Origin of the sequence: Streptomyces sp. NPDC001381 (assembly GCF_042895685.1) — a bacterium.
GTDB lineage: Bacteria > Actinomycetota > Actinomycetes > Streptomycetales > Streptomycetaceae > Streptomyces.
This window is the reverse complement of the sequence record NZ_JBIAWO010000014.1, coordinates 1-112918: the sequence shown is the minus strand read 5'-3', so window position 1 is coordinate 112918 and position 112918 is coordinate 1. Positions and strand designations below refer to the sequence as shown.

Annotated in this window: 100 protein-coding genes, 2 tRNA genes, 2 pseudogenes and 1 riboswitch (1 of these 105 cut by a window edge); of the genes and pseudogenes, 47 read left to right on the top strand and 57 right to left on the bottom strand. The window is 71.3% G+C overall.

What is annotated here, in order from left to right:
• Positions 1–1277: the 3' portion of a ricin-type beta-trefoil lectin domain protein gene (locus tag ACFY2L_RS35955; protein ID WP_390824439.1), read on the top strand. 295 nt of this gene lie to the left of the window's left edge; 1277 of the gene's 1572 nt are visible here — the last part of the coding sequence; its start codon lies off the left edge, out of view; its stop codon occupies positions 1275–1277.
• A 79-nt stretch (positions 1278–1356) separates the two neighbouring features.
• Here the strand turns inward: ACFY2L_RS35955 and hutI are convergent, their stop codons facing one another.
• From hutI to hutU, 4 genes are read right to left on the bottom strand one after another with little or no spacing between them, the layout of a single operon-like run.
• Positions 1357–2532: an imidazolonepropionase gene (gene hutI, locus ACFY2L_RS35950; RefSeq protein ID WP_390659040.1), complete on the bottom strand. Its 1176-nt coding sequence runs from the start codon at positions 2530–2532 to the stop codon at positions 1357–1359.
• A gap of 56 nt (positions 2533–2588) precedes the next feature.
• Complete coding sequence (locus ACFY2L_RS35945) at positions 2589–3938, bottom strand: formimidoylglutamate deiminase (protein WP_390824438.1); 1350 nt, start codon at positions 3936–3938, stop codon at positions 2589–2591.
• Complete coding sequence (locus tag ACFY2L_RS35940; RefSeq protein WP_390659041.1) at positions 3935–5152, bottom strand: allantoate amidohydrolase; 1218 nt, start codon at positions 5150–5152, stop codon at positions 3935–3937. Before ACFY2L_RS35940 ends, ACFY2L_RS35945 begins: the two co-directional genes overlap by 4 nt.
• On the bottom strand, positions 5149–6813 hold the full coding sequence (gene hutU, locus ACFY2L_RS35935) for a urocanate hydratase (protein WP_390659042.1): 1665 nt from the start codon (positions 6811–6813) through the stop codon (positions 5149–5151). The genes ACFY2L_RS35940 and hutU overlap by 4 nt, the downstream gene beginning before the upstream one ends.
• Positions 6814–7189: 376 nt before the next feature.
• Between hutU and ACFY2L_RS35930 the strand changes: the two genes are divergently transcribed.
• The 4 genes from ACFY2L_RS35930 to ACFY2L_RS35915 are packed head-to-tail and all read left to right on the top strand — an operon-like array spanning position 7190 to position 9522.
• The gene (locus ACFY2L_RS35930) at positions 7190–7600 is read left to right on the top strand and encodes a hypothetical protein (RefSeq protein ID WP_390659043.1); all 411 of its coding nucleotides are present in this window, start codon (positions 7190–7192) and stop codon (positions 7598–7600) included.
• Complete coding sequence (locus tag ACFY2L_RS35925) at positions 7597–8559, top strand: transcriptional regulator (protein ID WP_390659044.1); 963 nt, start codon at positions 7597–7599, stop codon at positions 8557–8559. The genes ACFY2L_RS35930 and ACFY2L_RS35925 overlap by 4 nt, the downstream gene beginning before the upstream one ends.
• Before the next feature lie 34 nt (positions 8560–8593).
• A complete protein-coding gene (locus ACFY2L_RS35920) occupies positions 8594–9172 on the top strand; it encodes a roadblock/LC7 domain-containing protein (RefSeq protein WP_390659045.1) in 579 nt (192 codons plus the stop codon).
• Positions 9148–9522 carry a hypothetical protein gene (locus ACFY2L_RS35915; RefSeq protein ID WP_390659046.1) on the top strand — a complete coding sequence of 125 codons (375 nt, stop codon included), beginning with the start codon at positions 9148–9150 and terminating at the stop codon, positions 9520–9522. Before ACFY2L_RS35920 ends, ACFY2L_RS35915 begins: the two co-directional genes overlap by 25 nt.
• Here ACFY2L_RS35915 and ACFY2L_RS35910 read toward each other — a convergent pair whose 3' ends face one another.
• Entirely contained in the window at positions 9523–10107 is a 585-nt protein-coding gene (locus ACFY2L_RS35910) for a hypothetical protein (RefSeq protein WP_390824437.1), read from the bottom strand.
• A gap of 83 nt (positions 10108–10190) precedes the next feature.
• Positions 10191–11060 (bottom strand): MurR/RpiR family transcriptional regulator, encoded by an 870-nt coding sequence (locus tag ACFY2L_RS35905; RefSeq protein WP_390659048.1) that lies wholly within the window; start codon positions 11058–11060, stop codon positions 10191–10193.
• Positions 11061–11369: 309 nt separating this feature from the next.
• Between ACFY2L_RS35905 and ACFY2L_RS35900 the strand changes: the two genes are divergently transcribed.
• Complete coding sequence (locus ACFY2L_RS35900) at positions 11370–11795, top strand: hypothetical protein (protein WP_390824460.1); 426 nt, start codon at positions 11370–11372, stop codon at positions 11793–11795.
• Positions 11796–11867: 72 nt separating this feature from the next.
• On the opposite strand, the gene ACFY2L_RS35895 is transcribed toward ACFY2L_RS35900, so the two are convergent.
• Entirely contained in the window at positions 11868–12281 is a 414-nt protein-coding gene (locus ACFY2L_RS35895; protein WP_390824436.1) for a DUF6924 domain-containing protein, read from the bottom strand.
• A 479-nt stretch (positions 12282–12760) separates the two neighbouring features.
• On the bottom strand, positions 12761–14149 hold the full coding sequence (locus ACFY2L_RS35890; RefSeq protein WP_390659050.1) for a cystathionine beta-synthase: 1389 nt from the start codon (positions 14147–14149) through the stop codon (positions 12761–12763).
• Between the two features lie 149 nt (positions 14150–14298).
• Between ACFY2L_RS35890 and ACFY2L_RS35885 the strand changes: the two genes are divergently transcribed.
• The 3 genes from ACFY2L_RS35885 (at position 14299) to ACFY2L_RS35875 (ending at position 18200) form a co-directional block, all read left to right on the top strand.
• A complete protein-coding gene (locus tag ACFY2L_RS35885; protein WP_390824435.1) occupies positions 14299–15336 on the top strand; it encodes an SGNH/GDSL hydrolase family protein in 1038 nt (345 codons plus the stop codon).
• Between the two features lie 557 nt (positions 15337–15893).
• Positions 15894–17114, top strand: coding sequence for an acetyl-CoA C-acetyltransferase (locus tag ACFY2L_RS35880; protein WP_390659052.1), 1221 nt, complete (start codon positions 15894–15896; stop codon positions 17112–17114).
• Positions 17115–17417: 303 nt separating this feature from the next.
• Positions 17418–18200, top strand: a complete 783-nt coding sequence (locus tag ACFY2L_RS35875) for a hypothetical protein (protein ID WP_390659485.1) — start codon at positions 17418–17420, stop codon at positions 18198–18200.
• 18 nt (positions 18201–18218) lie between these two features.
• On the opposite strand, the gene ACFY2L_RS35870 is transcribed toward ACFY2L_RS35875, so the two are convergent.
• Entirely contained in the window at positions 18219–18530 is a 312-nt protein-coding gene (locus ACFY2L_RS35870) for a hypothetical protein (protein ID WP_390824434.1), read from the bottom strand.
• A gap of 104 nt (positions 18531–18634) precedes the next feature.
• On the opposite strand from ACFY2L_RS35870, the gene ACFY2L_RS35865 reads away from it, so the two are divergent.
• On the top strand, positions 18635–18862 hold the full coding sequence (locus ACFY2L_RS35865) for a DUF4287 domain-containing protein (protein WP_390659054.1): 228 nt from the start codon (positions 18635–18637) through the stop codon (positions 18860–18862).
• A 61-nt stretch (positions 18863–18923) separates the two neighbouring features.
• Here the strand turns inward: ACFY2L_RS35865 and ACFY2L_RS35860 are convergent, their stop codons facing one another.
• From ACFY2L_RS35860 to ACFY2L_RS35850, 3 genes are all read right to left on the bottom strand, one after another.
• Positions 18924–19835 carry a Bax inhibitor-1/YccA family protein gene (locus ACFY2L_RS35860; protein WP_390659055.1) on the bottom strand — a complete coding sequence of 304 codons (912 nt, stop codon included), beginning with the start codon at positions 19833–19835 and terminating at the stop codon, positions 18924–18926.
• 202 nt (positions 19836–20037) lie between these two features.
• A complete protein-coding gene (locus ACFY2L_RS35855) occupies positions 20038–21213 on the bottom strand; it encodes a 4-hydroxybenzoate 3-monooxygenase (RefSeq protein ID WP_390824433.1) in 1176 nt (391 codons plus the stop codon).
• Between the two features lie 145 nt (positions 21214–21358).
• Positions 21359–21442, bottom strand: a tRNA-Leu gene (locus tag ACFY2L_RS35850).
• Positions 21443–21835: 393 nt separating this feature from the next.
• Here ACFY2L_RS35850 and ACFY2L_RS35845 point away from each other — a divergent pair.
• The gene (locus ACFY2L_RS35845; RefSeq protein ID WP_390659057.1) at positions 21836–22606 is read left to right on the top strand and encodes an ABC transporter ATP-binding protein; all 771 of its coding nucleotides are present in this window, start codon (positions 21836–21838) and stop codon (positions 22604–22606) included.
• Between the two features lie 34 nt (positions 22607–22640).
• A complete protein-coding gene (locus tag ACFY2L_RS35840) occupies positions 22641–25169 on the top strand; it encodes an ABC transporter permease (protein WP_390824432.1) in 2529 nt (842 codons plus the stop codon).
• Between the two features lie 55 nt (positions 25170–25224).
• On the opposite strand, the gene ACFY2L_RS35835 is transcribed toward ACFY2L_RS35840, so the two are convergent.
• The 12 genes from ACFY2L_RS35835 to ACFY2L_RS35780 form a co-directional block, all read right to left on the bottom strand.
• Positions 25225–26514, bottom strand: coding sequence for a class I SAM-dependent methyltransferase (locus ACFY2L_RS35835; protein WP_390824431.1), 1290 nt, complete (start codon positions 26512–26514; stop codon positions 25225–25227).
• 206 nt (positions 26515–26720) lie between these two features.
• A complete protein-coding gene (locus tag ACFY2L_RS35830; protein WP_390659060.1) occupies positions 26721–28112 on the bottom strand; it encodes an NAD(P)/FAD-dependent oxidoreductase in 1392 nt (463 codons plus the stop codon).
• A gap of 451 nt (positions 28113–28563) precedes the next feature.
• On the bottom strand, positions 28564–29517 hold the full coding sequence (locus ACFY2L_RS35825) for an exopolyphosphatase (protein WP_390659061.1): 954 nt from the start codon (positions 29515–29517) through the stop codon (positions 28564–28566).
• Positions 29514–30119, bottom strand: a complete 606-nt coding sequence (locus ACFY2L_RS35820; RefSeq protein WP_390659062.1) for a DUF501 domain-containing protein — start codon at positions 30117–30119, stop codon at positions 29514–29516. The genes ACFY2L_RS35825 and ACFY2L_RS35820 overlap by 4 nt, the downstream gene beginning before the upstream one ends.
• A gap of 24 nt (positions 30120–30143) precedes the next feature.
• The gene (locus tag ACFY2L_RS35815; protein ID WP_390659063.1) at positions 30144–30620 is read right to left on the bottom strand and encodes a septum formation initiator family protein; all 477 of its coding nucleotides are present in this window, start codon (positions 30618–30620) and stop codon (positions 30144–30146) included.
• A 139-nt stretch (positions 30621–30759) separates the two neighbouring features.
• The gene (eno, locus tag ACFY2L_RS35810) at positions 30760–32049 is read right to left on the bottom strand and encodes a phosphopyruvate hydratase (protein ID WP_390659064.1); all 1290 of its coding nucleotides are present in this window, start codon (positions 32047–32049) and stop codon (positions 30760–30762) included.
• A gap of 354 nt (positions 32050–32403) precedes the next feature.
• A complete protein-coding gene (locus ACFY2L_RS35805) occupies positions 32404–33108 on the bottom strand; it encodes a transglycosylase family protein (protein WP_390659065.1) in 705 nt (234 codons plus the stop codon).
• A gap of 4 nt (positions 33109–33112) precedes the next feature.
• Positions 33113–33282, bottom strand: a riboswitch (cyclic di-AMP (ydaO/yuaA leader).
• A gap of 205 nt (positions 33283–33487) precedes the next feature.
• The gene (locus ACFY2L_RS35800) at positions 33488–34483 is read right to left on the bottom strand and encodes a transglycosylase family protein (protein ID WP_390824430.1); all 996 of its coding nucleotides are present in this window, start codon (positions 34481–34483) and stop codon (positions 33488–33490) included.
• Positions 34484–34703: 220 nt separating this feature from the next.
• Positions 34704–35987 carry a cytochrome P450 gene (locus ACFY2L_RS35795; protein WP_390824429.1) on the bottom strand — a complete coding sequence of 428 codons (1284 nt, stop codon included), beginning with the start codon at positions 35985–35987 and terminating at the stop codon, positions 34704–34706.
• 68 nt (positions 35988–36055) lie between these two features.
• On the bottom strand, positions 36056–37054 hold the full coding sequence (locus ACFY2L_RS35790; RefSeq protein WP_390659068.1) for a nucleoside triphosphate pyrophosphohydrolase: 999 nt from the start codon (positions 37052–37054) through the stop codon (positions 36056–36058).
• A 131-nt stretch (positions 37055–37185) separates the two neighbouring features.
• A complete protein-coding gene (locus ACFY2L_RS35785; RefSeq protein ID WP_390659069.1) occupies positions 37186–37833 on the bottom strand; it encodes a SurA N-terminal domain-containing protein in 648 nt (215 codons plus the stop codon).
• A gap of 228 nt (positions 37834–38061) precedes the next feature.
• Positions 38062–38892: a glycoside hydrolase domain-containing protein gene (locus tag ACFY2L_RS35780; RefSeq protein ID WP_390659070.1), complete on the bottom strand. Its 831-nt coding sequence runs from the start codon at positions 38890–38892 to the stop codon at positions 38062–38064.
• A 199-nt stretch (positions 38893–39091) separates the two neighbouring features.
• Between ACFY2L_RS35780 and ACFY2L_RS35775 the strand changes: the two genes are divergently transcribed.
• Complete coding sequence (locus tag ACFY2L_RS35775) at positions 39092–39475, top strand: hypothetical protein (protein WP_390659071.1); 384 nt, start codon at positions 39092–39094, stop codon at positions 39473–39475.
• A gap of 25 nt (positions 39476–39500) precedes the next feature.
• Here the strand turns inward: ACFY2L_RS35775 and ACFY2L_RS35770 are convergent, their stop codons facing one another.
• Both ACFY2L_RS35770 and ACFY2L_RS35765 read right to left on the bottom strand, forming a co-directional pair.
• Entirely contained in the window at positions 39501–40244 is a 744-nt protein-coding gene (locus tag ACFY2L_RS35770; protein ID WP_390824428.1) for an N-acetyltransferase, read from the bottom strand.
• A 102-nt stretch (positions 40245–40346) separates the two neighbouring features.
• Positions 40347–41093, bottom strand: a complete 747-nt coding sequence (locus ACFY2L_RS35765) for an HNH endonuclease family protein (protein ID WP_390824427.1) — start codon at positions 41091–41093, stop codon at positions 40347–40349.
• A 192-nt stretch (positions 41094–41285) separates the two neighbouring features.
• On the opposite strand from ACFY2L_RS35765, the gene ACFY2L_RS35760 reads away from it, so the two are divergent.
• Positions 41286–41468, top strand: coding sequence for an antitoxin (locus ACFY2L_RS35760; protein WP_390659486.1), 183 nt, complete (start codon positions 41286–41288; stop codon positions 41466–41468).
• Between the two features lie 591 nt (positions 41469–42059).
• On the opposite strand, the gene mfd is transcribed toward ACFY2L_RS35760, so the two are convergent.
• The 3 genes from mfd to ACFY2L_RS35745 all read right to left on the bottom strand — a co-directional run bounded on the left by mfd (position 42060) and on the right by ACFY2L_RS35745 (position 49411).
• Positions 42060–45593, bottom strand: a complete 3534-nt coding sequence (gene mfd, locus ACFY2L_RS35755; protein WP_390659074.1) for a transcription-repair coupling factor — start codon at positions 45591–45593, stop codon at positions 42060–42062.
• 453 nt (positions 45594–46046) lie between these two features.
• Positions 46047–48626 carry an ABC transporter permease gene (locus ACFY2L_RS35750; RefSeq protein ID WP_390824426.1) on the bottom strand — a complete coding sequence of 860 codons (2580 nt, stop codon included), beginning with the start codon at positions 48624–48626 and terminating at the stop codon, positions 46047–46049.
• Positions 48623–49411 carry an ABC transporter ATP-binding protein gene (locus ACFY2L_RS35745; RefSeq protein WP_390659076.1) on the bottom strand — a complete coding sequence of 263 codons (789 nt, stop codon included), beginning with the start codon at positions 49409–49411 and terminating at the stop codon, positions 48623–48625. The genes ACFY2L_RS35750 and ACFY2L_RS35745 overlap by 4 nt, the downstream gene beginning before the upstream one ends.
• A gap of 484 nt (positions 49412–49895) precedes the next feature.
• On the opposite strand from ACFY2L_RS35745, the gene ACFY2L_RS35740 reads away from it, so the two are divergent.
• The 3 genes from ACFY2L_RS35740 to ACFY2L_RS35730 all read left to right on the top strand — a co-directional run bounded on the left by ACFY2L_RS35740 (position 49896) and on the right by ACFY2L_RS35730 (position 53703).
• Positions 49896–51434, top strand: a complete 1539-nt coding sequence (locus ACFY2L_RS35740) for an MFS transporter (protein ID WP_390824425.1) — start codon at positions 49896–49898, stop codon at positions 51432–51434.
• A gap of 170 nt (positions 51435–51604) precedes the next feature.
• Entirely contained in the window at positions 51605–52072 is a 468-nt protein-coding gene (locus tag ACFY2L_RS35735) for a DUF485 domain-containing protein (RefSeq protein ID WP_390659078.1), read from the top strand.
• Entirely contained in the window at positions 52069–53703 is a 1635-nt protein-coding gene (locus ACFY2L_RS35730; protein ID WP_390659079.1) for a cation acetate symporter, read from the top strand. Before ACFY2L_RS35735 ends, ACFY2L_RS35730 begins: the two co-directional genes overlap by 4 nt.
• Positions 53704–53742: 39 nt before the next feature.
• On the opposite strand, the gene ACFY2L_RS35725 is transcribed toward ACFY2L_RS35730, so the two are convergent.
• The 3 genes from ACFY2L_RS35725 to ACFY2L_RS35715 all read right to left on the bottom strand — a co-directional run bounded on the left by ACFY2L_RS35725 (position 53743) and on the right by ACFY2L_RS35715 (position 58794).
• Positions 53743–54627, bottom strand: coding sequence for a cellulose-binding protein (locus ACFY2L_RS35725; RefSeq protein WP_390659080.1), 885 nt, complete (start codon positions 54625–54627; stop codon positions 53743–53745).
• A 188-nt stretch (positions 54628–54815) separates the two neighbouring features.
• The gene (locus ACFY2L_RS35720; protein WP_390824424.1) at positions 54816–57761 is read right to left on the bottom strand and encodes an SUKH-4 family immunity protein; all 2946 of its coding nucleotides are present in this window, start codon (positions 57759–57761) and stop codon (positions 54816–54818) included.
• Between the two features lie 7 nt (positions 57762–57768).
• Complete coding sequence (locus tag ACFY2L_RS35715) at positions 57769–58794, bottom strand: SMI1/KNR4 family protein (RefSeq protein ID WP_390659082.1); 1026 nt, start codon at positions 58792–58794, stop codon at positions 57769–57771.
• Positions 58795–59110: 316 nt separating this feature from the next.
• Here ACFY2L_RS35715 and ACFY2L_RS35710 point away from each other — a divergent pair, with 316 nt between their 5' ends.
• Together ACFY2L_RS35710 and ACFY2L_RS35705 are read left to right on the top strand one after the other, a co-directional pair.
• Positions 59111–59644 (top strand): YwqJ-related putative deaminase, encoded by a 534-nt coding sequence (locus ACFY2L_RS35710; RefSeq protein ID WP_390659083.1) that lies wholly within the window; start codon positions 59111–59113, stop codon positions 59642–59644.
• A gap of 50 nt (positions 59645–59694) precedes the next feature.
• A complete protein-coding gene (locus ACFY2L_RS35705; protein WP_390659084.1) occupies positions 59695–60192 on the top strand; it encodes an SUKH-3 domain-containing protein in 498 nt (165 codons plus the stop codon).
• A gap of 18 nt (positions 60193–60210) precedes the next feature.
• Here ACFY2L_RS35705 and ACFY2L_RS35700 read toward each other — a convergent pair whose 3' ends face one another.
• Positions 60211–61509 carry a sensor histidine kinase gene (locus ACFY2L_RS35700; RefSeq protein WP_390824423.1) on the bottom strand — a complete coding sequence of 433 codons (1299 nt, stop codon included), beginning with the start codon at positions 61507–61509 and terminating at the stop codon, positions 60211–60213.
• A gap of 133 nt (positions 61510–61642) precedes the next feature.
• Here ACFY2L_RS35700 and ACFY2L_RS35695 point away from each other — a divergent pair, with 133 nt between their 5' ends.
• From ACFY2L_RS35695 to ACFY2L_RS35660, 8 genes are all read left to right on the top strand, one after another.
• Positions 61643–62515 carry a hypothetical protein gene (locus tag ACFY2L_RS35695; protein ID WP_390824422.1) on the top strand — a complete coding sequence of 291 codons (873 nt, stop codon included), beginning with the start codon at positions 61643–61645 and terminating at the stop codon, positions 62513–62515.
• Between the two features lie 11 nt (positions 62516–62526).
• Positions 62527–62597, top strand: a tRNA-Gln gene (locus ACFY2L_RS35690).
• 127 nt (positions 62598–62724) lie between these two features.
• On the top strand, positions 62725–64170 hold the full coding sequence (glmU, locus tag ACFY2L_RS35685; protein WP_390824421.1) for a bifunctional UDP-N-acetylglucosamine diphosphorylase/glucosamine-1-phosphate N-acetyltransferase GlmU: 1446 nt from the start codon (positions 62725–62727) through the stop codon (positions 64168–64170).
• A 134-nt stretch (positions 64171–64304) separates the two neighbouring features.
• Positions 64305–65279 (top strand): ribose-phosphate diphosphokinase, encoded by a 975-nt coding sequence (locus tag ACFY2L_RS35680; RefSeq protein ID WP_390659088.1) that lies wholly within the window; start codon positions 64305–64307, stop codon positions 65277–65279.
• 184 nt (positions 65280–65463) lie between these two features.
• Positions 65464–66060 (top strand): 50S ribosomal protein L25/general stress protein Ctc, encoded by a 597-nt coding sequence (locus ACFY2L_RS35675; RefSeq protein ID WP_390659089.1) that lies wholly within the window; start codon positions 65464–65466, stop codon positions 66058–66060.
• An 84-nt stretch (positions 66061–66144) separates the two neighbouring features.
• A complete protein-coding gene (gene pth, locus ACFY2L_RS35670) occupies positions 66145–66741 on the top strand; it encodes an aminoacyl-tRNA hydrolase (RefSeq protein WP_390659090.1) in 597 nt (198 codons plus the stop codon).
• A 42-nt stretch (positions 66742–66783) separates the two neighbouring features.
• The gene (locus ACFY2L_RS35665) at positions 66784–67317 is read left to right on the top strand and encodes a hypothetical protein (protein WP_390659091.1); all 534 of its coding nucleotides are present in this window, start codon (positions 66784–66786) and stop codon (positions 67315–67317) included.
• A gap of 134 nt (positions 67318–67451) precedes the next feature.
• Positions 67452–68135 carry an LPXTG cell wall anchor domain-containing protein gene (locus ACFY2L_RS35660; protein WP_390824420.1) on the top strand — a complete coding sequence of 228 codons (684 nt, stop codon included), beginning with the start codon at positions 67452–67454 and terminating at the stop codon, positions 68133–68135.
• 78 nt (positions 68136–68213) lie between these two features.
• On the opposite strand, the gene ppc is transcribed toward ACFY2L_RS35660, so the two are convergent.
• Positions 68214–70955, bottom strand: coding sequence for a phosphoenolpyruvate carboxylase (ppc, locus tag ACFY2L_RS35655; RefSeq protein WP_390659093.1), 2742 nt, complete (start codon positions 70953–70955; stop codon positions 68214–68216).
• 317 nt (positions 70956–71272) lie between these two features.
• Between ppc and ACFY2L_RS35650 the strand changes: the two genes are divergently transcribed.
• Together ACFY2L_RS35650 and ACFY2L_RS35645 are read left to right on the top strand one after the other, a co-directional pair.
• Positions 71273–72283, top strand: coding sequence for an acyl-CoA desaturase (locus ACFY2L_RS35650; RefSeq protein ID WP_390659094.1), 1011 nt, complete (start codon positions 71273–71275; stop codon positions 72281–72283).
• Entirely contained in the window at positions 72280–72966 is a 687-nt protein-coding gene (locus ACFY2L_RS35645; protein WP_390659095.1) for a TetR family transcriptional regulator, read from the top strand. Before ACFY2L_RS35650 ends, ACFY2L_RS35645 begins: the two co-directional genes overlap by 4 nt.
• 69 nt (positions 72967–73035) lie before the next feature.
• On the opposite strand, the gene ACFY2L_RS35640 is transcribed toward ACFY2L_RS35645, so the two are convergent.
• Both ACFY2L_RS35640 and ACFY2L_RS35635 read right to left on the bottom strand, forming a co-directional pair.
• Entirely contained in the window at positions 73036–73209 is a 174-nt protein-coding gene (locus ACFY2L_RS35640; RefSeq protein ID WP_390659096.1) for a CsbD family protein, read from the bottom strand.
• Positions 73210–73270: 61 nt separating this feature from the next.
• On the bottom strand, positions 73271–74071 hold the full coding sequence (locus ACFY2L_RS35635) for a trans-aconitate 2-methyltransferase (protein ID WP_390659097.1): 801 nt from the start codon (positions 74069–74071) through the stop codon (positions 73271–73273).
• Positions 74072–74159: 88 nt separating this feature from the next.
• Here ACFY2L_RS35635 and ACFY2L_RS35630 point away from each other — a divergent pair, with 88 nt between their 5' ends.
• Complete coding sequence (locus ACFY2L_RS35630; RefSeq protein ID WP_057600602.1) at positions 74160–74657, top strand: MarR family winged helix-turn-helix transcriptional regulator; 498 nt, start codon at positions 74160–74162, stop codon at positions 74655–74657.
• Here ACFY2L_RS35630 and ACFY2L_RS35625 read toward each other — a convergent pair.
• Entirely contained in the window at positions 74616–75419 is an 804-nt protein-coding gene (locus tag ACFY2L_RS35625; protein WP_390824419.1) for a LuxR C-terminal-related transcriptional regulator, read from the bottom strand. The genes ACFY2L_RS35630 and ACFY2L_RS35625 overlap by 42 nt on opposite strands.
• A 269-nt stretch (positions 75420–75688) precedes the next feature.
• Here ACFY2L_RS35625 and ACFY2L_RS35620 point away from each other — a divergent pair, with 269 nt between their 5' ends.
• Positions 75689–76144, top strand: a complete 456-nt coding sequence (locus ACFY2L_RS35620; protein WP_390659487.1) for a GNAT family N-acetyltransferase — start codon at positions 75689–75691, stop codon at positions 76142–76144.
• A gap of 52 nt (positions 76145–76196) precedes the next feature.
• On the opposite strand, the gene galK is transcribed toward ACFY2L_RS35620, so the two are convergent.
• Genes galK through galT form a run of 3 tightly spaced genes read right to left on the bottom strand, consistent with a single transcriptional unit; the run spans position 76197 to position 79377 of the window.
• Complete coding sequence (galK, locus tag ACFY2L_RS35615) at positions 76197–77351, bottom strand: galactokinase (protein WP_390824418.1); 1155 nt, start codon at positions 77349–77351, stop codon at positions 76197–76199.
• Positions 77351–78319, bottom strand: coding sequence for a UDP-glucose 4-epimerase GalE (gene galE, locus ACFY2L_RS35610; RefSeq protein ID WP_390659100.1), 969 nt, complete (start codon positions 78317–78319; stop codon positions 77351–77353). Before galE ends, galK begins: the two co-directional genes overlap by 1 nt.
• Positions 78316–79377, bottom strand: a complete 1062-nt coding sequence (gene galT / locus ACFY2L_RS35605) for a galactose-1-phosphate uridylyltransferase (protein WP_390659101.1) — start codon at positions 79375–79377, stop codon at positions 78316–78318. The genes galE and galT overlap by 4 nt, the downstream gene beginning before the upstream one ends.
• A gap of 118 nt (positions 79378–79495) precedes the next feature.
• Here galT and ACFY2L_RS35600 point away from each other — a divergent pair, with 118 nt between their 5' ends.
• Complete coding sequence (locus ACFY2L_RS35600) at positions 79496–81184, top strand: sodium:solute symporter family protein (protein ID WP_390659102.1); 1689 nt, start codon at positions 79496–79498, stop codon at positions 81182–81184.
• A 43-nt stretch (positions 81185–81227) separates the two neighbouring features.
• Positions 81228–81599: a hypothetical protein gene (locus ACFY2L_RS35595; RefSeq protein WP_390824417.1), complete on the top strand. Its 372-nt coding sequence runs from the start codon at positions 81228–81230 to the stop codon at positions 81597–81599.
• Positions 81600–81658: 59 nt separating this feature from the next.
• Here ACFY2L_RS35595 and ACFY2L_RS35590 read toward each other — a convergent pair whose 3' ends face one another.
• The 4 genes from ACFY2L_RS35590 to ACFY2L_RS35575 form a co-directional block, all read right to left on the bottom strand.
• Positions 81659–82366, bottom strand: a complete 708-nt coding sequence (locus tag ACFY2L_RS35590) for a LuxR C-terminal-related transcriptional regulator (protein WP_390659104.1) — start codon at positions 82364–82366, stop codon at positions 81659–81661.
• Between the two features lie 254 nt (positions 82367–82620).
• Complete coding sequence (locus tag ACFY2L_RS35585; RefSeq protein WP_390824459.1) at positions 82621–84675, bottom strand: PQQ-binding-like beta-propeller repeat protein; 2055 nt, start codon at positions 84673–84675, stop codon at positions 82621–82623.
• A 616-nt stretch (positions 84676–85291) separates the two neighbouring features.
• Positions 85292–87046 (bottom strand): PQQ-binding-like beta-propeller repeat protein, encoded by a 1755-nt coding sequence (locus ACFY2L_RS35580; RefSeq protein ID WP_390659105.1) that lies wholly within the window; start codon positions 87044–87046, stop codon positions 85292–85294.
• 180 nt (positions 87047–87226) lie between these two features.
• A complete protein-coding gene (locus ACFY2L_RS35575) occupies positions 87227–89032 on the bottom strand; it encodes an ABC-F family ATP-binding cassette domain-containing protein (RefSeq protein WP_390824416.1) in 1806 nt (601 codons plus the stop codon).
• A 145-nt stretch (positions 89033–89177) separates the two neighbouring features.
• Here ACFY2L_RS35575 and ACFY2L_RS35570 point away from each other — a divergent pair, with 145 nt between their 5' ends.
• The gene (locus ACFY2L_RS35570) at positions 89178–89780 is read left to right on the top strand and encodes a Uma2 family endonuclease (RefSeq protein WP_390824415.1); all 603 of its coding nucleotides are present in this window, start codon (positions 89178–89180) and stop codon (positions 89778–89780) included.
• 13 nt (positions 89781–89793) lie between these two features.
• Here the strand turns inward: ACFY2L_RS35570 and ACFY2L_RS35565 are convergent, their stop codons facing one another.
• The 6 genes from ACFY2L_RS35565 to rsmI form a co-directional block, all read right to left on the bottom strand.
• Entirely contained in the window at positions 89794–90687 is an 894-nt protein-coding gene (locus ACFY2L_RS35565) for a 4-(cytidine 5'-diphospho)-2-C-methyl-D-erythritol kinase (RefSeq protein WP_390824414.1), read from the bottom strand.
• Positions 90684–91553 carry a 16S rRNA (adenine(1518)-N(6)/adenine(1519)-N(6))-dimethyltransferase RsmA gene (rsmA, locus tag ACFY2L_RS35560; protein WP_390659109.1) on the bottom strand — a complete coding sequence of 290 codons (870 nt, stop codon included), beginning with the start codon at positions 91551–91553 and terminating at the stop codon, positions 90684–90686. The genes ACFY2L_RS35565 and rsmA overlap by 4 nt, the downstream gene beginning before the upstream one ends.
• 52 nt (positions 91554–91605) lie before the next feature.
• Positions 91606–93021, bottom strand: a complete 1416-nt coding sequence (locus tag ACFY2L_RS35555; protein WP_390824413.1) for a ubiquitin-like domain-containing protein — start codon at positions 93019–93021, stop codon at positions 91606–91608.
• 102 nt (positions 93022–93123) lie between these two features.
• A complete protein-coding gene (locus ACFY2L_RS35550; protein WP_390659111.1) occupies positions 93124–94023 on the bottom strand; it encodes a TatD family hydrolase in 900 nt (299 codons plus the stop codon).
• A 47-nt stretch (positions 94024–94070) separates the two neighbouring features.
• Positions 94071–94481, bottom strand: a complete 411-nt coding sequence (locus ACFY2L_RS35545; RefSeq protein WP_390659112.1) for a hypothetical protein — start codon at positions 94479–94481, stop codon at positions 94071–94073.
• 222 nt (positions 94482–94703) lie between these two features.
• Entirely contained in the window at positions 94704–95612 is a 909-nt protein-coding gene (rsmI, locus tag ACFY2L_RS35540) for a 16S rRNA (cytidine(1402)-2'-O)-methyltransferase (RefSeq protein ID WP_390659113.1), read from the bottom strand.
• A gap of 63 nt (positions 95613–95675) precedes the next feature.
• On the opposite strand from rsmI, the gene ACFY2L_RS35535 reads away from it, so the two are divergent.
• The 3 genes from ACFY2L_RS35535 (at position 95676) to ACFY2L_RS35525 (ending at position 101039) form a co-directional block, all read left to right on the top strand.
• The gene (locus ACFY2L_RS35535) at positions 95676–97451 is read left to right on the top strand and encodes a dolichyl-phosphate-mannose--protein mannosyltransferase (protein ID WP_390824412.1); all 1776 of its coding nucleotides are present in this window, start codon (positions 95676–95678) and stop codon (positions 97449–97451) included.
• A gap of 116 nt (positions 97452–97567) precedes the next feature.
• On the top strand, positions 97568–99196 hold the full coding sequence (locus tag ACFY2L_RS35530; protein WP_390659115.1) for a penicillin-binding transpeptidase domain-containing protein: 1629 nt from the start codon (positions 97568–97570) through the stop codon (positions 99194–99196).
• Between the two features lie 169 nt (positions 99197–99365).
• Positions 99366–101039 (top strand): penicillin-binding transpeptidase domain-containing protein, encoded by a 1674-nt coding sequence (locus ACFY2L_RS35525; protein ID WP_390824411.1) that lies wholly within the window; start codon positions 99366–99368, stop codon positions 101037–101039.
• 10 nt (positions 101040–101049) lie between these two features.
• On the opposite strand, the gene ACFY2L_RS35520 is transcribed toward ACFY2L_RS35525, so the two are convergent.
• On the bottom strand, positions 101050–101403 hold the full coding sequence (locus ACFY2L_RS35520; RefSeq protein WP_390659117.1) for an SsgA family sporulation/cell division regulator: 354 nt from the start codon (positions 101401–101403) through the stop codon (positions 101050–101052).
• Between the two features lie 216 nt (positions 101404–101619).
• On the opposite strand from ACFY2L_RS35520, the gene ACFY2L_RS35515 reads away from it, so the two are divergent.
• From ACFY2L_RS35515 to ACFY2L_RS35490, 6 genes are all read left to right on the top strand, one after another.
• Positions 101620–102714 carry an energy-coupling factor ABC transporter permease gene (locus ACFY2L_RS35515; protein ID WP_390824410.1) on the top strand — a complete coding sequence of 365 codons (1095 nt, stop codon included), beginning with the start codon at positions 101620–101622 and terminating at the stop codon, positions 102712–102714.
• A 4-nt stretch (positions 102715–102718) separates the two neighbouring features.
• A complete protein-coding gene (cbiQ, locus tag ACFY2L_RS35510) occupies positions 102719–103480 on the top strand; it encodes a cobalt ECF transporter T component CbiQ (RefSeq protein WP_390659119.1) in 762 nt (253 codons plus the stop codon).
• Positions 103468–104229 (top strand): energy-coupling factor ABC transporter ATP-binding protein, encoded by a 762-nt coding sequence (locus ACFY2L_RS35505; protein ID WP_390659120.1) that lies wholly within the window; start codon positions 103468–103470, stop codon positions 104227–104229. Before cbiQ ends, ACFY2L_RS35505 begins: the two co-directional genes overlap by 13 nt.
• An 11-nt stretch (positions 104230–104240) precedes the next feature.
• Positions 104241–104708 carry a MarR family winged helix-turn-helix transcriptional regulator gene (locus ACFY2L_RS35500; protein ID WP_390659121.1) on the top strand — a complete coding sequence of 156 codons (468 nt, stop codon included), beginning with the start codon at positions 104241–104243 and terminating at the stop codon, positions 104706–104708.
• Between the two features lie 169 nt (positions 104709–104877).
• Positions 104878–105282, top strand: coding sequence for an organic hydroperoxide resistance protein (locus ACFY2L_RS35495; RefSeq protein WP_390659489.1), 405 nt, complete (start codon positions 104878–104880; stop codon positions 105280–105282).
• Positions 105283–105363: 81 nt separating this feature from the next.
• Positions 105364–106527 carry a serine hydrolase domain-containing protein gene (locus tag ACFY2L_RS35490; RefSeq protein WP_390824409.1) on the top strand — a complete coding sequence of 388 codons (1164 nt, stop codon included), beginning with the start codon at positions 105364–105366 and terminating at the stop codon, positions 106525–106527.
• Positions 106528–106563: 36 nt separating this feature from the next.
• On the opposite strand, the gene ACFY2L_RS35485 is transcribed toward ACFY2L_RS35490, so the two are convergent.
• The 5 genes and pseudogenes from ACFY2L_RS35485 to ACFY2L_RS35465 all read right to left on the bottom strand — a co-directional run.
• Positions 106564–106839, bottom strand: a complete 276-nt coding sequence (locus ACFY2L_RS35485; RefSeq protein ID WP_390659123.1) for a DUF1876 domain-containing protein — start codon at positions 106837–106839, stop codon at positions 106564–106566.
• Between the two features lie 141 nt (positions 106840–106980).
• Positions 106981–107532 (bottom strand): IS3 family transposase, encoded by a 552-nt coding sequence (locus ACFY2L_RS35480; RefSeq protein WP_390824408.1) that lies wholly within the window; start codon positions 107530–107532, stop codon positions 106981–106983.
• A 20-nt stretch (positions 107533–107552) separates the two neighbouring features.
• Positions 107553–107876, bottom strand: coding sequence for an IS3 family transposase (locus tag ACFY2L_RS35475; protein ID WP_390824407.1), 324 nt, complete (start codon positions 107874–107876; stop codon positions 107553–107555).
• The gene (locus ACFY2L_RS35470) at positions 107873–108178 is read right to left on the bottom strand and encodes a transposase (protein WP_390824406.1); all 306 of its coding nucleotides are present in this window, start codon (positions 108176–108178) and stop codon (positions 107873–107875) included. The genes ACFY2L_RS35475 and ACFY2L_RS35470 overlap by 4 nt, the downstream gene beginning before the upstream one ends.
• A 68-nt stretch (positions 108179–108246) precedes the next feature.
• Positions 108247–108816 (bottom strand): annotated as a pseudogene (locus ACFY2L_RS35465) (phosphotransferase); the annotation flags it as partial.
• A gap of 517 nt (positions 108817–109333) precedes the next feature.
• On the opposite strand from ACFY2L_RS35465, the gene ACFY2L_RS35460 reads away from it, so the two are divergent.
• The 4 genes from ACFY2L_RS35460 to ACFY2L_RS35445 all read left to right on the top strand — a co-directional run bounded on the left by ACFY2L_RS35460 (position 109334) and on the right by ACFY2L_RS35445 (position 111956).
• On the top strand, positions 109334–109834 hold the full coding sequence (locus ACFY2L_RS35460) for a hypothetical protein (RefSeq protein WP_390824405.1): 501 nt from the start codon (positions 109334–109336) through the stop codon (positions 109832–109834).
• Between the two features lie 14 nt (positions 109835–109848).
• Positions 109849–110514, top strand: a complete 666-nt coding sequence (locus ACFY2L_RS35455; protein WP_390824404.1) for an NPCBM/NEW2 domain-containing protein — start codon at positions 109849–109851, stop codon at positions 110512–110514.
• Between the two features lie 17 nt (positions 110515–110531).
• Positions 110532–110894: a DUF732 domain-containing protein gene (locus tag ACFY2L_RS35450; protein WP_390824403.1), complete on the top strand. Its 363-nt coding sequence runs from the start codon at positions 110532–110534 to the stop codon at positions 110892–110894.
• A 468-nt stretch (positions 110895–111362) separates the two neighbouring features.
• The gene (locus tag ACFY2L_RS35445; protein WP_390824458.1) at positions 111363–111956 is read left to right on the top strand and encodes a maleylpyruvate isomerase N-terminal domain-containing protein; all 594 of its coding nucleotides are present in this window, start codon (positions 111363–111365) and stop codon (positions 111954–111956) included.
• Between the two features lie 9 nt (positions 111957–111965).
• Here ACFY2L_RS35445 and ACFY2L_RS35440 read toward each other — a convergent pair.
• Positions 111966–112782 (bottom strand): annotated as a pseudogene (locus ACFY2L_RS35440) (IS5 family transposase).
• Between the last annotated feature and the right edge of the window lie 136 nt (positions 112783–112918).

Here is a 112918-nt window from a genome sequence, read left to right as displayed (position 1 = left end):
GCGCCTGGCGGCACCGGCTGCTGCTGCAGGCGGGGCGGGCGGCGGCGGACTGGGCCACGGACGACCGGGCGCGCGGCCTGGACCCGGGCCTGCTCCTCGTCCTGAACACGACCTCGGCACGCGGCGGTCCGCTCCCGCCCCTGCTGCCCGCCTTCCACGCCCTGCCCGCCCGCGCCCAGGGCCTGCTCTGGTACGGCGTGGTGGAGCGGGAGGAGGCGCACCGGATCGCCGTACTCCTCGGTCTGACCCCCGAGGACGTGACGTACGGGGTCGCTCCCGCCCTGCACTCCCTGGCCCAGGCCTGCCTGCGGCTGCGCCTCGCCGCCTCCGACGACCCCCGCTGCGGGGACTTCCGGCGGCTGATCGAGGAGGCCGTACGCCCGGAGGGCGCGAGACGCAGCCCCGACCTGGAGGCACACCGGGCGCACTGCCCGCACTGCGCGACGGCGTACGAGGAGCAGCGCACCCTTCGGGACACGCCGCGCACGGCACTGGCGGAGGGATTGCTGCCGTGGGGCGGGACGGCGTACGTGCGGGAGGAGCGCGAGCCGGCGGCCGGGGTGGCCGAGGTGGCCCGGAAGCCGGCTCGGCGGCCTCCGCGCCGAGTCGCACTGGTGTCGGCGGTGGCGGGGGTGGCGCTGGTGCCGCTGCTGCTGTTCCTGCTGCCGTCGCACGACGCGCGGGAGGAGACGAGCGCGGTCGCGGCCCGCCCGTCGACCGCCCCTCCGGTGACGGTCACGGCGACGGTCTCGGTGTCCGCGCCCGCACCCGTCCCCACCAGCGCGTCGCCTTCCCCCCGGCCGAGTTCCCCACCGTCGCGCACCAGCGCACCCCCGAAACCGACCCCGGTCCCCACCCCGTCCGCGACCCGCGCGCCCGGCGGGACGTACGCCCAGGTCGTGAACGTCGCCACGGGCCGCTGTCTGGAGGTGGCCGGCGACTTCGCCAACGGCACGGACGTGATGACGGTCCCCTGTTCCTCCTCGCCCAGTCAGCGGTGGCGGGTGGACGCGGGCCGTGGCGTGGTCCAGTCGTACGCCGACCCCGACTTCTGTCTGGACAGCCGGGGCTCCGTGGACAGGGGGGTGGGGGTCTGGCAGTGCGCGTCGGTGGACGGACGCAACGGCGACAACCTGAGATTCACGGTGGACGCCGACGGGACGATGCGACCGGCGATCGCCATCCTGACGGGCGTGACGGCAGAACCGGACGGCGGGGTGACACTGCGGCCGCTGGACGGGGGCGAGGAGCAGCGGTGGCGGGCGGGGGCCACCTGACCCGGGCGAGGGCGGGCCGACACCCCTTCGAGCGGCGGGTGGGCGGACGGCCGTCCGCCCACCCGCTGAGCGACGGCCTCTAGACCACCCGTACGCCTCGCCGCCACACGCCCGACACGAGGGGGACGCCCGGGCGGTAGGCGAGGTGGACGTGGCTCGGGGCGTCCAGGAGGGTCAGGTCGGCGTGGGCTCCGGGGGTGAGGCGGCCGATGTCCGTGCGGCGCAGGGCCGCCGCTCCGCCCGCCGTCGCCGACCAGACCGCCTCGTCCGGGGTCATGCCCATGTCCCGTACGGCGAGGGCGATGCAGAAGGGGACGGACGAAGTGAACGAAGAGCCCGGGTTGCAGTCCGTCGACAGGGCCACGGTCACGCCCGCGTCCAGGAGGCGGCGGGCGTCCGGCCACTCGGCCCGGGTCGAGAACTCCGCGCCGGGCAGGAGGGTCGCGACGGTACGGCTGTTCGCCAGCGCGTCCACGTCGGCGTCCGTCAGATGGGTGCAGTGGTCGGCGCTCGCCGCGTCCAGCTCGACCGCCAGCTGCACGCCGGGACCGTACGAGAGCTGGTTGGCGTGGATGCGGGGGTGCAGGCCCTTCTGCCTGCCGGCGGTGAGGATCGCGCGGGCCTGGTCGCCGTCGAAGGCGCCCTTCTCGCAGAAGACGTCGATCCAGCGGGCGTAGGGCGCGCAGGCGTCGAGCATGTCGCCGGTGACCAGGGCCACGTACGCGGCCGGGTCGTCGGCGTAGTCGGGGGAGACGATGTGGGCGCCGAGGTAGGTGACCTCCTCGGTGTGGGCGGCGGCGAGGCGCAGGGCACGGGCCTCGTCGGCGACGGTCAGGCCGTACCCGGACTTGGTCTCGAAGGTGGTCGTGCCCTGGTGGAGGGCCTCGGAGAGGTAGCGGGCGAGGTTCGCCTCCAGTTCCTCGTCGCTCGCGGCGCGGGTGGCGGCGACCGTGGTGCGGATGCCGCCCGCCGTGTAGCCGCGGCCGGACATCCGGGCGTTGAACTCCTCGGTGCGGTCGCCCGCGAAGACCAGGTGGGAGTGGGAGTCGACGAAGCCGGGGAGGGCCGCGCGGCCGTCGGCGTCGACCCGGTTGTCAGTGGCGGGTGCTTTGCTTGAATCACCGGTCCACACGACGCGGTCGCCCTCGATGACGACGGCCGCGTCCCGGACCAGGCCGAGAGGGGAGCCGTCACCGAGGGAGGGGTCGTTGGTGACCAGCGTGGCGATGTTGGTGATGACGGTGCTGCTGCTCATCGTGTCCTCGAGCGTGTCCTCGTGGGGGCGGGGGGCCTCGGTGGTCGCTGCCGCGGCTATGCGCGCAGGACTTCGACAGCCCGCGCCAGGGCCTGCGGCACATCCGGTACGAGCGTGTGCGCCCCGTCGCGTACGACGTGCCGGCCCGCGACGACCGTGTGCCGTACGTCCGCCGCGGTCGCCGCGAATACGGCGGTCTCGGCGCCGAGCCGGGGCAGCGGGCCCGCTGTCCTGACGGAGTCGAGGGCGATCGTCGTGAAGTCGGCGGGGGCGCCGGTCTCCAGGGTGCCCGCGTCGGGACGGCCGAGGGCCGCGTGGCCGTCGGCGGAGGCCGCCCGCAGGAGCGCCGCCGCCGTCCAGTGACCGCGGGTGCGGGTGCGCAGGCGCTCGTTCAGCTCCATCGCGCGGGCCTCTTCGAGCAGGTCGATGACGGCGTGGCTGTCGGAGCCGAGGGACAGCGGGGAGCCCTCGTTCTGCAGGGCGACGGCCGGCCCGATGCCGTCCGCGAGGTCCCGCTCGGTCGTCGGGCACATACAGGTGCCCGTGCCGCTGCCGCCGATGAGGGAGACGTCCTCGGCGGTGAGGTGGGTGTTGTGGACGCCGGTGGTGCGCGGTCCGAGGACTCCGTGCAGGGCGAGGAGCTGCGTCGGGGTGCAGCCGTGGACCTCCAGACACGCCTCGTTCTCGGCGGTCTGCTCGGACAGGTGCACGTGCAGGGGCGCCCGGCGGTCCTCGGCCCACCGCGCCACGGTCGCCAGCTGGTCGGCGGGCACGGCCCGTACGGAGTGGACGGCCGCCCCGATCCTCGCGTGATCCCGTTCCTTGAGAAGTGAACAGCGTTCGGCCCAGGCGTCCGCGCTGCCGTCGGAGAAACGGAGCTGGTGGGCGTTGGGGGGCTGTCCGAAGCCGGAGGACAGGTAGGCGGTGTCGAGGAGGGTGATGCGGATACCGGCGTCGGCGGCGGCCTCGATCAGGGCCTCCCCCATCGCGTTGGGATCGGCGTACGGCGTGCCGCCGGGGGCGTGGTGCACGTAGTGGAACTCGCCGACGGCCGTGATGCCGGCGAGCGCCATCTCGGCGTACACCGCCCGCGCGAGGGCGTGGTAGGTGTCGGGGGTCAGCCGGTCCGCGACGGAGTACATGACCTCGCGCCAGGTCCAGAAGGTGCCGGAGCCGACCTGGACGGTGCCGCGCAGGGCGCGGTGGAAGGCGTGGGAGTGGGCGTTGGCGAGGCCGGGGAGGGTGAGGCCGCGCAGGATCTCGGCGCCCGCGGGCGGGGAGCCGGCGCCCGTCCGGACGGCGGTGATGCGGCCGTCGGCCACCTCGAGGGCGACGCCCGGCTCGACGTGCGTGCCGAGCCAGGCGTGTTCCAGCCAGTAGGTCCGGGTCCGCTGCGTGGAGGTCACCTGCAGGCCAGTCCTTCCAGTACGTCGGCGAGGGCGTGCACCCCGGCCACGCAGTCGTCCTCGGCGGCGAACTCGGCCGGGGAGTGCGAGACGCCCGTGGGGTTGCGCACGAACAGCATGGCGGTCGGGACGCGTCCGGAGAGGATCCCGGCGTCGTGTCCGGCGCCGGTGCCCAGGACGGGGACCTTGAGGTCGGTGTCCCGGCCGAGGATGCGGGCGAGTTCGTCGCGCAGGGCGTGGTCGAACTCGACGACCGGTGTGAAGGACTCACGCACGACGTCGAGGTCGACGCCGTGCGCCTCGGCGTACGCGCGGGCCTCCTTCTCCACCCCGCCGACCACGGTGTCGAGGGTGGCCTGGTCGGCGGCGCGGGAGTCGAGCCAGCCGCGCACCAGGGAGGGGATGGCGTTGACGCCGTTCGGTTCGACGGAGATCTTGCCGAAGGTGGCGACGGCTCCGGCGAGTTCGGCCTCGCGGCGGGCGGCGAGGACCGTCTCGGCGTACGACAGCATGGGATCGCGGCGGTCGGCGAGACGGGTGGTGCCGGCGTGGTTGGCCTCGCCGCGGAAGTCGAACCGCCAGCGGCCGTGCGGCCAGATGGCGCTGGCGATGCCGACCCGGTCGCCCGAGAGGTCCAGGGCACGGCCCTGCTCGACATGGAGTTCGACGAAGGCGCCGATGCGGGAGAGCCGCTCCGGGTCGGGGCCGAGGGCGTCGGGGTCGTGGCCGGCGGCCTCCATGGCCTGCGGGAGGGTGATCCCGTCGCCGTCGGTGAGCCGGTGCGCCTGCTCGACGGTGAGCTGTCCGGCGGTGAGCCGGGAGCCGACGCAGGCGAGGCCGAAGCGGGCGCCTTCCTCGTCACCGAAGTTGACGATGGCGAGCGGCTTGTCGAACCGTGCGTTCCTGGCGCGGAGTTCGTCGAGCGCGGCGAAGGCGGACACCACCCCGAGGGGCCCGTCGAAGGCGCCGCCGTCCGGCACGGAGTCCAGGTGCGAGCCGGTGACGACGGCGTCCCCGGCGGCCGGGTCCCCGAGCCAGGCCCACTGGTTCCCGTTGCGGTCCACCTCGTGGGCCAGCCCCCGCGCCGCGGCCTGCGCCTCGAACCAGGCCCGGCACTCGGCGTCGGCGGGCGTCCAGGCGAAACGGCGGTAGCCGCGGGAGACGGAGTCGCGGCCGATGGGCAGCAACTCCGTCCACATGCTGTGGAACGTCACGCGTCGTCACCCTCACGCATCGGCACCCGCACGCCCCGCTCCTCGGCGACCGACTCCGCGATGTCGTATCCGGCGTCCACGTGCCGGATGACGCCCATGCCGGGGTCGTTGGTCAGGACACGGCGGATCTTCTCGCCGCCGAGCTTGGTGCCGTCGGCGACCGTGACCTGGCCGGCGTGGAGGGAGCGCCCCATGCCGACGCCGCCGCCGTGGTGGAGGGAGACCCAGGAGGCACCGGAGGCCACGTTCACCATGGCGTTGAGCAGCGGCCAGTCCGCGATCGCGTCGGAGCCGTCGAGCATGGCCTCGGTCTCGCGGTAGGGGGAGGCGACGGAGCCGCAGTCGAGGTGGTCGCGGCCGATGGCCAGCGGGGCGGCCAGTTCGCCGCTCGCCACCATGTCGTTGAAGCGCTCGCCGGCCTTGTCGCGTTCGCCGTAGCCGAGCCAGCAGATGCGGGCGGGCAGGCCCTGGAAGTGGACGCGCTCGCCGGCCATCTTGATCCAGCGGGCCAGGGACTCGTTCTCGGGGAAGAGGTCGAGGATCGCCTTGTCGGTCTTGGCGATGTCGGCCGGGTCACCGGAGAGCGCCGCCCAGCGGAAGGGGCCCTTGCCCTCGCAGAACAGCGGGCGGATGTAGGCGGGCACGAAGCCCGGGAAGGCGAACGCGCGCTCGTACCCGGCGAGTTGGGCCTCGCCGCGGATGGAGTTGCCGTAGTCGAAGACCTCGGCGCCGGCGTCCAGGAAGCCGACCATCGCCTCGACGTGCCGGGCCATGGACTCGCGGGCTCGGGTGGTGAAGCCGGCCGGGTCCTTGGCCGCGTAGGAGGCCATGTCCTCGAAGGCGACGCCCGTCGGCAGATAGGCGAGCGGGTCGTGGGCGGAGGTCTGGTCGGTGACGATGTCGACGGGGGCGCCCATGGCCAGCAGCTGCGGCAGGAGGTCCGCCGCGTTGCCGAGGACGCCGATGGAGAGCGGGCGGCGGGCGTCGCGGGCCTCGACCGCCAGCTGGAGGGCGTGGTCCAGGCTGTCGGCCTTCACGTCCAGGTACCGGTGCTCGATGCGGCGCTCGATGGCGCGCGGGTCGCAGTCGATGCAGATCGCCACGCCGTCGTTCATCGTCACGGCGAGCGGCTGGGCGCCGCCCATGCCGCCGAGGCCGGCGGTCAGGGTGATGGTGCCGGCGAGGGTGCCGCCGAACTTCTTCGCGGCGACGGCGGCGAAGGTCTCGTAGGTGCCCTGGAGGATGCCCTGGGTGCCGATGTAGATCCAGGAGCCGGCGGTCATCTGGCCGTACATGGTCAGGCCGAGGGCCTCCAGGCGGCGGAACTCCTCCCAGGTGGCCCAGTCGCCGACGAGGTTGGAGTTGGCGATGAGGACGCGCGGGGCCCACTCGTGGGTCTGCATGACGCCCACGGGGCGGCCGGACTGGACGAGCATCGTCTCGTCCTGCTTGAGGGTCCTCAGCGTGCGGACCATGGCGTCGAAGGAGCGCCAGTCGCGGGCCGCCTTGCCGGTGCCGCCGTAGACGACGAGCTTGTCGGGGTGTTCGGCGACCTCGGGGTCGAGGTTGTTCTGCAGCATCCGCAGGGCGGCCTCCTGCTGCCATCCCAGGGCGCTCAGTTCCGTACCGCGCGGCGCTCGTACGGGGCGGGGTCCTGACATGGTCTGCCTCCTTGCGGATGGTTCATCCCGGCGGATTGTTACTTTCGCTATTCACATCCTGACTCGATGAATAGAGCTAGTCAATACGTCACGGCGACACCCCGCCGGGAGGGCGGCCGGGGCCTGCGAAGTGAAGGAGGGGCGCGTGACGCCGCGGTCACCACCCAGGGCGGACGCGCGCGCCGTTGACGTATGCGGTGGTCACGGTGTTGATGGGACGCATGGGGCGTCGCGCCCCGAAACGGGGTCAGCCGACCAACCCTAGTCACTCGGCCGCATGTTCCGCTGGAAAATGCCAGATCCCTCACCCCTCGCGCATACGTTGCGTAGCGTCGTCATCACTCAGCCGAACCGCAGGCGGGAGGGGAGCCGAACGGTGCCCGGAATCGACGAGTGCCTACTGGAGGCCATGCGGCTGCCCGGGGCCCGGGGAGCAGCACTGGTCGACTGGACCAGCGGGCTGGCGCTGGGCGCCGTCGGGGAGTTCCCGGGCGGCGACCACGAGGCGGCGGCGGCCGAGGCCGCGGAGGTCGCGCGGCTCACGGCCGAGCAGCGGGCGTTCACGCCCGTCGGCTCCGACGCCCTCGGCGACGACGGGGCGGGGGCGGATCCCCCGGTGGAGGACCTGATCATCAGCAACCGGGACAGCTACCACCTGCTGCGGTTCGTGCCGACCTCCTTCGACAGCAGTGTCTTCCTGCACGTGTGGCTGAACCGGTCGGACGGCAATCTCGCGCTGGCCCGGATCCGGCTGGGCGAGATGGCCGGACGGCTGGTGCTGGGATGACGCTCGTGGGGACGACACCGCAGGGGACCACCCCGCCGCCCCGGCTGCCGGTGCGGGAGAGATCGACGGCCCGGGAGCGGGCGGGCGGCGGACTGTCGCCGATGCTGACCCGGCTCGCGGCCGAGCGGGCCACCGGCGTCCTGGAGCGCGAGCGCGGCTCGCTCTACCTCGCCGAGGGCCGTGTGGTGCACGCCGAGAGTCCGCTCGCGCCGGGCCTCGACGTGCTCCTCCTGACCCACGGCACGCTCGACGGGGGCAGCTGGCAGGAGGCGCTGGACCGGGCCGACGAGCAGCACGGCGCGCTGCGGCTGCTGATCGACGCCGACCGGATCCCGCGCGGCGCGCTGGAGCTGTGCCATCTGGGCGCGCTGTACGACGCGGCGTACTTCGCGCTCACCCCCAGCAGCACTCCGGGCCGCTTCCGCTACGGCGCCGGGCACCCGCTCGGTGGGCTGCGGCCGGTCCCGGTGGGCGCCCTGGAGCGCGAGACGCTGCGCCGCCGCGAGCTGCTGGACCGGCTCTGGCCGGACCCCCTGACGGACGGGGCGCCGCTGCTGCGCGCCGAGGCGGTCGCCGCGCCGGCGCCGACCGCGCGGCAGAGTGCCGTGCTGGCGCTGGTGAACGGGGTGCGCACGGCCTCGGACATCGCCCGGGAGCTGGGCCGGCAGGCGTTCCACACCCTGGTGGACGTCCGCCGGCTGGCCGCCGCGGGAGCGCTGACCGCCCTGTTCCCGCCGCCCCCGCCACACCTCCCGCCGAGGGCACCGGGCACCCCGGGCGCACCGCACCCCGGGGGAGCGCCGGCCGGGCCCGCGGGGCCGGCCGGGGCACCCGCCCCGGGCGGCGCACCGGGCACGCCCCCCGCCGCCAACCCCCCGCGGGGCATCTCCCTGCCCCGTGTCAACGACCCCGACATCACCTTGCTGAAGAGGCTCAGAGATGCGCTGGAGGCCCTTTGAGCGGCAGCGATCACGCGACGGGAGGAGCGAGCTGATGGCCGCCGGCCCCGAGATCCTCGACGAGCTCCGCCGGCTGCGGGCCCGGGTGCCGCAGCTGACCGGCGCGCTCGCGGCCGGCGTGGACGGGCTCGTCCTCGCTCACGACACGCCCGGCGTGGAGCCGGAGGGGGTGGCCGCGCTCACCGCAGCCGCCCTCGGCGTCGCCGTACGACTGGCGGACACCACCGGACAGGGCGACTTCCGCGAGCTGCTGGTGCGCGGGGTCTACGGCTATGTCGCCACCTACGCGGCGGGCGGCAGCGCCGTGCTGACGGTGCTGGCGCAGGACCGGGTCAACGTCGGCCGGCTGCACCTGGAGAGCCGCCGGGCCGGTGCCCGCATCGGGGAGCTCGTCGACGCGTACGAGGCGAAGGAGCGGGAGGTCCGGGCGCGCGAGCCGAAGGCCGTGCCCGCGAAGCCCCCGGCCCAGCCGCCCGTGCGCACACCCGCGAGACCCACCGCCGCACCCCTATGGACCAGATCGGCGCGCGACACATCCACGCCCGCGCGCACCACCACGGAAAGTCGAGAGGAACCGAGGAACACGTCATGGCCAACACCGAAACCGCACTGAAAGAGGCGCTCGCCTCCATCGAGGGCGCGACGGCCGCCGCGCTCGTCGACTACACCAGCGGCATGGCGCTGGGCACGCTCGGCGGCAGCAAGGGCTTCGACCTGAACGTCGCCGCCGCCGGCAACACGGACGTGGTGCGCGCCAAGATGCGCACCATGGAGCACCTCGGGCTCAAGGCGCAGATCGAGGACATCCTCATCACGCTGTCCGACCAGTACCACCTGATCCGTCTGATCAGCGGGCGCGGCGGCAACGGGCTCTTCCTGTACCTCGTCCTGGACGCCAAGCGTGCCAACCTCGCGATGGCCCGCCACCAGCTGAGGAGAATCGAGGAGGACCTGGAGGTCTGACTAGACGTACATCTCGGTACGGCGGCGGGCCCCGCCCGGGGCCGCGTCGCCCGCCGCGACGCCGGTGCTCCGGTACGCCTTGACGGCCTTGCCGGCCGGGCGGCCGCCGTACCGGCCCAGCCAGTCGACGCGCACCCACAGCAACGCGTTCGCGGCCCGCTCGCGCCGGCCGAGCCAGGCGGCCTTCAGCCGCAGGCCGGTGCCGCAGCCGGCGAGCAGCATGCCGGCGGTGGCGGGCACCGCGAAGGAGCTGCCCAGCGCGGCCACGAAGGCGAGCAGCAGCCACCAGCGGTGGCCGCGCCGCCAGGCACGGACGGTGACCGCCCGGTCCTGGAGCACATCGTGCTTGCCGGCCCGGGCGGCGCCGCCGGCGAGCGCGGTGTAGCGCCGCCGGCCGTACAGCGCCACCACGGCGGCGGCGACGAGGAACAGGGCGGCCCCGGCCAGGACCCCGATCCGGCGGCCGGTGAGTCCGGCCGGCAGCACACCGACCCCCGCCGCGAACACCCCGCACCACCACAGCGGCGCGGCCCCGGCCCGTACGACGACGGCCACCCGAGCCAGCCCCTGACCTCCGCGTGCCACGTCCGCCTCCTCGTCACTCCGGCACTGTTCTGATGACGGTTCAGACTAGTGAGCGAACGTGAGACGAATCTGAAAAAACGGCCCTACTCGACGAACAGCCCCCGTGCCGCCGCCCGCGCGTCGAACTCCTCCAGCCGGGCCTGCGCCTCGGGCAGGTCGTCGCACATCGCCTCCAGCAGGACCCGGCCCAGCAGCATCGGCGCGCAGGCCGTGTCGAAGGCGAGCCCGGTGCCGACGGCGGCCGGCAGCAGCAGGTCGGAGACCTTGGCGACCGGCGCGAACGCGGAGTCGGCGACCGTGACGACGGTCAGCCCGGCCTCCCTGGCGTAGGCCAGCGTGTCCAGGACCTCGCGCGGGTGCCGGGGCAGGGCGAAGCACAGCAGCGCGGTGGCGCCCGCGCGCACCGCGGCGTCGATACGGTCCTGGATCATGGTGCCGCCCTCGTCGAGCAGCCGTACGTCGGGGTGGACCTTGGCGGCGAAGTACGAGAAGCCGTACGCCTGGGAGGCGGCGGCGCGCAGTCCGAGCACCGGCAGCGGGCGGGAGGCGGCCAGCAGACGGCCGGCCCTGCGCACCGGGCGCGGGTCGGCGAGCAGCTCGGCGAGGTGCCTCAGGTTCTCGATCTCGGCCTCGACGGCCTGCTGGTAGGCGTTGTACGACGCCGCGCCGGCCGGCTGTTCGGCGGGCGCGACCTCGCGCAGGTGCCTGCGCAGGGCGGGGTAGCCGTCGAAGCCGAGCGCGACGGCGAACCGGGTCACGGAGGGCTGGCTGACCCCGGCCAGCTCGGCCAGCTCCACGCTGGACAGGAACGGCACGTCGGCGGCGCGCCGCACCATGCTGTGGGCGATGCGCCGCTGGGTCGGCGTCAGCCGGTGCCCCTCGAAGAGCGCCTGCAGCCGTCCGGCGGGAGTGTCCGCCGCACCCGTGTCGCCCATGTCGGTCTCCGCGCTCATGCCGCGCTCCCCCTCCAGATGTCCGTGAACCGTTCCGGCGGCCGGGCCGCCGTGCGGCGGCGACGCGTGCGCAGCCGATCACGAGACGGTACGCGCCGCCCGCGTGCGGTGGCCCACCCCCTCGGAGTATTCAGTCACCAAGAACTCTGCATGAGCCTATGCAGGCAGGCAAGTCCCGAAGGCCCGGCGCGGCCCCGCGCCGCTCGGGTCCCTCCCGGCCAGCCCGACCCCGAAGAGGGGGGATATCCCCCGTGCGAGGGGTCCGCCCGCTCCTTACCGTTGAGGTCCATGACGGGATGGGAGACCACCATGGACGCGCGCGACACCGACCTGAAGAAGGAACTCGACGCCACCCTGCAGACCCGCAGGGAACTGGGCGAGGAGTACGAGTCCGCGCTGGTGGACTCCTTCCTGGAGAAGGTCGACCAGCGCATCGACGCGGCGGTCGAGCGCCGGGTGCGCCGGGGGTTCGCGGAGGCGCAGACAGCGACCGCCCGCGACGCCCGCTCGCCGAGGGCCACGGACTCCTGGGGCGAGCGCTTCGGCTTCGGCATCGTCTCGCTGGTGCTGGCGGTCCCGCTTTCCGCGATCGGCGCGGGCACCGCGCAACTGCCCGGCCTGATCGTCTCCTGGGTGGGCATCGTCGGCGTCAACGCCGTCCAGGCCGCCCGTACCCACCCCGGCCTCTTCGGCGGCCGCCGCCGCTCCTCGAAGGACGACGACTGGAAGGACTGACGGGCACCGGACCTGCGGCCACCGGACCGGCGGGCACCGGGCGGTCCGGTGGCCTCAGCCGCCTCAGCCGTCTCAGCCGCGGAACGTGCCGGTCTCGTCGGCACAGTCGGCGAAGTCCGCGAAGTCCAGGTTGGCGATGGAGAGGTTCGCGGACACGTCGGGGAACCAGGCGGGCGGCACCCGGAACGTCCGCCCGGGCTCGTCGTAGAGGTCCAGGGCGAGCAGGAAGCGCTCCGGGCCGTCGGCGAGGGCCCGGGCGTCGGCGAGGAACACGTAGGTGAGCCGGTCGTCCTCGTCCGCCGCGGTGTCCTCGTGGATCAGCGCGGGGATGTCCGCGCCGGCGAACCGGGGGTCGCTGACCCAGGTGGCGTGCGGGCCGTCGTCGTGGTGGTCGTAGGCGGCGCGCAGCGCGTCCCAGGCCGCGTCGTCCGAGAAGTCGGTGCGCAGGACGAGCGAGGTCAGGTCGTCGGGTGGGGGCAGGGCCATGACCGTGATGCTCTCACCGGGGACTGACATCGAGGCCGGGGAGACCGGGCCGGAAAGAAGCTGTGCGCGGGGACCGCCGCACCCCCGTTGCCGGGGGGCGGGACGACGGCGGTCCCCGCGAGGGACGCGGGCCGGGTCAGGCCGGGCTTGCGCGTCCGTGGCGCCTGTGGAGGTCCGGGAGCCGCTCCGGAGGTCCGTGACGCCGTTCGGTTGCCGGCCGGGGCGGGGAGCCGCTCCCGCCCTGCCGACACCCACTAATGTGCCGGACGCGTGTTAAGCGAGTGCTGCGCGGACGTGACACGCTCGTACCACTTCCGCGAAGTCCACCACTTCGGTAGGCAAGCGGAAGTTCGACGGCCGGACGGGCGGTTCACCGGAGGTTTCCCGGAGGTTTCGGCCCGGACGCCGGCAAGTTGCACCCGCGCTCCGGGCCCCGGACGGCGTCCCCGCCGCGCGCCCGCGCGCCGTCGAAGTCCGGGCTACTTGCCGCCCTTGGCCAGGAAGGCCAGCAGGTCCTGGCGGCTGACGACTCCGGTCGGCTTGCCCTCGACGAGGACGATCGCCGCGTCCGCGCTGCCGAGCACGGACATCAGGTCGCCGACCGGCTCACCGGAACCGACCTGCGGCAGCGGGGCGGACATGTGCTTCTCCAGCGGGTCGGAGAGCGAGGCCCGCTGGGTGAACAGCGCGTCCAGCAGCTCCCGTTCGACGACCGAGCCCACGACCTCCGCCGCCATGACGTCCGGGTGACCGGCGCCCGGCTTCACGATCGGCATCTGCGAGACGCCGTACTCGCGCAGCACCTCGATGGCCTGCCCGACCGTTTCGTCCGGGTGCATGTGGACGAGGGACGGCATGGCGCCGTGCTCCTTGTCGTTGAGGACGTCGGCGACACGGGCGCTGGGACCCTCGTCCTCCAGGAAGCCGTAGTCGGCCATCCACTCGTCGTTGAAGATCTTGGAGAGGTAGCCGCGGCCGCTGTCGGGGAGCAGGACCACCACGACGTCGTCGGGGCCGAGCCGCTCGGCGACCCGCAGGGCGGCCACGACGGCCATGCCGCAGGAGCCGCCCACCAGCAGGCCCTCCTCCTTCGCGAGCCGGCGGGTCATCTGGAAGGAGTCCTTGTCGGACACCGCGACGATCTCGTCGGCGACGGTCCGGTCGTAGGCGGTCGGCCAGAAGTCCTCACCGACGCCCTCGACCAGGTACGGCCGCCCGGAGCCGCCGGAGTAGACGGAGCCCTCGGGGTCGGCGCCGATCACCTGCACCCTGCCGTCGCTGACGTCCTTCAGATAGCGCCCGGTGCCGGAGATCGTGCCGCCGGTGCCCACGCCCGCCACGAAGTGGGTGATCCGCCCCTCCGTCTGCTCCCACAGCTCGGGACCCGTGGAGTGGTAGTGGGAGAGGGGGTTGTTGGGGTTGGAGTACTGGTCGGGCTTCCACGCGCCCGGCGTCTCGCGCACCAGCCGGTCGGAGACGTTGTAGTAGGAGTCCGGGTGCTCCGGGTCCACGGCGGTGGGGCAGACGACGACCTCCGCGCCGTACGCCCGAAGGACGTTGATCTTGTCCGTCGACACCTTGTCGGGGCACACGAAGATGCACTTGTACCCCTTCTGCTGCGCCACGATGGCCAGCCCCACGCCGGTGTTCCCGCTGGTGGGCTCGACGATCGTGCCGCCCGGCTTGAGCTCCCCGCTCTTCTCGGCGGCCTCGATCATGCGCAGGGCGATGCGGTCCTTCACGGAACCACCCGGGTTGAAGTACTCCACCTTGGCCAGGACGGTCGCCCGGATGCCCTTGGTCACGCTGTTGAGCTTCACCAGCGGGGTGTTGCCGACGAGGCTGATCATCGAGTCGTGGAATCGCACCGTTGTCTCCGGTTGCTTGCAAAAACAGTGGTCGTAGTGGTGACGCCAGCCTACGGCCCGCCCGCGAGGTTCACTCCCCGTCGAGATTGGGCGACGGTCCGTACGGGGCAAGGAGTGGGTGTACGGACACGAGGAGGTGGCGTCGAGGCATGACGAGCATGTCGAGGGCGAGAGTGGCCCGGCGCATCGCGGCCGGCGCGGCCTACGGCGGCGGCGGTATCGGCCTGGCCGGGGCGGCGGCGGTGGGGCTGCTGCTGGCGGAGGCGCACATGGCCCGGCGTCACGTGAACGGCATCGGCGAGCATCCCCGGGTCCCGCACGCGGACGGCCGCTACGGACGCACCTACGACGCTCCCGGCACCCCGGCCGCGGAGCCCCTGCGTCTGGTGCTGCTGGGCGACTCCACGGCGGCGGGCCAGGGCGTCCACCGCTCCGGCCAGACGCCGGGCGCGCTGCTGGCGTCCGGGCTCGCGGCGGTGGCGGAACGCCCGGTCGATCTCCGCAACGTGGCGCTTCCCGGCGCCCAGTCCGACGATCTCGACCGTCAGGTGGCGCTGGTCCTGGGCTCCTTCGACCAGGTGCCCGACGTCTGCGTGATCATGATCGGGGCGAACGACGTCACGCACCGCATGCCGCCGACGCGCTCGGTGCGGCATCTGTCCGCGGCGGTACGACGGCTGCGGACGGCCGGCACGGAGGTGGTGGTCGGCACCTGCCCCGACCTCGGCACGATCGAGCCGGTCCCGCAGCCCCTGCGCTGGCTGGCCCGGAGAGCCTCCCGCCAGCTGGCGGCCGCCCAGACGATCGGCGTGATCGAACAGGGTGGCCGCACCGTGTCGCTGGGCGATCTCCTCGGCCCCGAGTTCGAGGCGAACCCCCGCGAGCTGTTCGGGCCCGACCACTACCACCCCTCGGCGGAGGGGTACGCGACGGCGGCCATGGCGGTGCTCCCGACCGTGTGCGCGGCGCTGGGACTGTGGCCCGCGGAGGAGGAGCGCCCGGACGTGTCCCGCCGCGAGGGCTTCCTGCCGGTGGCACAGGCCGCGGCGGAGGCGGCCTCGGAGGCCGGTACGGAGGTCACGGCGGCCATGCCGACGGGACCCCGCGGCCCCTGGGCCCTCCTCAAGCGCCGACGCCGCCGCAGGGTGCCGGAACCCCAGCGCGCCCCGGCGGCACCGTCCCCGTGACCGACCCGGCCCCGGACACGGCCGGCCCTTGGCCCACCCCGGCGAGCGGCTCCGGCCCACGGGCGCACCGACCCGAGCACGCGCGCCCCGCCCCCTCCGGCGTCACCGCTCGGCCGCGGGTCCGCAGCCCTTGGGGTCGCCGCTCGGCCGCGGGTGCGCAGCCCGAGCCCCGAGGTCACCGCTCGGCCGCGGGTGCGCAGCCCTGGCGGGCTCCGACGGCGTACCGCCCCGCGGGCGGGCCTGCGCGAGGCCGCCCCGACCAGAGGCTTCCCCGCTCGGGTGAGCGGGGCGCGGATGCCCGGTCCGGTGGGGGGCTGCGCCACGGGCCGGGCGTGGGTGCGCAGCCGCCGGCGGGCCTCGGTGCCGTGTCGGTTCGTGGGCGGGCGCGGGTGGGGCGGTCGTCCGGCGTCATACAGCCAAGCAAGCGCTTAGAAAGTGCGTTCAGGGTCACACCGCGACACCCGTGACCCCGGCCATACGGCCGGGTAACTTCCCAAGCAGTCCTGCCCGTAGAGCCCCCAGAACCCGGGACTCACCCGTACGCCAATGGAGCCGTGATGCCCGAAGCCGTCATCGTCTCGACCGCCCGCTCCCCGATCGGCCGTGCCGTCAAGGGCTCCCTGAAGGACCTGCGCCCGGACGACCTCACCGCCACGATCATCCAGGCCGCCCTGGCGAAGGTCCCCGAGCTGGACCCGAGGGACATCGACGACCTGATGCTGGGCTGCGGCCTCCCGGGCGGCGAGCAGGGCTACAACCTCGGCCGGATCGTCGCGGTGCAGATGGGCATGGACCACCTGCCGGGCTGCACGATCACCCGCTACTGTTCCTCGTCCCTCCAGACCAGCCGCATGGCACTGCACGCCATCAAGGCCGGCGAGGGCGACGTCTTCATCTCGGCCGGTGTCGAGATGGTCTCCCGGTACGCCAAGGGCAGCTCCGACGGCCTGCCGGACACGACGAACCCGCTGTTCGCCGAGGCGCAGGCCCGCACCGCAGCCACGGCCGCGTCGGAGGGCTCCACCTGGCACGACCCGCGCGAGGACGGCCTGCTCCCCGACCCCTACATCGCGATGGGGCAGACCGCGGAGAACCTGGCCCGGTCCAAGGGCGTCACCCGCCAGGACATGGACGAGTTCGGCGTCCGCTCGCAGAACCTCGCCGAGGAAGCCATCAAGAACGGCTTCTGGGAGCGCGAGATCACCCCGGTGACGCTCCCCGACGGCACGGTCGTCAGCAAGGACGACGGCCCGCGCGCCGGCGTCACCCTGGAGGCCGTCCAGGGCCTGAAGCCGGTCTTCCGCCCGGACGGACTCGTCACCGCCGGCAACTGCTGCCCGCTCAACGACGGCGCCGCCGCGGTCGTCATCATGTCCGACACCAAGGCCCGCGAGCTGGGCCTGACCCCGCTCGCCCGCATCGTGTCCACCGGTGTTTCCGGCCTCTCCCCCGAGATCATGGGCCTCGGCCCGGTCGAGGCGAGCAAGCAGGCCCTCCAGCGCGCCGGTCTCACCATCGACGACATCGACCTGGTCGAGATCAACGAGGCCTTCGCCGCACAGGTGATCCCCTCCTACCGCGACCTCGGCATCGACCTCGACAAGCTGAACGTCAACGGCGGCGCCATCGCGATCGGCCACCCCTTCGGCATGACGGGCGCCCGCATCACCGGCACGCTGATCAACTCCCTGCAGTTCCACGACAAGCAGTTCGGCCTGGAGACGATGTGCGTCGGCGGCGGCCAGGGCATGGCGATGGTCATCGAGCGACTGAGCTGACCACCCGCTGAAGGCTCGCCGGGAGCCCCTGCGTAACCGTTTCGGCACCTGCCGTCACGTCATGGCCCGGAGTCCGGGAAGCACCTGGACTCCGGGCCGTTTTGTGATCCAATCTCCCCCAGGATGTGACCTATCTCCCTTACTCAGGGATTTACGCAGCTCAGCGCCTTTCAGCACTAAACCCCAGGCTCCATCTCCTGTCCGTTTCGTGATGTTACGCACTGACAGCTGGATAGTCCGCCCTTCAAGCTGATGTAGGAAGTCGGGGGTCGACTTTGAACCGGGAGTACGTCAGTGAGCGCCATGCCGATCGCCTTGCTGGTCACCACGGCCGCCACGGGCGCCGTGGGCGTCGCCGTCCTGCGCACCCTCATGCAGCTGCGCCGGCAGGTCGCCGCCCTGCACGCCCAGCTCGCCGAGAACCACGCGGCTGAGACACGGGGCTTCGTGCCGGCCGCCCGCACCGCGGCCGACACCGCCGAGATACGCGCCGCCGTCGCCGAGGCGCTCGCGGAGGAGCGGGAGCGGGAACTGGCCGAGGCGCGCGCCTTCTGGGCGGCCCAGGAGGCCCGTGACGCCTCCGACGCCCCCTCCCTGCTGGGGCTGCCGGACAGCGAGCTGTTCCTGCCGCGCCAGGCCGACTTCGCGGGCCTGGAGCCGCTGGAGCCGGTGGCCGAACCGACCGCGGACGCCGACGAGTTCGCCGGGGAGTCGCCCGAACTGGCCGCGGCCCGCCGCCGCCACCCGTCCCACCCGGACTTCGTACCGGTCCAGTCACCGGTGGTGAACGACCACGAGCGCACGGTCGCCGCGCTCGAGGAGCTGGCCGCCTCCCGGATCGAGCTGACCGACGTGCGCCCCGGCCCGCTCGGCACCCTCGACGTGTACGTGTTCGCCGACGGCACCACCTTGTGCATGACGCCCGGCCACCGGGAGACGGCGGACCGCCTCAGCGCCGCCCTGACGGCCGGCGAGACCCCGTTCCTGCTGGGCGGCTCGGGCATCTCCGGCGCGTACACGCTGACGTTCGCGTGCGGCGAGGAGAACGTCTACATCCTGGCGGACCGGGTCATAGCCTCCCTCTGAGCCGGCCCCGCGCCGGCCTCAGACCCCCGCCCGCTTCTGCGCCTCCTCCACCAACCGCACCGCCTCACCCACCTCGGCCTCACTGGTCAGCACCACGGCCAGATCATGCACGGCCACGGTGATCTGATCAGCGGCGGCGAACATCCCGGCATCGGGCATCTCGCGCGGCTCCACTCCGGGCTCCTCGACGCGCTGCGCCCAGCGGGCCAGCTCGCGGGCCAGGCCCAGCGCCTCGGCGGCTGCTCCCCGCTGCAGCCGGCTCTGCGGGGCGGCACGCAGACGATCGGCGAAGTGATCCACCGCACGGGTCAGGGACGTCGTATCAACCACGCCGTGAGCGTACGCGTCGCACCGGGACTGTTGCCAACGGGCGAACGCTCAGGCACCGTGACCTGAAGGACCGGCTTACATCCCCTTTGCAACCGGAGGCGCCGATGTCCCATGTCCTCTCCGAGGAGACCCACCGCAACATGCTCGCCCGCATCCCGCACTGCACCGGTCGTGAAGTCTCCGACTGGCTGCGTACCGTCGACGAAGGCCCCGCTCTCCGCTTCGAGGAGAAGGTCAGCTGGCTGCGCCATGAGTACGACCTCGCGTACGGCCACGCCAAGGCGATCATCCACGAGTACGAACTGAGGAGGGCAGCGCGCAAATTCCTGTAGGGCGCGCGGACGACGAAGGGCCCCGGCCGAGGCCGGGGCCCTTCCGTGCTCGCGTCGGGCGCTAGTCGTTGCTGTTCAGGATCGCCAGGAGCCGCAGGAACTCCATGTAGATCCACACCAGCGTCAGCGTGAGGCCGAAGGCGGCGAGCCAGGCCTCCTCGCGCGGGGCGCCGTAGGTGATGCCGTCCTCGACCTGCTTGAAGTCCAGGGCGAGGAAGCAGGCACCGAGGATGATGCCGATGACGCCGAAGACGATGCCGAGGGCGCCGCTGCGGAAGCCGAGGCCGTCACCGCCGCCGAAGACGGTGAACAGCAGGTTCACGGCCATCAGCAGGACGAAGCCGAGCGCGGCGGCCATGACGAAGCCGTAGAAGCGGCGGTTGACGCGGATCCAGCCCGCCTTGTACGCCACGAGCACACCGGCGAAGACCGCCATCGTGCCCATGACCGCCTGGACGACCACGCCGTCCGCGATGTACGTGGACACCGCCGACGAGATCACGCCGAGGAAGACGCCCTCGAGGGCGGCGTACGACAGGATCAGCGCGGGGGACGGGCTGCGCTTGAAGGACTGCACCAGGGCCAGCACCATCGCGACCAGACCGGCGCCGACGGCGATGCCGTAGGACTTGCCGAGGTTGGCCTCGTCGACGGGCAGCAGCAGCCAGGACAGGACCGCCGTGAGGACCACGGTGCCGAGCGTGGTCGCGGTGCGCGCGACGACGTCGTCCATGCTCATGGCGCCGGGGGTGACCGGAGCCTGGGGCGGCGCGCCCTGCTGGAGGCCCTGCTGGGCGTAGGGGTTCTGCGCGTAGGGGTTGCCCGCCTGCTGGGCGTAGGGGTTGCCCTGCGCGTACGGGTTGGCCTGCGTGCCGACAGCGGGTCCCCCGGCCTGCGGCGCCGCGTTGAAGCCCGCGTAGCCGTTGTCGCGGCTGAACCCCCGTCGCGAGAAGACCGGGTTTCTGCTCCTCATTTCACTCCTCCATGGCCACACAGCGTGGCCTTGGCATCAAGAGTAATAGGTAGGCAAAGGATTGACCCTAGTGCTTGAGAAGGATCTTTCCCTCGTCGTGCTGCGCAACACGCTACGTGGCGTCCTGATTCCCGGTACCGGACGGCCTCATTCATGACCAAGCTGGGACATGGCCGGAACCGGCCGGAGACCGGACGGTCGATCACCCGAACGAGAAGCCGGTGTACGCCTCGGCCAGGTCGGTCTCGGCGGCGCGCGAGGAGGCGATCCGCTCCAGCCGGGCCAGCTGGAGCCGGTCCTCGAAGGGGGTGGCGCCGGGCGCGCGGTGCAGCAGGGTCGTCATGTCGTAGGAGAACCGCTCGGCCTGCCAGACGCGGCGCAGACAGGTCGCCGAGTAGGCGTCGAGCAGTTCGGCCGAACCGGTCTCCCGCCGGTGGGTCAGGGCGCGCGCGAACGTCACCACGTCCCCCACGGCCAGGTTGAGCCCCTTCGCCCCCGTCGGCGGGACGATGTGGGCCGCGTCCCCGGCGAGGAAGAGCCGGCCGTGCCGCATGGGCTCGTGGACGTAGGAGCGCATGGGGGTGACCGACTTCTGGGTGATCGGGCCGCGCCGCAGCGTCCAGTCGTCGTCGGTCTCGAAGCGGCGCTCCAGCTCGTCCCAGATCTCCTCGTCGTCCCACGCCCCGGCGTCGGTGCCCTCGGGCACCTGGAGGTAGAGGCGGGAGACGGACGGCGAGCGCATGGACAGCAGGGCGAAGCCACGGTCGTGGCGGGCGTAGACCAGCTCGTCGTGCGAGGGCGGCACGTCGGCCAGGATGCCCAGCCAGCCGAAGGGGTACGTCCGTTCGAACGCCCGGGTCAGCTCGTCCGGGATCGCCTTCCGGGAGACCCCCCAGAAGCCGTCGCAGCCCACGACGTACTCGCACTCCAGGACGTCCTCGACGCCCTCGTGCCGGAAGCGGACGCGCGGGCTGTCGGTCTCCGCCCCCTCCACGGCCAGTGCCTCCGCCTCGAAGAGCAGCGGCCCGCCCTCCTTCAGCTGGAGGGCGATGAGGTCCTTGCACACCTCGGTCTGGGCGTAGACCATCACGGACCGGCCGCCGGTCAGGGCGGGGAAGTCGACACGGTGGCGCTTCCTGTCGAAGCGCAGCTCGATGCCGTCGTGACGCAGCCCCTCCCGGTCCATGCGCTCGGCCGCGCCGGCCGCGCGCAGCACGTCCACCGTGCCCTGCTCCAGGATCCCGGCGCGCTGGCGGTGCTCGACGTAGGCCCGGTCGCGGCTCTCCAGGACGACCGAGTCGATGCCGGCGTCGTGGAGCAGTCGGGCGAGGAGGAGGCCGGCCGGTCCGGCGCCGATGATGCCGACGGTGGTACGCATCGGGCGTTCCCTTCGTGTTCGCATAGTGAAGTTTTCTTCACTCTTGCCATGCGTGAGTCTGCGCCCGGGCTCATCCGGTGTCAACGGTCGGGGTGCGGCGTCAACGCCTCAATGGAGCATGCAGCGATCGCCGAGGCGTCGGAAGTGCCCAGAGCCGGACTTGAACCGGCACGCCCGCGAAGGGGCAGCGAGGTTTAAGCTCGCCGTGTCTGCATTCCACCATCTGGGCAGGCCTTGGGCTCCGCGTTGAGCTTCCGACCCTATCGGGATCCGTCCCCCGAACAGCCGAAGAGCAGACCGATGTTGTCTTATTTTATTGAGGTCTGAGGGAGCATCAGCACCTGGAACTGGCCATCCGCACTTGCCAGTAGCCTGGCGCGCGACCACCGCGCGCGTATGCGGAATGACGGAATTTCACCGTACGAACGAGGGTGCTCCACCGGTTCTTGACGAACCGTCCCTCAGGGGACGGGGTCATCCCCAGGTATGACACGGCGGCCCGGGGTCCGCCCCGAGTCTGCCTTCAGAACCGGAACAGCGACTGACTACAAGCCCGCGCCCTGCCGGAATGCTGGTTCACGTCCCCCAGACCAGACCACCGTCCCGTCAGGAGCGCGTTTCCGTGACCACCAGCCCCCTCGCCGAACGGACCACCGCCGTGGCCGCACGCGCCACGGACCTGTCGAAGATCTACGGGCAGGGCGAGACCCAGGTGGTCGCCCTGGACCGCGTCTCCGTCGACTTCCGGCAGGCCGAGTTCACCGCGATCATGGGCCCCTCCGGGTCCGGCAAGTCCACGCTGATGCACTGCGTGGCCGGCCTCGACACCTTCTCGTCCGGTTCCGTGCGCATCGGCGACACCGAGCTCGGCTCGCTGAAGGACAAGCAGCTCACCAAGCTCCGCCGGGACAAGATCGGGTTCATCTTCCAGGCGTTCAACCTGCTGCCGACGCTGACCGCGCTGGAGAACATCACCCTTCCGATGGACATCGCGGGACGTAAACCGGACAAGCAGTGGCTGGACACCGTGATCCAGATGGTGGGCCTCAAGGACCGGCTGAGCCACCGCCCCACGCAGCTCTCCGGCGGTCAGCAGCAGCGCGTCGCCGTCGCCCGCGCCCTGGCCTCCAGGCCCGACATCATCTTCGGCGACGAGCCGACCGGAAACCTCGACTCGCGCTCCGGCGCCGAGGTGCTGGGCTTCCTGCGCAACTCCGTGCGGGAGCTGGGCCAGACGGTGGTGATGGTGACCCACGACCCGGTGGCGGCGGCGTACGCGGACCGGGTGGTGTTCCTCGCGGACGGGCGGATCGTCGACGAGGTGTACGGGCCGACGGCGGATGCGGTGCTCGACCGGATGAAGCAGTTCGACGCCAAGGGCCGCACCAGCTGACGTCCGGTCACCGACCTTCGGAGTAGACACCCTCATGTTCCGCACCGCCCTGCGCACCGTTCTCGCGCACAAGGCCCGGCTCCTGATGACCGTTCTCGCCGTGATGCTCGGCGTGGCCTTCGTCTCCGGGACCCTCGTCTTCACCAACACCATCTCCGACGCCTTCCAGAAGAGCTCCGCCAAGGGCTTCGACCAGGTCGACGTCGCCGTCACCGCCGAGGTCCAGGAGGACGTCGGCGACCGCATCGTCAAAACGCCCGAACTGACCGAGGCGCTGCGCGAGAAGAGCGCGAAGGTGCCCGGCGCGGCCTCCGCCGTGGGCGTCGTGAGCGGCTTCACGGCCATCGCCGACAAGGACGGCAAGCTCGTCGGCGGCGGCTTCCAGTCGCAGGGCGGCAACTACTGGGGCGCCGAGGACGCCCGGTACCCGCTGAAGGAAGGGACCGCCCCGCGGGGGAAGGACGAGGTCGTCATCGACTCCGAGACCGCCCGGCGGGCCGGCTACGAGGTCGGCGACACCGTACGGATCTCGGTCGACGGCCCGGTCCTCACCCCGAAGATCACCGGCATCTTCACCACGGACGACGGCAACGTGGCCGCGGGCGGCAGCCTCGCCCTGTTCGACACGGCGACCGCGCAGCAGCTGTTCGGCAAGGCCGGCACGTACGACGAGATCGACGTGAAGGCCGCCGCCGGCACCTCGCAGACCGCGCTGAAGGCCGCGCTGGACGCCGCCCTGCCCCGGGGCGAGGTGGAGACCACCACGGGTGAGCGGCTCGCCGACGACCAGGCCGAGATGATCTCCGCCTCGATGAGCGGACTGAAGCAGGGCCTGCTGGTCTTCGCCGGGATCGCGCTGTTCGTCGGCACGTTCATCATCGCCAACACCTTCACCATGCTGGTCGCCCAGCGCACCAAGGAGCTCGCGCTGCTGCGCGCCGTGGGCGCCTCGCGCCGGCAGGTGACGCGGTCGGTGCTGATCGAGGCGTTCGTGGTGGGCGTGGTGGCCGGCGTGACGGGCCTGGTGGCCGGTATCGGCATCGGCGCGGGGCTCAGGTCGCTCATGAACACGCTCGGCGCGACCGTCCCCGACGGCCCGCTGGTGATCTCGCCGGGCACGGTCGGGGCCTCCCTCGCGGTCGGCGTCGTCATCACCATGCTGGCCGCGTGGCTGCCGGGCCGCCGGGCCGCGAAGATCCCGCCGGTCGCGGCGATGAGCAGCGTGCACGCCAAGGCGACCACCAGGTCGCTGGTGCTGCGCAACACGCTGGGCGCGCTGTTCTCCGCGGCGGGCGTCGCGGTGGTCCTGACGGCCACGACGATGGAGGGCTCCGACGGCCAGGGCCCCATGGGTCTCGGCGCGGTTCTGCTGATCATCGGCGTGTTCATCCTGACCCCGCTGCTGTCCCGCCCGCTGATCGCGGCCGCGGCACCGGTCCTGCGGGTCTTCGGGGTCTCCGGCAAGCTGGCCCGGCAGAACTCGGTGCGCAACCCGCGCCGTACGGCCGCCACCGCCTCGGCGCTGATGATCGGCCTCACGCTGATCACGGGCATGACGGTGATGGCGGGCAGCCTGCAGAAGTCGATCGACAAGATGGCGTCCTCGGCGATCCGCGCCGACTACGTGGTGTCGATGGCGAACGGCAACGGGCTCTCCCCCGACGTCGAGAAGAAGCTGAAGTCCACCGGCGGCGTGACCGCCACGAGTCCGATGCGCAACGCCCCCGGCCGCATCGAGGGCACCACCGAGTACCTCACCGGTGTCAACGGCGCCGCGTTCGGCGAGCTGACCGACCTCCCGGTCGCGGACGGCACCTTCGAGGTGGACGGCGCGCGGGTCGTGGTGGACGAGGACACGGCCAGGTCCCACGGCTGGAAGGCCGGTTCGGACTTCACCGTCTCCTACGAGGACGGCGAGAAGCAGCGGCTGACGGTCTCCGGCGTGTACGAGGCCAACGAGCTGATCGGGGGCATCCTGCTGGACAGCGCCGCGCTCTCCCCGCACCAGGAGGACCCGGTCGACATGCAGGTCATGGTCAAGACGTCCGGCGGTGCCTCGGACGCGACCAAGGACAAGCTGGAGAAGGCCCTCGGCTCCAACCCGGCCATCAAGGTGCAGAGCAAGAAGGACCTGTCGGACAGCATCGCGCAGATGTTCACGCTGATGCTGAACATGCTCTACGGCCTGCTGGCCATGGCCGTGATCGTCGCGGTCCTCGGCGTGATCAACACCCTGGCCATGTCGGTCTTCGAGCGCTCGCAGGAGATCGGCATGCTGCGGGCGATCGGCCTGGACCGCCGCTCGGTCAAGCGGATGGTCCGTCTGGAGTCCCTGGTCATCTCCCTCTTCGGCGGGGTGCTCGGCATCGGCCTGGGCGTGTTCTTCGGCTGGGCGGCCGGTGAGCTGCTCGGCACGAAGATGGCGACGTACGAACTCGTCCTGCCGTGGGGCCGGATGGCGTTGTTCCTGCTGCTGGCCGCCGGCGTGGGCGTCCTGGCGGCGCTGTGGCCGGCGCGGCGGGCGGCCCGGCTGAACATGCTGGCGGCGATCAAGTCGGAGTAGCCGGCGTCCGGTGGGGGCCCCGTGTCATGGGACGCGGGGCCCCTTTTCCGTGTGCTCAGTTCCAGGTACGGCTGCGCAGGGGCATCCCGGAGTCCCCGAGCTCGGGGGTCCGGACGGCGAGGACCTGGTTGACGCCGATGCGGTTGCGTTCGAAGGCGACGGCGGAGGCGGCCATGTACAGCCGCCAGACACGGGCCCGTCCGGGGCTGGTGAGCCGGACGGCGCGCGCCCAGTCGTCCTCCAGCCGGGCCACCCAGCGGCGCAGGGTGAGGGCGTAGTGCTCACGGATGGACTCGACGTCACGGACCTCGAAGCCGGCGCGTTCGAGCTGGGTGACGGTGCTGCCGAGGGGCGCCAGCTCGCCGTCGGGGAAGACGTAGGCGTCGATGAACTCGTCGACGTGATAGGTGGATTCGTCGCGCTGGGGCCGGCGGGCGATCTGGTGGTTGAGCAGCCGCCCGCCGGGCGTCAGGAGCCCGCGCAGGACGGTCGCGTACTCCAGGTACTTCTCGGCCCCCACGTGCTCGGCCATGCCGATGGAGGAGATCGCGTCGTACGGCCCGTCGGCGACGTCCCGGTAGTCCTGCACCCGGATCTCGACCCGGTCGGTGAGGCCGGCGTCGGCGACGCGCTTGCGGGCGTAGGCCGCCTGCTCCTGCGAGAGGGTGATGCCGACGACGCTCACCCCGTGCTCGCGGGCCGCGTGGACGGCCAGGGATCCCCAGCCGCAGCCGACGTCGAGGAGCCGCCGGCCGGGGGACAGGGCGAGCTTGCGGCAGACGAGTTCGAGCTTGTCCCGCTGGGCCTCCTCGAGGGTGCTGTCGGGGCCGGGCCAGTAGGCGCAGGAGTACACCATGGACGGGCCGAGGACGATCTCGTAGAAGTCGTTGCCGACGTCGTAGTGGTGGCTGACGGCCCGTCGGTCGGTGTGGCGGGTGTGGAGGTGTCCGGTGCGGCGCACCTCCTCCTCGGGCGGCGCGGGCGGCAGCGGGGGTCCCGCCAGCTTCAGCAACCCGCGGACGGCCGCACGGAACTGGGGGTCGCGCAGGGCCTGGGCGAGGCCGCGGGCGTCCTCGCCCCGTTCCCAGAGGAGCCCCGAGAGGAGGTCGAGGGTGAGGTAGAGATCGCCCTCGACGTCCAGGTCTCCCGCGACCCAGGCGCGGGCGAGGCCCAGCTCGCCCGGTTTGAAGAGCAGACGGCGCAGGGCTCTTCGGTTGCGCACCACCAGGGTGGGCGCGTCGGGCGGGCCCGCCTGCGAACCGTCCCAGGCGCGCACGCGCACCGGGAGCGGCACTCCCAGCAGTTGTTCGACGAGGGCGTGGAGCCGCGGCGCGGCATGGGTCATGGAGCACACCTCCGTGACGGTGATCCCGGACTGTCCTGACTCCACGTAAACACCTGGCGGGCCTGGACGCAGTCCCCCACGCGCGTCATGGGTGGGCAAACTCCGCGGACGTCACCAGGGGGGGCCGAGTCGTCCGGAACAGCCGTAGGGGCCGCCCGCACCACGGATGGCGGGCGGCCCCTGCGGGGTGTGCTGTCAGGCGGAGATCAGGAGGCGTTGGCCTTCTCGTTCTCCGGCTTCGCCGCGGCCGCGGCCGGGGCGGGGGCCGGCTTGGCGGCCTCGTAGAACTCCTCGCGGGGGTTCTCCATGGCGCCGAGGGCGACGACCTCGCGCTTGAGGAACATGCCGAGCGTCCAGTCGGCGAAGACGCGGATCTTGCGGTTCCAGGTCGGCATCGCCAGACCGTGGTAGCCACGGTGCATGTACCAGGCGAGACGGCCCTTGAGCTTGATCTTCATCTTGCCCATGACGATCATCGCGACGCCCTTGTGGAGGCCGAGACCCGCCACCGCGCCCTTGTTGGAGTGCGCGTACTCCTTCTGCGGGAAGCCCCGCATGCCGGAGACCACGTTGTCGCCGAGGACCTTGGCCTGGCGCAGCGCGTGCTGGGCGTTCGGCGGGCACCAGGCGTTCTCGACGCCGGCCTTGCGGGCGGCGACGTCCGGGACCTGGGCGTTGTCGCCGGCGGCCCAGATGTAGTCGGTGCCGGTGACCTGGAGGGTCGGCTGGGCGTCCACGTGGCCGCGGGGGCCGAGCGGGAGGCCGTAGCGGGCCAGGACCGGGTTGGGCTTGACGCCGGCGGTCCACACGATCGTGTTGGAGTCGACCTCGAGGCCGTTCTTCAGCACGACGTGGCCGTCCACGCAGGAGTCCATGGAGGTGGAGAGGTAGATCTCCACGCCACGGGCCTCCAGGTGCTCCTTGCCGTACTGGCCGAGCTTGGGGCCGACCTCGGGAAGGATCTTGTCGGCGGCGTCGACGAGGATGAAGCGCATGTCCTCGCGGGACACGTTCTTGTAGTACTTGGCCGCGTCGCGGGCCATGTCCTCGACCTCACCGATGGTCTCCGCACCGGCGAAGCCGCCGCCGATGAAGACGAAGGTGAGCGCCTTGCGGCGGATCTCCTCGTCGGTGGTGGAGTCGGCCTTGTCGAGCTGCTCGAGGACGTGGTTGCGCAGGCCGATGGCCTCCTCGATGCCCTTCATACCGATGCCCTGCTCGGCGAGGCCGGGGATCGGGAAGGTGCGGGAGACCGCGCCGAGCGCGATCACCAGGTAGTCGAAAGGCAGCTCGTACGCCTCGCCCACCAGCGGGGCGATCGTGGCGACCTTGCGGTCCTGGTCGATGGTGGTGACCCGGCCGGTGAGGACCTCCGCCTTCGGCAGCACGCGTCGCAGCGGGACGACGACGTGGCGCGGGGAGATGTTGCCGGCGGCGGTTTCGGGGAGGAAGGGCTGGTAGGTCATGTACGACCGGGGGTCGACGACCGTGACGGTCGCCTCGCCGTAGCGCATCTTCTTGAGGATGCGCCGAGCTGCGTACAGGCCTACGTACCCACCGCCTACTACGAGGATCCTGGGACGCTCCGTGGTGCTCATGGCATCGAGTATCCACCCGCCTGAGGGGGGTCGCTCGTGCGCCCCTTCACAAGCTTCCGGAGGGTGTGTGCTATCCTCCGCGGCCCGCGTGATCCACGTCATGGCGCGGAGGGGGAACCAGCGTGTAGGGCGGGGCGTTGTCAATGCCGCGTGAGCTGCCTCTCCGGGTGATGAGGGGTGGGGTGAGGGGTCCGAAACACGCTCGGGGAACACCTCCGCGAAACGTCCGTGCGCGCCTCTTTTGAACACGTTCACACGGGTGCCGACCCCCCGGAAGGGTCAACCGGGCCACGTTCGTCCTCCGACAGGGCCGAATTCCTTGTGAAGAACTTCACGAACTTTTCCGACGGGGCGTCGCCGAGGGGCCCGGGAAGGCCCCCCGGCGCTGCTCAAACGGGCATCCTGCCTGCTCAGCAGAGTGCAACTAGCGCCCGGGCGGAGCCGAGGGGAGTCAGGCGGAGGAGCCCGCCACCGACCACGCGATGCCGTCCAGGATGTCGTGCTCGCTCACGACGACCTCCTCCGCGCCGATCCGCTCCATGATCGCCAGCAGTACGAGGGCGCCCGCCGCGATCACGTCCACCCGGCCCGGGTGCATCGACGGGACCGCAGCGCGCTCGGCGTGCGTGGAGTGCAGCAGCCACTCGGTGATCTCGCGGACCCTGGCCTGCGGGACACGCGAGTGGTGGATGGCCGCCGAGTCGTACGCGGGGAGGTTCTGGGCGATCGCCGAGACCGTGGTCACGGACCCCGCGAGGCCCACCAGCGTGTGCGCCTCGCGCAGCGGGACCGTCTCCTCGGCGAGGTCCAGGGCCGCCTCGACGTCGGCGCGCAGGGCCGCGATCTGCTCCGGCGCCGGCGGGTCGGTGACCTTTCCGTCCACGACCAGGTGGCGCTCGGTCATCCGCACACAGCCGACGTCCACCGAGCGGGCCGCGCCCACGTGCTCGTCGCCGACCACGAACTCCGTGGAGCCGCCGCCGATGTCCACCACCAGGTAGGGCCGGGTGAGGTCCGCGCGGCCCTTCAGTTCCTTCGTGGCGCCGGTGAAGGAGAACTCGGCCTCCTGGTCGCCGGTGATGACCTCGGGCTCGACGCCCAGGATGTCCAGCACGCCCCGCACGAACTCGTCGCGGTTCTCGGCGTCCCGGGAGGCGGAGGTGGCCACGAAGCGCAGCCGCTCCGCACCGAGCTCCTTGATCACCGCCGCGTACTCGCGGCAGGCGGCGAAGGTCCGCTCCAGCGCCTCGGGCGCCAGCCGGCCGGTGCGGTCGACCCCCTGGCCGAGGCGGACGATCGTCATCCGGCGGTCCAGTTCGACCAGTTCACCGGTCTCGGGGTCGGCGTCGGCGACGAGGAGGCGGATCGAGTTCGTCCCGCAGTCGACGGCGGCGACCCGGGTCACCGCTCGTCTCCCTCGACCGGCCCGAAGGCGAAGTGGCCGGCGCCGTCCTCGGACGTCTCCACCTGCACGCCCTCGCCCGACGGCGCCCCGGGAAGCGTCACGCACGCCCCCTTGCGCCACCACTGCGGCAGCATGGCGAGCGCCTCGTCGCCGAGCGGGTTCACACCCGGGCCCGCGGCCAGGGAGTGCGCCACGAGCACGTGCAGGCACTTCACGCGGTCCGGCATGCCGCCCGCGCTCGGGAAGCCCGTCAGCTCCTCGATCTCGTCCCGGCGCCGGATGTAGTCCTCGTGCGCGGCACGGTAGGCGGCGGCCAGCTCCGGGTCGGTGCCCAGCCGGTCGGTCATCTCCTTCATCACGCCGTTCGCCTCGAGGGTGCCGATGGCGGAGTTCGCCTTGGGGCACGTGAGGTAGTACAGCGTCGGGAAGGGGGTGCCGTCGGGCAGGCGGGGGGCCGTCTCGACGACGTCCGGCTGGCCGCACGGGCACCGGTGCGCGATCGCGCGCAGCCCGCGCGGCGGACGGCCGAGCTGCTGCTTGAAGGCCTCGACGTCCGCGTCGGTGGGCTCGGTGCGCGGGGTGGTCGGCGGGGGCTTTTCCATACCTGTCTTTCTACCTGCACGGTGTCACTGGTCGGAGGCGTCGGACTTGTCGACGCCGTCCCACACGTTCGAGTACCAGGGGCGGTCGGCCGCCCCGTGGTCGGCGCGGGTCTTGGTGGCCGCGTCCGGGTCGATCACGATGTAGCCGGTCTCCCCCGGCATCACATAGTGCAGCCGCTCCCGGATCTGCTGCTCGGCGTACGCGTCGTCCTGCCAGCGCGCCTTGAGGTCGCGCAGCTGCTCGACCCGCTCGCGGGCCTGCTCCCGCTCCCGCTCCAGGTCGGCGATCTCGGCGCGCTGGGAGACGTACTGCCGCATCGGGTAGGCCAGGGCCACGATCAGGGTGCACAGGACCAGCGCGAGGAGCGCGGCGCGGCCGGTGAGGCGGGAGCGGCGGGCCTGGCGCCTGGTCTGGGAGCGGTAGACCCGGGCCGCGGTCTGCTCACCGAGCAGCCGCAGTCTGGTCGCGGTGGAGAAACGGTCCCGGTCCTTCACGGCCATCGGCTCTGCGCCTCCCCTTTCCACACACGCGTACGTCCCCGCACACGGTACGGGACCGAGTACGGGGACGTACGTACGACTGGCTCGCGCCGACCCGGCTCGGGTCGGGCCGGGGGACCTCACCGGCCCCCTGCCGGGCCTACTGGTTCGCGGAGCGGAAGCGCGGGAAGGCGCTGCGGCCGGCGTACACCGCCGCGTCGTCGAGGATCTCCTCGATGCGCAGCAGCTGGTTGTACTTGGCGACGCGCTCGGAGCGGGCCGGGGCGCCGGTCTTGATCTGGCCGCAGTTGGTGGCGACGGCCAGGTCGGCGATGGTGACGTCCTCGGTCTCGCCGGAGCGGTGCGACATCATGCACTTGAAGCCGTTGCGCTGGGCCAGCTCGACGGCGTCCAGGGTCTCGGTGAGCGAACCGATCTGGTTCACCTTCACCAGCAGCGCGTTGGCCGCGCCCTCCTCGATACCGCGGGCCAGACGCTCGGGGTTGGTGACGAACAGGTCGTCGCCGACGAGCTGGACCTTGTCACCGAGCTTGTCGGTGATGGTCTTCCAGCCCTCCCAGTCGTCCTCGAACAGCGGGTCCTCGATGGACACGAGCGGGTACGCCGCGACGAGCTCGGCGTAGTACTCGGTCATCTCGGCGGCGGAGCGGTCCTTGCCCTCGAAGGTGTAGGAGCCGTCCTTGTAGAACTCGGAGGCGGCGACGTCGAGCGCGAGGGCGATCTGCTCGCCGGGGGTGTAGCCGGCTTCCTTGATGGCCTCGAGGATGAGGTCGAGGGCCTCGCGGTTGGAGCCGAGGTTCGGGGCGAAGCCGCCCTCGTCGCCGAGGCCGGTGGACAGGCCCTTCGACTTCAGGACCTTCTTGAGGGTGTGGTAGACCTCGGTGCCCCAGCGCAGGGCCTCGGAGAAGGACTCCGCGCCGATCGGGGCGATCATGAACTCCTGGATGTCCACGTTGGAGTCGGCGTGCGAGCCGCCGTTCAGGATGTTCATCATCGGCACCGGCAGCAGGTGCGCGTTGGGGCCGCCCAGGTAGCGGAAGAGCGGGAGGTCGCTGGCCTCGGAGGCGGCGTGGGCGACGGCGAGCGAGACGCCGAGGATGGCGTTGGCGCCGAGGGAGCCCTTGTTGTCGGTGGCGTCCAGGTCGAACATGGCCTGGTCGATCAGGCGCTGCTCGGTGGCGTCGTAGCCGACCAGCTCCGGGCCGATCTGCTCGATGACGGCGAGGACGGCCTTCTCGACACCCTTGCCCTGGTAGCGGCCCGGGTCACCGTCGCGGAGCTCGATGGCCTCGAAGGCGCCGGTGGAGGCGCCGGAGGGGACGGCGGCACGACCCGTGCTGCCGTCGTCGAGGCCGACCTCGACCTCGACCGTGGGGTTGCCTCGGGAGTCCAGGATTTCCCGGGCTACGACGACGTCGATGGACGGCACGAGCATCTCCTTCTTGGGATGTGACGCTGGTTGTGCGGGGCCCGCGGGCCATGTCGGCCTTTGGTGAGCCTTGCGACTAGAGCCTAACCGCCCCGGGGCCGTCGGCAGCCGACCGACCGTCCCGTGGACAGACTGACGGTACACATTGTTCCTGGCCGGAACAAAGACCTGGGGCGGAACTCGGGCGAACAGACGGCGAAGAACGGCCGGAGGGCAGAAAAAACCCCGCCCCGGTGCGTACGGGGGAACACGCACCGGAGCGGGGAGCCCGTGGGGACGGGGGTGACCCTCACGAGGCCTTCAGTGTGCGGGCCTCGGCTGTGAGGATGCTGTGGGCCGGCGGGGAGCCAGGTGTCACTTCAGGTGCAGCTGCTGGCCCGGGTAGATGAGGTCGGCGTCCTCGACGATGCCCTTGTTCAGCTGGAACAGCTTCTGCCAGCCGCCCTTGACCTTGTGCTTCTCGGCGATGGTGCTGAGGGTGTCGCCCTTGACGACCTTGTACTCGCCGTCGCCCTTCTTGACCTTCTTGCCGGTCGGAGTGGTGACCGTCTTGGAGGCGGCGGGGCGCTCGGCGGAGCGGGAGGCGCTCTGCTGCTCGGTCGAGCGCGTGGTGGTGCCGCTGTCCGAGGAGGAGGAGCCGGCGGAGCCGCTCGAGGAGGAGCCGGTGGAGCCGCCACCCGAGTACGGGGTGTTGGACAGACCGGTGCCGCAGACCGGCCAGGCGCCCTTGCCCTGGCCCGCGAGGACCTTCTCGGCGATGGTGATCTGCTGTTCCTTGCTGGCGAGGTCGGCGCGCGCGGCGTAGGCGGTGCCGCCGTACGCGGCCCAGGTGGAGGCCGAGAACTGCAGGCCGCCGTAGTAGCCGTTGCCGGTGTTGATGGACCAGTTGCCGCCGGACTCGCACTGGGCGACCGCGTCCCATTCGGAGGCGGTGGCGGCGGAGGCGTTGCCGGCCGCCATCAGCGGGGCGGCGATGGCGACACCGGTGACGCCGGCGAGTGCGGCGACGCGGGTGGCCTTGTTCGGACGACGGTGCTTGCCCTTGCCGGAAAACAGCATGGATCGATCCCCTCACCGACGCCTGCGAGGTGAGCTGTCGGGTTCGGGCCGGTTGAGTTGCCCGGCCACGCACCTCACGGTGCGCGGCTTCACCCCGAGCCGGTTCCGGCGGTCAACCGCCGGACCCGGCACTTACCTTGGGTCCCCCGCTCCTGCCTACGGCGCTTGACGCGACGACTGTTCCCGGGGTGCCGCTGGCAGGATTCGGCGTTGCGGCGACCGGGGCTCGGGTTGCCGAGCGGTCATGACCGTAGACACGCGATCCGGGGAATTTCAAAGACGATCACGACTTCTGAGACTCATCCCACACTTTCGCCAAAGCGGACATTCGACGCGAAGTGGGGCGTGAACTCCCGGTGTTTTTCTGGGTGTTCCAGCCCTATTCGAGCCCGGTGTCCAGCGTCTGACCGGGGGTGATGTCGCTCGGGTCGGGGCCGATGACGTCCTTGTTCTCGGCGTAGAGAGCACGCCATCCGCCGTCGACACCAAGGGAGTCGGCGATGGTGATGAGCGAGTCACCCTCCTGGACGACATAGGTGGACGCCGCGTGCCGGCCGGAGGAGGCGGTCCTGGTGCCGCCCGCGGCACTCTCGTCGGCGGTGGTGCCGCGATGGCGGCCGGAGCCGAGCGAGCCGGTGTCGACGAGGCTCCAAGAACCCTCCGCCTGCACCGTATTGTCCGAGTCGTCCCCTTCCGGGGTCGCCGTGGGCGAGCTGTCGGCATCCTGTGAGCCCTCCGAACCGGCGCCCGAAGTGTCGGACTTGCCCGAGTCGTTCGCCGAGGAGGACGAAGCGGACGAAGGGGACTCGGAGGCTGAACCAGCCTCATCACCGGAGGAGTCGGACGGACTCTCGCCGGAGTCACCGGAACCGGACGCGCCATTGGAGTCGCCGGACTTTCCGGAATCGGCCGACCCCTTGGACAGGTCGGACAATCCGGAGGACACGGACGAGTCGGACTCGCCGCCGGCGACTCCGGTGTCCACGCCGACCGCGCCGTTCTCCTTGGTGAGCCCGGACGTCAGCGCACAGGTGCCCCAGGCGCCGACGCCCTCCTCCGCGAGGAGCTGCTGGGCCACGGCTATCTGCTGGTTGCGGCTGGCGAGGTCCGGGCTGGCGGCGTAGTCGAGTCCGCCGTACGCCTCCCAGTCCTCCTGGCTGAGGCCCAGACCGCCGTACTCGCCGTCGCCCCGGTCGGCACTCCAGGAACCGCCGGTCTCGCACTGCGCCACCTTGTCCCAGACCGTTCCTTCTGCGGCGCTGGCGCCGCCGGCCGCGAACAGCGGGATGGCGATGGCGGAGCCGGTCACTCCGGCCGCGACGAGGAGGGCCGGGGCCTGACGGGGGCGACGGTGACGACCGTTCCCGGAGAGCATGCGGGGGCCTTTCTTTGGACAGCGGCAAACGGCGCGGCGTGCGAGTGAGCACACACGGGTTCGCCGCGCTAGCGAGTGAACGTATCGGCAGACGATCACTTGTCACAAGTTAATGCCGCGCAGATCACGTGAAGATCACAGACTTGAGGGTCGGTCACCTTTGCCGCGCGAGACGGTCACAATCCGGCTGACTCACGATCAGATGTCGATCAGCCACTGGTCAGTCACGGACCGGAGTGAACTCCACGGGCAAGGTGCGCAGTCCGCGCATGATGAGCCCGCCACGCCATCTCAAGTCGGCCGGGTCCGCGGCGAGTCGGAGGTCGGGGAGACGGGTGAGGAGGGTGGCCAGGGCGGTCTGGCCCTCGAGACGGGCGAGGGGGGCGCCCAGGCAGTAGTGGATGCCGTGGCCGTAGCCGAGGTGCTGGTTGTCGCGCCGGGAGAGGTCGAGGGTGTCGGGGTCGGTGAAGCGGGCGGGGTCGCGGTCGGCGGCGGCGAGGACGACGAGGACGGGGTCGCCGGGGGCGATGTCCTGCCCGCCGAGGCTGAGGGGTTCGGTGGCGAAACGCCAGGTGGCGAGTTCGACGGGGCCGTCGTAGCGGAGCAGTTCCTCGACGCCGGTCTCCAGGAGCCCGTGTTCGCCCCGGGCCAGGGACCGCTGGAGCCGGTCCCGCTGGCCGGGGTGGGTGAGAAGGGCGTAGGTGCCGTTGCCGATGAGGTTGACGGTCGTCTCGAAGCCGGCGAAGAGAAGGATGAAGGCCATGGCCGCGGCCTCGTTCTCGGTGAGGTGCTCGCCGTGGTCGGAGGCGCGGATGAGGCCGGAGATGAGGTCCTCGCCCGGGACGGGTTCCGCGGGGAGGTCCGCGCGCTTGCGGTGGATGAGCTCCAGCAGATAGCCGCGCATCTTCTTCACCGACCGCGCGACACCGCCCCGGGGGCCCTTGCCATGACGGATCATCATGCCCGCCCAGTCCCGGAAGTCGTCCTGGTCCTCGCGGGGGACGCCGAGGAGGTCGCAGATGGCGTAGATGGGCAGGGGGAAGGCGAAGTCGTGGATCAGGTCGGCCTCGCCCTTCCCGGCGAACCGGTCGATGAGCTGGTCGGTCAGCTCCTGCACACGGGGCGCGAACTCGGCGACCCGGCGCGGTGTGAACGCCTTGCTGACCAGCCGCCGCAGCCGGGTGTGGTCCGGCGGGTCGATGTTCAGCAGGTGCGTCATCAGCTCGGCCTTGCGCTCACCGGGGATGCCGGTCTTCCCCTTGGCGTGCGCGGGCTCGTCGTGATGCGCGGGGTTCTTGGAGAGCCGCTGGTCGGCCAGGGCCTGCTTCGCGTCGGGGTAACGGGTGACCAGCCAGGCCTCCACACCGCTGGGCAGCCGGGTCCGGTGCACGGGGGCGTGCTCGCGGAGCCAGGCGTAGGCGGGGTAGGGGTCGGTGGCGAACTCCCAGGTGAAGAGTTCCGGGGCCGGTGGGGTGGGGGTCGGGGGGTGGGGCTGGTCGGTCACGCATCGACGGTATCCGGGATCGCCCCGCGCACCGGACCCCGGTCCCTCCTCACCGCGAGCCCGCCGTCCTATCCCCGCACCCCCTCGGCGCCGCGTATCGCGTCCCGGTAGGCCCGGGCCGCCGCCCGCAGTGCCGCCTCCGGGTCGACGCCCTCCGACTCGGCCCGGGCGGCCAGTGCCAGCAGTTCGTAGCCGATGCCCTCCGCCGCGGGCAGCGGTACCTCCAGACCCGCCGAGCGCACACGGGACGCCAGCTTGGCGGCCAGCGCCAGCCCCGGCTGGTGCAGGGGGATGCCGTCGGTGACCGACTCGCGGCGCTTCTCCACCGCCTTCGTGCGGAGCCAGTGCTCCTTGACCTCTTCGGGCGTGGTGGCCGTGGCGTCGCCGAAGACATGGGGGTGGCGGTGGATGAGCTTGGTGACGATCGTCGCCGCCACGTCGTCGATGGAGAAGGGGGACTCCTCGTCCTCCTCGGCGATGCGGGCGTGGAAGACGACCTGGAGCAGGACGTCGCCCAGTTCCTCGCGGAGTTCGTCGCGGTCGCCGTCCTCGATGGCCTCGACGAGTTCGTAGGCCTCCTCGATGCCGTACTTCGCGAGGCCCTTGTGGGTCTGCCGGGAGGACCAGGGGCACTCCCGCCGGATGCGGTCCATCACCTGGATCAGGTCGAGGAGGCGGGCCCCGGGCAGGTCGTAGGAGGCGGGGAGCAGTTCCAGCTCGGGCATCGGGACCCTGCCCGAGCCGGCCAGGCGGGCGAGGCCGTCCGTCAGGGCCGGTTCGCCCTCGCCGGTCGCGACGATCACCACCGTGCGGCCGCCGGCGCAGGCGGTGACCAGGTCCTCGGCGGATATCGACGTCTCGTCCACCGCTGTGCCGGCCTCGCGCAGATACGGCAGCTGCGGATGGGCGCCGTCGGCGCACAGGACGCGGTCCGCCGTGCGCAGGGCCTGCCAGGCGGGCCAGGACAGCAGGCCGGGGGCGACCCGGTGGCTGGTGGTGAGCAGGATGACTCGGCCGGGGTCGGAGGGGCCGTCGGGAGTCTCGCTCGTCGCGCTCGTTGCGTTCACACCCCGAACGTAACCCACTCCCGGCGGCCGCCTCGATCGGTTGTCCACAGGCCGGGGTGACCGGTCATACCGTCACACCGCGGGCGGGGCGCCCGGGCTCACCGCGGGCGCCGCGTCGTCACGTCACGTCGTCACGTCGTCTGCTGGGTCCCCGCCGACGTGACCTCCCGTACCCACGGCGTCTTCACGTCCACGCGGCTGACCTTCTGGACGTCCCAGCTGCCGTAGCGCGGGTTGACGTCGACGTCGAGCGTCTTCGCCGTGCCGGACAGGGCGCTCCAGAAGGCGGGCTCGCTGGTGGTGGTGCCGAGCTTGGTGGCGAGCTTCTGGGCCTCCAGCTGGAGGCGGAGGTTCTCGTCGATGCGCTGCGGCGGAATGCCGTACTGCTGGAGCCACGAGGTCTCCAGGCCCTGGACGCCACCCGCCTGCTGCTCCAGTCCGGCCCGCGCCTGCTGGACCTCCCGGCGGCTGACGCTGATGCCCGCGTCCGCGGCCGCGCGGTCCAGCACCCGGTCCACGACCATGCCGTGCAGGATGTCGCGGGTGAGGGCGCCGGTCTGGGCGACGACCTGTGCGTACTGGGCGTCGTCGGCGACGGCGGCCCGCTGGGCCGTGCGCACCTCGTCCACCCGGCTCTCCAGCTGCGCGACGGTGATCCGCTGGCCGCCGACGACGGCCGCCGCGCCGGGATGCGCGTCGTTCCCGCAGGCGGTGAGAAGGGGAGCCGCCATGATCGCGGCGGACAGCAGGAACGCGGTGCGACGACGGCGGCGGTGCAAGGGAACCTCCCGGTCGGAGATTGTGCGACGGTGCACAAAGTCTTGCGGTGATCGATGGTAGGCAGTGGCGGGCCTGGGGCCAACCCATTGGACCAACGATTCACCAGGACTTCGGGCACCGCCTCACCCGTGGGCCGTCCGCTCGTCGGTGCGAGAGGTCGGCCCCGCCCGCCGCCGGGGCGCCCGCGTGCGCTCCCGCGCGCGGCGCCCACGAGGAGGAGCTCCGCCTCAGCCGACGATGGCGACCGGGGCGTCCCACGCGTCGCGGTCCACCGTGATGGTGTAACCGCCGCGGGTCTCCTTGCTGTTGACGAGGTACTGGTGGCCGCGGCTGTGGCCGGTGTACTGCGTGGAGCCCCACGGCCAGTCGGTGGTCGTGGTGTTCTGCTTGTCCCACAGCGCGTACCACAGGTTGCCCGGCAGGTCCGTCTTGTCGGTGGCGGTGGCGATCGCCTTGGCGCTGGAGCTGCTGAAGCCGTAGTAGCCGGCGCGGTACACCTTGGCGCGCAGGGTCTTGGTGAAGGAGCGGACGTAGGCGAGGACGGCGTCGTTGCACGACTTGTTCGTGATGTCGTACGCCTCCATGTCGAGGTAGATCGGGCTGCCGGCCTTCATGCCGAGCGCGGAGGCCTTGGCGACGGCGTCCGCCGCGTCCGTGGCGCCCAGGGAGGTGGCCGTGGCGGCGGTGATCTTCTCGGGGCTCGAGCCGGTCTGGCAGGGCGGCTGGGCGCCGACGTAGATCGGGATGAGCTTCCAGCCGAGCGTGTTGACCGACTTCACCCAGGAGGCGGTGAGGTTGGGCTGGTTGCAGCCGCGGTTCTTGCCGCCGACGTAGACGGCGGCCCCGCTGTAGAAGCCGTCGGCCTTCCATGCCTTCATCGCGGCCAGGGAGGGCGCGGCGCAGGTGTCGAAGGCACGGCCCGTGTACGTCTTCTGCGCGGGCCAGGTGGTGGCCGCCATCGAGGTCTGCGCGGCGATCCCGGCCCCCGCGAGGACGGCGGCCCCGGCCACACCCCAGGTGATGTATCTGCGCTTTCTGGACTGCCGGTGCTCGGCCATCCCCACCCCACCGTTCGTTCAACTGTACGTATGTATGTGCGAAGCGGATCGCACCGTAGCGTGCGGCACCCCTGTGATCGCACAACACATGATCCCCGTAGCGACAAGATTCGCTCATGTCACAGTAAAGAAAGGGAGGTCCGGGACTGCCCGGCCGTGGCCTACCCTTGCCCCTGGACGACCTGGGGGCGGGATGAGGATGGCGACGACGACAACGACGGGTGCGCAGAAGCGGCTCGAGGGCGGCTGGTTCCAGCGGCTGGCCTGGGCCGCCCTGGGGTGGTTCTCCCTGGGCCTGCTGGTGTGGGTGCCCTTCTTCTATGTGGCGCTGCGCCGCGGCCGCCCCTCCGACTGGGGAGCGTTCGCGTCGTTCGCGCTGTACGAGGTCGTGACCCTGCCGTGGGCGGTGAACTCCAACGACAGCGACGGTGACCCCTTCCTCGGCATCGCCGCGGTGGTGACGCTGCTGGTGGCGACCGTGCTGCTGCTCTTCGCGCTGTTCGACAAGAAGACCCGGCCGGTGCCGGCCATGCCGGCGTACGGACAGCCGCCGTATCAGCAGGGATATCCGTACGGGCGGTAGGGCGGTGGCCCCGTGCCGGGGGCCGTCACAGGGCGTGCCGCATCCATACGTTCGGCTCGACGTACACCGCGTAGTCCCGATCCGGCTCGCACCGCACCGGTACCAGCGCGCCGGGCACCTCGACGTCGCCCCGGGTGTCGAAGGGCAGCCCGGTCCAGCGGCGCCACTCGGCCAGTGAGGCCGACACCGTCATCGACGCCGGCGCCACCCGCTCGATGCGCGCCCCGGCCCGCGCGTGCACCCGCAGCCACGGGTCGCACGGCAGCCCGTCCTCCCGCACCCGGTGCGCGTACTCCTCGATCGGGGTGTGCGGCTCCAGATGCTTGGCGTTCGGCCGGACGGGCGCGACCACCTCGCCGAACCCCTTCGCCCTGGCGCCGTCCCGCATCGCCGACAGCATCAGCCCGGACAGGCCCAGGCCCTGGGCGTGCGGGGCGACCACGATCGAGATCGCGCTCACCGTGTCCGGCCGCGCCCCGCGCCGCCGGTCGGCGAAGGCCCACACCAGCACCTGGTCCCATCCCCGCGCCGGCAGCTCTTCCCGCCCCTCGGTGTGCAGGACGAACGGCACGCTGTAGGCGTGCGCGACGATCTCGCCCCCCTCGTCCTCCGCGAACAGGACGTACTCCGGGAACTCGACGGGGATCCGCGGGTAGTGCGCGTTGCCGACCGGGTCCTGGGTCGTGAACTCCGCCCAGGTGTCGGGCATGTCCTGGACCGGGCCGAGCATCTCGGGACGGTCGGCGAGGCTGGAGACCTTGAACGTCATGGGGCCACCGTAGGCAGGACGATGCCCGGGCGGGAAAGGTTTTTCGCGGCGGTGCGGCAGGCCCGGGCCGGCGGTCGGAGCGTGACGCGGCCCGGCCGGGGCTCAGCCCGCGTGGAAGCGCTCCGGTGCCTTCGTCGGGTTGCCGCCGGTGGGGAGTCTCTGGTCCGGGCAGGAGGAGAGGACCTTCTCCATCGCGGACTTCTCCGCCGCGGTGACCCACAGGCCGTACTTCTTCTTCACGGCGACCTGGGCCGCGACATAGGTGCACCGGTAGGCCTTGTTGGGCGGCAGCCAGGTCGCCGTGTCGCCGTCGCCCTTGGAACGGTTGGTGCTCGCGTCGACCGCCAGGAGGTTGAGGGGATCGTTGGCGAGGGCGATCCGTTTGCTCGCGTCCCAGTACTTGGCGCCCTTCTGCCAGGCGTCGGACAGGGCGACGACATGGTCGATGTCGACCTTGCTGGCGCCGCGCCGGTAGGTGACGTCCTTGCCGGAGTACGGGTCGGACTCCAGCACGCCGTAGGACACCTTGCAGGTGCCTCCGGTGAACCTCACCTCCTCCAGGTCGCGTTTGAGTATGTCGTCGCGGGTGTCGCAGCCGTTGGAATCCGTGTCCGCCCACGCGGTGCCGAACTTGTCCCGCTCGTAGCCGGTCCTGGGCGCGCGCCCCTTCACCGTGAGCGCGTCGGCGGCCGCGAGAGCCGCTCCGCCGCTCGCCTCCGGTCCCGACCCGGCATCCGCTCCGGATCCGAGCCCGGATCCTGTGGTCTGGCCGGTGCAGCCGGCCACCGCCGCGGTGACCGTCGCGCACATCAGCATGGCGGCGGTCGCCGCTCCACCCCTCAGACGCATCCCGCGCGCCCCTCCCCTTGCCTGCCGCTGCCACCCCGCACAGGGCGGTTTCCCCGGCGGACGCTGGTGCACACCGTACCGACGGGACGTGCGGCGGCGTCCGGGAGGTCCAGACCACCTGGGCCTCAAGTGGGCATCTGCCGCATCTCGGGAATATCGTCGGTGATGAGTCACCTCCGGAAGGAGCTCTCGATGGGCATCCTCGACAGGTTCAGGCACCACTCCAAGGCGAAGGACACCTCCGACGCCGCGGAACGGAAGGTCAACGAGAGAACGGGCGACAAGTACCAGAGCCAGGTCGACGACGCCCAGCAGCGGATCGAGGGCACGCTCGGCATGGACCGCGAACGGCCCGACCGGCCCGAGGGGCAGTAGCCCGGTACCGGGCCCCGCACACCACGGTGAAGAAGCCGTCCGCGCCGCCTCACCTCCCGCGGGCGGCTTCCCCGTGAACACGCCCCGGCTGCGGCGCCTCCCACGGAGGGCTCCCCCGCCGGGGGCCGGGGGCCAGGCGGCCGGTGTGCCGCTCCACGCGGCGGCGCAGACCCCGGCCCGCCTCCGTCGCCGCACCGTCCGGCTCTCCCGGGCCCCTTGCGGCCAGGCGCTCCCGTGCCACCGCGGCCACTCCTCGGCAGGCCGGCCACGGCTTCCGAAGCACTGGACGGACCCGGCGCCTGTCGCGGCGAAGGACACCGCCACCGCGGCCGGTCCGGGCCGGCGGCGAGCAGGGCCGCGAGACGACCGCCGCCGCGGTGGGCGCGCAGGATCGTGACCGACGCCCGAGCGGGAGGCGGGCCCGGCCGGCCACTCCAGCGCGGCGTCGGCCGCCGCGAGCGGCCGGCCCGCCGTGTCCGCCGCTCGGCGGCGCGCCGGGCCAGTGCGGCCGCCCCCGCCGGCACGGCCGACCCGGCCGCCGGCGTCGAGGTCCAACGCCCGCGTGAGGGCGGGAGCCGTCCTACGAGCGTCCTACGAGCCCAGTACCGACGCCAGGAACTCGCCGACCCAGCCCAGCAGTTCCCGCCCGACCAGCGGCTTGCCGCCGACCTTCGCGGTCTTCGGGCGCGGCACCAGGATCTGATGGACCGCCGGCTTGATGACGGAACCGGGGTACAGGCGCTTCAGGCGCAGCTCCTGCGACTCCCTCAACTCCACCGGCGCGAAGCGGATGTTGGTGCCCTGCAGGACGATCTCGCCGACACCGCACGCACGGGCCAGCATGCGCAGGCCCGCCACCAGCAGCAGGTTCTCCACCGGCTCGGGCAGCTTGCCGTAGCGGTCGACGAGTTCCTCGCGCACGGCCTTGACGTCCTCCTCCGAGTTGGCGGAGGCGATGGCCCGGTAGGCCTGCAGACGCAGCCGCTCGCCGGGCGCGTAGTCGTGCGGGACGTGCGCGTCGACGGGCAGCTCGATCTTGACCTCGAGCGGCGGCTCCTCCTCGATCCCGCCGGTCTCCAGCTGACGCCGGTAGTCCGCGACGGCCTCGCCGACCATCCGCACGTACAGGTCGAAGCCGACGCCCGCGATGTGGCCGGACTGCTCGCCGCCGAGGAGGTTGCCCGCGCCGCGGATCTCCAGGTCCTTCATCGCCACGTACATGCCCGCGCCCATCTCCGTGTGCTGGGCGATGGTGGCCAGGCGCTCGTGGGCGGTCTCCGTCAGGGGCTTCTCCGGCGGGTAGAGGAAGTAGGCGTAGCCGCGCTCGCGGCCCCGGCCGACGCGGCCGCGCAGCTGGTGCAGCTGGGACAGGCCGAAGGTGTCGCCGCGCTCCACGATCAGGGTGTTGGCGTTGGAGATGTCGATGCCGGACTCGACGATCGTCGTCGAGACGAGCACGTCGAACTTCTTCTCCCAGAAGTCCACGACGACCTGTTCGAGCGCGGACTCCGACATCTGGCCGTGGGCGGTGGCGATGCGCGCCTCCGGCACGAACTCGCGCAGCCGGGCGGCCGCGCGGTCGATCGACTCGACCCGGTTGTGGATGTAGAAGACCTGGCCCTCACGGAGGAGTTCGCGGCGGATGGCGGCGCCGATCTGCTTCTGCTCGTACGGCCCGACGAAGGTGAGCACCGGGTGGCGCTCCTCCGGCGGGGTCGTGATCGTCGACATCTCGCGGATGCCGGTGACCGCCATCTCCAGGGTGCGCGGGATGGGGGTCGCGGACATGGTCAGCACGTCGACGTTCGCGCGGAGCTTCTTCAGCTGCTCCTTGTGCTCGACGCCGAAGCGCTGCTCCTCGTCGACGATGACCAGCCCGAGGTCCTTGAACTTGGTCTCCGAGGAGAACAGGCGGTGGGTGCCGATGACGACGTCCACCGAGCCCTCGCGCAGTCCCTCCAGGACCGCCTTGGCCTCCGTGTCGGTCTGGAAGCGGGACAGGGCCCTCACGTTCACCGGGAACTGCGCGTACCGCTCGGAGAAGGTGCCGAAGTGCTGCTGCACCAGGAGCGTCGTCGGGACCAGCACGGCGACCTGCTTGCCGTCCTGGACCGCCTTGAAGGCGGCGCGGACCGCGATCTCCGTCTTGCCGTACCCGACGTCGCCGCAGATCAGGCGGTCCATCGGGACCGTCTTCTCCATGTCGTCCTTGACCTCGGCGATGGTGGTCAGCTGGTCGGGGGTCTCCGCGTAGGGGAAGGCGTCCTCCAGCTCGCGCTGCCACGGGGTGTCCGCGCCGAAGGCGTGCCCCGGCGCCGCCATGCGGGCGCTGTACAGCTTGATCAGGTCGGCGGCGATCTCCTTGACGGCCTTCTTCGCGCGCGCCTTGGTCTTCGTCCAGTCCGCGCCGCCCAGCCGGTGCAGCGTGGGCGCCTCGCCGCCGACGTACTTGGTGATCTGCTCCAGCTGGTCGGTGGGGATGTAGAGGCGGTCGCCGGGCTGGCCGCGCTTGGCGGGGGCGTACTCCACGACCAGGTACTCGCGGGTGGCGCCCTGCACCGTGCGCTGCACCATCTCGATGTAGCGGCCCACGCCGTGCTGTTCGTGGACGATGTAGTCGCCCGCCTCCAGGGTGAGCGGGTCGATGGTCTTCCGGCGCCGCGCCGGCATGCGCGCGCCGTCCTTGCCCGCCGCCTTCTGGCCCGACAGGTCGGTCTCGGTGAGGACGGCGAGGCGGAGCACCGGGTCGACGAAGCCGTAGTCGATCGAGCCGCAGGAGACGTGGACGAGGGAAGGGCTCAGGTCGGTGAGGTCGATGTCCAGGCGGGCCGCGACACCCTCGCCGCCGAGCACCTCGACGGTGCGGGCGGCGGGGCCGTGGCCCTCGGTGACGAAGACGACGCGCCAGCCGTCGGCGAGCCAGCCCTTGGTGTCGGCGAGGGCCTTCGCGGTGTCGCCGCGATAGGTCTCCGGGGCGTGCATGCCGAGCTGGAGGGTGTCCGCCTCCAGTTCGAGGTCCGCGGCGAACGGCGACACCGACCACCACATCATGTCCAGCTCGCGGGCCCGGTCACGGACGTCCGCGATCGACCACAGGGAGGCCGCGCCGACGTCGATGGGCGCCTCGCCGCCGCCGGCCGTGGCCGCCCAGGACGCCTGGAGGAACTCCTGCGAGGTGGCCACGAGGTCCGCGGCACGCGTGCGTACCCGCTCCGGGTCGCACACGACGGCCATCGCGCCCTTGGGGAGGACGTCGATCAGCAGCTCCATGTCGTCGACCAGAACCGGGGCGAGGGACTCCATGCCCTCCACGGCGATCCCCTCGGCGATCTTGCCCAGCAGCTCGCCCAGCTCGGGGTGCGCCTCGGCGAGGGCACGCGCGCGTGAGCGGACCTCGTCGGTGAGGAGGAGCTCGCGGCACGGGGGTGCCCACAGGCCGTGTTCGGCGACCTCCAGGGAACGCTGGTCGGCGACCTTGAAGTAGCGGATCTCCTCGACGTCGTCGCCCCAGAACTCGATGCGCAGGGGGTGTTCCTCGGTGGGCGGGAACACGTCCAGGATGCCGCCGCGTACGGCGAACTCGCCGCGCTTCTCGACGAGCTCCACGCGCGCGTAGGCGGCGGCCGCGAGGGCCGCGACGGTGTCGCCGAGATCGGCCTGCTGGCCGGTGCGCAGGGCCACCGGCTCCAGGTCGCCGAGGCCCTTGACCTGCGGCTGGAGCACGGACCGTACGGGCGCCACGACCACCGAGACCGGGCCCGTCTCGGGGTCGTCGGGGCGGGGGTGGGACAGGCGGCGCAGGACGGCGAGGCGGCGGCCGACGGTGTCGCTGCGGGGGCTGAGGCGCTCGTGCGGGAGGGTCTCCCAGGAGGGGTACTCGACGACGCCGTCCGCGGGGAGCAGGGAGCGCAGGGCGGCTGCCAGGTCCTCGGCCTCGCGGCCGGTGGCCGTCACCGCGAGGACCGGGCGGCCGGTCTCGCGGGCCAGTGCGGCGATGGCGAAGGGGCGGGCCGCCGGGGGGCCGACCAGGTCGACGTGCATGCGGTTGCCGTCCGCGGCCGCGGGGATCGCTTCCGCGAGGGCGGGGTCCTTGACGACGGCGTCGAGCAGACCGTGCAGGCTCATGAGGGGGGCTTTCGTCCGAGGGGTCGGGGCTTCGGGTCCGGGGTACCTGGCCCGGGGTGGGCAACGCGAAGGGCCCGACGCGTGTCACGGGCCGGGGGTGTCCAGAGTACGACGGGCCGGTGCGGTTCGCCGGGGGCTGTGGACAACCCTCGGGGCGCGCGGGGCACGAATCGAACATTTTCTCGCCCCCCGCCGCCGTCACCCTTCCCGTCCCCCGGGGCTCCGCCCCACCGCCCCCCACCAAGGGCTCCGCCCCCTGCCCCCTGCGGGGCTCCGCCCCAGCACCCCGCACGAGGCGGCCGCCCCCTCGACTCCGCAGCCGTCCCCACGCCCAGCACCACCCCACCCCACCCCGCCCCCCCCACAACCCCCGCGGACCCGGCGCCGAGAAGCCCCCCGTGGCTTCTCGGTGTCGGGTCCGGGGTCGGGTGAAGTGGGTTGTGGGGGAAGGGGTCAGTCGGTTGCGATGGCGTTGAGGACGTTCATGCGGCCGGCGCGGAAGGCGGGGATCAGGGCGGCGAACAGGCCCACGAAGGCCGAGCCGATGAACACGCCGGTGATGGTCGGCCAGGGGATCTCGAGGACGGCGAAGCCCTCGAGGGCGAGGAGCTGCTGGGCGGTGGCGCCCCAGCCCATGCCCAGGCCGAGGCCGAGGAGGGCACCGAAGAGGGCGATGACCACCGACTCCATGCGGATCATGCGGCGCAGCTGGCGGCGGGAGAGGCCGATCGCCCGCATCAGGCCGATCTCCCTCGTGCGCTCCACGACCGACAGGGCGAGGGTGTTCACCACGCCCAGGACCGCGACCACGATCGCCAGGGCCAGGAGGCCGTAGATCAGGTTGAGGAGCTGGCCGATCTGGTCCTTCAGCGCCTGCTTGTAGTCGGTCTGGTCGCGGACCGTGTACTGGGGATAGTCGTGCAGGGCGGACTTGAGGGCCTTGTAGGCGGTGTCCTGCTGACCGTCCTTCGCCGTGGCGAACACCAGCTGGTCCAGCGGCATCCTGTCGGCGGGGACGTACCGGGCGACCGTCGCGATCGAGGCGTACATCGCGCCCTTGTCGATGACGACGTCGTCGCTGGTGATCGCGCGCACGGTGAGCGTCCCGGTGGTGCCGTCCCTGAAGGCGACGTCGATCTTGGAGCCGAGCTTGATGCCGTGCTCCTCGGCGAATCCCTCGAAGACGGACATCGAGCCGGGGCGGTAGGCGTCCGCGAGGTCGCCGGCCACCGTCTCGGTGCGCAGGTCGGTGGCGTACGTCGGGTCGGCCGCGTTGATCGTCTCCTTCCTGGACGTCTTGCCGTCGGGAGTCTTCAGATCGGCGTCGAGGACCTTGTACTCGGTGACGCGCTCCAGGCCCGGCGTCGACTTCACGGCCTGCACGGCCTGCGCGGTGATCGGCCGGCCGCGGTCGTTCTGGATGATGAAGTCGGTGCCGACGGACTTGTCGAGCTGGTCGGTGGCCGAGGCCACCATGGACGAGCCGACGACCGACAGGCAGGCGACCAGCGCCAGGCCGATCATCAGGGCGGCGCCCGTGGCGCCGGTGCGGCGCGGGTTGCGCAGGGCGTTGCGTTCCGCCATGCGGCCGACCGGGCCGAAGGCCCTCAGCAGGACCGCGCCGAGGACGCGGACCACTCCTGAGGCCAGCAGCGGGCCGATCACCACGAAGCCGATCAGGCTCAGCACCACACCCAGGCCCAGCCACATCGAGCCCTCGCCCGCCTGGTCGGCCGCCGTCGCCGCGTACAGGCCGTAGCCGCCGCCGGCGGTCAGCAGCAGCCCCAGGACGGCCCGTACGGCACCGGCCCTGGCGTCGGCCGGGGCGCCCGCGTCGCGCAGGGCGGCCATCGGGGAGACCCTGCCGGCGCGGCGGGCCGGGAGGTAGGCCGCCAGGACGGTGACGACGACGCCGAGCACCATGCCGATGACCGGAGTCGTCCAGGCCACCGTCAGATCGTCGGTGGACAGGTTCATGCCGGTCATGCCCATGAGCTTCATCAGGCCGATCGCGAGGCCGACGCCCGCGCCGACGCCGAGGACCGAGCCGACGACGCCGAGGAGCAGTGCCTCGGCCAGGACCGAGCGGTTGACCTGCCTGCGGGACGAGCCGATGGCCCGCATCAGGCCGATCTCACGGGTGCGCTGGGCGACCAGCATCGAGAAGGTGTTGATGATCAGGAAGATGCCGACGAGGAAGGCGATCCCGGCGAAGCCGAGCATCGCGTACTTCATGACGTTCATGAACTCGCCGACGTCCGCGCGGTTGGCGTCGGCGGTCTCCTTGGCGGTCTGCACCTTGTAGTCGGTGCCGAGCCGCGCCAGCACGTTCTTCTTCAGCTGCGCGTCGCTCACACCGGACGCCGCCGTGACGTTGACGTTGGTGTAGACGTCCGGCTCGCCGACCAGGGCCTGCTGCGCCGTCCTGGTGTCCAGGTAGAAGATCGCCGCGCCGGGGTTGGTGACGGTGAAGGTGGCGATGCCGGAGATCCGCGCGGTGTGCGTGCCGACCGCGCTGATCACGCCGATCTCGTCGCCGAGCCTCAGGTGGTGCTTGTCGGCGGTGTCCGCGTCCACCATGACCTGGCCGGAGCCCTTCGGCGCCGTACCGGAGGTGATCTCCATGGTGCGGGCTTCGTTGGCGTTCCAGCTGCCGACGATGGTCGGCGCGCCGCTGGACGGCGACAGGTTGTCCTTGTCCGCGTCGACGACGGTCACCGCGCTGGAGAAGACGGACCCCTCCGCCGCCTTCACGCCCCGCGCCTCGCGCACCTCGCCGAGCACGGAGGCCGGCATGACCGGCGGCTTGCCGTTGCCCGAGGTGGTCTCACCGGTGTCCGAGGCGCCCTTGGCGCTCACCGTGACGTCGGAGGAGGTGGCGGCGAACAGCTTGTCGAAGGTGGTGTTCATGGTGTCGGTGAACACGAGCGTGCCGCAGACGAACGCCACCGACAGCAGGACCGCGACGGCCGACAGGGCCATCCGTCCCTTGTGCGCGAAGAAGTTGCGCATCGAGGTCTTCAAGACGGTCATGACGTACGCCCCCGCGCGTCGAAGTCCTTCATACGGTCCAGCACGGTCTCGGCGGTCGGCTTGAACATCTCGTCGACGATCCGGCCGTCGGCGAGATACAGCACCCGGTCCGCGTACGAGGCCGCCACCGGGTCGTGCGTGACCATCACGATCGTCTGGCCCAGCTCGTCCACCGAGCGGCGCAGGAAGCCCAGCACCTCGGCGCCGGCGCGCGAGTCGAGGTTCCCGGTCGGCTCGTCACCGAAGATGATCTCGGGCCGGGCCGCCAGGGCGCGGGCCACGGCGACGCGCTGCTGCTGGCCGCCGGAGAGCTGCGTGGGGCGGTGCTTGAGCCGGCCGGCGAGGCCGACGGTCTCCACGACCCTGTCCAGCCACGCCTTGTCGGGCTTGCGGCCCGCGATGTCCATGGGCAGCGTGATGTTCTCGATCGCGTTCAGCGTCGGCAGCAGGTTGAACGCCTGGAAGATGAACCCGATCCGGTCCCGGCGCAGCTGCGTGAGCTTCTTGTCCTTCAGGCCGGTGATCTCGGTGTCGTCCAGGTAGATCTGGCCGCTCGTCACCGTGTCGAGACCGGCGAGGCAGTGCATCAGCGTGGACTTGCCGGACCCGGAGGGGCCCATGATCGCGGTGAACTGGCCGCGGGCGATGTCCACGTCGACGTGGTCGAGGGCGACGACACGGGTCTCGCCGGACCCGTATGCCTTGACGACCTGCCGCGCCCGCGCGGCGACGGCCGTACGCCCTCCAGTGCCCCCGTGCCTGGGAATGGTCACAGCCGAAGTCACGGTAAGTCTCCTATGTCGGAAGTCATGGGGTGGCGCTCCACCGCGGTGGGTGAGTGGGGAGGAGCGCCACGTCGAAGAGTCTGGTGGCGGGAGGGGGTCCGGCGCGCTGGGGCCGGGACCCGTCTTTCCGGGGGGTTAACCCCACCCTCCGCCGCTGGGGCTGGCCACCCCCAGCGGCGTAAAGCCAGGTTAAGAAGGCATCCCGGCCTCTCTCGTCCTCCGCCGGTACGAACCCTCCCCGAGACGTAGTACGGAGGTACCCCTAGGGGCACTCCACCGCCGGGTGGAGCTCCTCTCGGGGTCGACTCCACCCTCCGGCCCGGTCAGGCTCCACCCTCACGTCGCGTGAAGGTCAAGCCGGGCGCCGGGCGGGGCCTTGTCCCGTCGCCCAGGGGCCGCCTCTCCCCCTGGGCGGCGGCGGGATGGGAAGCTGTCGTGCGGCGGATGGTTGCAAGGGGCACGGAAGAGTCGGGGAGGGCATCCGGTGGGGGACACGAGACCCGCGACGCTGGAGGTGGCGGGGCAGCGCACGGGCGCGCACAGGAGGGGCGCGGTCGTGGCCGCGCTGATGCTCTCCATGGCGCTGGCCGCCCTCGACTCGACCGTCGTCTCCACGGCCGTGCCGCAGATCGTCGGCGACCTGGGCGGGTTCGCGGTCTTCTCGTGGCTGTTCTCCGGCTATCTGCTCGCCGTGACGGTCACCCTGCCCCTCTACGGCAAGCTCTCCGACACCTTCGGCCGCAAGCCGGTGCTGGTGGCGGGCGCCTCGCTGTTCCTGCTCGGCTCGCTGCTGTGCGCGCTGGCCTGGAACATGGGGGCCCTGATCGCCTTTCGCGTCGTGCAGGGCCTGGGCGGCGGGGCGCTGCAGGGCACGGTGCAGACGCTGGCCGCCGATCTGTACCCGTTGAAGGAGCGGCCGAGGATCCAGTCGAAGCTGTCCACGGTGTGGGCGGTCTCGGCGGTCGCGGGCCCGGCGCTGGGCGGGGTGCTCGCGGCGTACGCGGACTGGCGCTGGATCTTCCTGGTCAACCTGCCCATCGGGGCGGTGGCGTTGTGGCTGATCGTCCGTCATCTGCACGAGCCGCAGCGGGCGGCAGGGCCGGAGCCGTCCGCCCGCGCGCGGGTCGACTGGGCGGGCGCGGCGGCCGTGTTCGCCTGCGGCGGGGTGCTGCTGACGGCGCTGGTGCAGGGCGGGGTGGCCTGGCCGTGGCTGTCGGGGCCGTCGCTCGGCCTGTTCGGTACGGGCCTGGCGCTGGCCGGGCTCGTCGTCGCCGTCGAACGCCGGGCGGCCCAGCCGGTCATCCCCGGCTGGGTGTGGCGCCGGCGGACGATCGCGGCCGTCAACCTGGCGCTGGGGGCGCTGGGTCTGCTGATGGTGGCGCCCTCGGTGTTCCTGCCGACGTACGCCCAGTCGGTGCTGGGTCTCGGGCCGGTGGCCGCCGGTTTCGTCCTCTCCGTGTGGACCCTGAGCTGGCCGCTGTCCGCCGCCCTCAGCCAGCACGTCTACCGGCGCATCGGCTTCCGGGACACCGCGCTGCTGGGCATCGGCGCGGCCGCGCTGGTGCTGGTGGCGTTCCCGTTCCTGCCGTATCCCGGCGCGGCCTGGCAGCCGACGCTGCTGATGCTGCTGCTCGGTGCCGCGCTGGGGCTCTTCCAGCTGCCGCTGCTCGTGGGGGTGCAGTCGACGGTCGGCTGGTCGGAGCGCGGCACGACGACGGCGTCCGTGCTGTTCTGCCGGCAGACCGGGCAGACGGTCGGCGCGTCGGTGTTCGGCGCGGTCGCCAACGGGGTGCTGGCCGCCCGCCTGGGCGGCGCGGGCGACCTGGACTCGGTCACCCGCGCACTCGACGCCGGTACGGCGCCCGAGACCGTGCGGCGCGCCGTGGCGAGCGCCGTGCACGCCGTGTACCTGGGCGCGTCCTGCGCCGCCGCGCTCGCCTTCGTGGTGCTGCTGTGCGTGGCGCCGCGGCGCTTCCCGGTACTGGGGGACGACGGGGACCTGCCCGGTGAAGGGCGGGGTTGACGCGGGTGACACCGCAGGTCAGCGGCCGAATCGTACAGTAAGCGCGTACCGACCGGCCAGTTCGGTGAAAAGGCTTCGCACACGCCGTACTCCCAAGTAACGTGCGTGGCTCGCGCCCCCCACTCCCTGCGGTCCGCCGCCACGGACCCGAGCCACGCAAGGAGCACGGGATGTCACACGACCCGTCCCGCCCGCACCCCCACCCGCCCCGACCCCCGCACACCCGCCCACCCGGGTCCCCGTACCCGCCGCCGTCCGGCCCGACCTACCCCTGGCAGCCGCAGGCCGCGCCGCCCGCCCCGGCCCGCCCGCGCCCCGACCACCACACCCCGCTGGGGCACCACAGCGACCTGCGGATCCTGCGCGGCGCCTACCGCCGCCAGCGGCGCGTGGCCACCCTCACCGCGCTCGGCTACTTCGTGGTGTTCCTGATCCTGTCCGCGTTCGCCCCGTCCCTGATGACGGCCACCGTCACCACCGGACTGCCCACGGGACTGCTCCTCGCGCTGATCCAGCTCCCCGTCACCGGGGTGGCGATCGCCGTCTACGAACAGACGGCCCGGCGCCGGGTCGACCCGCTCGCCGACCGCATCCGCAGACTGTCCGAGATCGACGCGAAGCGGGGCGGCGCGCGATGACCACCCACCGGGCCGCCTCCCTCACCGAGTTCAACGGCGACGCGCAGACCATGTCCCTCGTCGCCTTCACCGCCGTCGCCACCGTCACCCTGCTGCTGTGCGTGATGACCGGCCCCGACCGCGACGACCTCGACGAGTTCTACACCGGCTACCGCTCCCTCTCCCCGCTGCGCAACGGCCTCGCCATCGCCGGCGACTACATCTCCGCCGCCACCGTCCTGGGCACCGGCGGAGTCATCGCCCTGTGCGGATACGACGGCGTCGTCCTCGCCCTCAGCACGGCCCTGTCGCTCATGCTGCTGATGTTCCTGCTGGCCGAACCCCTGCGCAACGCCGGCCGGTTCACCATGGGCGACGCCCTGACCCGCCGGACGCCCGGCCGCGCCGTACGGATCACCGCCTGCGCCGTCACCCTCGCCGCGCTGCTGCCGATGATGCTGGTGCAGCTCGCGGGCACCGGACAGCTCCTGGCGTTCATCCTGGGGTTCTCCGGCGACGCCGTGAAGACCGGCTGCGTCGTGATCATGGGCGCGCTGATGATCAGCTACGCGGCGATCGGCGGCATGAAGGGCACCGCCCTCATCCAGATCCTGAAGATCGTCACGCTGCTCGGCTCCGGCACCGTCGTCGCCCTCGTCGTCCTCGGCCGCTTCGACTGGAACCCGGGCGCCCTGTTCGACGCGGCCGCCCAGGGCAGCGGCGTCGGCGACGCCTTCCTGCGCTCCGGACTGGAGTTCGCCGGCGGCCCGTACCCCCGCCTCGACATGATCACGTCCCAGCTGTCGGTGGTGCTGGGCGGCGCCTGCCTGCCCCACATCACCATGCGCATGTACACCGCCTCCAACGCCCGCCAGGTACGCCGCTCGCTGTCCTGGGCGGTCTCGGGCGTCGCCGTGTTCGTGCTGGTCATCACGGTCGTCGGATTCGGCGCGACGGCCCTGATCGGCCGCGCGGTGATCGCCGGGGCGGACCCCCAGGGCAACACCGCCTATCTGCTGGGCTCACGGGCCGCCCTCGGCGCGGACGTCTCCCTGGCGGAAACCCTGCTGTTCACGACGGTCACCACGGCCATCTTCCTGACCGTCCTCGCCTCCGTCGCCGGAATGATCCTCGCCTGCGCCAACTCCCTCGCCCACGACGTCTTCGCCGCACGCGCGCGTGAGACCTCACCGCGCCGCGAGATGCTGGTGGCCCGCCTGTCCGCCCTGGCCGTCGGCGCGCCGACGATCCTGCTGGCCACCCAGATCCAGCACCGCAGCCTGCAGCCCCTGGTCACCTTCTCCTTCTGCCTGGGCGCCTCCGCGCTGGCCCCGGCCCTCGTCTACAGCCTCTTCTGGCGCCGCTACACCCGGACCGGCCTGCTGTGCACCCTCATCGGCGGCACCCTGTCCGTCCTGCTCCTCATGCCGGGCACGAACCTGGTCTCCGGCTCGCCCGTCGCCGCGTTCCCCGAGGCCGACTTCAACTGGTTCCCCTTCACCACCACCGGCATCCTCACCGTCCCCCTCGGCTTCGCCTTCGGCTGGCTGGGCACCCTGGCCTCGGGCCGCAGCGGCTCCGAGGAACAACGCCGCCAGTACGAGGCCGTGGAGGGATGGATCCTGGCGGGAGCGGTACGGAAGGAGAACTGACGACACCTCACGCCGCGGCGGGCACGGGGAAACCGGCGGTCACTCCGCCGGGCGCCCCGTGAGCGCCTGCAGGCTCTCCTGCACCTGGTCCATGTGCGCCCGCACCTCGTCCGAGTCCTCGCTGTGCTTGCGCAGCACCCGTTCCGTCTCCTGGGCGACGCGGTCCGCCCGCAGCTGGGCCTCGGCGAGGATCTGGGCGGCACGCGCGCGTGCCTCCTCCTCTCTGCGCCGGGTCATCTCCGCGGCCTCCACGAGCTCTTGCTGCGCCTGGGCCAGGGCCTCCTCGGCGCGCGCCACCGCCCGCGCGTGCTCCGCCTCGAACTCGGCGACCCGTTCGACCGCCTCGCGGTCCGCCGCGGCCATCAGTTCGGCGTGCACCTTCTTCGGATCGACGATCAGGCCGGCGGTGCGCTGGCGCACCTCCCGCAGTTCGTCGAGCGCCTCGCCACGGAACTCCTTCACCTTGCGCCGGGCGGTGACCCTGATCCCCTGCGCCTCGGCACGCGCGGCGAGCAGCCGCTTCTCGGCGTGCTCCTTGGCCTCCGTACGCGTCGCCTCCGCCTGCTCCTCCGCCTGCTCGCGCAGCTGGGCGGCGTACGCCTCGGCCTGCGCGACCTCCTCCTCCGCGTCCCGCCGGGCACGGTCACGCACCTCGGCCGCTTCCGCCTGGGCGAGCTCGAACACCTGCCGTGCGCGCTCCCCGAGACTGTCGTACGACTGCGGCTGGATGCCCGTGACGGCCTCCCGCAGCCGTCTGGCCTCCACCACCATGTCCTTGGCCAGCACCGTGAGCCGGGTGACCCGGTCCCAGGCGGCGTCGCGTTCGGAGGAGAGCGCGGCGATGAACGTGTCGACTTCTTTGGGCCGGTAGCCGCGCCCGAGAACGGTCACGAACCCCGGCGATGACACCCGTGCGCTGCTCATGCTGTAGCCCCTCTCCACCAGACGGACGCGAAATGATGATTTCCCGCCTATCTTGATGTATCGGACTTAACTGTTCATAACGCGACACTCCGGGCACAGGTGGCGGTCAACAGGGCACACAAAAGGGCCGGGCCGGTCATACGACCGGCCCGGCCCCGGGCACACCGCACGTCAGCGACGCACCCGCCTCACAGCAGGCCGTCCCACATCTGCTCCAGCAGCACCGACCACCAGCTCTCCGGCGAACCCAGCGCCGCCGGATCCAGCGAAGCCAACTGGGCCTGGAAGTCGACGGTCCAGCGACCCGCCTGCTCCTGGTTCAGACCGAACCGCAGCCGCCACATCCGCCCCAGCAGCGCGAGACACCGCGCGAACTCCGGCAGACCCGTGTTCACGAACTGCGGCGGCACGGACCCACCGCCCGGCCCCGCCTCCACCGGCACCGCGACGATGTTCGCCGTCCCGTACTGCACACAGATCGCCTTGCCGAAGTCACTGCCCATGACGAGGTACGAACCCGCGTCCGGCGCCGGCTGCACACCCCGCTCCGCCGCCAGCTCCGCCAGCGTCGGCACCGGCCGCCCCGGCTGGGCCTGCGCCCAGAAGAACGGCCCCATGTCCATCGGCAGACCGGCCACCACCAGCGTCTGCGCCACGACCGGCGGCACACCCTGCCGCGACACCGCGGCCTGCTCGAACCGGAAGACCCCCGGCCCGAACGCCGCACCCAGCTCCTGCGCGATCCCCTCCGGGGGAACCGGCGGAATCGGCTGCACCGGCGGCAACGGCGCCCGCACCGGCGCCGGCCGCGCGGGACCGTCGGCCACCTGGTGCAACTCGCCCTGGTGCACCAGCAACTGCTGCATCCCCTGCTGCCGGCTCGCGTGATCCGTGCCGTACGGCGCGATGCTCGTGATCCGCGCCTGCGGCCACTGCTCCCGGATCATCCGCGCGCAGTACGCGCCCGGCAGCTCGCACGACTCCAGCTCCGTGTGCAGCTCCAGCACCTGGTCCGGGGGCACGTTCATCGCCCGCAGCTCATGGAAGATCTGCCACTCCGGATGCGGCGTACCCGGCGCCGAACGCCGGATCACCTGCTGCTCCGACCCGTCCTGCGCCCGGTAGCGCAACACGGCCTGATAGCCGGGCCCGACGGTCGGCTGCCCCGGGGGCTGCTGCGGATACCCGTACGCCGGCGGCTGCCCGGCCCCGGGCACACCCGGCGGCGGCATCGCACCCGGAGGCATGCCGTGCGGGGCGCCCGGAGCCATACCCGGGGCGCCCTGAGCCATACCGGGTACGCCGGGCGCGCCGGGCGCGTTGGGCACTCCCGGGGCGGACGGCGGCGGAGGCGCGCCGGGGGCACCCACCGGGGGCCCGGCCAGCACGGTCTGCGCATGATGAGCGGCGCCCGGGGCACCTCCCGCGGCACCGGGCCCGCCCGGCGCGCCGGGCACACCCGGGGCACCCGGGGCCTGCGGTGCACCGGGGGCACCCGGAGGCTGCGGCGCGCCGGGAACACCGGGAGGCTGCGGCGCGCCCCCGGCTCCGCCGGGCCCACCCGGACCCGTACGCCCGGGATCGGCGAACATCGTCGCGGCGTGGTGAACCGCACCGGGGGGAGTACCGCCCGGCGTATTCGGCCCAGCCGGCGTGTGCGGCCCACCGGGAGCACCGGGAGCACCCGGAGCACCCGGCGTGTTCGGGGCACCCTGTCCACCCGGACCCGCCGGGCCGTCCGGCCCGAGGGCCGACACCAACTGCGTGGGCACATAACCGCCCGCCGCGGCACCGGGCGCACCCGGACCGGGCGGCGTGGGCGCGGCACCCGGCCGCGCACCCGGCGCTCCGGGCACACCCGGCGGGGGCGGCGGCGTCGCCCCACCGCGCGCACGACGCGGGGGCGGAGCCGCCTTGCTGGTCGCGGCGTCGGCGATGTCACCGGCGTTCGGCGCGAGCGGCCGCCCCGGCGCACCGGACCCCTGCGAAGAGCCGTACGACGGTCCACCCTGCGGAGGCGGAGGCGTGGCCCCCTGCCCGGCACCCAAAGCACCGGGGCCCTGCGGATACCCGTACGACGACCCCGCCGGCCCCTGCGGCGGCGGAGGCGGAGGCGTGGCCCCCTGCCCAGCGGCAGGACCACCCACCGCACCGGACCCACCCGGACCACCCGGACCCTGCGGATACCCGTACGACGACCCCGCCGGCCCCTGCGGCGGCGGAGGCGGCGTGCTCCCGGGCGCGCCACCGGCACCCGCAGCGCCCCCGGAACCCGCCGCGCCCGCCGCGCCCGACTCGTCCAGCGCCGGAGCGACCGCCGTCGGCGGAAGCCGGCTGCCACCCTTCATCAGCGCCGTCTTGGCGTCCGGCAGCCCGGCGGGCGGCGGCACCGGATCGTCCGAACCGCTCAGCGGCGGCGCGAAGACCGTCGCGGGCAGCGGCACGGAACGGTCGTCCCCGGCATCGCCGTTGGTGTCCGTCCCCGCCCAGGGCGTCGCCCCGCCATCGCCGTTGGTGTCCGTCCCCGTCCACGGCGTCGCCCCGGCAGGCGTCGCCGCCCCACCGGCCCCGGGCCCCGTCGGCACCCCCGCCTGCGTCTCCGGCAGCCCGCTCCCCGGCACACCGGCCTGCGTCCGCGGCAGCGAGGGATCAGGCGTCACACCCCCACCCGCCCCCGCCGGCACACCGGCACCGGCACCGGCAGCGGAAGCGCCCGAAGCGGCGGCAGCCGCGTCGGCCCCGGCACCCCGCCGCTCCCCGATACCCAACTTGTCCGCCGCCTCCTGCAACCACTCCGGCGGCGACAACAAGAACGACGTCTGATTCAGATCCACCCGAGCCGCCGGCGCCGGCACCGCGTCCCGCGGCTCGTCCGGACGCCCGTACTCCTCCTCATAACGACGGATCACCTCACCCACCGGCAACGCAGGCCACAACGTGGCCTCCCCGCTGTCCCGGGCGATCACCAGCCGCTGCGCGCCCCCGTCCGACCGCGGCCCCTCCGCACGGTCCTCCGCCCACACCACGAACCCGAGATCGAACTCCCGCACCCGCACCTCACGATGCTGGTACGCCGGAACATCCCCGTTGATCCACTCTTCGGCGCGCTCCTGCGCCTGCGCGAACGTCACCATCGCCAGCTCACTCCCCCGCACCCACGGACGCCACGGGCACCGCACGCGCGAACCCGCCGTCCACCATCAGATTCGCCACCGTCTCCAACTCCGGCGGATCACCGGCCAGCCGGGACAGGAACACGTCGAAGTCCTCCCCGCACGGCAGCAACAGCCGCCGCGTGCGCTCCGCCGGCGGCCACGAAGGATCGACGTCCCGGACGTCGTCGTAAGCGCAGAACCACACCGAACCGACCCGCTCGCCCTTCACCTTCACGGCCAGCAGCCCGCCCTGCACGAACCCGACGCCCAGATAGTCCTTCGTCAGATGGTCCCGCAGACACTTGTTGACATACACCAGATCATTGACCGCCGCCTCGTCCCGCACCGTGAAGAACGGCTGGTCCACCAGCAACCCCAACTCCGCGTCCAACGCCGCCCCCACCGGAGCACACCCGCCCGCGGCCTTCAGGAACGACCGGTACGCCCCCGGCAACCGGTACCCCAGATCCTCCTCCACCCCCTGCACCTGCTGCTCCGACACCGCCACACCCGACTTCGGCAGCCCGAAATGCGCCGGACGCGTCTCCTGCAACGGCCGCGTCCCCCGCTTCGACTGATCCACCACCGACGTCGCCAGACCACCGTGATGCCGCAACAACGCCTTCACCTCGACCGGCACCAACTCCAGCCGCCGCGAACCCACCACGTGATGCCACGTCCAGCCATGCGGCGTCGCCACATTCGGCACCGTGTCCCACAACTCGTGCCCCGACGCCGCGAGCGCCGCGTTCGCCGACACATAGTCCGTCAACCGCAACTCGTCGACCCCGAAACCCTCCGGCGGCTCCGCGATCTCCGCCGCAGCCCGCGCGTACGGCGAGAAGTCCGGGTAACCCCGCTCATCCACCCGCACCCCCCTCGGATGCCGCGCAGCACGCACCGGATCCGGGAAGTGCACGACCTGCCCGGCATAGGCCGCGTTCGGCGGCGCGGCTTGTCCCCCAGCCTGGCGGCCGGGAGGTGCCCCCAGCCCGAGCCGACTCGTCGTCATGGCGGTTGCCCCCTGCGGCACTCTGGTACGGCCCGCAGCGGCCGGTTCCGCTTCCGGACCCGACCCACCACGCCCCGTATCGACTGTCTCCAACGGTTCTCCAACACGCGCCCACCGCGCGCATCACGGTGCCGACAGCCTATGCGGTACGGCGACACGGGTCACCGGGCCTCCACTTCCCGGCCCCCACAGCCGTGACCAGCCGTCACCCCACCCTTACGGACCGCCCAAACCCGGGCGTGTCGCACCGCCCCAGCTTCCGCACCCGCCACGCCATTTGGCACCCTGTGACGTCCGAGGGCATGCTCGGGAGGGGATGACGATCATGAACGCAACGCAAACGGGGCAGCACAACGGGCCGCAAACGGCCCCCACCGGCGACCCCCGCATCGGCTGGTCCGCCACCGAAACCCCCCACACCCCCACTCTCCGTCACCGCCGCGACGGCATACTCCCCACCATCGCCGCCGCCCTCTCCGTCCGCGGCGCCACCCTCACCAGCACCGCCGCCCGCGGCGACCAGCCCCCACCCCTGCACCCCCTCGTCCAGGACTTCCTCGACACCCTCACCAGCGCCCAACGCGACCGCTTCACCGGCCGCTGCGCCGAAGCACTCCTCATCTCACGCCACCTCACCGCCGCCGACGCCGCCCGCAGCAGACGCGCCGCCCGCAGACCCATGACCAACGGCGAAGCACGCAAAGCCCTCAAACAAGCCAAACTCACCACCCGCCGCATCCGCGAGGACGGCGACCCCCTCCACGGCAGCTTCGCCCCACCCTGCCGCGCCTGCACCGCCCTCAGCGCCCACTTCGGCGTCCGCATCGTCGACCCGGAAGCGACCGACTGACCCCACGGCCGCCCCACCAGCACACCCGCACCGTCGACGAACGAAGGCAGATGCACCCCGAACAGCGCACCTCCACCACCCGCTTCCCCGTACCCGTCGACGCCGCCCTGCGCGCCGCCGGCTGGCAACCCGGACGCTGGGACATCAAACAAGCCGAAATCTGGGCCGACACCCTCCGCGACCACACCTCACCCGCCGGCCACCGCCACGCCGTCTTCCCCGCCGCCGTCGAAGCCTGGGCCGAATTCGGCGGCCTCACCATCACCCCCACCAGGCCCGGCCGCCAGATCGCCCCCACCCCCCTCCACCTCGACCCCCTCCACGGCCTCCACATGGCCCGCACCCTCGCCGACCTCGGCCGCGCCCTCGACACCGACGTCAGCCCCCTCGGCACCGAGACCGACACCCACTCCCTCCTCGCCATAGACGCCCACGGCCGCGTCTACGCCCTCGACCACACCGGCGACTGGTACCTCGGCCCCGACATGGACCAAGCCCTCGGCGCCCTCGTCTCCGGCATCGAACCCGTCCGCCTCACCGCAGGCTGACCCACCCCGGAAACACCCCTACGACGCCGGAATCACCGCCGACACCCGGAAACCCCCCGCCTCCGTGGGCCCCGACACGAACACCCCGCCCAACGCCACCACCCGCTCCTTCATCCCCACCAGCCCATTGCCCCCCGACGGCAACCCCGCCGACGACGACCCCGCCTCCGACGGCGGCTCGTTCTCCACCTGCATCGCGATCTCCGCCACCCGATGCGCCAACCGCACATGCGTCTTCGCCCCCGCCGCATGCTTGTGCACGTTCGTCAACGCCTCCTGCACCACCCGGAACGCCGTCTGCTCCACCTCCGCCGCATACGACCGCACCTCCCCCTCCACCGACAGATCCACCACCATCCCCGCAGCCGCCGACTGCCCGATCAACTCCTCCAGCTCCTCCAGACACGGCCCCTCCCCCGACTCCTCCACCACCCGCGAAGCCGCAGCCGCCGCAGCCACCCCCACCACCGCCAACGGCACCGACGCCCGCTCCTGCCCGCCCCCGCTCCTGAGCACCCCGAGCATCTCCCGCAACTCCGTCAACGCCTGCCGCCCCATGTCCCCCACCAACGCGGCATTCCGGACGGCCTTCTCCGGATCCTTCCGGGCCACCGCCTGCAACGCGGCCGCATGCACCACCATCAGACTCACCCGATGCGCGACCACGTCATGCATCTCCCGCGCGATCCGCGTCCGCTCCTCGCCCCGCGCCCACTCGGCCCGCTCCTCCGCCCGCTCCGCGAGCAACTGCAACTCCCGCTCGAGACTGTCCGCCCGCTCCCGCAGACTCTCCATGAGCCGCCGCCGGGCCCCCACATACAGACCGAGCAGCACGGGCGGCGCGGTCAGCCCCAGCGACATCACGATCGCGGCGAACGGGATGAACCAGTCCCCCACCGTCAGACGCCCCTGATCCATGCTCTGCCGCACCCGCACGAACGTCACGATCAACGTCCCCACCAACTGCATCCCGGCGAGCGAGGCGATGATCCGCCGCGGCATCTCGGACGCGGCGAGCGTGTACAGCCCGACGATCCCCATCAGGAAGCCCATCTGGGCCGGCGTGATCGCGACGGCCACCAGCACGACGGCGATCGGCCACTGCCGCCGCACGAGCAGCACCAAACCCGCGAACAACCCGAAGACGACCCCCGCCTCCACCGGAATCCCGGCGTCCCGCGCGAAGGGAGCCCCCTCCATCGCGCACTCCACCGCGGACACGGCGGCAAGGCTCATATCGAACGCGGCACTGCGCCACCTGGCCCACCACAGCGGCCCCCTCAGGTCCGCCGTGGTCTCTTCCCCCGTCGTGGTCATGCCTCCAGCCTACGGGCGCCGCCCCCGCCGTTTCCGGCGACTTTCGACGACCCGATCCCGGCACTTTCCCTCGAACAGGTGAACCCCGGCCGTTCGACCCCGGAAGACCGCATTCCGCCTGGACGGTATGCGTATGGCACATGCACCCGGCACGTACGCGGACTCCGAGGGGCTACGGGAGCGGGCGGTCGCCCTGCGGCGAGCGGGCCACAGCCTCCGGCAGATCCGCGACGAGCTGAAGATCTACAACAACGACATCCTCAACAGGCTGGTGAAGGGCGAGCCCCCTCCGGAGTGGACCAGGCGCCCGAACGCGAAGGACGACCTCAGGGACCGGGCGAGGGAGCTGCGGCTCCAGGGCTGGACGTACGACCAGATCCAGGTGGAGCTGGGCTGCTCGAAGAGTTCGATCTCGCTGTGGGTACGGGATCTGCCGAGGCCGGAGCGGAGGCGAACCCGGGAGGAGGCCGCGGCGATCGCGCGACGCGGCTGGGAGGCGAAGTCACGCCTCCGGGACGAGGAGCGGCGACGCACGAAGGAAGCCGCGAGGACGTCGATCGGAGACCTGTCCCCACGGGAGCTGTTCCTGCTGGGAGTAGGCCTCTACTGGGCCGAGGGCAGCAAGGACAAGCCCTACCAGCGACGCGAGAACGTCACCTTCGTCAACAGCGACCCCGGAATGATCGAGGTGTTCCTCGCCTGGCTCGACCTGCTGGGCGTCGAACGCTCACGCCTTCGGTACTACGTCATGATCCACGAGAACGCCGACGTCGCCGGCGCCGAACGGTACTGGTCCGACCTCGTCGGCGCCGATCACTCCCGCTTCAACAAGACGACGCTCAAGAAGCACAACCCCAAAACCGTGCGGAAGAACATCGGCGAGTCCTATCGCGGCTGCCTGGTCGTCAAAGTCCTCAAGGGTGCCGACTTGTACCGTCGCATCGAGGGCTCCTGGTACGGCATAGTGGAGTCCGCACGCCAAGCCGATCAACGAAATCGGACATAGCGGGCACACCATCCCGGATCGTCTAAGGGCAGGACAAACGGTTTTGGTCCGTTGAATGAGGGTTCGAATCCTTCTCCGGGAGCCCACGACACACAAGACCTCGGTTCGGGTCCTGACAGCACTGTCAGGACCCGCTCTCATGTCGCCCAGGAAACGCCCCGGTATCCTTCGGATGTCCCCACCTTCTCCACAGCCGAAGGGCAACTTCCGTGAGCGCCATTCGCCCGGCAGCCGTCGTCGTTCTCGCAGCGGGTGAGGGCACCCGTATGAAGTCGGCCACACCGAAGGTCCTGCACGAGCTGTGCGGGCGCAGCCTCGTCGGGCATGTGCTGGCCGCCGCGCGTGAGTTGGATCCCGAGAACCTGGTCGTGGTCGTCGGGCACGCCCGGGAGAAGGTCACGGCTCATCTGGCGGAGGTCGACGCGGACGTGCGTACGGCCGTGCAGGAGGAGCAGAACGGCACCGGGCACGCCGTCCGCATCGCTCTGGAGCAGCTCGGCGGCGGGGTCGACGGGACGGTCGTCGTGGTGTGCGGGGACACCCCGCTGCTCACCGGCGCGACCCTCTCGGCGCTCGCGGCGGCTCATCATTCCGACGGCAACGCGGTCACCGTGCTGTCCGCGGAGGTGCCGGATGCGACGGGGTACGGGCGGATCGTGCGGGACGACTCCGGTGCCGTCACCGGGATCGTGGAGCACAAGGACGCCTCCGATGCCCAGCGGGCGATCCGTGAGATCAATTCCGGTGTCTTCGCCTTCGACGGGGCGCTGCTCGCGGACGCGTTGAAGAAGGTGCGTACCGACAACAGTCAGGGTGAGGAGTACCTCACGGACGTCCTGGGGATCCTCCGTGAGGCGGGGCACCGGGTGGGGGCCTGCATGGCCGCCGATCATCGTGAGATCGCCGGCATCAACAACCGGGTGCAGTTGAGCGAGGCGCGCCGGATTCTCAACGACCGGTTGCTGACGGCCGCCATGCTGTCCGGTGTCACGGTGATCGACCCGGCGACCACGTGGGTCGACGTGACCGTGACGTTCGAGCAGGACGCCGTTGTTCACCCGGGGACGCAGCTGCACGGTTCCACGCATGTCGGTGAGGGTGCCGAGGTCGGTCCGAACAGCCGGCTGACGGACACGGTGGTCGGTGCCGGCGCGCGGGTCGACAACACCGTTTCCTATTCCGCCCACATCGGTGCGCACGCGAGCGTCGGGCCGTACGCGTATCTGCGGCCCGGTACCCGGCTGGGTGCGAAGGGCAAGATCGGTACGTATGTGGAGACGAAGAACGCGTCCATCGGGGAGGGGACGAAGATCCCGCATCTTTCCTATGTCGGTGACGCGACGATCGGTGAGTACTCGAACATCGGTGCGGCGAGTGTGTTCGTGAACTATGACGGGCAGGACAAGCACCACACGACCGTGGGGTCGCACTGCCGTACGGGTTCGGACAACATGTTTGTGGCTCCTGTCACGGTGGGGGACGGCGCGTACACCGCTGCCGGCTCTGTGATCACGAAGGATGTGCCGCCCGGTTCGCTGGCCGTGGCCCGCGGTCAGCAGCGGAATATCGAGGGTTGGGTGGCTCGTAAGCGTCCGGGGAGCGCGGCGGCGAAGGCCGCCGAGGCGGCCTCTCGCCAGGGCGAGAGCGAGGACTGACCGGAAACACGTGCGTCGGACACGGCGTACCGTGATAAGTGCACACCCGCACCCAACCAGCTGAGACGGCCGCGTCGCGCCCAGCGGCGGGGTCTCTCGACACTTGGCTGAGACACCTCTGAGGAGACAGTGCTGTGACCGGGATCAAGACGACCGGCGAGAAGAAGTTGATGTTCTTCTCCGGCCGCGCCCACCCCGAGCTTGCCGAGGAGGTCGCCCACCAGCTGGGGGTCGGGGTCGTCCCGACGAAGGCCTTCGACTTCGCCAACGGTGAGATCTATGTCCGTTATCAGGAGTCTGCGCGTGGTGCGGACTGTTTCCTGATCCAGAGCCACACGGCTCCGATCAACAAGTGGATCATGGAGCAGTTGATCATGATCGATGCGCTGAAGCGGGCTTCGGCGCGTTCGATCACGGTCATCGTGCCGTTCTACGGGTACGCGCGGCAGGACAAGAAGCACCGTGGGCGTGAGCCGATCTCGGCGCGTCTGATCGCGGACCTGATGAAGACGGCGGGTGCGGACCGGATTCTCACGGTGGATCTGCACACGGACCAGATCCAGGGCTTCTTCGACGGTCCGGTGGATCATCTGTTCGCGCTGCCGCTGCTGGCGGACTACGTGGGCAGCAAGGTGGACAGCGCGAAGCTGACGGTGGTGTCTCCGGACGCCGGCCGGGTGCGGGTGGCCGACCGGTGGTGCGACCGTCTGGGTGCGCCGCTGGCGATCGTGCACAAGCGGCGTGACAAGGACGTGGCGAACCAGGTGACGGTCCACGAGGTCGTGGGTGAGGTCAAGGGTCGTGTCTGTGTCCTGGTGGACGACATGATCGACACGGGTGGCACGATCTGTGCCGCTGCCGACGCGCTGTTCGCGCATGGTGCGGAGGATGTCATCGTGACGGCGACGCACGGTGTGCTGTCGGGTCCGGCGGCGGACCGGTTGAAGAACTCGAAGGTGAGTGAGTTCGTCTTCACGAACACGCTGCCGACGCCGGGTGAGCTGGAGCTGGACAAGATCACGGTGCTGTCGATCGCGCCGACGATCGCGAGTGCGGTGCGTGAGGTGTTCGAGGACGGTTCGGTGACGAGCCTGTTCGACGAGCAGTGAGTCGCCTGATCGCTTCTGCTTGATCGATTTTTCTGCGGCCTCTCTCGCCGAGTAGACTTCTCGAGTTGCTCGGCGAGGGAGGCCGTACCCGTGTGTACGGCGGTCCGTTATCGACGCGCTCTTCGTAGCAGGCCGTTCGTGGCCGGGTAACCACGATTCGCGATTCCTACGAGGAGTGATCAACATGTCCGAGGTCAAGATCTCCGCCGAGACCCGTTCCGAGTTCGGCAAGGGTGCGGCCCGTCGCATCCGTCGTGACAGCAAGGTTCCCGGTGTCCTGTACGGCCACGGTTCGGACCCGCTGCACCTGACCCTTCCGGGCCACGACCTGCTGCTGGCGCTGCGTACGCCGAACGTCCTGATCTCCCTGGACATCGACGGCAAGACGAGCGAGCTGGCGATCCCGAAGTCCGTGCAGCGTGACCCGATCAAGGGCTTCCTGGAGCACGTCGACCTGCTGCTGGTCAAGCGCGGCGAGAAGGTCACGGTCGAGGTCCCGGTGCACACCGAGGGCGAGCTGGCCGCCGGTGGCAACCTCCTGGAGCACGTCCTGAACGCGCTGCCGGTCGAGGCCGAGGCCACGCACATCCCCGAGGCCGTCACGGTGTCCGTGGAGGGTCTGGAGGCCGGTGCCTCGGTCCTCGCCAAGGACATCACGCTGCCGAAGGGCACCACGCTGGCCGTCGACGAGGACGCGGTGGTCCTGCAGGTGCTGGCCGCGCAGGCCGAGGAGGCCCCGGAGGGCGAGGCCGCCGAGGGCGAAGAGGCCGCGGAGGCCTGAGCCCCGTAGTTTCCGTAGCGGTACATCGGCTCCAGCCGCTGCTCCCCTCGGGGGGCAGCGGCTGTCGCGTAAGGAGAGACGGACGTGACCACCCCTGCCAACGATCCCTGGCTGATCGCCGGCCTCGGCAATCCGGGGCCGGAGTATGCCGGTAACCGCCACAACGTCGGTTTCATGGTGGCCGATCTGCTGGCCGAGCGGATCGGGGGGAGGTTCAAGCGGGCGGGGAAGGCGCAGGCTCAGGTGGTGGAGGGGCGGATCGGGCCGCCGGGACCGGGGAACCGGCGGGTGATCCTGGTGAAGCCGATGTCGTTCATGAACCTGTCGGGCGGGCCGGTGAACGCGCTGCGGGACTTCTACAAGGTGCCGGTGGGGAACATCGTGGCCGTGCATGACGAGTTGGACATCGATTACGGCGCGCTGCGGCTGAAGCTGGGGGGCGGGGACAACGGGCACAACGGTCTGAAGTCGATGACGAAGGCGTTCGGTGCGGACTATCACCGGGTGCGGTTCGGGATCGGGCGTCCTCCGGGGCGTATGCCGGTGGCGGACTTCGTGTTGAAGGATTTCGCGTCGGCGGAGCGCAAGGAGCTGGACTACTTCGTGGACCGGGCCGCGGACGCGGTGGAGTGTCTGGTGATCGAGGGGTTGGAGCGGGCGCAGAGTACGTACAACTCCTGACTTGTCACCCGTGCAGGTTGACGTGCCGTTCAGGCATGGCCAATGATCCCGGCCATGCCCGCCACAGCAGCCCGCTCCCACCGCCGTAAGGGTGGCTCGCCCAGGGCCCGTCGGGCCTCCGTCGTCGCGTTGCGGTGGGGTCGGCTGGCGGCGATGGGCGGGGTGGCCGTGCTGATCCTGTTCGCCGGGGTGTGGGGTTCGTGGGGTACGGCGCAGCAGGTGATGCTGACGAAGGGGCGGGAGCACGGCACGGTCGCGGTGACGCGGTGTGGTGAGGAGATGTGCTGGGGGCCGTACTCGCCGTTGTCGGCGGGGTCGACGGCGCGGGCGCGGGTGGCGATCGAGAAGTCGGTGGCGGTGCGCAAGGGGCGTACGTACACGGTGGTGGTGAAGCCGGACGGTGATGAGGTGGTGCGGTCCGGGCCGGCGGGTGTGCTGTACGCGTGGGTGCCGTTCGGTGGTGCGTTGCTGCTCGCGTCGGTGGTGGTGGCGGGCGGGCTGGGGCGTCCGCGGGTGGGGTGGTTGCTGGCGGGGTCGGGGGTGGCGTTGGTGACGGCGGCGTTCGTGGCGATCTGAGCGGGTTGCGGGTCTCTGTTCTCGTGGAGATCCCATCTGTTGTGTGTTCGTGATTGACCGGTGGTCAGTGCGGGACGGAAGCTGAGCCGCCCCCTCCACATCTTCCCTTTCGTCACTCGAAGATGGACTGCCCCATGCGTACCCTCATTCGCGCCGGTGTCGTCACCGTCGCCGCGTCGGCGGCTCTGCTGCTGGCTCCCGCCGCGCATGCGGCCAAAGGCGACAACGGCGATGTGAAGACCCACAACTCCTCCACCGGCGAGTACGACCAGCGCGACGAGCCGAAGGTCTGCTCGTTCTATCTGGACGCCTTCGGTTTCGACGGTCTGCAGCAGGTCGGCTGGCACATCGAGGCCTGGGCGGACAACGACGTCGACAAGGGCGAGACGGTCAAGTCCGGCTCCATCACGCTGGACGCGGACGGTCATGGCCGGACGCAGGACATGTCGCTGCCCGACGGCCAGTACAAGCTGTTCTGGAACTTCGACGGTGAGAACGGGGCCGCGAAGCACAAGGTGTTCAAGGTGGACTGCGAGGACGAGGGCGGCGGCGGTTCCTCTCCGTCGCCGTCGGGTTCGGTCTCGGCGTCGTCGTCCGCGTCTCCTTCGTCGTCGGCCTCGCCGAGTTCCTCGGTCCCGGCGTCGGCCGAGCCGTCGGGTTCGGCGGGTTCGACCCCGTCGTCGGCGTCCACTCCGCAGGGCGGCAGCGGCGGTCTGGCCGAGACGGGCAACGGTGCGCCGGTCGGCGCTCTGGCCGCGGTCGCGGCGGTGCTGGTGGGTGCCGGCGGTTATCTGGTGGTGCGTCGGCGCAGGGCCTGACGCGGGGCATGAACGAGGGGGTGCCCCCGAGCCGGTTCGAGGCTCGGGGGCACCCCTGTTCGTGCTGTGCGGGCTGGTTCAGCCGGTGTTGCGCAGGCCCGCCGCCACGCCGTTGACGGTGAGGAGGAGGGCGCGGGCGAGGAGGGGGTCGGGTTCGGCTCCGGCGGCGGCCGCGTCGCGCTGGCGCTTGAGCAGCGCGACCTGGAGGTAGGAGATGGGGTCGAGGTAGGCGTCGCGGATGCTGAAGGTCTGCTTGAGGGCGGGGGTGGCGTCGAGCAGTTCGCGCTCGCCGGTGATCTTGAGGACTTCGGCGACGGTGAGCGCGTGTTCGGCCTTGATGCGGTCGAAGACGTGCTTGAGGTCGTCGGGGACCAGGGTGTCGACGTAGTGCTGGGCGATCCGCAGGTCGGTCTTGGCGAGGGTCATCTCGACGTTGGAGACGAAGTTGCGGAAGAAGTGCCACTGCTCGTGCATCTCGTCCAGGACGGTGTCCAGGCCGGCTTCGCGCAGGGCCTTGAGTCCGGAGCCGACGCCGTACCAGCCGGGGACGATCTGCCGGGACTGGGTCCAGCCGAACACCCACGGGATGGCGCGCAGGCCGTCGAGCGAGACGCCGGAGCCGGGGCGGCGGGAGGGCCGGGAGCCCAGGTGCAGGTCGGCGAGCTGGTCCACCGGCGTCGACGCGAGGAAGTACGTCGGCAGGTCGGGGTCCTCGACGAGGGCGCGGTAGGCGGCGTGGGCGGCGTCGCTGACCACGTCCATGGCGGCGTCCCAGCGGGCGAGGGCCTCGTCGGACTGGCGGGGGGCGGTGTGCAGGGCGGAGGCCTGGAGGGTGGCGGCGACCGTCAGTTCCAGGTTCTCCCTGGCGAGGGAGGGGATGAGGTACTTGTCGGAGATGACCTCGCCCTGCTCGGTGACCTTGATCTCGCCTTCGAGGGTGCCCCAGGGCTGGGCGAGGATCGCGTCGTGGGAGGGGCCGCCGCCGCGGCCGACGGTGCCGCCGCGGCCGTGGAAGAGGCGCAGGCGTACGCCGTAGCGGTGGGCGACGTCGCGCAGCCGGCGCTGGGCGCGGTGGATCTCCCACTGGGAGGTGGTGATGCCGCCGAACTTGGAGGAGTCGGAGTAGCCGAGCATGACTTCCTGGACGTCTCCGCGCAGGGCGACGAGGCGCCGGTAGGAGGGGTCGGAGAGCATCTCCTCCAGGATGGTGTCGGCGGCCTTGAGTTCGTCCGTGGTCTCCAGCAGGGGGACGATGCCGATCTTCGCCCAGCCGGCGTGCAGGTCGATCAGGCCGGCCTCGCGGGCGAGGATCGCCGCGGCGAAGACGTCGTCGGCGCCCTGGCACATGGAGATGATGTAGGACTCGATGACCTCGGGTCCGAAGACCTCCAGGGCCCGCTTGACGGTGAGGAAGACACCGAGGGTCTTCTCGCCCGCGGCGTCGACGGGTGCGGGGGTGGGGGCGAGCGGGCGGCGGGAGCGCAGTTCCTTCGCGAGCAGCTTCGTGCGGTATTCGCGGGGCATGTCCACGTAGCGCCAGGACTCCTCGCCGAGGCGGTCGAAGAGCTGGCCGAGGGCGTGGTGGTGGGCGTCGGCGTGTTCGCGGACGTCCATGGTGGCGAGCTGGAGGCCGAAGGCGGCGAGGGTGCGGATGGTGCGGTTCATGCGGCCGTCGGCGAAGAGGCCGCCGCGGTGGGCGCGCAGGGAGGTCTGGACGAGCGTGAGGTCGGTCAGGAGCTCGCTGGTGCCGAGGTAGTCCCGTCCCGGCTCGTGGGGCGTGCCCTTGGCGAGGCGCTGCTTGGTGTTCTCCAGCTTCTGCCGGATGCAGGTGGCCTTGAGGCGGTAGGGCTCTTCGGCGTTGAGGCGCTTGTAGCGGGGGCTGATCTCGGGGAGGCGCTCGAGGTCGTTCTGGAGGGAGTCCAGGAGTTCCTGGGTGGCGCCGGTGTAGCGGATGGAGTTGGAGAGGAAGCCGCGGAGTTCGTCGATCGTCTCCAGGGCGTCGTTGATGCCGTGTTCGTGCTGGAGGATCAGGACGTCCCAGGTGACCTGGGGGGTGACGTTGGGGTTGCCGTCGCGGTCGCCGCCGATCCAGGTGCCGAAGGTGAGGGGGCGCGTGTCGTCGGGGAGGGTGACGCCGACGCGTTCCAGTTCCGAGGTGAGGTCCTCCAGGACGTCTCCGACGGCGCCCGCGTGGAGTTCGTCGAGGTAGTAGATGGCGTTGCGGGCCTCGTCGGCGGGTTCGGGGCGGGCGACGCGCAGTTCGTCGGTCTGCCAGACGAGGTCGATGTTCTCGGCGAGGCGCGTGTCGTGGCGCCGGCGGTCGGAGTCGATGACCGGGGTCTCCAGAAGCGCGGCGATGCGCCGGAGCTTGTTGAGTACCGACCGGCGCGCGGCTTCGGTGGGGTGTGCCGTGAAGACGGGGCGCACGTTCAGGTGGCGGACCGTTTCGCGGACGTGTTCGGGGTCGGCGTCCTTGAGGCGGTCGGCGGTGCGGGCGAGGAGGCCGCCCTCGGCGGCGCGCCTGGCGCGCAGTTCGCGGCCGCGGTGGACCTGCTCGGTGACGTTGGCGAGGTGGAAGTAGGTGGAGAAGGCGCGGACCAGCTTGGCCGCGGTCTCCAGTTCGGTGCCGCGCAGCAGCTCGGCGGCGGCCTCGCCGTCCTCGCGGGTGAGGCGGCGGACCTTTTCGACCAGGTCGAGCAGCTCGGGGCCCTCCTGCCGGACGAGGGTCTCCCCGAGGAGGTCACCCAGCCGGCGGATGTCGGCACGCAGCTCGTTGCTGGTGGTCGCCGTGGAAACGGTCTGGTCGTCGGCACTGCTCACAGGTGCGGCTCCTTGCAGTGTTGAAGCTCGTCTGAGGCTCGTCTGGGACGGGGCCCGGGGCCGTCCGGGCGGCGGGGCGCCGCATACGGGCCGGACATCCGGGAAGAAAACAGAGCGGACCGCGCTGTCCGACCGTCTCCAAGGATAGGTGGCGGGCGGGACGCGCAGACTTTCGGGCTCTTGCCGTCGGGCAGCGCGCCGGCACACTTACGATGCCGTAGGTTACGGAACCGTAGGAAGCTGTTGTGAAGCCGACCGCGCGAGGTACCCGTGACTCGGCGCATTGCCACGACCCTCGAACCCCCCAGGGGACGCCCATGACCACGAGCTCCGATGTGATCGACGACGCCCCGCAGGCGAACGACGGCGCTCCGCTGCCCTCCGCGACGCTCGGTGGCGAGCAGAAGCGTTCGGTGGAGCAGCTCACTCTGCTCCTCTTCATCACCGTCCCGTTCCTCGCGCTGCTGGCGGCGGTGCCGCTGGCGTGGGGGTGGGGGGTGAGCTGGCTGGACCTCGGCCTGCTGGTCTTCATGTACTTCCTCGGCTGCCACGGCATCACGATCGGTTTCCACCGCTACTTCACGCACGGTTCGTTCAAGGCGAAGCGGCCGCTCCGGATCGCGCTGGCGGTGATGGGATCGCTGGCGGTGGAGGGGCCGCTGGTCCGCTGGGTGGCGGACCACCGCAAGCACCACAGGTTCTCGGACGCCGAGGGCGACCCGCATTCGCCGTGGCGGTTCGGGGAGACGGTTCCGGCGCTGATGAAGGGCCTGTGGTGGGCACACATCGGCTGGATGTTCGACGAGGAGCAGACGCCGCAGGACAAGTACGCCCCGGACCTGATCAAGGACAGGGCGATCCGGGCGGTCTCGCGTCAGTTCGTGCTGTGGACGGTGGTGTCGCTGCTGATCCCGCCGCTGGTGGGCGGTCTGGTGACGATGTCCTGGTGGGGCGCTTTCACGGCGTTCTTCTGGGGGTCGCTGGTGCGGGTGGCGCTTCTGCACCATGTGACCTGGTCGATCAACTCGATCTGTCACGCGGTGGGCAGGCGGCCGTTCAAGTCGCGGGACCGCTCCGGCAACGTGTGGTGGCTGGCGGTCCTGTCGTGCGGCGAGTCCTGGCACAACCTGCATCACGCGGACCCGACGTCGGCGCGGCACGGGGTGGAGCGGTGGCAGATCGACTCCTCCGCCCGGCTGATCCGCTGGTTCGAGAGGTTCGGGTGGGCGTACGACGTGCGCTGGCCGTCACGCTCGCGTATCGATTCGCGTCGCAACACGGGTGAGGGCGGCTCCCGGCGCCGGAAGGCGACCGCGAAGGCGGCATGATTGACGCCGTGGCGACCGACTCCAGCAGTACTCCCAGTCCGAGCAGCGAAGCGAAGCCGCGGCGCGCTCGCCGCACCCGTATGACCGGTGCCGAGCGCCGCCAGCAGCTCCTGGAGATCGGTCGCACCCTGTTCGCGGCGAAGGGTTTCGAGGGCACGTCGGTGGAGGAGATCGCGGCGAAGGCCGGGGTGTCCAAGCCGGTGGTGTACGAGCACTTCGGCGGCAAGGAGGGCCTGTACGCGGTCGTCGTGGACCGCGAGATGCGGCGGCTGCTGGACATGGTGACCAGTTCCCTCACCGCCGGTCACCCGCGGGAGCTGTGCGAGCAGGCGGCGTTCGCCCTCCTGGACTACATCGAGGAGTACACGGACGGTTTCCGGATCCTGGTCCGGGACTCGCCGATCCCGCAGTCCACGGGTACGTTCGCCTCGCTGATCTCGGACATCGCGACGCAGGTCGAGGACATCCTGGGCCGTGAGTTCAAGAGCCGTGGCTTCGATCCGAAGCTGGCCCCGCTGTACGCGCAGGCGCTGGTGGGGATGGTGGCGCTGACCGGGCAGTGGTGGCTGGACGTGCGCCGTCCGAAGAAGGCGGAGGTGGCGGCGCATCTGGTGAACCTGGCCTGGCACGGGCTGGACGGGCTGGAGCAGAAGCCCCGGCTGATAGGCCACCGCAAGAGCTGACGCGGGTCACGGCGAGCCGGGCGCGCCGAGGGCCCAGCCGGTGGGCGGGGCCCTCGGGTGCCGGGCTCGTCAGTGCTTGAAGACGTCCTTCATCTTCTCCTTGGCCTGGCGTGCGTCGCCCTTGGACTGCCCGCCGCGGCCCTTGGACTCCATCCGGGCGTCGCCGGTGGCGCGGCCCAGGACTTCCTTGACCTTGCCCTTGATCTGTTCCTTCTTGGCCTTGCCCTTCTGTTCCTTCGCCACTCTGGATCACTCCCGGCCCCGTACGACTGTGTTGTCACCCGGGTGACCCTGTGCGGCCTGCTCAAACACCGCGTTTCACGGCCACGGCGAACAGCCGGCGGAACGGCAGGACCGTGCCGTAGGCGTGGCTCGGGTAGGCCTCGCGGAGCAGGTCGCGGTACTCGGTGACGAAGGCGTCGCGGGCCTCGGGGTCGTCGGCGAGGGCGTCGAGGGCGGGGCGCAGGCCGGTGCCCTTGACCCAGTCGAGGACGGGGTCCTCGCCCTGGAGGACGTGGTGGTACGTGGTGGTCCAGACGTCGGTGGCGCAGCCGAGGCGGGCGAGGAGGTCGAGGTAGACGCCGGGGGCGTGCACGGAGTCCTCGTGGCGCAGGACCTCGCCGAGGCGGGGTTTCCAGCGGGGTGTGCCGGCGAGTGCGCGCATGAGGGCGTGCAGGGGGGCGTCGGTGTTGTGGGGGACCTGGAAGGCGAGGGTGCCGCCGGGGGCGAGGCCGTCGAGCCAGGCGGGGAGGGCGTCGAGGTGGCCGGGGACCCAGTGGAGGGCGGCGTTGGAGATGAGGAGGCCGTAGGTCTCCTCGGGTGTCCAGGTGGTCAGGTCGGCGTAGGCGAAGTCGAGGTGTGCGCCGGCGTGCGCCTGGGCGTCGGCGAGCATGCGGGGGGAGTTGTCGTAGCCGGTGATGCGGGCGGTGGGCCAGCGGTCGGCGAGGGCGGCGGTGACGTTGCCGGGGCCGCAGCCGAGGTCGGCGATGCGGGGCGGGTCGCCGGGCAGGTCGGGGACGCGGGCGAGGAGGTCGGCGAAGGGGCGGGCGCGGTGGCCGGCGTGCCGCAGGTACTGGGCGGGGTCCCAGGAGGGGTTGGTGGTCATAAGCGTCACCTTCCCCAGGATTTATCTCGACGTCAAGAGACTCGACATCAAGAGACTTCACGTCGACACAACCACTACACTGATCGCCATGGAGGACGAGGTCGATCGGCTGGTCGCAGCGTGGCGCCGGGAGCGCCCGGACCTCGACGTGGAGCCGCTGGAAGTGCTGAGCCGGGTGAGCAGACTGGCCCGGCACCTGGACCGGGCGCGCCGGCTGGCGTTCTCCGAGCACCAGCTGGAGCCCTGGGAGTTCGACGTCCTGACGGCGCTCCGGCGCGCGGGTGCCCCGTACCAGCTCTCGCCGGGGCAGTTGCTGACGCAGACGCTGGTGACCTCGGGCACGATGACGAACCGTATCGACCGGCTCGCGAAGAAGGGCCTGGTGGAGCGGCTGCCGGACCCGAGCGACCGGCGCGGTGTGCTCGTCCGTCTCACGGACGACGGCAAGGACCGGGCCGACCAGGCGCTCGCCGGGCTGCTCGACCAGGAGCGGGCGATCCTGGCCGAACTCTCGCACGCCCAGCGCGGTGAACTGGCGGGCCTGCTACGCCAGCTGACCGCCCCGTTCGACAACATCCCCGGCTAGGTCGGCGGGGCCGACCCCGGCACGGCGGGCGAGGGCGACCGCGGCGAGCGTCGAGTGGACGCCCAGCTTGCCCAGGACGTTCTGCATATGGGTGCGGACGGTGTGCGGGGAGAGGAAGAGGCGCTCGGCGACGGCCTTGCGCCCCAGCCCCGCGACCATGCACCGGAGCACCTCCCGCTCCCTCGGGGTGAGGGACTCGACCAGCCGCTCGCTCTCGGTGCGGTGCTTGCGGGCGGCCGTCAGCTCCCGCAGCACACCGGTGAGCAGGGCGGGAGGCAGATGGGTCTCCTCGCGCAGCACCCCGCGGATGACGCTCAGCAGCCGGGAGAGCGAGCAGTCCTTCGCCACCCAGCCGGACGCACCGGCCTGCAGGGCGAGGGCCGCGCGGCGCGGGTCGTCCTTCTCGGCGAGGACCACGACCCGGACCTGGGGCTGCGCGGCGCGCACCCCGGTGACCAGCGAGATCCCGTCGACGAGCCCGTCCTCCCCCACCTCCTGCACGGGCACGGCGGGCCGTATGCCCGTCGGCGCACCGCCCGGAGCACCGGTCGGCCCGCCTCCCAGGCCGGCGCCCAGGTCGGCGTCGACGAGCAGCACGTCGTAGCGGCGCCCCTCGGCAACCGCGCGCTCCAGGCTGCGCAGCGCCGCCGGGCCGCTGCCGGCCGCGGAGACGTCGACGTCGGGCTCGGCGGCGAGCGCCGCGGCGAGCGACTCGGCGAAGATGCGGTGGTCGTCGACGACCAGGACTCGGATGCGAACCACGAAACCCCCTTCCCCAAGCTCCTTGCCGGAGCCGGGGATACCCCAAGGTCCGAAGACGGAGAACGACGACCGGCGCGGGTACGACACCCGGAGGGGATGCGGCTACCGCACGGCCGCCGCCGTGCAGAGACTGCTACCCCCACTTCGGGTGCCGTACCCGACTGTCTCGCCCCCTGATCAGCACCGGCCCCCACCGGTGCTGTTCATCAGGGTAGGGCTGTGGGCGGACAGCGGAAGGAAAAACGCAGAACTGGTTGGCCAGGGCGTTTATGGTGTGCCGCATGTTTCGTCTTGAGACAGAAGTCGACAGGACTCGGCGCGATCTTCTCCGTTCGCGGCTCCGCGACACCAACACGGCGGCGTCCCCGGTCCTTCGGGCCCTGCGCGGCACGCCCGCCGAACGCGAGACCCCGCTGCACGTGTGGGCTTCGGACGCCGCCGGCGACCTGGCCGGGGGCCTGGTCGGCCACACCTGGACGACCTGGCTGCACGTCGCCTACCTCTGGGTGGACGAACGCCACCGCGGCACGGGCCTGGGCACCCGCCTCCTCGCCGAGGCGGAACGCGTCGCCTGCGAGGAACGCGGCTGTCTCCGCGTACGCCTGGAGACCTGGGACTTCCAGGCCCCGGACTTCTACCGGCGGCTGGGATACGAGGTGGTGTGCGTGATCGAGGACTACCCACCGGGGATCACGGAGTACACGCTGACGAAAAGACTGGGGTGAGGCGGGGAGCCCCTGGGAGACCCCGCCCCACCCCGGATCCGCGGAGCACCGCTCAGCCGAGCCGGCGGGCTCCCGCCGACGGCACCGCCTCGAAGACGCGGGGGGCCGGGTGGCCCGCCGCGGCGAAGGCCTCCTCGATGGCCTTGGTGAGGGTGTCGACGTCGGTGGCGTCGGCGAGGACGATCGCCGAGCCGCCGAAACCGCCGCCGGTCATGCGGGCGCCGAGGGCGCCGGCGGCGACGGCGGTGTCGACGACGAGGTCCAGTTCGGGGCAGGAGACCCGGAAGTCGTCGCGCAGCGAGGCGTGGCCCTCGGTGAGGACCGGGCCGATGGCGCGGGTGTCGCCGGACTCCAGCAGGCGCACCGTTCGTTCGACGCGCTCGTCCTCCGTCACGACGTGCCGGACGAGCCGGCGGACCTCCTCCTCGTCGCCGAGCCGGGCCAGGGCCGCGTCCAGGCCGGCGTACGGGACGTCCCGCAGGGCGTCGACGCCCAGCAGGGCCGCGCCCTTCTCGCAGCCGGCGCGGCGCTTGCCGTACTCGCCGTTGCTGTGGGCGTGCTTGACCTGGGTGTCCACCACCAGCAGACGCATGCCCTCGGCGGCCAGGTCCAGGGGGATCTGCTTCTGGGAGAGGTCGCGGGTGTCCAGGAACAGGGCGTGGCCGCTCTCGCAGCAGGCGGACGCGGTCTGGTCCATGATGCCGGTGGGGGCGCCGACGTAGACGTTCTCGGCGCGCTGGCACAGGCGGGCCAGCTGCCAGCGCTGCAGGCCGAGGTCGTACAGGTCGTTCAGCGCGAGTGCGACGACGACCTCCAGGGCCGCCGACGAGGACAGGCCCGCGCCGGTCGGGACGGTCGAGGTCAGATGGATGTCCGCGCCGGTGACCGGGTGGCCGGCCTCGCGCAGCGCCCAGACGACACCGGCCGGGTACGCCGTCCAGTCGTCGTCCGACTCGGGGGCGAGGTCGTCCAGGCGGAGCTCGGCCACGCCGCCCTCGATGTCGGAGGAGTGCAGGCGCAGGACGCCGTCCGCGCGCCGGGAGACCGCCGCGAGCGCCTGGTGCGGCAGCGCGAAGGGCATCACGAAGCCGTCGTTGTAGTCGGTGTGCTCGCCGATGAGGTTGACGCGCCCGGGCGCCGCCCAGACGCCTTCGGGCTCCGCGCCGTACAGCTCGACGAAGGCCTCGCGCACTTCCTGTGCCCCCACTACTGCTCCCTTGCGATGTGCTGCGCGAACTCCCAGGCGTCCGCGACGATTCCCGCGAGGTCCGCGCGGGACGGGTTCCAGCCCAGCCGTTCGCGGGCGGTGTCCGCCGAGGCTACGAGGACGGCCGGGTCGCCGCCGCGGCGGGGGGCCACGACCTCGGGGATGGGGTGGCCGGTGACCTCGCGGACGGTCTCGATGACCTCGCGGACGGAGAAGCCGTTGCCGTTCCCGAGGTTGCAGACGAGGTGTTCGCCGGGCTCGGCGGCCTTCAGGGCGAGCAGGTGGGCCTCGGCGAGGTCGGCGACGTGGATGTAGTCGCGGACGCAGGTGCCGTCCGGGGTCGGGTAGTCGTCGCCGTAGACGGAGATGGCCTCGCGGCGGCCCTGGGCGACCTGGAGGACGAGCGGGATGAGGTGGGACTCGGGGTCGTGGCGCTCGCCCTGCCGGCCGTAGGCGCCGGCGACGTTGAAGTAGCGGAGGGAGACCGCGCCCAGGCCGTGGGCGGCCGCCTCACCGGTGATCATGTGGTCGACGGCGAGCTTGGTGGCGCCGTAGGGGTTGGTCGGCCTGGTCGGGGCGGTCTCGACGATCGGGACCTGCTCCGGCTCGCCGTAGGTGGCGGCGGTGGAGGAGAAGACGAGCCTGCGCACGCCGGCCTCGCGCATGGCGGCGAGGAGGGCCATGGTGCCGCCGACGTTGTTGTCCCAGTACTTCTCGGGCTTCACGACGGACTCGCCGACCTGCGAGGACGCGGCGAAGTGGAGGACGGCGTCGAAGGAGGCGTCGAGCCACTTGGCGGCGTCGCGGATGTCGCCCTCGATGAAGGCGGCGCCCGCCGGGACGCCCTCGCGGAAGCCGGTGGTCAGGTTGTCGAGGACGACGACCTCGTGGCCCGCCTCCAGCAGATGCTGGGCGACGACGCTGCCGACGTAACCGGCGCCTCCGGTGACCAGGTACTTCCCGCTCATGAACTCGCTACCTCTCGCAGTCGCTCGGCCGCGCGCTCCGGCGGCACGTCGTTGATGAAGACGTTCATGCCTGATTCGGAGCCCGCGAGGAACTTCAGCTTGCCGGACGTCCGGCGGATGGTGAAAAGCTCGAGGTGGAGTGCGAAGTCGTCGCGGTTGACGCCGTCGAACTCCTCCAGCCCGCCGAACGGGGCCTGGTGCCAGGCGGCGATGTAGGGCGTGGGCGGTTCACCTTCACCGAAGATACGGTCGAAGCGCCTCAAGAGTTCCAGGTAGACCTTGGGGAACTCTGTGCGCGCGTCCTCGTCGAGCCCGAGCAGGTCGGGGACGCGGCGCTTCGGGTACAGGTGCACCTCGTACGGCCAGTGCGCCGCGTAGGGCACGAAGGCGAGCCAGTGTTCACTCTCCAGGACGATCCGGTCGTCGGCGAGTTCACGCTCCAGGAGGGCGTCGAAGAGGTTCCCCCCGCCGGTCGCCTCCTTGTGCGAGGCGACTGAACGCAGCATCAGGGCGGTGCGCGGGGTGGTGAACGGGTAGGCGTAGATCTGCCCGTGCGGGTGACCCAGGGTCACACCGATCTCGGCGCCGCGGTTCTCGAAGCAGAACACCTGTTCAACGGAGGGCAGATGCGACAGTTCGGACGTCCGGTCCGTCCACGCGTCCAGGACGAGTCGCGCCTGTTCCTCGGTCAGATCGGCGAAGGACGCCTCGTGGTCGGAGGTGAAGCAGACCACCTCGCAGCGCCCGGAGTCGCCGGCCAGGGAGGGGAAACGATTCTCGAAGACGACGACGTCGTACGACGAGTCCGGGATCTCGCTGAGCCGCTCGCCCTGGGAGGGGCACAGGGGGCACTCGTCGGCCGGCGGATGGTAGGTGCGCCCCTGCCGGTGCGAGGCGATCGCGACAGAGTCGCCCAGCAGCGGGTCCCGGCGCACCTCCGACGTGGTGACCGTGGGGTCCAGCGGGCGCCGGTCCACCGCGTCACGCACCGAGTCGTCCCGCTGGTCGTAATAGATCAGCTCACGACCGTCGGCCAGCCGGGTCGAGGTCTTCTTCACCGCGACACTCCATTGCCAAGTAAGACTTCAAACAGAACCGAACACATAGAAACATAAACACGCTCAGGAAGTAACCCCCCACAACCAAACAAAGACCACCAGACAAGGTGAGCTCCGGATGCAGACCCCCACAGACTCCATGCGCCTGGCGGCCGAGCTGCGACTCCCCACGAACGCACTCGACTACACGATCCTCGCCATCTACTTCGTCGTCGTCCTGGGCATCGGCTTCGCCGCGCGCAGATCGGTGAAGACCAGCCTCGACTTCTTCCTCTCCGGGCGCTCACTGCCCGCCTGGATCACCGGCCTCGCCTTCATCTCGGCCAACCTGGCCGCCACCGAGATCCTGGGCATGGCGGCGAACAGCGCGCAGTACGGCGCGTACACCGTGCACTGGTACTGGATCGGCGCCATCCCGGCGATGGTGTTCCTGGGCCTGGTGATGATGCCGTTCTACTACGGCAGCAAGGTCCGCTCCGTGCCCGAGTTCCTGCTCCTGCGCTTCGACAAGGGGGCGCACCTGCTGAGCTCGCTCCTCTTCGCCTTCGCGGCGATCCTGATCGCGGGCGTCAACCTGTACGCGCTGGCGATCGTCGTCGAGGCCCTGCTGGGCTGGCCGCAGTGGGTGGCGATCGTGGTCGCCGGGTTCTTCGTCCTGGCGTACATCACCCTGGGCGGCCTGTCCTCGGCGATCTACAACGAGGTGCTCCAGTTCTTCGTGATCCTGGCGGCCCTCATCCCGATCGTGGTGCTGAGCCTGAAGAAGGTCGGCGGCTGGGACGGCCTGTCGGACAAGCTGACCGCGACCCACGGCGACAACTTCGTCAGCGCCTGGGGCGGCACGGGCATCGGCAGCGCCAACCCGCTGGGCGCGAACTGGCTGACGATCGTGCTGGGCCTCGGCTTCGTCCTCTCCTTCGGCTACTGGACGACGAACTTCGCGGAGGTGCAGCGCGCCCTGTCGGCGAGGAACCTCTCGGCGGCCCAGCGCACCCCGCTGATCGCCGCGTACCCCAAGATCTTCATCGTGTTCCTGGTGATGATCCCGGGCCTGGTCGCCGCGGCCGTGGTCCCCGGATTCGGCACCGAGAAGTCGGGCTACCAGTACAACGACGCCATCCCGTACCTGATGGAGAACCTGCTGCCCAACGGCGTACTGGGCATCGCCGTCACCGGCCTCCTCGCGGCCTTCATGGCGGGCATGGCGGCCAACATCTCGTCCTTCAACACGGTGTTCACCAACGACATCTGGGGCAGGTACGTGGAGCGGGGCCGCGAAGACGCGTACTACGTCCGCTTCGGCCGGCTGATCACGGCGATCGGCGTCGTCGCCTCGATCGGCACGGCGTTCCTGGCGTCGTCGTTCTCGAACATCATGAGCTACCTCCAGACGCTGTTCAGCTTCTTCAACGTCCCGATGTTCGTGGTCTTCATCGTCGGCATGTTCTGGAAGCGGGCGTCGAAGAAGTCGGGCTTCTGGGGCCTGCTGGCCGGCACCACGGCGGCGATGATCAACTACTTCGTCCTCTACAAGCAGGACGTCATCGGCATCCCCACCGACCAGGGCGCCAACTTCGTCTCGGCGATCGCGGGCTTCGTGGCGGGCGCGGTGGTGATGGTGGCGGTCTCCCTGTTCACCGCCCCGAAGCCGGCCGAGGAACTCCAGGGCCTGGTCTACGGCACCACCTCCCCCGGCATGGCGGAGCCGCCGGCGAAGGGCGACGACGCCTGGTACCGCAAGCCGGCGCTGCTGGGCTGGGGAGCCGTGATCCTGGCCGCCGCCTGCTACATCCCGTTCTCGTTCTGAGCCCGGGCGCGCGTCACGCGTACCGAGGGAGGATGGAAAGACCATGTCCGAGCAATTCGAACCCGAACAGCGCGCGGAGGCGGCCGAGCGGCTGCGACGCGCCGGGTACAGCGAGGCCGACGTCCAGCGCGAGGTCACCGAGCTGGAGGAGAAGTCCGCGACCGCGGCCCGCATCTTCGACCTGCGCCGCATCATCGGCGGCCTGTTCGTGCTGTACGGCGTCATCGTCACGATCACCGGCCTGACCGACAGCGACGCGGAGATCGACAAGGCCCAGGGGATCAACATCAACCTCTGGACGGGCCTGGGGATGCTGGCCCTGGGCATCTTCTTCCTGGTGTGGCTGTGGCTGAGGCCGGCGGCCCCGCCGGCACCCCCGCTGCCGGTGCCGGAGGACCACGTCTCCCCCGAATAGAACGGGCCGGGGCCGGAAACGGCCCCGCCCGCCCGTGCGCCTCGGGCGGCCCGGTCGCCCTACGCCTCCGTCCCGGCCCCCGTGGGCCGGGACATGTGCGGGAGGGGGCCCGCGCGGTCCAGGAGACCCGTCCGGGCCGCCAGGGCCGCGGCCTCCAGGCGGGAGCCGACGCCCAGCTTCATCAGGACGCGCTGGACGTGGGTGCGGGCCGTGGAGGGGGCGATGCCCATGCCGGCGGCGATGAGCCGGGTGTCCTCGCCGTCGGCCACGCGGACCAGGACCTCGACCTCGCGCGGGGTCAGCATCTGCAACAGCCGCTGCCCCTCGTCGTCCGGCTGGGCCGCCGGGTTCAGGAGTTCGCCGAACGCTCCTTGCAGCAGCTGGGGGGCCACCGCCGCCTCACCCGCCCTCGCCTTCATGATCGCTCGCTCGACGCCCTCGATGCGCTCGTCGTGGCGTACGTAACCGGAGGCACCCGCGGCGAAGGCGGCGGCGATGCCCCGGGGGCTCGGGACCGGGCCCAGCACCAGGACCGCCACCTGCGGACGCTCCCGCTTGATGCGGACCACCGGGTCGAACATGCCGGGCTCGGCCGGGGCCGCCGTCCCCAGCAGGCACACCTCGGGCGCCCGGGTGATCACCAGCTCGGCCGCGCCGGCGGCGGGGGCCGCGGCCGCGAGCACCCGGTGCCCCCGCAGTTTCAGCGCCGAGGCCAGCGCCTCGGCGAGCAGGCGGTGGTCGTCGACCACCATCAGCCGCACTCCCATCGAGCAACCCCCCAGTCCCCCCACGGAACCCAACAGACCTGGCACAACAGACAAAAGGTGCCCCCCGGCACCCCGTCCCTCATGCCCCCGGAAGCTACACGCTTGTTCGACGTTGCGCTCCCCCTACTGGCGAGAAGTGCCCGGATCGCCGAAATTCCTCGCATTCGAGGGTGATGAGCGGTAAGTGCACGGCCCCACCCCTGAGCAGGGGCGGGGCCGTTCGTCCGTACGACGGGACGGGGCGCGGTGCGCGGTCAGCCGGCGGTGCCGAAGGCGACCGCCAGGTACGCCGTCTCACCGGCGCTGGTCTCGTCGGCGTAGGTGTCCGCCAGGTAGAGCCGGCCCTCGGAGTAGAGGATCTCCGAGTACTCGGCGGACATGCTGCTCTCCATCTCCCGCGCCTCCTCCGAGTCCGAGATCTCCAGCAGCGTGGTCTGCTTGAACGAGGTGCCGTCGATGCTGACGACCTGTCCGCCCTTGTCGTACGGCGGCTCCTTGTACGCGATCACGTTGCCGCCGTCCATCCGCAGCGGATAGAGGGTGTGTTCGGCCCCGGAGTCGGCGCGCTGGCCGGTCTGCTTGCCCGTGCCGAGGTCGAAGGCGACGATCTCGTTGACGTTGCCGCCGTCGGTGTCGTCGTGCTCCTCGGTCGCGATGTAGAGGCGGTCGTTGCCGACGGCCAGGCCCCGGCACGCCTCGGGCAGGTCGATGCTGTCGCACTCGGCCGCGTACGCGTCGCCCGGTGCCGAGATACGGGTGCGCAGCTCGCCGGTCTTGTTGTCGATGGAGAAGAAGTCCGAGATGCCGCTGCCGTCACCGGCGCTGTCCCCGACGTCGGCGGCCACGACCAGCGGGTCCGTCGAGACCACGCCCGCGTACTCGATGTCGGTGGCCATCTTGTACTCGGACAGCACCTTCCCGGAGGCCGGGTCGATGGTCTGGATGTGCAGCTGCGGCGCGTCGTAGGAACCGCACTTGCGCACCGCGACCAGCTTGGCGCCGCCGCCGTAACCGGCGTCGTAGCAGGTGTCGGACGTCTTGGGCGCCCAGAGCTGCTTGCCGGTGGCGATGTCGAAGGCGGCGCCGCCGTCGGTGCTGCCGACCGCGACCGTGTTCGCGCTGACGGTGACGTTGTCGAAGTCGATCAGGTCGTCACCGGAGTTGACGGTCTTCGTCCACAGCTGCCGGCCCGCGTTCAGGTCGATGGCCGCGACCTGGGAGCAGCCGGCCGTGGAGTCCTTCGGGGGCATCTTCGGCTGGAAGACGATCGCGGTCCGCCCGTCCTCGTTGGTCTGGCGGCTCGCCGCGCAGACCGGGCCGGGCAGCTTGACCGTCCACAGCTCGGTGCCCTTGTCGCGGTCGTAGCCGACGATCTCGGCGACTCCGGTCTTCACGTACGCCTTGTCGGTCAGCCAGGAGCCGTCCACGGCCACGCTGTCGTCCTTGGCGACCGTGGGCATCGGCACCTGGAAGAGGGCCTCGGCGGCGGGGTCGGCGGGCACCTTCTCACTGCCCTTGGCGGTGCCCTGTCCGCCGCCGTCGGTGCCGCCGGAGGCCGTGGGGCCGTCGTTCTTGCCGTCGCCGCCGGAGGACTTCGAGTACCAGACGCCGCCACCGATGATCAGCGCGATGGCCGCGACCGCCGCGACGATGATGACCATCGAGGCGTTCATCCTCCGCCCGCCGGCGGGGGTGGACTGCTGCGGTTGCAGCGGAACGGTGGGGTGGCCCGGGTAGCCCGGCTGCCCCGGATACCCGTAGCCCGGCTGGGCCGGCGCACCGGGCTGACCCGGGTAGCCGTAACCCGGCTGCGCTCCGGGGCCGTATCCGGGCTGCTGACCGTACGCGGGCGGCTGCGGGGCGGCCGCGGGGTAGCCGTACCCCTGAGGCTGCTGCGGAGGCTGCGGGGCCTGGGAAGGCTGGGAAGGCTGGGCATGAGGGGGCTGCGGAGCCCCGGGGGCCTGCGGGTAGCCGTAACCGGGCTGGGGCGGCCCGGCGGGCGGAGACGCCTGCGGGAAGCCGTAGCCCGGCTGGGGCTGGGAGGCCGGGGCCTGACCGGCCGGGGCCACCGGTGCCACCGGTGCCGCCGGGGCCGCCGGGGCCGCCGGGGCGGCCTGGCCCGGATGGGCTGCCTGACCCGCCTGAGCAGGCTGAGCCCCCTGCGCTGCCGGACCCGCCGGACCCGACTGACCCGGCTGAGCCCCCAGCGCTGCCTGACCGGCCTGTGCCGCCGGGGCGGCCTGACCGGCCGGGGCCGCCTGGCCCGCGTGGCCTGCCTGACCGGGCCGACCGGGCTGAGCCCCCTGCATTGCCTGGCCGGCCGGGGCCGGCTGGCTTGCCTGGCCCGCCTGCGCGGCCTGCGCCGCCTGGAAGTTCTGGGCGACCTGGGCCGCGCTGGCCACCTGGTGCGGCATGGGGCCGCCGGGGTTCTTGCTGAGCTGCGGGCCCTCGGGCGGGGCAGGCGGCACCGGCGGCCTGGACTGCGGGGTGCCGAGGCCACCCTGGGGCGGGGTGTCCCGAGGCGGGGTGTCCTGGGGCTGCGCGGCCTGGGGCTGCGCGGCCTGGGGCTGCGCGGCCTGGGGCTGCGCGGCCTGGGGCTGCGCGGCCGGAGGCGGCGTGTCCTCGGGTGCGGAGCCCTCCGGCGGGGTGTCCCGAGGCGGGGTGTCCTGCGGGGCGGAGTCCTGGGGCGCGGAGGCCTGGGGCGCGGAGGCCTGGGGGTGTGGGGGTGGGCCGAAGGTGCCCTGGGGGTGTGGGGGGTGGTCCTGGGGGGTGTCGGGAGGCCCCTGCGGGGGCTGGTGCGGCGGCGGCTGGGTCATGGCGTGGTTTACCTCGGCGGGACGCTCGGGGGACGACGGGACGGAAGGGATGTCGGGGGGATCCGGCCGGGCTCGGACGGCTGCCGCCGGTCCGCCCGGCTCGCCCGGCTCACTTGCCGTAGGCGAGCATCAGCTTCTCCTTCCCGTCGTCCTCGCCGGTCAGCTGGGTGGAGGAGAGGTACAGACGGTCGTCGACCCAGGCGCGGTCGCCGTCGTAGAAACCGTCCTCGATGTCGATCGTGCTCTCGGGCAGCTGCAGCAGTGTCGTGGGGGTGTGGGCGGATCCGCTCGTCGGGATCGACACCACCCGGCCGCCCGCGCCGGACGACGGCTCGACGTAGGCGACGAGCTTGCCGCTCTCGGTCCTCATCGGCACCATCGCCTCGTCGGTGGGCGACTTGACCCGCCACTTCTCCTTGCCGGTGTCCAGGCTGAGCGCGACGATCTCGTTGGCGCCGGTGGTCGCGTCGGTCGGCAGGTAGAGGGTGCCGGTGTCGGTGGCCGTGCCGAGGCAGCCGGTGAGGTCGCTGTCGAAGAGGGCCCAGCCGCACCGGGGGGCGAAGTCCTCGTCGACGGCGACCTGCGAGCGGAAGGAACCGTCGGCCTTGAACGTCGAGATGTTCCAGGTGTTCTTGTCGTCGTTGGTGCTGTAGACGACCAGCGGGTCGAGGGAGTACACCCGCTCGGCCGACCAGCCCTTGTCGAACTTCTGGGTCCACTTGACCTTGCCGGTGGCCGGGTCCAGCTCCTGGAGCTCGTCGTGCTCGTCGGCCTTCAGGGCGGCGCAGGACGACACCATGACGAGCCGGGCGCCGCCCGCGAACGCCGACGGGAAGCACGAGTCGCCGTACTTCTGCTTGTCGTACAGCTTCTTGCCGGTGCGGACGTCGTACGCCACGCCGGACTGCGAGCGGCCCACCATCAGCGTGTCACCGGCGAGGGACAGGCCGATGCTGCTGCCCACGCTGTCGAAGAGCTGGCCGTCCGGGACGTCGACGGTCCAGCCCTTGGCGCCGGTGGCCAGGTCGATCTGCTGGAGCTTGTCGCACTGGGCGCGGTCGCTGACGCCGCTCATGTACGCGACGACGATCTTGTCGTCGGCGGTCTTCTGCTGGGTGACGGCGCAGATCTTCTGCGGGAACGTGATCGGGTCCCAGGCCGGCTTCCCGTCGCCGACGCCGTAGGCGACGACCTCCTTGTACGCCGCCTTCACCGCCGCCTTGGACGTGATCCACATGCCGGGCGCCTCGGCGCCGTCGGCGGGCGCGTCCGGGGCCTCCTTGTACCAGAGCACCTTCGCCTCGCCCGCCTTGCGGCCCGCGTTCAGGTCCTGCGCGTCCGTGCCGCCGTCGCCGCTGCCGTCACCGGGGTTGACCGGGCTGTCGCTCGCGTTCGGCTTGTCGTCGCTGGGCCCGGCGACCGGCTTCTTGCCGCCGTCGTCGCCGCCGGTGACGGCGAACACCGCCCCTCCGACGACCAGCAGCGCGGCGACCGCGGCGCCGACGACCATCGCGGGGCGCCCCTTGAAGGGGTTGCGCGAGCCGGGGCCGGGGGGCGGGGTGCCGGGGGCGCCGGGGTACTGCGGCGGGGCGGGCGGGTAGCCGTAACCCTGCTGCCCGCCGTAGGGGCCGGCGGGCTGTCCGTACGGCCCGGGCTGCGCGGGCTGCCCGTACGCCCCCGGCTGCTGCGGTGGTCCGTACGGTCCCGGCTGCTGGGGCTGTCCGTAGGGTCCCGGTGCGGCCGGAGCGCCGTAGGGTCCGGGCTGCTGCGGATAGCCGTAGCCCGGCTGGGCGGGCGGCTGGGGCGGCATCTGAGGTGCTCCGAAACCACCCTGCTGCGGCGGCTGATCAGGCGGCTGGGCCATCAGCGTCTTCCCCCTTGTCACTGATTTTTGGCCAGCCCTTTGTATCACTCGGCACCGACGGCACAGCGGGCCGGATCCTGCCCTGTTCCCAAGGGAGGACCGGCCCGTGATGGCCTCGTTATGCGCCTTCACGCCCCCTTCACGCGGCGCGCGCGCCGTCCGCCCGTGTGCGCCTGAGGGCTATGCGTCCTCGGCCAGTTCCAGCCACCGCAGTTCCAGCTCCTCGCGCTCGCCCGCCAACGCCCGCAGCTCGGCGTCGAGTTCGCCGACCTTCGCGAAGTCGGTGGCGTTGTCGGCGATCTGGGTGTGCAGCTTGGACTCCCGCTCGGAGATCTTGTCCAACTGCCGTTCGATCCGCTGGAGTTCCTTCTTCGCGGCGCGCTGGTCGGCGGCGCTCCGCTCCGGTGCGGGCTTCGGCGCGGCCGCCGGGGCGGAGGCCGCCGCGGCCTCCTCCATGCGCTGCCTGCGCTCCAGGTACTCGTCGATGCCGCGCGGGAGCATGCGCAGGGTGGCGTCGCCGAGGAGGGCGTAGACCCGGTCGGTGGTGCGCTCGACGAAGAACCGGTCGTGGGAGATGACGATCATCGAGCCGGGCCAGCCGTCGAGGACGTCCTCCAGCTGGGTGAGGGTCTCGATGTCGAGGTCGTTGGTGGGCTCGTCGAGGAAGAGGACGTTGGGCTCGTCCATGAGGAGCCGCAGCAGTTGCAGCCGGCGCCGCTCACCGCCGGACAGGTCCCCCACCGGCGTCCACTGCTTCTCCTTGTTGAAGCCGAACGTCTCGCACAGCTGGCCGGCCGTCATCTCGCGCCCCTTGCCGAGGTCGACGCGCTCGCGCACCCGCTGGACGGCCTCCAGGACCCGCAGGTTCGGGTCGAGTTCGCCGACCTCCTGGGAGAGGTAGGCGAGCTTGACGGTCCTGCCGACGGCGATCCGGCCGCCCGCGGGCTGCGTCTCGCCCTCGGTGCGCGCGGCCTCGGCCATGGCCCGCAGCAGGGAGGTCTTGCCGGCGCCGTTGACGCCGACCAGGCCGATGCGGTCGCCGGGGCCGAGCTGCCAGGTGACGTGCTTGAGCAGCACCTTGGGGCCGGCCTGGACGGTGACGTCCTCGAGGTCGAAGACGGTCTTGCCGAGCCGCGAGGAGGCGAACTTCATCAGCTCGCTGCTGTCCCGGGGCGGCGGCACGTCCGCGATGAGCTCGTTGGCCGCCTCGACGCGGAAGCGCGGCTTGGAGGTGCGCGCGGGAGCGCCGCGCCGCAGCCAGGCCAGCTCCTTGCGGACCAGGTTCTGCCGCTTGGCCTCCTCGGTGGCGGCGATGCGCTCCCGCTCCGCGCGGGCGAAGACGTAGTCGGAGTAGCCGCCCTCGTACTCGTGGACGTCGCCGCGCTGGACGTCCCACATGCGCGTGCAGACCTGGTCGAGGAACCAGCGGTCGTGGGTGACGCAGACGAGCGCGGAACGGCGGACCTGGAGGTGCCGGGCGAGCCAGGCGATGCCCTCGACGTCGAGGTGGTTGGTCGGCTCGTCGAGGACGATCAGGTCCTGCTCGTCGATGAGCAGTTTGGCGAGCGCGATGCGGCGGCGCTCACCGCCGGAGAGCGGCCCGATGACGGTGTCGAGGCCCTGCGGGAAGCCGGGCAGGTCGAGCCCGCCGAAGAGGCCCGTCAGCACGTCCCTGATCTTGGCGTTGCCGGCCCACTCGTGGTCGGCCATGTCCCGGATGACCTCGTGCCGCACGGTCGCGGCCGGGTCGAGCGAGTCGTGCTGGGTGAGGACGCCCAGGCGCAGCCCGCCGGAGTGGGTGACCCGGCCGGAGTCGGCCTCCTCCAGCTTGGCGAGCATGCGGATCAGGGTGGTCTTGCCGTCGCCGTTGCGGCCCACGACCCCGATGCTGTCCCCTTCGGACACGCCGAGCGAGATGCCGTCGAGGAGGGTACGGGTGCCGTACACCTTGCTGACGTTCTCGACATTGACCAGGTTGACGGCCATTTCACTCCTGCGCATGGGGGTCGGTCAGCCTTCTAGCCTAGGGCCTTCCGGGCCAGGGGCGGGGCGCGAGGCGTTCGTCACTCTTCGTGATGACGTGATCGGGAAGGGGCCGCTACCTTGGAGAGCAGGCAGCAGGATCCCGTCCATGGGAGGAACCATGACCGCCGAACCCGCTGAGCAGTCCGGATGGCGGATGCCCCCGCTGGACGGCTACACCGTCGACGATCTGTTGACGCTGCCCGATCTCCCGCCGCACACCGAGCTGATCGACGGGAGCCTGGTCCTGGTGAGTCCGCTGCGTTGGTTCCACTTCACAGCGATCGACCTGCTGGTCAGCGGTCTGCGCCGTACTCTGCCGCCCGACCTGAAGGTCGCACGCGAGATGACCGTGGTGCTCGATCGCCGCAACGGCCCCGAACCAGACATCTCCGTGATCAAAGCCACCGCGTGGAAGGGGCCGGACCAGACGTACTTCGAAGCTCAGGACATCGTACTGGCCGTCGAGGTCATCTCTCCGGAGTCCGAGGCCCGCAACCGGCTCACCAAGACGCACAAGTACGCCGCAGCGGGGATCCGCTCCTACTGGCTGGTCGAGATGGCAGGGCCGCACAGGCACCCGGCGATCGAGGTCTTCGAGTTGTCGCCGGAGACGGGCGCGTACAGGTCGACCGGTACCCACCGCGACCGCATCAAGGTCGACGAGCCCTACTCCATCGACATCGACCTGACCGCCATCGACGAGCTCTGACCGAAGCCGCCCCTCAGAGCACCGTCGCCCCCGCCGCCGGCGCCGTCGCCGCACGGACCGTGCGGCAGGTGCCGGAGGCGCGCAGGGCGTCGGCCACCGCCTCCCCCGCCCCCGGATCACGCACGAGGAAGGCCGTCGTCGGGCCGGAGCCGGAGACCAACGCGGCCAGTGCGCCCGCCCCCCGCCCCGCCGCCAGCGTGTCGGCCAGTTCCGGGAACAGGGAGAGGGCGGCCGGCTGGAGGTCGTTGGAGACCGAGGCCGCGAGCGCGTCGGGGTCACCCGCGGCCAGGGCGTCGAGGAGTGCCTCGGAGGCGACCGGCTCGGGGATGTCCAGGCCCTCGCCGAGGCGGTCGAACTCACGGAACACGGCCGGCGTCGACAGCCCGCGCTCCGCCATCGCGAACACCCAGTGGAAGGTGCCGCCCACCTCCAGCGGGGTCAGCTTCTCGCCGCGCCCGGTGCCGAGGGCCGCCCCGCCGACCAGACTGAACGGGACGTCGCTGCCCAGCTCGGCACAGATGTCGAGGAGTTCACCGCGGGGGGCGTGCGTGCCCCACAGCGCGTCGCAGGCCAGCAGCGCGCCCGCGCCGTCCGCGCTGCCGCCCGCCATGCCGCCGGCGACCGGGATGTCCTTGGCGATGTGGAGGTGGACGCGGGCGTCACGGTCGTACCGCTCGGCGAGGGCGAGCGCCGCGCGGGCGGCCAGGTTGGTGCGGTCCAGGGGGACCTGGGCGGCGTCGGGGCCCGCGCAGGTGACGCGGAGTTCGTCGGCCGGGGTGACGGTGACCTCGTCGTACAGGCCGACCGCGAGGAACACGTTCGCCAGGTCGTGGAAGCCGTCCGCGCGCGCGGCGCCCACCGCGAGCTGGACGTTGACCTTGGCGGGTACGCGCACGGTGACGCTCACGCGGCGGTCTCCTTGTGCTCGGCGATCCGGGCGAACTCCTCGACGGTGAGCGACTCGCCGCGTGCCTGCGGGGACACCCCGGCGGCGACCAGCGCCGCCTCGGCCGCGGCGGCCGACCCGGCCCACCCGGCCAGCGCCGCGCGCAGTGTCTTGCGCCGCTGCGCGAACGCCGCGTCGACGACCCCGAAGACCTCGTGCTTCGACGCCGTGGTCTTGATCGGCTCGGTCCTGCGGGTGAGCGAGACGAGCCCGCTGTCGACGTTCGGGGCCGGCCAGAAGACGTTGCGGCCGATGGCACCGGCCCGCTTGACCTCGGCGTACCAGTTGGCCTTCACGGACGGCACCCCGTACACCTTCGAGCCGGGCGCGGCGGCGAGGCGGTCGGCGACCTCCGCCTGGACCATGACGAGGGTGCGCTCGATGCTCGGGAAGGTGTCGAGCATGTGCAGCAGCACGGGCACGGCCACGTTGTAGGGCAGGTTGGCGACCAGCGCGGTCGGGGCGGGGCCCGGCAGCCCGCTCACGTGCATCGCGTCGGAGTGCACCAGCGCGAAGCGCTCCGCGCGCTCCGGCATGCGCGCCGTGATCGTGGCGGGCAGGGCGGCGGCCAGGACGTCGTCGATCTCGACGGCCGTGACCCGGTCGGCGACCTCCAGGAGCGCGAGCGTGAGGGATCCGAGACCCGGCCCCACCTCGACGACCACGTCGTCGGGGCGCACCTGCGCGGTACGGACGATCCGGCGGACCGTGTTCGCGTCGATCACGAAGTTCTGGCCGCGCTGCTTGGTGGGGCGCACGCCGAGGACCGCCGCGAGTTCACGGATGTCGGCGGGACCCAGGAGGGCGTCGGGGGTGGGGCTGCTCACGGGACAAGGGTACGGGGCGGCGGTCGGCCGTTCGTCCGTACCGGTGTGCCCCTCATCGGTACAGGTGGGCCCCGCAGTGCGGCCAGGGGCTCGCCCCCCGCCGGACGTACAGCTTCTTCGCGCGGTACGTCTGTTCCGCCGCCGGGGCGTCCTGGGGGCGGCCGGTGCCGCCGAGGCTGTGCCAGGTGCGGGTGTCGAACTGGTACAGCCCGCCGTACGTGCCGGAGGAGTCGACCGCGTCGGGGCGGCCGCCGGACTCGCAGGCCGCGAGGCCCTGCCAGTCGAGGCCGTCGGCGCCCCGCACGGACGTCGGCAGCGGCTTGGTGCCGACCTTCACCACCTGCGGACGCGGCGCGCGCACGACCTCGGCCCTGACCCGCCGCGGCTTCTGCCGCACGCCGTTGACGGTGCGCAGGGAGTACGTGACCCGCCGCAGCCCCGGCCGGCCGGCCTGCTCCACGACCTCCGTGCCCCGGAAGAGGAAGGGGTCGTCGGTGCGCCGCACATGGAACGGGACCGGCTCGTCGCGCACCTCCTTGGTGCCGGTGATCCGCAGCACCGTCACCGTCTGCCCGTCGCGCGGGAAGCTGCCGGGCGGCACGGAGGTGGTGTCCTGGCCGCGCAGGGTGATCCCGGCCTCCTCGACCGCCTCGCGCACGGTCGCGGCGTTGGTGCGGATGGTGCGGGCCCGGCCGTCGGCCATGACCGTCACGGAGCGCTCGGTGCGCACCTCCAGGGCGAGCCCCTCCCGGCCGATGCGCCGGGTGCGGGCGAGGGAGAGGTGGGCGCCCTCCGCGCGCACCCCGAACTGTGCGAGCGCCGCCTCCACCGTGCGGGCCGTCGTCCACAGCTGGTGCCGCTGTCCGTCGAGGGTGAGCCGTACGGGACGCCCGTAGTGCACCGCAACCTCGTCGCCGCTGGACAGGGCCGAGCCCGGGGCGGGCGCCACCAGGTCGTGCGGGCCCAGTGCCACGCCCTCCTCGGCCAGCAGTTCGGTCACGTCGTCGGCGAAGGTGTGCAGGGTGCGCTCCTTGCCGTCGACGGTCAGCTCCACCGCCTTGTCCTCGGCGACGAAGGCGGTGGTGCCGCCGGCGAGGAAGGCGACGACGAGGGCCCGCGGCAGCAGGCGGCGCAGCGGGGAGTCGGGGCGCTCGGCGGCCCGTGCCCGGCGCCGGCGCGCGGCCCGCCGGCCCGGTCCCGGGGGCACCGGTGCGCCCTGCCGCGGAAGCAGCGGTGCCGGGAGCTGGAGCGTGGCGGGCGTGGACGGGGGCGGGGTGGGGGGCGGCGGCGGAAGCGGAGGCGGCGGCGGAAGGGGGGCCGGCTCCTCTTCGTACGCGGGCCGGTACGTGTCGTCGTACGCCCCGGGTGCCGCGTACACGCCGTAGGCGAGCGTCTCGGCGCTGTGCAGGTCCACGTACGGTCCACCGCCGCCGTGGGTCTCGTGGTCGAGGTACTGCGCGTTGCTCACGCCGACACGCTCCAGGGGTGGGTCCGGATCGGGCCCCCAGAACCTAGCGGAGCCTTTGTCACTCTCCAAAGCGACGCGGCTACCCAGCGTGTGTTCGGTGCGTCAGTAGCCGAACGCCCGTGCGGTGTTGGCGGCGAGGGCCGTGGCGAGCGTGTCCTCGTCGACGCCCCGTACGGCGGCCATGGCGCGCACGGTGACGGGGACCAGGTACGGCGCGTTGGGCCGACCCCGGTAGGGCGCGGGGGTGAGGAAGGGGGCGTCGGTCTCCACCAGGACCAGCTCCAGCGGGGCGACGGCGAGGGCGTCGCGCAGGTGCTGGGCGTTCTTGAAGGTGACGTTGCCGGCGAAGGACATGAAGTACCCGGCGCGGGCGCAGATCTCCGCCATCCCGGCGTCGCCGGAGTAGCAGTGGAAGACGGTGCGCTCGGGGGCGCCCTCCTCCTTCAGGACGCGCAGGACGTCCGCGTGGGCGTCGCGGTCGTGGATGACCAGCGCCTTGCCGTGCCGCTTGGCGATCTCGATATGGGCGCGGAAGGAACGCTCCTGCGCCTCCTTGCCCTCGGGGCCGGTGCGGAAGTAGTCGAGGCCGGTCTCGCCGACGCCCCTGACCTGCGCGAGCGCCGCGAGCCGGTCGATCTCGGCGAGCGCCTCGTCGAGCGCCGCCGCTCCCCCCGGCTCGCGTGCGCCCTGCCGGGACCAGCCGTCGGGGTCGCCGTGCACGATCCGCGGGGCCTCGTTGGGGTGCAGGGCGACCGCCGCGTGGACGTTCTCGTACGCGGCGGCCGTCTCGGCGGCCCACTGCGAGCCCTTGATGTCGCAGCCCACCTGCACGACCGTCGTCACCCCGACCGACGCGGCCTTCGCGAGGCCCTCCTCCACGGTGCCGGACTGCATGTCGAGGTGGGTGTGGGAGTCGGCGACCGGCACCCGCAGGGGGGCAGGCAGGGGCGGCGCGGCGTTCTTGTCCTGCCGGCCGGGCCGGGCGGAGCTGTGGGAAGGCATGCTCCGATCCTACGAAAGGAGCGCACTCCGCCCGGCGGGCGTCCCGCTCAGCCCGCCTTGCGGTGGAAGGGGTGCAGGAGATCCGACAGGTGCCAGTGGTGCGGCTCCCGCGGCTGCTGCTCCCCGGCCGCCGGCACCGGCGCCTCCACCGGGCCCGCCGGGGGCGTCGGGTGCTTGCGCCGGGCCGCGCCGAGGACCGACGAGACCTGTCCGGCCCGCATGATGCGCACGACGTGCCCGTCGCAGTTCTGGCAGGCGGGGCGGCTCAGCGGGGACGGCACGACCCGGCCGTCCGCCACGTACCGCACGAACTCGAGGCCGTCCGCGTCGAGGTGATGCTCTATCTCGTACGACTGTTCCCAGCCGTGCCCGCAGCGCATGCAGGCGAAGGAATACGACTCGTTGACCACGGCGGTCGCCCCGTTGCGAAGGCCGGTGTGCCTTGTGATCTCACTCATGGCCAGCTCCTGTTGTCCGCTGCAGGGACGCTCGAGTCCCGCAACCCAGTGGACTGCTCGCCTGGAGCGAATGCACCCGACCTGTGCACTGTTGAACCCGATTTGGACGTCCCTTGCCCTGGCGCCCGGCCGCCTTTGCCCGCCCATGGGGCGCCCGCTCATACGACATGCGCCCTGCTCAGAGGGGGTGTGAGTCCCTTCACAGCCCCCTGTTGACCCACGTCACAACTCCCCCGCGTTCTTCGCCGCCACCACCGCGTCGAACACCTCCCGCTTGGGCAGCCCCGCCTCCGCCGCGACCGCCGCGATGGCCTCCTTGCGGCGCTCGCCGGCCTCCTCGCGCACCCGCACCCGCCGCACCAGTTCCGCCGCGTCGAGCTCCTCGGGACCGCGCTCGGGCGCGCCGGAGACGACGACGGTGATCTCGCCGCGCACCCCCTGCGCCGCCCATGCGGCCAGCTCGCCGAGCGGCCCGCGCCTGACCTCCTCGTACGTCTTGGTCAGTTCCCGGCACACGGCGGCCCGCCGGTCCGCGCCGAACACCTCGGCCATCGCGGCGAGCGTGTCGTCGAGCCGGTGGGGCGCCTCGAAGTACACGAGGGTGCGCCGCTCCTCGGCGACCTCCCGCAGCCGCGAGAGCCGCTCCCCCGCCTTCCTCGGCAGGAAGCCCTCGAAGCAGAAGCGGTCGACGGGCAGCCCGGACAGCGCGAGCGCGGTGAGCACGGCGGACGGGCCGGGCACGGCGGTGACCCGCACGTCCCGCTCGACGGCCGCGGCGACCAGCCGGTACCCGGGGTCGGAGACGGACGGCATGCCCGCGTCCGTGACGAGCAGCACGCGGGCGCCGCCGAGCAGGTCCTCGACGAGTTCGGGCGTGCGGGCGGACTCGTTGCCCTCGAAGTACGACACGACCCGTCCCTTGGGTGTCACCCCCAGCGCCTGCGTCAGCCGGCGCAGCCTGCGGGTGTCCTCGGCGGCGACGACATCGGCACCGGCCAGTTCCTCGGCGAGCCGCGGCGGTGCGTCGGACACGTCCCCGATGGGCGTGCCGGCGAGAACGAGGACTCCGGGCGCGGTCGCGGAGCGGGTCGCGGGCGTGGATCCGGGCGGGTTTCCGGGGGCAACTGTCACGTTTCCATCCTCGCAGGGGGCGACGCACGGGACTCACACAGACCTGTTCCCTACGATGGCGCGGTGACCAGTACCGCGTCCTCCATGGACTCCACGGGCTCCACTGACCACCGGCCCGCACCGACCGCGCACGACCAGGCGTCCGACCTGCGGCCGTCGTCGTGGCAGCTGCGGCTGCGCCGTTTCGGATACACGGCGGAGCCCGCGGGCGACGTGCGGGAGCGGCTGGTGCCGCCGTACGCGCGGCCCGGCTCCCGGCTGTGGCAGACGCTCGGACTGCCGCCCGGGTGGGCCGACCGGCTCACCCGCTGGTCGGGCTGGGGCGGTCCGCTGCTGATCACGCTGATGGCGGGCGTGATGCGGTTCTGGAACCTGGGCAACCCGAAGCGGGTGATATTCGACGAGACGTACTACGCCAAGGACGCGTGGGCTCTCGTCCACCGCGGGTTCGAGGTCAACTGGGACAAGAACGCCAACGACGCCATCCTCTCCTCGGGCGGTCACGTGCCCGTCCCGACGGACGCGGCGTACGTCGTGCATCCGCCCGTCGGCAAGTACGTGATCGGACTGGGCGAGCTGGTCTTCGGGTTCGACCCGTTCGGCTGGCGGTTCATGGCGGCGTTGCTCGGGACCCTTTCGGTGCTGATGCTGTGCCGGATCGGCCGCCGCGTCTTCCGCTCCACCTTCCTGGGCTGCCTCGCGGGCGCGCTGATGGCGGTGGACGGGCTGCACTTCGTGATGAGCCGTACCTCGCTGCTCGACGGGGTGCTGATGTTCTTCGTGCTGGCGGCGTTCGGCGCGCTGGTCGTCGACCGCGACAAGGCGCGCGAACGGCTGGCGGCGGCGCTCCCGCCGGACGTGGACGGCCGGGTCCGCCCGAACGCGCACCCCGCGGAGACCACGCGGCTGGGATGGCGCCCGTGGCGCTGGGTGGCGGGTCTGATGCTGGGCCTGGCCATCGGCACGAAGTGGAACGGCCTCTACATCATGGCCGCGTTCATCCTGATGACGCTGCTGTGGGACGTCGGCTCGCGCAAGGTGGCCGGCGCCCGCCACCCGTACGCGGCGGTGCTGAAGCACGACACGGGCCTGACGTTCCTGGCCACGGTCCCGGTCGCGCTGGTCACCTACCTCGTGTCGTGGACGGGCTGGATCCTCTCCGCGGACGACGGGTCGGGCGGCTACTACCGCAACTGGGCGGCCACCGACGGCAAGGGCGGCAACTGGACCTGGCTGTTCCCGGACTGGCTGCGCAGCCTGTGGCACTACGAGCACGAGGTGTACGAGTTCCACACCCACCTCACCTCGCCGCACAACTACCAGTCGAACCCGTGGAGCTGGATCGTCCTGGGCCGCCCGGTCTCGTACTTCTACGAGTCCCCCTCGCCCGGCACGGACGGCTGCCCGGCGGACGCGGGCGAGAAGTGCGCGCGCGAGGTCCTCGCGATCGGCACCCCGCTCCTGTGGTGGGCGGCCTGTTTCGCGGTCCTGTACGTGCTGTGGCGCTGGCTGTTCCGCCGGGACTGGCGCGCGGGCGCGATCGCCTGCGGCATCGCGGCCGGCTACCTCCCGTGGTTCATGTACCAGGAACGCACGATCTTCCTCTTCTACGCCGTCGTCTTCCTGCCGTTCCTGTGTCTGGCGGTGGCGATGATGATCGGCGCGATCGTCGGCCCACCGGGTTCGAGCGACACCCGGCGCGTGGCGGGGGCGACCGGCGCGGGCGTCCTGGTGCTGCTGATCGCATGGAACTTCATCTACTTCTGGCCCCTGTTCACCGGCACCGCCATCCCGATCGACGACTGGCGTTCACGTATGTGGTTGGACACCTGGGTCTAACGATTCCGAAAACTGCCGTCCCACACGCCGGCCTTTCCGCTTACTGTGAGCCTGACCAGAGCTTTCTGAACACGTTCAGAAACTGCCCGTAAGGGCACAACGGGGAGGGTTCGCACATGCGCAAGGGGGCAAAGGCGGCGATAGTCGGCACGGTGTTCGCCGTGATGGTGGGCGGAGCCGGCTACGGCGCCTTCAACATCGTGAGCGCGGTGGGCGGAGGCGACGGTCCGGGATCGGGCGGGGGGCCGGCGCCCGTGCGGACCGGCCCGCCGAGCCGCGCCGAGGTGAAGGAGACCAGCACCAGGTTCTTCGCGGCGTGGGAGAAGGGGCAGGCCGCCGCGGCGGCCGCGCTCACCAACAACGCCGGGAAGGCGGAGCCGCTGCTGACCTCGTACGGCGCGAGCGCGCACATCACCGGGGTGAAGATCACACCGGGGGCCGCGGTCGGGGACAGCGTGCCGTTCACGGTGAGGGCGACGGTGTCGTACGAGGGGAAGTCGAAGCCGCTCGCCTACGAGAGCGGGCTGACCGTGGTACGGGGCGTCACCACCGGGAAGGCGCTGGTGGACTGGGAGCCGTCGGTCGTCCATCCCCAGCTGAAGGACATGGACGACACCCTGGTCACCGGCGACTCCGCGTCACCACCGATCGAGGCGGTGGACCGCGACGGCAAGGTGCTGACCAAGGAGAAGTACCCCTCCCTGGGGCCGATCCTGGACGAACTGCGCGCCAAGTACGGCGACAAGGCGGGCGGCACGCCCGGTGTCGAACTGGCGATCCACCACGCCGCCCCGGAAGCCGCCGACACCTCGCTGCTGACCCTGTCCAAGGGCAAGGCCGGCAAGCTGCCCACCACGCTCAGCGCGGGCGTGCAGGCGGCCGCGGAGCAGGCGGTGCGCAAGTACGGCGAGTCGTCGGTGGTGGCCGTCAAGCCGAGCACCGGTGAGGTGCTGGCAGTTGCCAACAACCGGACCGACGGCTGGAACGCGGCGTTCCTCGGGGAGGTGGCGCCCGGCTCCACCATGAAGATCGTCAGTGCGGCCACCCTCATCGACAACGGGATCACCACGGCGAACGGACCGGCGCCCTGTCCGGCCGAGGCGGTGTGGCAGAGCCAGACCTTCCACAACATCGAGGACATGGTCCCCGACGAGAAGGCCACCCTCTCGGCGAGCTTCGCCCGCTCCTGCAACACGGCCTTCGTGAAGTTCGCCGACGAGGTGAAGGTCGAGTCGCTCACCGACGAGGCCAGGGACCGCTTCGGGATCGGCCTCGACTGGAAGACCGGCATCCCCTCCTTCGACGGCTCCGTCCCGGCCTCCGGCGGCCCGGACACCGCGGCCAACCTGATCGGGCAGGGCCAGGTCCAGATGAACCCGCTGAACATGGCGTCGGTGACGGCGACCGCGATGACGGGCGCCTTCCGGCAGCCGGTGATCGTGCCGCGCAGCCTCGACGGCCGTGAACTGGCCACGGCACGCGGGCTGCCGGCCGGCACCGTGCAGCAGCTGCGCGCCATGATGAACCGCACCGCGACCAGCGGCACCGCCGCCGAGGTGATGTCCGGGCTCCGCGGCCAGGTCGGCGCGAAGACCGGCTCCGCCGAGGTCGACGGACAGGCCAGGTCCAACAGCTGGTTCACCGGCTACCACGACGACGTGGCCGCCGCCGCCATGGTCCAGGACGGCGGTCACGGCGTCGACGCCTCCGGCCCGATCGTCGCGCAGGTGCTGCGCGCGGGGTGACGCGTCTCCCGGGCCCCTGGTTCAGTCCTGTAACAGCGGGGTGGCTGACGTCACACGTGACGTCACCCCCACAGGACGGGACTCTAGGGTGGTTGTCGTCGTTGGGGTGAGTGAGGGCAACGAGGGCAGCGGGGCTCGGGGTGCCCCTGGGGATCTCGGAGGATCAGCAGTGGGCAAGAGAAGGCGCGTCGACGAGCGGCGCAGCAAGCGGCGGCCCCTCGTCGTCGGCGGCATGATCGCGGTCGTCGTCGGCGGCGCCGGGCTCGGTGTCTACGCGCTGTACGGCGGCGGTGCGGCGGCCGAGGACGGTGCGGCGGCCCAGGCCGGGAAGAAGCCGGTGGTGAAGACCGGCCCGCTGTCGGCGACGGAGGTCACGACGGCGGCGCGGACGTTCCTCACCGCCTGGCAGCGGGGCGAGGTGACCCGGGCGGCCGCCGCGACCGACGACGCCACGGCCGCCACCGCCCTGCTGACCGGTTACACCAAGGACGCCCGCATCACCGGCGTCACCCTCACGGCGGGCACCCGCACGGGCGACAAGGTCCCCTTCTCCGTGAAGGGGACGGTGACCTACAAGAAGGTCAGCAAGCCGATCGCGTACGACAGCGCGCTGACCGTCGTGCGGCGGGCGAAGGACGGCAGGCCGCTGGTCGACTGGCACGCGTCCGTGGTGCATCCCGATCTCGCCGACGGCGACACCCTGGTGACCGGAGAGGCGGGCGACCCGCCCGTCACCGCGCTCGACCGGGACGGCGGTGAGATCACCGCTGCCGAGTACCCCTCCCTGGGCACCGTGCTGGACGGGCTGCGGGAGAAGTACGGCAAGAAGGCGGGCGGCACGGCGGGCGTGGAGCTGCGCGTGGTGCGCGGCAAGGCGTCGAAGGCGAAGAAGTCCTCCGACAAGACCCTCCTGGAGCTCAGCAAGGGCACCCCGGGCAAGGTGAGGACGACGCTGAGCCCGGCCCTGCAGGCCGCCGCGGAGCGGCAGGTCGCGAAGTCCTCGCGCGCGTCCGTCGTCGTCCTGCGCCCCTCCACCGGCGAGATCCTCGCGGTGGCGAACACCAACCACGGCTTCAACACGGCCTTCAACGGCTCGCTGGCGCCCGGCTCCACCATGAAGGTCATCACGTCGTCGCTGCTCATCGAGAAGGGCCTGGCGTCGGCGGACAAGGGGCACCCCTGCCCGAAGACGTTCACCTACGGCGGCTGGAAGTTCCACAACGACGACGACTTCCAGATCAAGGGCGGCACGTTCAAGGCGAGCTTCGCCCGGTCCTGCAACACGGCCTTCATCAGCCAGGCCGGCAAGCTCGACGAGGACAGCCTGACCAAGCAGGCGCAGCAGGTGTTCGGCCTGTCGATGAACAACTGGGCGATCGGCGTACCCAGTTTCGACGGCTCGGTGCCGGTGCAGTCGGCGGCCCAGATGGCGGCCTCGCTGATCGGCCAGGGCGGGGTGCGGATGAACCCGCTGAACATGGCGTCGGTGTCCGCGACGGTGAAGTCGGGCACCTTCCACCAGCCGTACCTGGTCGCGCCGTCGGTCGACGACCGCACCCTCGCCACGGCCTCGCGCTCGATGTCCCCGTCCACGCTGTCGCAGCTGCGGGAGCTGATGAACTACACCGCCGCGTACGGCACCGCCGCCGAGGCGATGTCCGGCCTGGGCCCCGACTACGGCGCCAAGACGGGCTCGGCGGAGGTCGACGGGCAGTCCAAGCCCAACGGCTGGTTCACCGCCTACCGCGGCGACCTCGCGGCGGCGGGCGTCGTCCAGGCGGGCGGGCACGGCGGCGACACGGCCGGCCCGATCGTGGCGTCCCTGCTGCGGATGGGCGGCTGAGCCGCGACGGTCAGTGGGTGACCGGCTGCGCGGCCATGTACGTGCGGCGCAGGAAGCGCAGGAGCGTCTTGGACTCGAACTGGACGACCGAGACGCCGTGCGAGGAGTGGAACTCGACCACGGCCTGCACCCGGCCGCACGGCCACACCCGCACCTCTCCGGTGCCGGTGGGGGCGCGCAGGCCCTGTTCGAGGAGGGTGCGCTCGAAGGTCCACTCGTGCCGGCCGGGCAGCCCGACGCGCACCGAGCGGGGGTCGTTGTCGGGGTCGTAGCGAAGGACCACGGGGACGGCCGTTCTCTCGTCCTCGACAAGGTCCGCGTCCGTGACGATGTGGGCTCGTGCGTACTGCTCGACTACAGACATCGAACCGCCTCTCACCCTGCGTGAGCTGTGGGGAGGCTGTGCGTTCACTCCCCCTCCAATGTCGCATATTTTCCGGAATGCGCTCCTCCGCGCCGGCGTATCTCACATGTGCGATACCCGGAGGGGGCGCGAAAGAGGCCTGCGCGCACCCCTGAGTACCACGCACAAGCGCCTCGCTCTTGCGAACGGTTCGCATTAAGCCACTATCATCGAACGGTGCACGTACCCGACGGATTCATCAACGCCCCGACCTCCGCCGTGACCGGAGTCGTCGCCGCGGGCGCCATCGCCGTGAGCCTGCGCGGCGCGCGCCGCGAGCAGGGGGGCACCTCCCGCTCGAGCGCAGCCGAGAGTGGGGGAGAGCGGACGGCACCTCTGGCAGGCCTGGTGGCGGCGTTCATCTTCGCCGTGCAGATGCTGAACTTCCCCGTCGCGGCGGGCACCAGCGGCCATCTGCTGGGCGGCGCGCTCGCCGCGATACTCGTGGGCCCCTTCACCGGGGTCCTGTGCGTGTCCGTGGTCCTGCTGATGCAGGGCATCCTCTTCGCCGACGGCGGCCTGACCGCGCTCGGCGTGAACGTCACCGACATGGCGATCGTGACGACGGTCGTGGCGTACGCCGTCTTCCGCGGCCTGGTGAAGGTGCTGCCGCGCACCCGCCGGTCCGTCACCGTCGCGTCCTTCGTCGCCGCCCTGCTGTCCGTCCCCGCGGCGGCCGTGGCGTTCACCTTCGTCTACTGGATCGGCGGCACCACCGACGTGGCGATCGGCAAGGTCGCCACCGCGATGGTCGGCGTGCATGTGCTGATCGGCGTCGGCGAGGCCGCGATCACCGCGCTGACCGTGGGCGCCGTGATCGCCGTACGGCCGGATCTCGTGTACGGCGCGCGAGGCCTGCAGCAGAGGCTCAAGCTGCGGGTGAACGGCGCGCTCGTCGACGTACCCGCCGCCGAGGGGGCGCGCACGGCGCCCGTGGCGGCGCGCACCTCCCGCCGCACGCTCTGGGTGACCGGTCTCGTCACCTCCCTCGTCCTGGCGGGCTTCGTCAGCTTCTACGCCTCCGCTAGCCCCGACGGCCTGGAGAAGGTCGCCGCCGACCAGGGCATCGACCGCAAGACCGAGCAGCACGCGTCCTCCGACTCCCCGCTGGCCGACTACGGCGTCGAGGACGTGACGAACGCCCGGCTGTCCGGCGGGCTCGCGGGCGTGATCGGGGTGGGCGTGACCGCCGTCGCGGGCAGCACCGTCTTCTGGGTGGTGCGCCGGCGCCGCGCGGCGGACGTCTCCCCCACCGCCGCAGAGAACGTCTGACGCCGTGGGTGCCGGACACGCCCACAGGCTCTACCGGCACGGGCACTCGCCCGTGCACGGCCTGCCGTCGCACACCAAGCTCGCCGCCGCCTTCGCCTTCGTGGTCGTCGTGGTCTCCACGCCCCGGGAGGCGATGTGGGCGTTCGCGCTGTACGCCGTCCTGCTCGCGGTCGTCGCGCATCGCGCGCGCGTGCCGGCCGGCTTCCTGCTGAAGCGGCTGCTGATCGAGGTGCCGTTCGTCGCGTTCGCCGTGCTGATGCCGTTCGTGGCGGAGGGCGAACAGGTGGACGTCCTCGGTCTGTCGCTGAGCGTCAACGGCCTCTGGGGCGCCTGGAACGTCCTCGCCAAGGGCACCCTGGGCGTCGCCGCCTCCGTACTCCTCGCGGCCACCACGGAACTGCGGGAACTCCTGCTCGGCCTCCAGCGGCTGAAGCTGCCCCCGCTGCTCGTGCAGATCGCGTCCTTCATGATCCGCTACGGCGATGTCGTCACCGCCGAGATGCGGCGGATGCGGATCGCGCGCGAGTCGCGCGGTTTCGAGGCGCGGGGCGTACGGCACTGGGGTGTGCTCGCGAAGTCCGCGGGCGCGCTGTTCATCCGCTCCTACGAGCGCGGGGAGCGCGTGCACCTGGCCATGGTGAGCCGGGGGTACGCCGGTTCGATGCCGGTGATCGACGAAGTGACCGCGTCCCGGGCGCAGTGGTCGTACGCCCTCGCCCTCCCGTTCGCCGCCCTCGTCGTCTGCGTGTTGGGATGGGCCCTGTGAGTACTGCTTCCCTGGAGGTCTCCGGCCTCGCCTTCGCCTACCCCGACGGCCACCAGGCCCTGTTCGGCGTGGACTTCTCCATCGCGCGCGGGGAGCGGGTCGCGCTGCTCGGCCCGAACGGCGCCGGCAAGACGACCCTCGTGCTGCATCTCAACGGCATCCTGACCGGCGGCGCGGGCACCGTCACGGTGGCCGGACTGCCCGTCGGCAAGCGGCACATGGCCGAGATCCGGCGCAAGGTCGGCATCGTCTTCCAGGACCCGGACGACCAGCTGTTCATGCCGACGGTCCGCGAGGACGTCGCGTTCGGCCCCGCGGCGGCCGGGCTGAAGGGCGCCGAGCTGGAGGAGCGCGTGGACCGGGCGCTGGCGCAGGTCGGCATGTCCGCCTTCAAGGAGCGCCCGCCGCACCACCTGTCCTTCGGCCAGCGCCGCCGGGTCGCCGTCGCGACGGTGCTGGCCATGGAACCGGAGATCCTGGTCCTGGACGAGCCGTCCTCCAACCTCGACCCCGCTTCCCGCCGTGAACTCGCCGACATCCTGCGCTCGTTGGACGTGACGGTCCTGATGGTCACCCACGACCTGCCGTACGCCCTGGAGCTGTGCCCCCGCTCCCTGATCCTCAGCGAGGGCGTGATCGCGGCGGACGGCCGGACGGGCGAACTGCTGGCCGACGAGGCCCTCATGAACGCCCACCGTCTGGAGCTGCCCTTCGGGTTCGACCCCCGCTCCGTGACAATGGGCGCGTGACGAATGGGCGCGTGACCAACGAAGACCCGGTGGGCGAGCGTGCGCCGCTGCTCGACGAGCAGCTGTGCTTCGCGCTGTACGCGGCCCAGCGCGCGGTGACGGCCGCGTACCGGCCGCTCCTGGACGAGCTGGGGCTCACCTATCCGCAGTACCTCGTCCTGCTGGTGCTGTGGGAGCACGGCGAGACGACGGTCAAGGAGCTCGCGGCGGCTCTGCGGCTCGACTACGGCACGATGTCGCCGCTGCTGAAGCGCCTGGAGGGGGCGGGCCTGGTGCGCCGGGAGCGCTCGGCGCGGGACGAGCGCACGGTGCTCGTGGCGTGCACCGAGCGCGGCGAGGAGCTGAAGGGGCGCGCGGCGCGTGTCCCCGGTGCGCTGCTGACGGCGACGGGGCTGGAGGCGGCGGAGGTGGCGCGGCTGCGCGAGGAGTTGTGGGGGCTCGCGGAACGGGCGCACGCCGCGGCGGACCGCGGCCGGTAGTCCGATCCGAAGTTACCCACGGTTACCACCCCCCTGCCCGGTCACAACATCCCTACCGGCCGGTACCTTGTGCACGATGTAATTCCGGAAAGTTCCTGGGGGAGGTCCCGCCGTGACCGAAGGCGCCGCCGTCGACAACGCCGCCGTCGACACCCGTCCGACGAAGATCATGTACGTCGCCGAGGCGACCGCCCACGGCGGCCGCGACGGGTACGTGACCAGCCAGGACGGCCAGATCGAGCTGAAGGTGGCGATGCCGCCGGAGCTGGGCGGCGACGGCAACGGCACCAACCCGGAACAGCTCTTCGCGGCCGGCTACAGCTCCTGCTTCCACAACGCGCTGATCCTGGTCGGCAACCGGGCGGGCTACGACCTGACGGGGTCGACGGTGGCGGCGAAGGTCGGGATCGGCCCGAACAAGAGCAAGGGCTACGGGCTCGCGGTCGCCCTCAGCGTGTCCCTGCCCGTCCTCGACCAGGGCCTCGCCGAGAAGCTGGTGGACGCCGCCCACCAGGTGTGCCCGTACTCGAACGCCACCCGCGGCAACATCGATGTAACGATCATCCTCGGCTAGCGGAACCCAGGAATCGCAGGCTCGTCATCGAGGTTGACCCCAGGGTCGAAGGCGAGTCGAGAGGAACGTACGAACGTGGGCGTGGACGTGAACGGTGCGGTGGCCGACGGGTTCGAGCCGGTCCGGGAGGCGTTCGTACGGAACTTCGAGGTGCTCGGGGACCGGGGCGCCGCCGTCACCGTCTACCGGGACGGGCGCAAGGTCGTCGACCTGTGGGGCGGGACCAGGGACGTCGACGGCACGGCCCCCTGGGAGCACGGCACCGCGCAGGTCGTGCGGTCCGCGACCAAGGGCGTCGCCGCCGCCGTCCTCCTGCTGCTGCACCAGCGCGGGCACCTCGACCTGGACGCGCCCGTCGGCACCTACTGGCCGCAGTACAAGGCGGCCGGCAAGGAGCGCACGCTCGTGCGGGAGCTGCTCGCGCACCGCGCGGGCGTGCCCGTGCTCGACCGGCCGCTGACCCCCGCCGAGGCCGCCGACCCCGACCTGGGCGCGGCGGCGGTCGCGGCGCAGACGCCCGCGTGGGAGCCGGGGACCGCCCACGGGTACCACGCGCAGACCTACAGCTGGCTGACGGGCGAGCTGGTGCGGCGGACCACGGGCCGGGACATCGGGGAGTGGATCGCCGACGAGATCGCCGGCCCCGTCGGGGCCGACCTGTGGCTCGGGCTGCCCCAGGCTCGGAGCGCGCGCGTCGGGCGCGTGGGACAGGTCGACGCGCCGGTGCAGCCCGGCGGCCTGCGGACCCGCCCCAAGCAGTCCGTCACCGACGCCTACGCCGACCCCGGCTCCCTCACCCGCCGCGCGTTCGCCGCGATCACCCCGCTGCCCGACGAGAACGACCCCGCCTACCGCGCGGCCGCCCTCCCCGCTTCCAACGGCATCGCCACCGCCGACGGCCTGGCCCGCTTCTACGCCGCGCTGATCGGCGAAGTGGAGGGCGGGGTAAGGCTGTTCACACCGGAGACGGTCGAGCTGGCGCGCGCCGAGCAGTCCGCGGGGCCCGACCGGGTGCTCGTCGTGAACACCCGGTTCGGCCTCGGGTACATGCTGCACGGCGGCGCGTCCCCGCTGCTCTCCCCCGCCTCCTTCGGCCACCCGGGCCGCGGCGGCGCCCTCGGCCTCGCCGACCCCGAGTCCGGCATCGCCTTCGGCTATGTCACCAACGGCTTCCGGACGAGCGTGACGGCGGACCCGCGGGCACAGGCGCTGCTGCGGGCGGTACGGACGGCGATCGCCGGCTGAGCCGGGCCTCGCGCCGTACGGGGGCCGGGACGCGCTCTACATGTTGATGGGATGAGACGTCCGCCCCGACGCGTCGTCGATCTCCTCGTGGGCCTTGGTCAGCAGTTGCATGGCGAGCTCGTTGAGTGCGCGGGCGCCCGCGATCTCCTCGCCGACCCGGGGCTGGTTGGCGTCGATCCGGTGACGGCTGGCGCGCCCGTGCGCCCGTACCTCGCTCCCGTCGGGCAGCCGGACCAGCGCGGCTGCGCTCGTGTGCTGGTCGTCCTCCTTGAACTCCAGCTCGACGTGCCATCCCACAGCGGTGTGCATCATGTCGATCACCTCCGGAACTCCTGCTTCCAGGGTGCTCCTCAGGACGCCCGGCCGCACCCATACGGCCGGGACGGGCGGGCCCGCCCACGGGACCGCGCACCGGCCGCGTGAAGTTTCCCCGTGATGCTGGACACTCGATGCTTACGCTGCGAGGGCGTGTTCTTTCTCGTGTCGCTGTCGGGTCTCCAGCGGGGTGAGGTAGCCCCAGACTGGATGCCTCCGCAGCCGCTTGCGGTTGTAGAAGATCTCGATGAAGGCGAAGATCTCAGCGCGGGCAGTGGTCCGGTCGGGCCAGCGGCGGGTGCCGATCTCCTCTTTGAGTAGTGCGAAGGAGCTCTCGGCGCCGGCATTGTCGTAGCACGAGCCGGTTCGGCCCATGCTCTGCCGCAGGCCCATCCTGCTTATTTCCCGGCGGAGTTCGTCCGAGGTGTACTCGGCTCCGCGGTCCGAGTGCACGATCCAGCCGGTCTGGAGCCGACCACGTCCGGCGGCCATCGTCAGTGCGTCGACCACCAGGGAGACACGGTGGTGGTCCGCCATCGAGTAGCCGACGATCTCGCGGGTGGCCAGGTCCAGCCAGGTCGCCAAATAGAGCCAGCCCTCGTCGGTGGGGATGTAGGTGATGTCACCGACCAGTTTCGTGCCCGGGGCGGCGGCCGTGGAGTCGCGTCCGATCACGTCGTGAGCGGGCACCGCCTTCTTCGCCGGTCGGGTCAGCGACCGGCGCTTGTGCGCCGGGTGACCCCGGTGATGTCGCGCTCACGCATGATCCGCTCCACTCGCTTGCGGTTGACCCGCCGGTCCAGCCTGCGCAGTTCGGCATGGATACGCGGCACTCCGTAGGTGCACCGGGAGGCGATGTGCAAGACGGTGATCTCATGGGCCAGGGCGTCGTCGACGGCCCGGCGGGCGGCGCGGGCCTGCTCGCCGGCCAGCCAGGCGTAGAAGGAGGAGCGGGCCACCTTCAGCAGCCGGCACAACAGAGCAACATGGTGGGTGGTCTTCTCCGCCTTGATGAACGCATACACGTCGTTCATCGCTCGCTCTCCTTCGCGAAGAAGACCGCCGCTTTTCGCAGCACCTCGATCGTCTCGGCGTGGTCACGGTTCTGCCTCCGCAGCCGACGCAGTTCCTCCCGCTCCGCGCTCGTGAGCTCGCCCGTCGCCCCCTGTCCGCGGTCGATCGTGTCCTGCTTGACCCAGTTCCGCAGGCCCTCGGCGCTGACCCCGATCTCCCGGGCCACCTCGGCGACGGTCTTGCCGGAGGACCGGACCAGCGCGACCGCGTCGCGCTTGGACTCCTCCGAGTACCGCCTGCTGCGGTTGCTCTTACTTCCCACCTGGCACTACTTCCTCTGGAACCTCATGTCCCAGTCTCCAGGTGTCCAACATCAAGGGGAAGCTTCACATCCCCGTGCACCGGCCCCTTGGACGACTCAAACCCCAGCTCCCCGTACCTGTCCCGCAGCTCCCGCCACCGCTTCCGCAAAAATGACCGGTCATCCTCCGGGATCGCAGCCTTGTCGATCCGCAGTTCCTGCTTCCCGAAGGGATCGAACGACGGCAGGTCGAGGCCGGCCGGAACGGTCAGCGAGTGCAGATCTCGCAGAATGCCACCCAGCTCCCCGTACGTCGCCTTGCGGGCGCCCTCAACGATCAGATGCCAGAACGTCACGGGGTGCCCGTCGATCAAGAGGGGCTGTTCGACATCCTCAACGATGCGAGCAGCCGAAAACTCTTCCGCCACCAACCGCCGGGCCACGGCAACCTCTCTGCGCGCCGTGGACAGCCATTCCTTGCCCCGCGCGATGCGCACGACGACCGGCACCGAGGCCAGCCGGAACAGTGCGTTCTCCCCGAAGCGGATCAACTCCGCGCCTCTGTCATCAAGCCCCGCCGTCCGGCACGCGGCACGTAACACCCGCGCAGCCCCCTCCGACGTGAACCCCTCATCCGTGCGAGCAGCGTCAACCGCCATGCCCGTACCAGCTCCCCTAGTCGCGCGCGATCAACTGGCGCTCGCCTAAGGGCGACCAACCCGACGCGCGCCAGACATGACTACGACCGTGCCCATACCGCTCGAGTGACCGCGAGACGCTCAGACACCCCCTGAAAATTGGTAGATCTTGGACATTTCCCTCAAGATGCACAACGCGCCCTTTGACGGCATCCTGATAACAAGGGACCTTGCGCAGACTGCCTGATATCCGGCCCTGTGCAAGGGGCAGACTCTGGGGCATCAGATTGCCGGTCACGGGTTGCAGCAGCCAGGGACACTAAGCATTGATGATCAGTATTTACGCAACCATCAAGTGCGCACGCCCAGCATCTGCAGGCGTCCTCTACATTAGGTACGCCTTATGGGCGCATCCCAGATTTCCCTGGGAGGACACATGGCTACCACCAATCACACACGCCAGTATTCGCCTCGCTGGAAGGCATCTCGCGACTGGCCGCTAGCAGGAACTGCACTTTCGGCACTCATTAGCTTTGTCATGCTCTTCCCTCCCTGGCTCACCGGGGAGGGCGGCAGCGAGAACGCCTTTGGGAGTCACCTTCAGGCCGCCGGACCCGCGCTGATCATCGTGATGGTATTCACCATCATCATCTTCATAGGGATCGCGTTCAATACCAGTGACCGACGGTACCTGATAGCCGCACTTGCACCCTCCATTATCCTTCTGGCCATTTATATAGTAAAGGCCGGAGACGTGTCCGATTTGGCGGATTTGTACAATCAGCTAGCAGTAATATCGCTAGTCAGCGCACGCGTCAGCACAGGTGCTGGAGTTTGGGTCGGACTGATCTTCAGTTTCCTAACACTGCTATTTCTGCTACTGGCACTCGGTCTTAAATGGGGGATGGGAGAGACACTCGTTTATCCCGCAGCGATCACCACGCCACAAGATTCAAGGAAACCCGCCAACTACCCACCACCTCCGGTAGGCCCACCTCCAGGCGGGTCAACCGACTCACAGAAACCCCCCAGCCAGTGAAGAGGTGGCGCGAGATGGACACAAGGCGACGGCCAGTGTCTCCCGCTAGATGGCTTCAATATGCGGCAATTCTCATAGCTACGATGGCGGCAGGGACCGCGGTTACAGCTTGCGAAGACGGGGACTCTGGCTCGCCTCAGTCCACACGTACCGTCATCACCACCCCCCCGCCCGTGACAGTTACCGCAAATGACTCCTCAGCATCTAATCAGAGCGAGAGCCCAAACGCCACGTCACAGACCAGATATTTGAGCGAGTTGGAGCCACTGACATCTACCATAGGTGTGGACACCAGCTCGGCTGAGATAAATGGAAGAGGCTTCGCCCGGAGCGTGACACTAATTGCCGGAAGCGCTGGCCCTGCAAACAGCGCCGAATACAATCTCGGCCGCCATTGGAATCTGTTTTCTGCCACAGTGGGGCTCCGCGACGACTCGCCGACCGGCGGATCTCTGACTTTTGAAGTATCCGTTGATGGGGCACGAAAATATTCCAGACAAATCCCGCTCGGGCAGTCTCTGAACGTAAATTTGGACGTGAGCAACGCACTGCGTCTCAAATTGACCGTTACCTACTCTGGTCAAGATTCAGGAGCCGTTTACTATGGCTCCTGGGGTAACGCACGACTTCAGTCATCTTCGACACTGCCACCATCGAACAGCGACATGAGCTCAGAATAGTGCGAAAAGGTTCAGCCATGAGGAAAGTAGTCGTAGGCATATTGTCAAGCATTCTGGTCGGAGTCGCCAGCTTGGCGACATCATGCGGCAGTGATAATAATTCACTTCCCGCAAACACGATCACTGCGACTGCAACCGAAACAGTAGCGGCCACGCCGTCACCAACCTCCGAATTCCTCTCCGCCATCGAACGCGATCTACCAACCTATTACGGAGATACGTCCAATGATTATATGGTCGGACTGGCCTATTCTGTCTGCGAGCAGTTCCGAAATGAAACTCCACAGTATGACATATCTAGCTGGATTGTAGAGAATGAAGAATTGACCTCAACAGAGGCGGATACCTTCGTATCCGATGCCCTAGCGTACTGCGGGTAGAGGGACGGGCACCTGTTTCTGACAGGGTTGCTCACCTTCCTGACTGTCCCGCGTATGCGCGCCTGGTACCATTCTGCGTGCACGCGTTATTGACGGAGCGAACGTCATCATCGTTTCAGATGGTGCCGTGACAGCAAACAAGGCAATTGCTGTTGCCGCGGCGCGTTGGGGGGGGGTACGGACCTTCCCGAGGGCTACGGCGACTAGCTGAAACACCTGCTGACAACACGCAGCAGGGCGCCGCAGCGTCTCACTGATGGCCCGCTTCCTTTGCTTCTGATTGGCGAAGTGCCGCATAAGCGAGACTTGACCGACGTGCCCCTCTGAGCGTGTTCGAGACCTGCTGTTGCTCCAGTCCTGGCCGGGTAGCTTGATCGCATGGACCAGGGGCGGGTAGTTGAAGCGTTTTGTCTTGAGGCTGGGCAGCTCGCACGGGCGATGACCGGGGTCTCGGCGGCTGAGTGACATCTGCCGACGCGGTGCACCCCGTGGACAGTGAGCGAGTTGCTGGCGCATGTCCGTGTGGTGATTGCCTGGTTGCCTGGCATGCTGGCCGCGCCGGCGCCGACCCGTGCCGAGGTCTCAGCAGTGGAGTACTACCGGCCCGACTCCCGTTTCGCTCCAAATACCAACGCAGCTCGGATCGCTATGGCCCAGGATCATGCGGCCGAGCAACTGAGCGGTGCTGCGCTTGCCAAGGACTTCAACGTCACTTGGCAACAGGTGGACCGACTGTGCCAGGCCGAGCCAGAAGGGCGTGTAGTTCGCACCCGGTACGGCGATCCGATGTTTCTGTCGGAGTTCTTGGTGACGCGGGTGGTTGAGGTCGCCGTGCATGGTCTGGACCTGGCCGACGCCTTGGGGCGCGAACCATGGCTGACTTCCAAGGCCGCGGATGTGGTGCAGGATCTTCTTCTCGGCGGCCCGGATGGGGCGGCGCTGGAGAAGCTGGGCTGGGGACAGCTTCGCTTCCTACATAAGGCGACCGGGCGCGAACCGATCACCAGTGAGGAAGCATTGGACGTCGACCGCCTGGACATCCGATGGCTGACACTGGGTTAAGACCGTGTCCTACGTGGTGAGGCGGAGGAGTCGTTTGTAGCAGCAGAGGGCGGCGGCGAGGCCGAGAAAGGCCAGGTAGTTGCGGGGATCGCGCTCGTAGCGAGGGCTCAAGCGGCGGTAGCCGGTCAGCCAGGACATGGTGCGTTCGATGACCCAGCGGCGGCGGCCCAATCGTTCGCTGGATTCGATGCCTTTGCGGGCGATGCGCACTCCGATGCGCTTGCCGCGCAGCCATTTCCGCAGGTGGGGGATGTCATACGCCTTGTCCGCGTGGAGGCGTTGGGGCTTGAAGTGGCGGCCGCGGTGGGGGTCGTGTCTCGTTTGGTGACCGGCCACCATGGCCTTCAGGCCCTCGCTGTCGTGGACGCTCGCGGCGGAGAGGCCGACGACCAGGGGCAGTCCGTTGGCGTCCGACAGGATGTGCATCTTGGAACCCGGTTTGCTCCGGTCCACGGGGCTCGGACCTGTATGTTCGCCCCTTTTTTAGCCCTGACGTGGGCGGTGTCGAGGATGACGCGGGAGACGTCGATGAGGCCGGCGTCGTCGAGCCGGTGCAGCACCGCCTCATGCAGGCGGCCCCAGACGCCGGCTCTGGACCAGATCAGGAACCGGCGGTGAGCCGTCGACTTCGATACGCCGAAGCAAGGAGGCAGTTGGCGCCAGGCGCAGCCGGACACCAGCACATAGATGATGGCCGCGAACAGCGTCTCATCAGGGTGTCCTGCGTTCCACCGCCCTGCGGCCGCACCCTCGACGGCGGGATCAACGGCTTCGCGATCTCCCACAGCCCGTCCGGAACAATCCAACTCCACGTACCCCGCCCCATACCGAGGTCAACGACGCCTCACCACGTAGGACACGGTCTAATACTCCAGCAGCGGTTCGTGTCCTGAGCTGGTGGTTGTCGTTGTCCCGGTCATGGAGGGGATGACTGAAGTCGCTGACTGGGCGGGTGAGTTGGA

What these genes read in the sequence shown, in the direction of transcription:
- ACFY2L_RS35600 (WP_390659102.1), top strand. Translation starts at nt 79,496, where the DNA reads ATGCAGACCCCCACAGACTCCATGCGCCTGGCGGCCGAGCTGCGACTC.
- ACFY2L_RS35875 (WP_390659485.1), top strand. Translation starts at nt 17,418, where the DNA reads ATGCCGATCGCCTTGCTGGTCACCACGGCCGCCACGGGCGCCGTGGGC.
- ACFY2L_RS35590 (WP_390659104.1), bottom strand. Translation starts at nt 82,366, where the DNA reads ATGGGAGTGCGGCTGATGGTGGTCGACGACCACCGCCTGCTCGCCGAG.
- ACFY2L_RS35545 (WP_390659112.1), bottom strand. Translation starts at nt 94,481, where the DNA reads ATGAGTGAGATCACAAGGCACACCGGCCTTCGCAACGGGGCGACCGCC.
- ACFY2L_RS35900 (WP_390824460.1), top strand. Translation starts at nt 11,370, where the DNA reads ATGGACGCGCGCGACACCGACCTGAAGAAGGAACTCGACGCCACCCTG.
- ACFY2L_RS35725 (WP_390659080.1), bottom strand. Translation starts at nt 54,627, where the DNA reads ATGAGCAGCGCACGGGTGTCATCGCCGGGGTTCGTGACCGTTCTCGGG.
- ACFY2L_RS35895 (WP_390824436.1), bottom strand. Translation starts at nt 12,281, where the DNA reads ATGGCCCTGCCCCCACCCGACGACCTGACCTCGCTCGTCCTGCGCACC.
- ACFY2L_RS35645 (WP_390659095.1), top strand. Translation starts at nt 72,280, where the DNA reads ATGATTGACGCCGTGGCGACCGACTCCAGCAGTACTCCCAGTCCGAGC.
- ACFY2L_RS35660 (WP_390824420.1), top strand. Translation starts at nt 67,452, where the DNA reads ATGCGTACCCTCATTCGCGCCGGTGTCGTCACCGTCGCCGCGTCGGCG.
- ACFY2L_RS35800 (WP_390824430.1), bottom strand. Translation starts at nt 34,483, where the DNA reads ATGCTCTCCGGGAACGGTCGTCACCGTCGCCCCCGTCAGGCCCCGGCC.
- ACFY2L_RS35730 (WP_390659079.1), top strand. Translation starts at nt 52,069, where the DNA reads ATGACCACCCACCGGGCCGCCTCCCTCACCGAGTTCAACGGCGACGCG.
- ACFY2L_RS35835 (WP_390824431.1), bottom strand. Translation starts at nt 26,514, where the DNA reads ATGACCCATGCCGCGCCGCGGCTCCACGCCCTCGTCGAACAACTGCTG.
- ACFY2L_RS35475 (WP_390824407.1), bottom strand. Translation starts at nt 107,876, where the DNA reads ATGAACGACGTGTATGCGTTCATCAAGGCGGAGAAGACCACCCACCAT.
- ACFY2L_RS35620 (WP_390659487.1), top strand. Translation starts at nt 75,689, where the DNA reads ATGGTGTGCCGCATGTTTCGTCTTGAGACAGAAGTCGACAGGACTCGG.
- mfd (WP_390659074.1), bottom strand. Translation starts at nt 45,593, where the DNA reads ATGAGCCTGCACGGTCTGCTCGACGCCGTCGTCAAGGACCCCGCCCTC.
- ACFY2L_RS35735 (WP_390659078.1), top strand. Translation starts at nt 51,605, where the DNA reads ATGTCACACGACCCGTCCCGCCCGCACCCCCACCCGCCCCGACCCCCG.
- ACFY2L_RS35710 (WP_390659083.1), top strand. Translation starts at nt 59,111, where the DNA reads ATGACGATCATGAACGCAACGCAAACGGGGCAGCACAACGGGCCGCAA.
- ACFY2L_RS35720 (WP_390824424.1), bottom strand. Translation starts at nt 57,761, where the DNA reads ATGGTGACGTTCGCGCAGGCGCAGGAGCGCGCCGAAGAGTGGATCAAC.
- ACFY2L_RS35595 (WP_390824417.1), top strand. Translation starts at nt 81,228, where the DNA reads ATGTCCGAGCAATTCGAACCCGAACAGCGCGCGGAGGCGGCCGAGCGG.
- ACFY2L_RS35520 (WP_390659117.1), bottom strand. Translation starts at nt 101,403, where the DNA reads ATGTCTGTAGTCGAGCAGTACGCACGAGCCCACATCGTCACGGACGCG.
- galE (WP_390659100.1), bottom strand. Translation starts at nt 78,319, where the DNA reads ATGAGCGGGAAGTACCTGGTCACCGGAGGCGCCGGTTACGTCGGCAGC.
- ACFY2L_RS35580 (WP_390659105.1), bottom strand. Translation starts at nt 87,046, where the DNA reads ATGGCCCAGCCGCCTGATCAGCCGCCGCAGCAGGGTGGTTTCGGAGCA.
- ACFY2L_RS35750 (WP_390824426.1), bottom strand. Translation starts at nt 48,626, where the DNA reads ATGACCGTCTTGAAGACCTCGATGCGCAACTTCTTCGCGCACAAGGGA.
- ACFY2L_RS35880 (WP_390659052.1), top strand. Translation starts at nt 15,894, where the DNA reads ATGCCCGAAGCCGTCATCGTCTCGACCGCCCGCTCCCCGATCGGCCGT.
- ACFY2L_RS35485 (WP_390659123.1), bottom strand. Translation starts at nt 106,839, where the DNA reads ATGATGCACACCGCTGTGGGATGGCACGTCGAGCTGGAGTTCAAGGAG.
- ACFY2L_RS35855 (WP_390824433.1), bottom strand. Translation starts at nt 21,213, where the DNA reads ATGCGTACCACCGTCGGCATCATCGGCGCCGGACCGGCCGGCCTCCTC.
- ACFY2L_RS35530 (WP_390659115.1), top strand. Translation starts at nt 97,568, where the DNA reads ATGCGCAAGGGGGCAAAGGCGGCGATAGTCGGCACGGTGTTCGCCGTG.
- ACFY2L_RS35805 (WP_390659065.1), bottom strand. Translation starts at nt 33,108, where the DNA reads ATGCTGTTTTCCGGCAAGGGCAAGCACCGTCGTCCGAACAAGGCCACC.
- ACFY2L_RS35455 (WP_390824404.1), top strand. Translation starts at nt 109,849, where the DNA reads ATGGACACAAGGCGACGGCCAGTGTCTCCCGCTAGATGGCTTCAATAT.
- ACFY2L_RS35915 (WP_390659046.1), top strand. Translation starts at nt 9,148, where the DNA reads ATGGCCAACACCGAAACCGCACTGAAAGAGGCGCTCGCCTCCATCGAG.
- ACFY2L_RS35495 (WP_390659489.1), top strand. Translation starts at nt 104,878, where the DNA reads ATGTACGTCGCCGAGGCGACCGCCCACGGCGGCCGCGACGGGTACGTG.
- ACFY2L_RS35650 (WP_390659094.1), top strand. Translation starts at nt 71,273, where the DNA reads ATGACCACGAGCTCCGATGTGATCGACGACGCCCCGCAGGCGAACGAC.
- ACFY2L_RS35925 (WP_390659044.1), top strand. Translation starts at nt 7,597, where the DNA reads ATGACGCTCGTGGGGACGACACCGCAGGGGACCACCCCGCCGCCCCGG.
- ACFY2L_RS35885 (WP_390824435.1), top strand. Translation starts at nt 14,299, where the DNA reads ATGACGAGCATGTCGAGGGCGAGAGTGGCCCGGCGCATCGCGGCCGGC.
- ACFY2L_RS35675 (WP_390659089.1), top strand. Translation starts at nt 65,464, where the DNA reads ATGTCCGAGGTCAAGATCTCCGCCGAGACCCGTTCCGAGTTCGGCAAG.
- ACFY2L_RS35820 (WP_390659062.1), bottom strand. Translation starts at nt 30,119, where the DNA reads ATGGAAAAGCCCCCGCCGACCACCCCGCGCACCGAGCCCACCGACGCG.
- ACFY2L_RS35765 (WP_390824427.1), bottom strand. Translation starts at nt 41,093, where the DNA reads ATGCGTCTGAGGGGTGGAGCGGCGACCGCCGCCATGCTGATGTGCGCG.
- ACFY2L_RS35505 (WP_390659120.1), top strand. Translation starts at nt 103,468, where the DNA reads ATGGGCCCTGTGAGTACTGCTTCCCTGGAGGTCTCCGGCCTCGCCTTC.
- ACFY2L_RS35665 (WP_390659091.1), top strand. Translation starts at nt 66,784, where the DNA reads ATGATCCCGGCCATGCCCGCCACAGCAGCCCGCTCCCACCGCCGTAAG.
- ACFY2L_RS35460 (WP_390824405.1), top strand. Translation starts at nt 109,334, where the DNA reads ATGCTCTTCCCTCCCTGGCTCACCGGGGAGGGCGGCAGCGAGAACGCC.
- ACFY2L_RS35905 (WP_390659048.1), bottom strand. Translation starts at nt 11,060, where the DNA reads ATGAGCGCGGAGACCGACATGGGCGACACGGGTGCGGCGGACACTCCC.
- ACFY2L_RS35630 (WP_057600602.1), top strand. Translation starts at nt 74,160, where the DNA reads ATGGAGGACGAGGTCGATCGGCTGGTCGCAGCGTGGCGCCGGGAGCGC.
- ACFY2L_RS35585 (WP_390824459.1), bottom strand. Translation starts at nt 84,675, where the DNA reads ATGCAGGGGGCTCAGCCCGGTCGGCCCGGTCAGGCAGGCCACGCGGGC.
- ACFY2L_RS35920 (WP_390659045.1), top strand. Translation starts at nt 8,594, where the DNA reads ATGGCCGCCGGCCCCGAGATCCTCGACGAGCTCCGCCGGCTGCGGGCC.
- ACFY2L_RS35760 (WP_390659486.1), top strand. Translation starts at nt 41,286, where the DNA reads ATGGGCATCCTCGACAGGTTCAGGCACCACTCCAAGGCGAAGGACACC.
- ACFY2L_RS35840 (WP_390824432.1), top strand. Translation starts at nt 22,641, where the DNA reads ATGTTCCGCACCGCCCTGCGCACCGTTCTCGCGCACAAGGCCCGGCTC.
- hutI (WP_390659040.1), bottom strand. Translation starts at nt 2,532, where the DNA reads ATGAGCAGCAGCACCGTCATCACCAACATCGCCACGCTGGTCACCAAC.
- ACFY2L_RS35770 (WP_390824428.1), bottom strand. Translation starts at nt 40,244, where the DNA reads ATGACGTTCAAGGTCTCCAGCCTCGCCGACCGTCCCGAGATGCTCGGC.
- ACFY2L_RS35700 (WP_390824423.1), bottom strand. Translation starts at nt 61,509, where the DNA reads ATGACCACGACGGGGGAAGAGACCACGGCGGACCTGAGGGGGCCGCTG.
- ACFY2L_RS35705 (WP_390659084.1), top strand. Translation starts at nt 59,695, where the DNA reads ATGCACCCCGAACAGCGCACCTCCACCACCCGCTTCCCCGTACCCGTC.
- ACFY2L_RS35570 (WP_390824415.1), top strand. Translation starts at nt 89,178, where the DNA reads ATGGGAGGAACCATGACCGCCGAACCCGCTGAGCAGTCCGGATGGCGG.
- ACFY2L_RS35830 (WP_390659060.1), bottom strand. Translation starts at nt 28,112, where the DNA reads ATGAGCACCACGGAGCGTCCCAGGATCCTCGTAGTAGGCGGTGGGTAC.
- ACFY2L_RS35550 (WP_390659111.1), bottom strand. Translation starts at nt 94,023, where the DNA reads ATGCCTTCCCACAGCTCCGCCCGGCCCGGCCGGCAGGACAAGAACGCC.
- ACFY2L_RS35865 (WP_390659054.1), top strand. Translation starts at nt 18,635, where the DNA reads ATGTCCCATGTCCTCTCCGAGGAGACCCACCGCAACATGCTCGCCCGC.
- ACFY2L_RS35780 (WP_390659070.1), bottom strand. Translation starts at nt 38,892, where the DNA reads ATGGCCGAGCACCGGCAGTCCAGAAAGCGCAGATACATCACCTGGGGT.
- ACFY2L_RS35815 (WP_390659063.1), bottom strand. Translation starts at nt 30,620, where the DNA reads ATGGCCGTGAAGGACCGGGACCGTTTCTCCACCGCGACCAGACTGCGG.
- ACFY2L_RS35450 (WP_390824403.1), top strand. Translation starts at nt 110,532, where the DNA reads ATGAGGAAAGTAGTCGTAGGCATATTGTCAAGCATTCTGGTCGGAGTC.
- ACFY2L_RS35695 (WP_390824422.1), top strand. Translation starts at nt 61,643, where the DNA reads ATGGCACATGCACCCGGCACGTACGCGGACTCCGAGGGGCTACGGGAG.
- ACFY2L_RS35575 (WP_390824416.1), bottom strand. Translation starts at nt 89,032, where the DNA reads ATGGCCGTCAACCTGGTCAATGTCGAGAACGTCAGCAAGGTGTACGGC.
- ACFY2L_RS35775 (WP_390659071.1), top strand. Translation starts at nt 39,092, where the DNA reads ATGGCGACGACGACAACGACGGGTGCGCAGAAGCGGCTCGAGGGCGGC.
- ACFY2L_RS35715 (WP_390659082.1), bottom strand. Translation starts at nt 58,794, where the DNA reads ATGACGACGAGTCGGCTCGGGCTGGGGGCACCTCCCGGCCGCCAGGCT.
- hutU (WP_390659042.1), bottom strand. Translation starts at nt 6,813, where the DNA reads ATGTCAGGACCCCGCCCCGTACGAGCGCCGCGCGGTACGGAACTGAGC.
- ACFY2L_RS35635 (WP_390659097.1), bottom strand. Translation starts at nt 74,071, where the DNA reads ATGACCACCAACCCCTCCTGGGACCCCGCCCAGTACCTGCGGCACGCC.
- ACFY2L_RS35860 (WP_390659055.1), bottom strand. Translation starts at nt 19,835, where the DNA reads ATGAGGAGCAGAAACCCGGTCTTCTCGCGACGGGGGTTCAGCCGCGAC.